The following is a 115,343-nucleotide window of genomic DNA, read 5'->3' as shown; positions in this document are numbered from 1 at the left end:
GCATGGGTCATCTTTTCTAACACCTTTCCACTATAGCATCCGAAATTTCTAATTACACTGTCTAAAACTTCCTTTTCTATCTTAGTCAATTCTATATTTGTCCAATCATACTCACTTTCTTCAATAGGATTGTATCCATAGTTTTTATACTTATGATATACACTTCTATACACAGGGCCATGTACCCAAGCTTCACAATTATTATGGAATAAATATTCACCTGTAAAAGCTTTGAAAAACCCCTGAGCATAATACAATAGTTTTTGTAGTGCCAAAGGTGTTATATCCGAACAGCTTACCAAAAGATATTTTATGACATGATCAATCTTATCCTCAGATTTAAAAGTAATAGAATCATTTTTTTCAATTTCTGCTAATGCCTCACTACAACGCCTATATGCAACATCTGTTACATTATCTTTATTTTCCTCTAGTGCTTTTTTCATATACTTTGGATCATTAAGGATTGTTTTTAAAATATCAGAATATTGTTTAGTAGGAATATCCCCGTCTAAATACCTAGTAAGAGTACCTTCACCCCATCCCAATAGCAAAGATAAAGGTCTTTTACCAATATTATACTTATCTAATATAAGTTCTATTTCTGAAACAGTAATCAACCCCTCTTTTTCCCTAAAAGCATTATCTAACATTTTAAGATTATAATCACGAACATCCGCTATAAATATTTCACTTCCACATTTGCTACAAATCGCTACCTTCCCAATATACTCAATTTCTTTACCTTTGATGTTTTTTGTCATTTTCTTTTCTCTGATACAGTATTCTACCATATCATGACACTTCTCACAAAATCCTAACATCTAGGTTACCTCCTTTTTATTAATAACCATTATTAGCAATATTTTTTATGTTACCAAACTATTTATTTAAACAAATATTCTATATCATCACCGCTCCTTGTTTGAGTCATATTAATTTTAATATATATATCAACATTTTCCAAAGTACCCCAATAATCTAATTTGTAGCACTTACAGAATATGTACAATATTTCGTGAGAAAATTCCTCATTATCATTATCAACCGCATAACAAAAATCGTCATATTGAATATTTAATAGTATTTCTTTTTCTTTTGGTATTACCCAAATCTTAATCTCTCCCTTCTCCTAGTATAATACAATTATATATTGATTATACCAAAAACACAATATGTTATTGTATCTATTGATACATTTTATTCATTATATGTACCAATTGTATGATTTTCTACTTTTCGATACTTTCTCTTATGGCCAAGTATTTTGTAATTTACAACACCAGCTAATACCCTTGACTTTTATATACCTTTACCTTTTATATATTACTATATCTATTAAGTGGCTTTCACCGTCAGGTTTTTACTCATGCTGCCCTACATTTTAAAGCCATCACCTAAAAAAGGTGATGGCTTTTTTATATTGTTTCTTTAGTTTTTCTTAAGTTCACACGAAAATGATTTAGTTAGTGCCAGGAGTGGATATTTACCAATAAGTTCGTAAGTTAGTGCCGGGGGTGGATATTTAGGGGGCGGACATTTACCGGGGGCGGATATTTAGAGCTAGATATTTATTGGACAATGTCCTACTTTTTTTATAGAATATGAACTGTTGGGATTAACCAGATTAAGCTATAAACCCAAAATATCGATCAATACTATTTGAAAAATATATAATATGAATATGATAAAGGAGGAGAAAACAATGCATACAGAAGAAAACAAAATGAGCGTTATGCCTATTAGAAAATTATTAATCAATATGTCAGTTCCCATAATGATATCCATGTTCGTACAAGCCTTATATAATGTAGTAGATAGTATATTTGTGGCCCAAATCAATGAAAATGCCTTGACTGCAGTCTCTCTAGCCTTTCCTGTACAAAACCTTATGATAGCTATCGCAGTAGGTACTGGTATGGGAATTAATTCCCTATTATCACGAAGTCTTGGAGAAAAGAAGTATGAAAAAGCCAATGACACAGCCAAAAATGGGATCTTTTTGGCTTTTCTTAGTTATATAGTATTTTTAATATTTGGCCTTTTGTTTACAAAAAACTATTTTAGATCTCAAACCGATAATCAACAGATATTAGAATATGGAATAGCTTACTTGAGAATTATATCTATAGGATCTATCGCTAAATTTACTCAAATTATATTTGAACGACTACTACAATCTACAGGTAAAACTTTTCATGCTATGATTACTCAAGGCACAGGGGCTATTATAAATATTATACTGGACCCTATCTTGATATTTGGATACTTTGGACTTCCTAAAATGGGGACAGCTGGCGCAGCATTGGCAACTATTATTGGACAAGCTACTGCAGCTTTGATGGCTATCTACTTTAATCTTACAATTAATAAGGAGATTAACATCAACATGAAAGGCTTTAAGCCAAATCTAAATATTATCAAAAAAATATATACTGTAGGTATCCCATCTATTGTAATGATGTCCATTACTTCCGTTGCTACCTATGGAATAAATAAAATTTTAAACAAGTTTTCCTCCACAGCTATTGCTGTTTTAGGAGCATATCTTAAGTTGCAGAGCTTTGTATTTATGCCTGTATTTGGCCTAAACAATGGTATGGTTCCTATTATCGCCTATAATTATGGAGCCAAAAATAAAGAGCGAATTATCAAGACTATTAAACTAAGCATAATATATGCTACCTGTATAATGATAATCGGTCTATTATTGATTCAAATACTACCAGATAAGATATTAGGGCTATTTAACGCATCAGAAGATATGCTAAATATTGGAATACCAGCCCTACGTATCATTAGCCTTAGCTATATATTTGCAGGTATTAGCATAGTTTCCAGCTCCGTATATCAAGCTTTTGGAAATGGACTGTTGAGTTTAATCATCTCTGCATCAAGGCAATTGCTAGTATTGTTGCCTGCAACCTATATATTGTCCTTGTTTGGTAATATAGATTTGGTATGGTGGGCATATCCTATAGCGGAAATAGCTTCAGTAATTTTAAGCATTATATTCCTTAAATATATTTATGATAAAAATGTAGCGCCAATGGATGGATAGGCTCCATGTTATGCCTAGCAAAGTTTAACGATATGATCCTTGTGAACAAGCCAGGAATAAAGACTCCAAGGGTTGGTTCCGCTATGTGTATACTATATAACCACATTCATGATGCTATCTTCTCCCCTATTAACATTTCCTATCTTTGTGGAGATGTTTTTTACTATATCCATATTTGTAATGATAATGGGACTAACAGTAGATCTGCCGCTTTTCCTGATAAAATCCAGGTCTACTTCCAAAAGCTTGTCACCAAGCTTTACCTCATCTCCAACCTTTACATAACTTTTAAATCCTTCACCTTTTAATTCTACCGTATCTAGGCCAATATGGATTAAGATCTCCAATCCATCCTCTGTCTCTATACCTAATGCATGCTTTGTAGGAAAAATCTGAACTATCCTTCCCTGAACTGGTGATACAACTATACCTTCCCTTGGCTCTATTGCTACACCATCTCCTACCATTTTTTCAGAAAATACCTCATCTTCAACTTGTGTGATTTCAATTATATCTCCCGTCATTGGAGCTAAAATTGAAATAGATTTGTCTCTGTTAAATAAATTGAACATCTTAATCCTCCCCATATAATTTCAAAATCGGGCGGTTTCAATTACCGCCCGATTTATTATCACTTTCTAAGCCTTTCTATTTCCTCAGCTACGAATTGTACCTGAGGTCCTACAATAACTTGAATAGTATTTGGTCCAGTAATTTTTACTCCAGGAATATTTGCTTCTTTGATTTTGTTTTGATTTACCTTGTTTTCGTCCCTTACTTCTACCCTCAAACGAGTAATACAATTCTCCACTGAAACTATATTGCTAGCGCCACCTAACCCTTCGTAAATTTTAGCTGCTATGAAAGCATATTTATTTGTTGAATCTAAAGATGCCGCTCCGCCACTATCTACTTCTATCTCTACATCTCCTCTACCAGGAGTAGATATATTCCATTTAACAATCAAGAATTTGAACAAGAAATAGTATATTAATCCAAATATTACCCCTTGTAAAAGCAACATATATGGTTTATTAGCTAGTGGGAGTCTAGAGCTTAGTACAAAATCTATAAGCCCTGCACTAAAACCAAAACCTGCTGTCCAATGGAAGAATGCAGAAATTGCTAATGAAATACCAGTCAATATTGCATGGACAAGATATAATGCAGGTGCTACAAACATAAATGAGAACTCAAGAGGTTCAGTAACCCCAGTTAAGAATGAGGCAAATCCTGCTGCCATCATCAATGATGCTATCTCTTTTTTCCTCTCTGGTTTAGCAGTCTTATATATTGCAAAAGCAGCACCAACTAAACCAAACATCATTATTGGGAAGAACCCAGCTTGATACATACCTGTTATTCCCTTAGTTCCAGTACTTGCCCAGAAGTTTCCAATATCGTTTATATCAGCTACGTCAAACCAAAATACTGAATTCAACGCATGGTGTAAACCTACTGGAATTAGAAGCCTATTGAAAAATCCATACAATCCTGCTCCTACAAAACCTAATTTACTAATTCCAGTACCAAAAGCTACTAGTCCAGTATACACAACAGGCCATATTAAATATAATATTGCAGATACTACTAGCATTGCAGCTGAAGTAACAATTGGTACCAGTCTTTTCCCACTAAAGAAAGCCAACGCATCTGGTAGTTTTACATGGCTAAAACGATTGTACATAGAAGCAGCAACTAATCCTGAAATAATTCCTATAAACTGATTTTGTATTTTCCCAAAGGCTGCATTTACTTCTGCAGGATCAATTCCCTTCATCATGGCAACTGTATCCGTTGAAAGTAGAGTTGTAATTACTAAATAACCTACCAATCCACTTAGAGCAGCTGAACCATCCCTCTCCTTCGCCATACCTAGCGCCACACCTACAGCAAATAGTATTGCCATATTGTCTATGATAGATCCGCCTGCTTTGATAAGAAATGCCGCTAAAGCACTTCCACCACCCCAGCCAGATGGGTCAATAGCATATCCAATTCCCAAAAGAACTGCTGCAGCTGGCAATACAGCTACCGGTAACATCAACGAACGCCCAAGTCTTTGAAAATACTTCTTCATTTTATAAATCCTCCTTATACTTTAACTTTGTATGAAATATCCAATTATAACTATCCTCTACCCTCCTTTCCATTTATATAAAAAAGGCATAAGCAATTTAATACTATTAATCCTGTATTAAAAGCTTATGCCTGATTTGACTCAGTAACACACCTTTATGTTTATTTAATTCTCTCTATATGCAATGCCAAGTATCCCAGTTCATCATCGGATACATGTACATCTTTCATTTTGTGAATATATTTCCCTAACTTTGTAGCTATCTCATAGGATTCACCAAACTGTTCCTTTATCGTATCTAATAACGGGTTCTTAATATGTTTCTGCTCCTCCATCCTACTTATGCTAGCCCGAAGGTGATTTATCAAACGACTATATGTCAATCCAGTATTGTCAATATTAACCGATAATTCCTCTTCAATTATATTTACCAAATCTGTCAAAAATTTTGTATCCTTTATGGTCTCTCCGACTTTTTTACTTTGTCTAGCTGAATGAATATGAAGAGCTATGAATCCTACCTCAGATTCGGAAATATCAACCCCTGTCTCATCTTTAATCATCTGTTCAGCTCTCTTACCAATCCTAAATTCATCAGCATATAAGGCCTTGATTTCATATATAAAGGGATTACTCATCTCTAAGCCCGACTTTATCCTATCTATTGCAAAGCTAATATGATCCGTTAATGCAATATGAATATGGCTATTCAGTGGACCAAATTCCTTTTCAGCCATTGCAATGATCTCTTCACTTACTCCTATGATCTTGCTATCTAATTGACTTATAAGTTGGTAGTATTCTTTCTTAGCACTCTCATCGAAGGCTAAAAATGATTTTTCAATCTCGTTCTCACTCAGTACTGTAACTTGGCCTTCCTTTTTACCAAACCCAATACCCTTTCCAACCAAAACTACTTCTTCTTTTTTTGTTTTATCAAAAGCAAGGATTACATTATTGTTTAAGGCCTTATTAACAATGTATTCTTTTCTTTCCCCCAATTTCCCCACCTCCCTTTAAAGTAAGGATAATAAAAAACAAAAAGGCACAAACCCATATGAAAAATCATTCATATAAAGGTTCATGCCTGATACCGATCAGTAACACACCTATCATATACATTATATATTAAAACAAGGCCAAAATCAATAAGAACCTTAAACTTATTTTATTCTCCTAAGTATTATTTATTCATGTTTATATACTTCTTCAATCCTATTTAGTTTATCAGAATTTTGTTTATAGTCATCAAATAAAGCATCTATTTCTTTAATATTGATTATATAGCATGCCATAAGTCAGTTATTAAATCTTGATATATTATCTCTCGGAATAATATTATAGCATTTTTTACAGAATCTATCAGATAGATCCACTAGTTTATTTGTTTTTTACCACATCAAAATCCATTTCTATTTTTATTAATAATACTAATACCTATAGCTATGAGTACGAAAGGAATTAATATCCTAGCTAATAGCCCAAAGGTGATGGCTACACCTGTAAAAACTAAGACAACCAATGTAAATACAAAAACTAAAATTGTAATCAAACATCCCAATATCATGGCGTTCTCCTTTATTTGTACCTCCGTCCTCAATAAGTTCGTAAGTTAGTGCCGGGGGTGGATATTTTAATTGCATATTTTAAATATACCAAAATATCTACTTCTTTTTATGTGCTTCTATTCTCGTCTTTGAATTCATGCTTATCCATTACTTGTCAAAGTGAAATTTTCCTCTATTTCTTTCAGAAAAGATGGTTTATCTAAAGTATTAAAATAATAAAGCCATATTCTTTCATCCTTAAAAAACATTTGTAATTTCGAAACTAGCTCTTCCTTTGTAGCTAGAACATAGGCCTTATGTCTGCACTCAATACTCAATAAATAAAGATACGTTAAATTTATAAAAAATCTTGCTCTAATCTCAATTGAACTCTCACACCAAATATAATTTATTTCCAAAATTTCAAATATGATTTTTTCTAATTCTTGCAAAAAATCTTCCTGCTGGTTTTTTCTTAACAAAAAATAATAGACGATCATATAAAAACAATTGGTATATATGGGCCCTTGAATATATTTATTTTGTTTTATAAAATCTTTTAAATATCTTTCCCATTTTTTAAACATCTCACTACATAAGAAAAGGCTATTCTCTTCTTCTGATTCGTTCATAAAATTTTCAATAAATAATCGATCATTTTCCCAATCACCTCTATATTCTGATATCCTATAGCTGCTAACATATTTCAAAATAGTTTCCCTGTTAGCCCTTCCTAGCACTCTTCCTAAAATAATATTAAAGTCTTCATAATTACCGAAATAATTTATACATTGGAAAAATAGCTCTTCATTTATAGTCCATAATTGATCTAAAATTGTCCTCATTGCATCTAATACATTATCTCCAAGTCTTTTATTCCGATTATTATCTAAAATCTGATAAATAATCCCTACTAATACCCATTCATTTTTAATATCTTCTCCTAGACCCATTATCAATTTTTCATCATCTTCTAGGGGTTCTATCATTGCAAGGATTTCTAAAGGATCAGTCCTTTCGGAGATTGTTTTTTTAAGAAGAATAGGATTAATAAAAGAAATAAATTTAATCAACCCTCTCATTACTTCTCTAAGACCATAGCCTCTGCCCCTTTTTATAGCCTCTATAAAATCATACACTTTTTTCATGTTTTTTTCTCTAATTCCATTTTCATATTCTTCAAAATATCTTTTTTCATTATAAGGAGCATCATTTGGCATACTTATTTTAATAGATAGTGCCGATAAGAATTCTTTTAGTTTTATCGATAATACTCTTCTTTCCTCTTTAGTAAAATCCTCTATTTCTATCAATTGACCAAAAGAAAGCTCGAAATAATTTAATATCAAAATTCCCTTTATTATTTCCTTGAGATCTCCTCTATTTATACCTTTTGAAATAAAATACTTAGCTGTTATCAGTGCTTTAGCTCCTTCTATGACATCTTGATTGTCTATTTCTTCTACATAAAATCCATACTCATATTTATTAATAAACCCTAACTTTTCATTTAAATATTTATAGGTTTTTTCTAAAGATTTTCCTCCATTTAGAATATCTTTTACCTCACTATTCTCCAGAATAGAATCCAAATATAATAGTGAATCATTTAACTCTAATCTATCAATAGAATTAATTACTTTTTCAGTATAATTTTTAAATAAAACTTCTCTCATTTTGACCTCCAAACTAAACACTCTGGATCTTGAAGTTCTTCCCATAGTTCCATAAAGGCATCTAAAATCATCTTTGCATTGCCGACTTCCTGTAAGATATGATGCTCTTTCCCAAAGGAATTAATGGAAGTTCCTAAAGACCATGCCCTAGGTCTCCTATCTCTCAAAGGAAAGATTATAAACCTATCATGAAATGGCCATCCATATTGATCATGTTGACATCTTAATTCCAAATCTATCCCTAAATGATTACTGCATAATTCAAAATTTTTTATTTGATTTTCTACCCAAGTCCTATATGTTTTTTTGTCCTTAGAAATTTCCTTTTTACCATTAAGATTTTTTTGTTTCTTATAGGAGTTAATAGCTCTCATAGGAACACCAGCTACTTCATAATAATAGATAGTATCCAAAATATCCCTATAACTTAAATAAGGATCCCATAAATAAATACCATCTTCACCATGACGTCCAATTAAAGTTCTTAAATCTTCTAAGGCCTTGTTTCTATCATTTGTTTTGTTTCCATATTGTACAAATATTAAATCTCTTTCTAATCTTTTCTTTTCATTTTCATAAATTCGATTAGAAATCCAATCCGAATGGTCCATTTTATGGGGTTTATCTCTACCTGTGCTATAAACTATTGGAATTTCAATATTCTTAACTAAGTTATCATCCTTGTCAAATGACTTTATAATTCGCGCTTCTTGGAACGCCGAAGATATATAACCTGAAATATGAATGTCCTTCATAAAACTAGCGGAAAAGCAACTTAATATTAACCCATTTTCTTTATTAAATATAATAGTATCATTCATATCATTTGAATTTCCTGTATACAATTCATTGGAATTATGGTTAATTTGGTCAAGTTGATAGAACCCCATAATATTATTATCAAAATGACTACTAGTTTGAATGGAGATCTTATCCAAATCATTAAAAAAAGGATGCCATGCTATTTGTGCTTCCATTCCTTCCCATGAGCTTAATGGTTTTGTATCTAAGGTAAGCATCATACTAGGAAATTGGAAGATTATATTACCAATTCTATCTCTAATATATAGTAAATCAATGGGGAGAAGTTCTGTAACACATTTACATATCTTTCCTAGTAGTTTGTCCGATTCTAATACATCCCTTAGCTCCTGTTTTTCTTGGTCAAAAAATTCTAATACATAGGATCCATTGTAAAAATTATTCTTTAATACAGAGTTAAGTGGCACAGTTTCAGTGCCATCCTTAGGTATAAATTGCTTTGGTAAAGGTTTTAAATTTCCTATAATTAAATCATTTTCATCATAAGCCCATTTATTTTCTCTCAGCAATACAATGAAATCCTTTTCTAATTCTTCTATAGTTCTTTGATATCTTATAATACCTAGTCTATATTGTTTATCTATATTAATAGGCTTATTAGTAATAAAAGACTTTTCATTAGAAATGGACTTTTCTCTTTCTTCAAAAACAACTATGGTATAAAAGTTCTTAGCTTTTTTAATAGTGTTATCATATAAAAATATAGTTGTTATCTCACAACTATTATAAAAACCTAGATTTCCTTTTTCTATAAGTAAATCAAAGTCCCTTTTTACTAATTGTTTTTCTTTATCCCGATTCTCCCTCAAAGCTATCCCACCTTTTCCCAATTAGTATTATTTATAATTATACCAATCTTCTAACTTAACTCAAATATAATATCTAACAAGCTACTTATATATGCTTTATGTACAATTTTTAGGCAAAACAATTAAGCAATTAGAGGTTCAACCTTATATCTTCGTTTTTTAATTCTCAGATAAATTTCTTTTCCCTCTATTTTTCATGATATCAGATGTTTACTACATAAAAAACTCCTCCTAAATTCTCTTATATATATTAAATAGAGAATTTAGGAGGAATTTTCTAATAAATATACTATATGGTCATTCAACAAAATTTATTTCAATACAGGCTACAATATAAAATCCTTTCCTATATTTTTCTATGAACAGCCCTGTCTCCACCTATTAATTTAGGTCTAGTTCGTATCATACTTAAATGTGCTTTACCTATTTCTTTGATATCACTTCTTACAACTACACCTACGCCTTTTAAATGCATGCCAATAAATACATCCCCTATATCGATACCTGCTTGTACACCAACCTTCTCTACTACAACAGGATCATCAAAGGATTCCATGGCTGCAGTAGCAAATCCACCACCAGCAGTTGTTACAGGTATTACATTTACTGTTTCCAAGTTGTGTTTTATAGCATATTCCTTTTCCACAACTAAGGCTCTGTTAATATGTTCACAGCCCTGAACTACAAGATATATCCCTTTTTCCTTTGTAATTGGCACTAATACATCTAATATAGCCTTTGCTACTTCAATATTAGTAGATAAACCTATTGTCTTGCCAACGATCTCACTTGTACTTCCGCCTAATACTACAGCTTCACCTGGCTTTAATTCCGCTGATTCCAATAATTCCAAAAACACCTTCTTAACATCCTTTTTTATTTGTTCTAAATCTATGTCCTTTTTATTCATAAAATTACTCCTTTCAACTTATCCAGATGCAAACAAACACCTATTCCAACTAAGTTTACTATAGTATATATACAATTATAATAATATTATAGCATTTTTTACAGAATCCAGCAGATAAATCTACTAATTTCTTTGTTTTTTACCACATCAAAATCTATTTCTATTTTTATTAATAATACTAATACCTATAGCTATAAGTACGAAAGGAATTAATGTCCTAGCTAATAGCCCAAAGGTGATGGCTACGCCTGTGAAAACTAAAATAACCAATGTAAATACAAAAGCTAAAATTGTAATCAAACATCCTAATATCATGGCATCCTCCTTTATTTGTGCCCTCTGTCCTCAATAAGTTCGTAAGTTAGTGCCGGGGATGGATACTTTGTCGGGGGGCGGATGTTTATATATATCACCTCTCTCATTAACCATATTCTACAAAAATATAGAAAACCCTTCAGCAAAAAGCTGAAAGGTTTTTTATCTATATTTGGTTTATTTCTGCATAGGGTAGTAGGTTCTTCATACTATGGAAATTATCCCATACGAATATCTTGATTCCTTCTGGAACTTTAAAGGTATGGCTAAATTCACCATTTTCATCAGTTGTAACTTCGTTCATTATCACCAATTGGTTCCCGTCTTCTATGACTACTGTTATTGTAATAAATTGAATTGTTTTATAAACAATTGTGGTACAATAGAAAGATTCTATATGCCTAAATTCCCAAAATAAAAAATACCTCCAAGTAGATAATCTAATTTTTAATTAATTAGACTGTCTACTTTGGAAGTATCATATCACCTTAGGATTGGCTCTCCTTTATTTATGTCCTCCGCTCTCAATAAGTTCACCCGAAAGTATATTATTGTTCTATTTTCATTCCCCTTTGCCCCACTAAGTCATGATAGTTAGTAAGTTAGTGCCGGGGGTGGAGATTTTTTATTATTACTTGTGAAGTGTATAGTTTAATAGGTTGATAAACAATAAAACGCTTTACATATTTGCCTGACAGACAAATATAACGAGTATTTTAATGTTTAGTCAAAAGTTCCATATTTCTCGTCATAGTTTCTTATATATCTTCCTTCATATCCTTCGTCTACATAAACATCAATTATTACTCTGTCATAGTCATAGTAGTTGTAATAATAGTCATAGTCATAGTAGTAAAAAATTTTATCTGAGATTCTATCTAAAATATCTAGTCTTTCTTCTTTCCTTAGATCTCTCCATTCACCTCTGTAACTATAAGGGATATCTATATCTAAGTAAATGTTATAGTTATTTGAATCAAGGTTAGATACATAAACATTCCTTATTCCTTCTTTATAAAACTCATCATATACTATATCATCTATATCTCCATCATAAGTACCTCTTCCACTATCATAATAAGTAATACTTAAACTGCTATTCTGTCTTTTATTAAAGGAAAGAACATCTTTTCTTAAATATTCATCATATATGGAACCATAAATATCTAGATTAGTGAATTCTGATGATATGATATCTACTATATCTTCTATCATATCCTTTTTATTATTATGTCTCATTCTAAGCCAAGCACTTTCTTGTCTACCATCTCTCAAATCCATTGTTATAGTAACATCTATTCTACTTTTGCTTTCCTTTAAGATTATGTCAAAATCAGCATCTTCATAGGTACCATATTTACTATTTATCTTTTTCTGTATAGCCTTTAGGTCTTTTTCTTCTACAACATTTTTCTTTAACTTTTCTATTTCCTTTTTTAGTTCGGCTATTTCTTTATCTTTCTTATCAAGTTCTTCTTCATATTCCTTAGATTTAGGGTCAATAATCTCTGCAGTATGGGTTCCATCATCATATTTAACTTCCAAACCCATTAGCTCGGCTATAGCCCTTACAGGAACATAGGAACGACTACCGTATTCTTTAACTACAAAAGCTGGTGAACCATATTTGCTTTCTATTTGGCTAGTTACATCCTTACCATCTACTTTAAACTTAATTCTACCATGGGTAGCAGTAAGCTTTTTATCATAAATATTATTTGCAGCTATAGCCACTGTACTTAAGGCTAATACTAGCAAGATTGTAGTTGCTAGCACCTTCTTATACCTACCATCTTTAAACATAATATCCCTCCCAAAATTTATTATCTTATATATTATTGTATCATCATATTAGGGGTATTTTCAATGGTTTTCCCACGTTTCCATTTTTAACTAATAAATTAGTAACTTAGTGCCGGGGATAAATATTTACTAATTACTTTGAAGAGGGTTTACTAAAGAGCTGGGAAGATGCCAAAAATTTAATTGAGTTAAATGAAGCTGAAGCAGCCGAGGACAATTTTGAAATACCATTTTAAAGGATTATACTAAATAGGCATAGTCCTTTTTCTTTGCAATAAAAAAAGAACCTCACAAGTATTTCTACCTGTGAGGTTCTTCTGTGCAAGTTTAGACAAAAGTCGGGTGGTACCCGGTACCTTTGCGAAGCTTGCTATATAACTAAATATTACCATTTTAGCATACTATTTACAATATAAAAAACAGCACAATTGTTCCAATTTCTAAATTAGCTGTAAAACCATAATTTTGTGCTTAAACAAAAAAGAAAAGACACCCCACAAGTATTTCTACCTGTGAGGTGTCTGGTTTTACTTAGTTCGCAAGTTTCGACAAAAGTCGGGTGGAACCCGGTACCTTTGCGAGGGGGGAAGCTTTATCCCCTCGAACTTGGGTGTTGCTTATTTAAAACTAATTTTATAAATGTCTTCTGCCACAGTTCCATCTTCATTTTCAAGATAAACTTTGATCTCCACTGTTGTCTCTTTTAATTGTCCTAATTTATTTAAACTTGCTCCATCTGGAAGTGCTATAGCTGCAGCCATCTCGAAAATAATAGCTTCTTTTAGTTGAGTTTGAGTAAGACTTGTAATGTCTTTACGATCATTTCCACCATTTACCTGGAAGCCTTTAAGTCCTTCTGTATTTACTAAACTTTCTAATGCCACAATTGCTCCAGTTCCCGAAACATCTTTCACACTTATTTCTTCCTTTACGATGGTTATAGTTGCTTCTTTTGTATCAGCATTATAAGCATACGTTACTATTTCTTCATCAACAGTAATATTTTCTAATGATTTTTCTGCTGCTTTTGCAAAATCTGATTTTAATTGTTCTTCTGCTTCTTTTGTATCTTCTACTGGATATGAGTACAATACAACATTATCTCCAGATTTACTCCAGTCTTGGTGAGTCAAATCTATCTTGTTGTTTTCAAATTTGTTGTTATCTAATAGGTTCTGATAATCAGTTTCTGTTGCTGTGATTGCTTGAACATAATTGCCTATTGATCCTGGCGTATAATTTTGAGCTATTACTATTCCTGAAGATGACCAGTTTGTTACTTCATTTTCATGTCCTATTATATTATTACCTGTTATTACATAGTTTGATAATGGATTATCTTTTTTTGAACTCATTATTTGAATTGCATTTGATAGTCCAGCTGCTTCTCCTAATCCATTAGTGATTGTATTGTTTGTTAAAGTCACATTCTCTGCAAATACATATATCCCTCCACGATTTTTTGAACTCTCTCCATCTAAATCGCCTTTGTTTTGGATTGTTAAGTTATCTATGGTTACATCATCTACTTTTACTATAAATGTTCCATAGACTTTAGCATTTACTCCACCTTTGATAGTAACTGCCCTACCCACATTATAAATAGTATAACCATCTTTTCTATCGTCACTACCTATTGTTCCTTCAATTATGATCTTTGTTACTTTATCATTTGTAAGTTCTAACTTTAAAGCTTCAACACTACTAACCTTTTTACTTACATCAACATCTGTATCCGAAGTTACTGTTCCAGGTTCTTTTCCTGATATCTCAACATCTCCATTTGCTTCCAAATCTGTAATAGTTCCCTCATTATTTATTTGAGCTCCAGCTCCGGTTGCATCTACTGTTATCTTTTCAACTGTTGCATCTGATTCTACTTTGATATTAGCATCCGACTGGACTAATGTGTCTTTAATGTTTGTTTTACCTTTAATTACTACGTGAACTTGATTGTTTGTAGCATTTATAGTTAATAACTCTGTTGCTGTTACATTATTCAAGTATATACTTGCTGTTCCACCTGAAAGTATAACTATATTTGTTGCTGTTACATTATTTAATGTTACTTCACCTGCTGCACCTGAAGTTTGAAATGGATCTATATATATAGTTCCATTTACTACTAGATTTTGTAGTGTTGCATCATTATTTACAGTTAAATCTCCATCTAAAGTTGTTATTCCTGCTCCCGGACCGTATGTTGCATTAGTTGTAATTGTATATGGTCCATCATATGTTCCTACTATATTTAAATCAGTTGGATCATCTACTTCTTCTTCACCATTCCGTGTCTATCTCCACCGAGATTTCGACCGGTCCTCACCGTACGTGCGACTTTCATCGCATACGGCGATTCCTCGATAATATATGTATGTTTGTGTCAAATAAATATTAGATTTGATATCCCCCAATATCAAGATTTAAAAATTCTAAAAAATGATTTCTTACATATATGGTACCATAAAATGGGCCCAAAGTCCAGGTCTTGCCATTAAGGTTTTTAATACACTATTATTTGACATTAATAGCCTTAATAACTTATAATATATTACTTTTATAATATTATCCTTGACTGTTCCTGAATCCTCTAAATAGCCTGGTTGTCTTAAGTTCTCAAATGTAATATTAAGGGATTCTGTAATTGTATATTCTTTAGATGGTAATTTTATTATATCTCCTTCATCAGCGTCTCCAATTGCATCTTGGATTGTGCCATTTTAAGTTTTAATTCTACAATTTTTATGATTTTTTTAATTAATAAATACAAAAAGCCAACATAAGTGGGGGCTTATGTTGGCCATATTATCATTATATAATTTTCACACACATATTACCGACTAGGTTCCTTCGCTCGCTCTTGTTTTATCCTCCCATACTGTTACCAGTACGGTGCAAACGGCAAGAGGTCTACACTACTATGAACCCGCTGAGCCCGTATATGCTTCACTGGCGCTGTTACACCTATTCATATACAGCATCAAACGTTCCATTTTACTTATCCCTTCTTTTGACTACCTTAGGTATCCACTAACGACTTACTTTGCTTAGGTTTAATAGCCTTAATTCTTCCTAAGCCTATGGGGTATTTCAACCCTATAGGTTCATACCAAGCCGAAAGCATAGCTATCAATTTAACAGTATGAACAATCTTTATAAGACGCATAATCATGGATTGGCAATTGTTTACCATAGTAGCCTTTTAAGGAACCCCGCATCCGACTTTCACGGATTACGTCCTTACCTGGCTTCATAGTATTGGCCTAACAGAACCAAGTACTATGCAGGGAGATCAGGCACAAACTCTTATAGGCTATTGAGTTTGGATAGGAGTTTCACCCATCTATTCAGTAAAATAGTTGGAGAACTTTCAAATCGCTTGTCGAATATTCTGATAACTTTAGTTTATATACAAGGGGAAATTTATTTCCCCTTGTATTATAGCTCTCCGTTCTTTTCACCACTACTGGCTTATAGAACAACGTTTCGCACTTTTATTATTCGGCAGTTACTTTTAACACATCAGATTCAACAGTTTTCCCATCTAGTTCAAGAACTACCTTAATATCTGCTGCGAAATTTTCGTCTATTTCAGCCTTAACAACTAGTTTACCATCTTTTATTTCTAGATAGTCTGCACCTTTTACTATTATATAGCTAACTTTAATATCTTCGTTAACTTCTGCATCTTCTTTAAGAAGTGATATTTCGTCACCTATCGCAACATCAACACTAAGTGCTGTGCCTTCATATTTTGCTAACTCTTCAGTTAAAGCAGTATTTCTAGCCTCTTCCAATTCAGCAATCTTAGCTTCTGCTCTTTCTAATTTGGTTACCAATTCCTTGCTTACACTAGCTCCTAATTCTTCTCCTAGTGCTGTAAGTTCTGTTCTTGCTTTCACTACTTTTTCTTTATCTGCTAATTTTAAATCTTTTTCAGCTGGTAATGCTTCGATTAATTTTTCAACCTTTACTACTTTCTCTTTATCTGCTTTTTCCTTGTCTGCTGCTGCCTCTTCTCTTTCATCTTCAACTTTACCTATATACTTTTCAACTTCTTCTATAGCTTCAACTAATTCATCATGAGTTTTTACATCACTATAGTCTAATTTAACTAATTTATCATAAGCTGCTTGTAATGCTTTTTCATTAGCAGTTTCATTATTGCTAATGTCTAATAATTCTTTTGCATCTTTTTCAGCTTTTTCTGCTCTTTCTACTAATACACTATAGTTTGCACCAAACTTATATGAAGTTTCTTTATTTAATCTACTTCCGTCTTTGTCTTTTAGTGTATCTAAAATTCTTAGTTCTTCATATCTATCTGGGTTGAATTCTGGTAATATTAAAGTAACATCTTTACCATTTCTTTCAGTTACTATGTCACCGCCTAGATCTTTAACGTCATATCTTGCACCATTTGTATGTTTGAAGATATAGTTTGTTGGGTCTTCTGCTAAAGTTCTATCTACAGCTTTGTTGAATTCGATAGTTATTTCAGTCCTAGCTTTCGTTTGTGCAGATACATATACATCTACAACTTTGAATGCAGTTGTTGCTGGCTTAATATCAAAGTCAACATAATCTCTGTACATTTTGTTTCTTAATGAGCTTGCATCTACAAAGCCTACTACTTCTAGGATGTAGTTATAGTCTTTGTCCTTGTTGTTTACTTTTAGACCTGATAATTCAACAACAATAACATCTTCTCTATCTTTTTCATATTCAACTGAGTCTATTTTGTGCTCTAAAATATTTCTATTTAATACTTCTCTTTCATATAAAGTAAAGTGATCTTTTGCTACAAATTTAGTTTTTGAATTTCCTTCAAAACTACCTTTAACATCTTTGTTAAAGTATAATTTTATCGTAGCTGTCCCCTTTGGATCTGTGTATACTTTTTTGTCTATTATTTCTGGTTCTACGTTGTCTAATACTTCTCTAACTTCCATTGTAGTTTTTTCCATTGCAACTTGTGAATGGTTTTCAACATCTACTATAGTTACAACAGTTCTTCTTGGAAGTTCATCTTTAAATGTATAAACAACTCTATTTGTATCTACTTTTTCAGCATCTTCTGCATATATACTGTGTCTTCCAGATTCGTAAGAAATGTTTCCTACATACACTCTGCTGTAGTAAGCATCGATTGAGTTGTTGTAGATATCTTTGTCAAATACTACTTCTACTTTGTTTCCTCTTCCTATAACATCTACTACCTTTGGAGCTTCTGCGTCTTTCTTAACTTCTATTTCAAATTCTTCTTCTACTGATTTATATCCAGCATAGTCTTCTAAACCTTTAACAGTTAAAGCTTTGGCATTTTCTGGGAATGATGCCTTGTGATATGGTGTTAAAATTATAGCTCTACCATATTGTTCAACTTCCATAGCAATGTTCTTGCCATCTACTAAGAAGTTTCTTTCTTTAACGTTAGCAACTGGTTCTGAAGTAATTACTTTAATACCATATTCGCCAAGTACTACTACTTCTTCAACTTTTGGTATAGTATTGTCATTAGCTTTGAATTTAAATTTGTTGTTTATAGCTTTGTCTATACCTCTAATTACTAATTCATATTCTCTACCTTTTACTAGAGCTTCTTTTAATAATAGAGTAACATTGTTTCCTTCTAATGTAGCTTTTTCTATTACATTTCCTGTTAATTTGTAGTTGTTAGCATCTGCTAGTTTTTCTTTGTCTGCTAATTTAGCATTTGATAATTCAACTACAACTTCTTTTAAGTTTTCAGTATATACTTCTTCTACTTTTAGTTCATCTGGTTCTGGCATTTTGATGCCTAATTTTTCTGCTAAAGTTTCGTCTGAGTCTTTCATAGTAACACCAAGAGCGTTATATGTCATAAGTGACATTTGGCCTCTTGTAACTGCTGTAGAGTTTTCTACTTTTACGCCTTCTAGAATACCTAATTTCTTAGCTTCTTCTAGAGCTTTTGCGTATCCTTCTACATCAGCTACTTTGTCATTGTATCCTAATGCTCTTAATAGTACTGTTGCATATTGTTGAGCAGTTACATCTTCGTTAAAACCAAATCTTTCTGCTGTATGTCCTTCGATTAGGTTGTTAGCTACTGCCCATGCAATTATTGGTCTGTAGTATGGATCTTTAAAGTCTGTGAATGTTAAATCTTCTGTTGGGAACTTTTCTGCTTCCTCTTCTGCCCCATGTAATCTTGCTACCAATACAACCATGTCTTGTCTACGAAGGTTGTCTTCAAGCTTTAAGTCGCCGTTTATACCTTCGAGAACTCCTACTTCCTTAAGGAATGCTCCTGCTGCTTCTTCTGCAGTTTCTTCTGCAGCAAAAACAAATGAGAAGCTTCCAAGGATCATTACTACTGCTAATAGTAGTGATATTCGTCTCTTCATTTTTCAAAGACCTCCTTTAAATTTTTTAAAAATTTTGTCTTCATAGTTGCAAATATGTATTATTTGCAGTCTATAAAGTATTATAGCATTAAGGTATTGCAAGGTCAATATCCTATCTGCTATTGTAATCTAATTGTAATATTACTAAGGGGAGTGGATACCCCTTGTATGCTATCATTATACACTATTTTTAGTTGGAATACTATTACAATTATGTTACAAGTATATTTCAATTCGCAATTGTCAGGGACTATTTTGTCAACAGTTCTATTGCCTTCTGTAGTTGTACATCCTTGTCCCCATCTTTGTTTTCTACTATTATATCTGGTTTGATTCCTTTTCCATTTATGTTTCTCTTATTTGGGGTTAGGTATTCGGCTATGGTTAGTTTCATGCCGTCCCCTTTTGGTAGAGATACTATTTGCTGTACTGTACCTTTCCCATAGGTGGGGACCCCTACCACAGTGCCAGCTTTCCTGTCCTGGACTGCTCCTGCGAATATTTCTGATGCTGAGGCGGAGTTTTCGTTTACTAGTACTACTAGTTTGTATTTAGCTTTCTTTAAGTTAGAATAGTAGGTTCTAATGTTGTCGCCTCTATATTTTATATGGACTACCGGTCCTTCTGGTATAAATAGTCCAGATATGTCTATTACTTCTCCTAGAAGTCCTCCAGGATTGTCCCTTAGGTCTAATATTATACTGGAAATTCTTTCTTTGTCAAGTTCCTTAAGGGTTGCTGCTACTTCATCATAACTACATTGGGAGAATTGGCTTAAGCTTATATAGCCTATATTCTTGTCCAATATTTTATGTTCTACCGTCTTTACTCTGATATTTTGCCTAGTCATAGTGAAGTTTTTAGGTTTTTCTTTGCCTCTTTGAACTTTTATATTTACTTTGGTATTTACTTCACCTTTGATTAAATCTACTACTTCCTTTGTAGTTAAATCCTTTATGTCTTGTCCATCTACTGCTAGGATTATGTCTCCTGATTTGATTCCAGCCTTGTAGGCTGGTCCACCTTTAATAGGTTCTGTGATGATGATTTGTCCATCTTCTTCCCTTATATATACTCCTATACCCACAAAGTCTCCCGTTATATCATCTAATAGGGCGTCAAATTCCTCCTTGGTATAGTAGTCGCTGTTTTCATCAAGGTAGTAGAATAGTCCTCTGATGCCACCTTCTATCAGCTGTTCTTCCCCTATATCATGGACATAGTTGGTTTTGACCAAGTCCATGATCTGAATGAAATAGCCTAGGTCTACTGGATCACCAGCTATAGCTTCCCCATAGACTGGTAAAGGTAGAAGGGTGGATATGGATATGATGGCTACTAATATTAATTGAAAGATTCTATTCTTTATATATCTCTTATCTCTCATGGTAATACCCCCTAAGTTTTTACTATTGATATAGTCTTATCTTTAATGTAGTAGGTTCTCCATATCTTGTCAACACATAGTAATGGTCAAAACTTTTAACATCAAAGCCTTCATTGATTATTTCCAATCCCTTAGGTGCATATAGTTTTATCTGTTGTAGCCCTTTTCCTTTAAGATGGATTAGTTTTAAGTCCTCTTCCTCTTCTATATCTACTGGACCGTTTATCCTTATGATATGGGGTTTGTCTTCTTCAGTAGATTTATATACTTTAACTTTTTTATTTAATCCTAGATATAGGTTTTTCCCATGTCTCATGTATATTTCTCCATCAGTAGATAGTTGATGGTTGATGAGATTTTCTCCTGGTTCAAACTTTATTCCTGCTATATTACTATCCGATTCTATAGTATAGCCTTGGCCATCCTCTACTATATTTATATTGCTATTCATGACGGATTTAAATATGTCAAACATTTGAGGTTCAGTCATGAAGTTGTAGTCCTTTTCGTTTCTGATTTTATCTAACACATTAGCTTTATATCTTAGATCTTTCACCCATCCTTCATCGTTCATGGCATATTCTATATGATAGAAATGGCTTATAGGTAGATCCAAAGTGGATATGTTTTTATAGGCCTTTTCCATTATAGGTACGTGAGGTGCTGGGGAAAATAGTATGAAGTCTTTCCCATCTAGTCCCTCTGATAATTTGAAGGGGATAGACCATATATAGTCTTTAGATAGACTAGGCTCTCCAGCATTTCCATGGGGCCTAAAGCCAGAGTTCCACTTGATCCCTTGTTTCATTTGACTACCAAAGGATTGGGTAGCGGATATATTGTTTACATTCCAGGTGTGTTGATTGGTTCCTGGATTTTCCCAAGGGATACCATAGTATTCAAAGGCTTGTTTGTGAAGTTCCAGTTCCCTTACTTCTTGGGTATGGGATTTGAATCTATGGAAATACACATGGGGATATATATCTATATGGTTTTTCTTCACATATTCTATGGATTCCCTTAGCTCCTTTTCATAGGGGAATAGAGGGGAATCTATAGGGGTAGGTAGTCCAAACTCCACCTGACCTACCAATAGATCTACCTTTCCATCCCTATTTATATCGGCAAATTCTGGTACGGAGTAGTAGCCTCCCCATAGTCTTTTGTTGCCGTGGGAATTGTAGGTTTCTCCTTCTAGGTAGCCCTTTAGGATTAGTTTAGGGTATTGAATATTATATACCCTTATATATCCAGTGGCATCTCCTAGAATTAGTTCTAGTTTTCCATCTTCGTCTATATCGTATAGGGTAGGAGCTAAGTTTTTGCCAAAGTTGGCATTGCCTTTAGAATCCTTTAGCAGTACCCCTTCCTTTGGAAAACTTAAGGTATTGTTCACCCATTTACCCTTGTGGAAGTATAGATTTCCCTTAGCATCTCCTACTACTAAGTCTGGAGTGCCGTCTCCATCTACATCCCCCAAGGTAGGGGCTAGATTTTTAAGGTTTTTGTTTGCTATAAGGACATTGGCCTTTTTAAAGGTCATGTTCCCTTGATTTGTATATAGATGTACCTCTCCCTTTCCATTGCCTACTATTATATCCATTCGTCCATTCTTGTTTATATCATATAGCACTGGTGCTGAATAGGAGCCTAGATGGATTGGGTTTCCTGCTGTATCCTTCAATCTGGTCTTTTCTTCATAGTTTATCCCTTCTCCTTCTTCCTTTCCTAGGAATAGGTATAGGTATCCATCCTGACTGCCAGAGACTATATCCAATAGGCCATCTCCATTTAGGTCTCCTACAGTAGAATAGGCTCTATAGGGTAGATTAATATCTGCTCCCAGGCTTTTGTAGTCGTCGTATTTCTTCAATGCTATATAGCCTTTGCCACTATTTAGATGTTTTCCTGATGAGTAGTGGGAGTTTTCCTCTTCTCCTTTGAACCTTGGATTTGTATCCTCTCCAATATTGGTGTGGAGCACTATGCTCTCCTGCCAATGTCCCCATTCATATGGGGAACGAGCTAAAGAGAAAGATGGTGTCTGATGGTATTCCTTCAGTAGATCCGTCCATCTTTCCATGGTGCCATTGCCCATGGCAGAGGTTACTTCAAAATGGTTTTGCCATGCCATGGCTGGTCTTCCATAGGGACCTAGCACCTTCTTTGCTGCATATCCATATAGTTCCTTGGATACAAAGGCTGGAAATTCGTTTCTAAATAAAAAATTACCTGTAGCAAAGGTAAAGCTAAAGTAGGATTGGGATTCATCCTTTCTTCTCATGTCAAATCCAGTGATGAAATCCTGATTTGGCAGCAGGCTATTGGCATAGAATACATAGCCTTTACCTACTTGGTTTAAGCTGTATAAGGCTAAATCTCCACTATAGGCTAGTGGAGTAGCAGTAGAAGGTATGAGTCCATGGCCTTTATCCAAATCCTTTAATGCATTGTCGTTAAAAAAAGCCACTATATCTTCATGAAATAACTTTAATGTGTTTTGTATCCCTTCTAGATTTTCTCTAACCTTCGGATACTTTAAATTTTTAGGAAAGACTTTTAATTTTTGAAAGCTTTCTGCCCCTAAAAAATCCAAAGGGAATTCGTCGTAAAAGGGATCTTCTAGAAATAGATATCCTCCTCCATTTACATACTTCATTATCCTATCTTTGGAATTGTTAAATATATCCTTACCGATGATGGATCTGTCTAGATAGACCATGTGGTATTCAGACAAGTCCACTTTATCTAAGTTGTTTAAGGATATGGGCTCCACCTGTAGATTAACTACCAAAGACTGTTTGTAATTTTGGTATATGTCTAGATAACTGGATGAAGAATTATCATAGATTATTAGAGTTTTCACCTTTTGCTCTTCCTCCAATCCCATTGCATATATGTTTGCGCTAACAAGTATAAGTGCTATGGTTAATATTAGTGTAAGCTTCCTCATGTCTTTCCTCCCCGTTTTTAATTATTTAGTATGTTTTCCCTGTAGTCTTGCTTCAGATCCTCCTGCATATAGTGGATTAATTCTACTATCAGCTTTGCCGATTCTCCATTGGTAATCTCCCTATTGGGATAGAAGTAGTCTGCCCCTTCTAGTATGTCCAGTTGTCTTGCTACATATATATTGTCCTTTGCCCAGGCAGGTATGCTTTTGTCGTCTTTAAACCCTGTGGTATAGTTTTTGTTTGTAGGGGCTAGGTTCTTGAACCCCAGGAGCCTTATGGCGATGGTATAGGCTTCGGCTTTCGTTAGTGGAGCATCTGGTTTGAATTTATTTTTGTCTATACCTACCATTATACCTCTTTTTCCTACGGTTTCAATATAGTCAAAATTCCTATGATTGGTTTTTACATCTTTAAACATTGGAGGAGTAGGCTCTTGTTTTCTTCTACCTCTTTTCCTTTTAGGTTCTTCTCTTTCTTCTATAGGTATATCCATGGATTTGACTATCATCTTTGCAAAATCCCCTCGGCTTACAAAAGTGTCCGGTCCTATGTATTCGTTGTTTAGTGGTAGTCCTTCCATACTGGCCAGTAGGAATAGCTCTTCTTCGTATCCATGCCCCCTTATATCCTTAGCTTGGGGGATGTTCAATCTGGTGATGATAGGCACCGTGTCTATAGAAAAGGAATCCTTCCCTACATTTCTTCCCTTTTGTATCTGGTCTCCATTCATCCTAGGCAGATCGTAATCATATTTTAATACATTTTCGTGTTGCTCCGTAATGGTAACTCCTTCCCTGAAGCTGATCTGTCTCGGAATGTTTTCCGAATAGGAATAATCCTTGGTCTTGTTGTAGGACGCTTCTACAGTGGCGGTGCCTTGCCACTTTCTGTCTGGATTAAGTCTATCTTCTCCATATATTACATATTCTATGGTTTGGGTTTCCGTAGCAGACCAGGGGCTATCGTAGCCTACTAGTTTACCTTGGGTTTCTACCGTTACGGTTTCTTCCCCTCTACCGACGGTGTATATCTTTCTAGCTGCCACATCTCCTGCATAGTAGCTGAGGAGGGGAGTATTGTGAGTGATGGTCCCTTGGTTCCAAGGGTAGTCATCTTTTCTAGCTTCATATCGCTTTCCATCTACGTCGATAGTCTCCCTATAGCTGTCCAAGGTTCTATTTATGCTTATTTGATTGCCCTTTGGCTCTAGATGGGCAGTCATCTTTATGGTTCTAGTCAATTTAGCATCTTCCTTAGGATTGTCCAATTTATAGGTATAGGTTTCCGTAATGGTATTGTCCTTTTCCTTGGACTTGATGGTTAAGGTTCCTTCCATTACTATAGGCTTTCCCGTTACGAATATTACTTCCTTGTAGGTGTTTTCGTTTTGGATTCCCCCTTCATAGCCGGGGATATTTATGGCTAAAGTGGATAGGGGGGTTAGTAGTATAGCGAACATCAACATATAAGATATGAGCTTTTTCATGATTTTCCTCCTTTAATTTAGGCGACCCGAAGGTCGCCTTTTAGTCCTCAATCAATATTACATAACCTTTATCCAAGGACGATTCTTTATTTTTTATTATATAAGCTTTAGCTCCTTTTCTCAAGGCATATATCTTGTCTTCAGGTATGGGAATATCATTTAGTAAGATTAAGCCTTGATTTATATCTACTTCTTCATCCTTTCCATTTTCCCAACGATTGTTTAGGGTGTTGTAGTTTTTCACCTTGGTAAAGTTGATGGTGCCTTTGTCATAGTCTATTTCCTCTATCTCCCCTATGGTGGAGTAGGTGGTGTTTACATTTTGCCTATACTCGTTTATGTGAGGAGTGATGTTTAATCCTAGTAGTTCCTTTCCAAAGGCCGATTCCCGTACTATAAAATAGGCGGTCTTGTTTTTGTAGAAATTGCTCTTCACCCTTTCCCTTAGTCTTGGATCCTTGATGTCATTTACATTTATATATCTAGAGGATATGAACTGATTAGCTGGGATAGTCTGTTTTAGTTGGCTATCATATATTAGGGTATCCTCCGATAGCTCAAATCTTTCCGATTCCTTTAGCTGGGTCCATTTGTTGTTGGTAAGCTTCATATGATCTAGCCTATAGTTTAGCTTGCCTATCTTTACTTCGTATTCGTATATATCCTCTATCTTACCTCTATATACTACCAATTTAGTATCGTCTATCCTATCATCTAGTATGGATGTGCCTTCTATAGATACGAAGCTAGCTACGGTATTGCCCATTATCCTATCGGCGTTGACGAATACATCTTTCTTCCTATCTATATTGAGTACATCTACTAAGCGATTATTTTGGATGACTATGGTTCCTGGATGGAAGTGGATTAGGTTTTTGTTTACCACCATCTTGCCAGTACCATATTCTATATCCTCTACAGTAGCTTGATAGTTTTGAGGGGAACCTTTTTTGATTTGCAATTTGGCTATGTTTTTGTTCCCATAGGCTTCATCATAGGCTATATAGGCTTCTTGATTTCTATAGTCTTTCAACTTCCTCAAAGGTATGATCTCTCCGCCATTGTATAGATTATCCTTTGATAGCTTTAGGCTTAGTATGTTTTCCCTAGAGGTCTCCCACCCTTTTCCTTCCTTATATATACGAGGGGATTTTATATAGATTATCTTTTTCTTTTCATCTACCGAGTGGATCTTCCCCCTTAGGATTCCAGCTATATGTTTTTCTTCATCTTGAACCCTAAGACTACTTACCTCAGCTGAGTATATATCGTCAAAGGTTAGTACTACCTTGTCTCCAGGTTTTACTTGGAATAGATTGGCCATGCCTCCATTTTTGATTATGGTGGTGGCTGGGGTTATCCTGTATTTTTCCCTGCCGGATTTACCCTTTATTTCTATTTGGTTTTGGGAGATAAATAGGACATCTCCTGATTTAAATCGATTTCCAGGCATTATGTAACCGTATCTTTCTGGATCCTCCTCTGGATAGGCTATTATCTTCTTAGCATTTTTTCCTTCTAGGGTTATTTCCACTTCTTGACCAAAGTATAGATCCATGAAGTCCACCCATACTCCTTCTATGGATAATATAGTAGAGGGAAGGACTTTGGCTGTATGCCTTTTGCCATTGTAATCTAATATGATTATTTGGTTTTGTTTGAAATTTAGCCCTTCTATGGTTCCCTTAATGGTCTGAACAGAAGCCTTTTTAGGGGCTCCTGCATATATTGTGGAATTAAAGGTCAGCAGAAGGACTAAGCATAGTATTAGGATTGATATGGTTTTTCTCATCTATTCAGCCTCCTTGGGACAGTGGGGACAGTTCTCCCCGTCCCACTTTTATCTATTGGACAGTAGTATATATTTGCCCTTCTTGTCTATATTGGTAGATGTACTACCGGTGGATACATATACACCTGTTGTTTCGTCAAATCTGTATAGCTTGGTGTTTTTAGTATTTGAATAGGTGATAGTATCCTGTTTGAACATTATCTTGCCTGGTCTTACTAGTTTTTTTATTTCTAGTATATCCTTGCCTTGTTGATAGTCAAATTTTATATCATAGGCCCTGGAGGCTATCCTCTTACCCCTAGGGATGTAGGATTCCTTGATCCGATCTATGTGGATGTTTATATGGGCATCCTTGTTGCCCTTATCCTTTTTACTTACCTCTAGGGTATATAGGTCCTTTGTATTTATCAATAAGGACATGGTTCCATCTTTGATAGTCAGGGTGTTTCTATTCCTAGCAAATTCTATAGGTATGGATATAGTGAATTTGTCGTATTTCTTGTACTTAGCTAGACTTAAGTCTACAGCACCCTTTCTCATGGTGTCGGAACCTAGGGTTTTGATTACCCTACCATCTACTATCTGTTCTTTACCTTTTTCCCTTAATTCTCTCTCCTCTTTTGTCAGTTTCTCTTCCTTTTCCCTAAGTTTTTCATCTTCCCGTAGGGTTAAGGTCTTTACCTTAACGGTGGCAAAGTCTATAGCTGCACCGTATTGGTTTAAGGCTCGTACCATGAAGATATATTCCCTATTAGGCTCTAAGCTCTTTACTAGGAATTCCCCTTCAGTAGTATCCCCTATGAAGGTATAATCCTCATCTTTGGAAAGCTTTCCGTATACTTCATAGCGGGTAGCCTTGTTCAATATATCTTCATGGGATTTAGACCATATTAGCTGTACTGTAGATTCATAGCCAGGTATCCCTTCTAGTACTAGGGGTTTAGTAGGTACTGGCTTTTTGTATTCAAATTTATCATAAGGGTCGGATATTCCCCCATCTGGGTTTATGATTATTAGATTGCTATTTTCTAAACCCGTACCTTCCTTGAACTTCATCTTGATGATGTTGTTCCCTTCTACAGTGACGGAAGCAGCTTCCATTCCCCCTACTACAGCTACTTCTCTATTCCTACCTTGACTATCTACTCCGATTATTCCTTGGCCTTTTATGTCCATGCCCTGTTGTATGTCTTTTTTGTCTATTATCTTCCCACCGACTATTACCTTAGCTCCTGCCAGGAACATTTCTCCCGTTAGGGTTACTTCCGTTTCCGTATCGTTGGTGAACATCTTGTTTGGGGATACGGTCTGTATTCTAGGTTTAGATATATAGGTAAAGTTTATATCTCCTTGGGACATGGAACCATCTGGATTTTCTACTCTCACTGGGGCTGAGCCTATGGTAGTGGATTTTGGGACTATTACTTCTAGGGTTTTGTAGTCTATGAATTTGATGTCCTTGTTTTCCACTTCCTTTTCCCCAAAGTATACCCTTAGCCTTTCTCCATCAAAGCCTTCCATGGTCTTCCTAAAGTCATTTCCCGTTATCTTGACCTTGGTACCTCCAGTGGCAGAACCTTTTTCTGGCTCTATAGCATATATTTCCGGCTCCGATTCTCCCTTGGTAAATTCTATGAATAGGGGAGGTATGGCTCTGTCAGAGGTAGCTGTACCTCCATCCCTATTGGTTACGGAAACCCTATGGAGCTTTCCTACTTCCGATTCCGGTACTGGTGGCATGGTAAAGGTCAATTTAGTTGGCAGCCCATAGTATATGTCCTTTTCGCCGATGGATAGTATATTGGATATATCTATCCTAGCCCCTTCCCTAAAGTCCGTACCGTGGACAGCTATGATGCTGCCGCCTTTGTGGTCTACCTTCAGCACTCGAGCCCACCCATTTATCTCCTCTAGATATTCCTCTTGAGGATCCCTTCCATTTCTAGTTATATTGGTAATGGCTGGTTTGCTATCAGGGGTTTTGTATTCAAAATCTCCTCTACCTTCCCCTCCATCAGGATTGATTACAAATACTGGTACCTTACCTACTGTATGGTAGGATGGCGTCTCAGCCCTTAGTTGGATGGAGCTTAGGTAATCCACTTTTTCTGAAAATCCCCTTTCTACTATGAACCTCTTGTCCCTTATTTCCACTTTAATAAGCTCTTTTCCTGGATAGGCATTGGATCCATCCTTTAGGAGACTTACGGGAATGTATTTAGTGGTATTGTCATAGCCTAGTATTTCCTTAGTATATAGGTTTTTACCTTCTTCTATGGTTAGTACTATCTTTTCATCTACCCCGTTGAATTCTGCTGTAAGACCCCCGGGTAATTTGACAGTAGCTCGGTTTTGGTCTATTCTACCGGAGTTTTCCTTATCTCTAGGTATATCCTTATTGCTTATATTGCCAAACTTCACCATGGCCATGTTCTTATCTATATATTGGGATTTGGCATCCTTTATTTCATCTTGATAAACTTGTATCTCCGTAGTAGCAAAGCCGCTACCGTAGATCTCTACCCGATCTCCCCCTTGTCTTTTCCCTTCATTAGGGACTAGGGAGTCTATTTTCACCTGGGTGGCTTCGTAGGTGAAGGCTATCTTGTTGGATATGCCTCCGTCGTTGTTTACTACGAATACATCGGTTTTTCCAGGTTTTCCTGAAGGTGTAATCACCTTTAGATATCCTCGGCTAAACTCTACGATCTTCGCCTGTTTGTCCCCAAAGTATATCTTAGGTAATATAGGGGAGTCGTAATAATGGCTAAATCTAGGATGGTCTATGGGAGTTTTCCCCTTTAGCTTATCTATTTTCTCCTGGGTATAGCTGTCAGGGATATTCAATAGATCGTCCCACTGTCCATTTTCATTTAGATCGTTAAAGCTTTCTTCTGGGTCCTTCATCTGATTTCTATTGGCATCGTCATAGGGTTCAAAAAATCTAAAATCGAAGCCAGTTATCTCTACTATATCCCCTCCAGCTGCCCTTCCATTGGTAGGAACTATCCCCTGTATCTTAGGATTGCTTGAGGGAACTACGTAGTAGAAGCCCTTTTCTTTACTGGCAGTACTGCCATCTGGGTTTAATACTACTACTGGTACTGGCCAACGGTCGGTACCCTTGTCCTCCCTTAGGTCCCCATCGTATTTAGGCACTATTACCCTTATCATAGTTCCATCTATATTTACCTCCGTCTGATTAGCAGGGACTTCTGCCCCATTTATATATACCTTTGGCTTGTTTCCTTCGCTGGTTTCAAAATCCTTCCCTTCTATATCTATAGCGTAGCCTCCTTCTACGGAGCCTTCATTGGGATGGATTTTTGTTACCTCTGGTTTTAAATCCGGTTGGGTTATATATTCAAACCCTTGTCTACCTATTCGAGAGTCTTTTTTGGTATCTGGGTTTATGACAGTCAAATCATAGAATCCAGGAGTGCCTAAAATAGGTACTTCAAAGTATATGGTACTTCTGTCGATTACCTTAACCCTATTGCCTACTATTTTATTTCCTTCTATTTTATATAGGCTGGCATGTTTTAGCTCTACAACTGGTGTTGAAGAATTGGGTTCATATATTACTATGGAGTCCTTAGCCACCTTCATAGGATGGATATCTCCTCCTTGTTTGTTAGCTACTATGGCATTTTGGGCTTTATTTAACTCTATGGTATAGGTATTGACCCCTCCATCGGATAGGATTATATCTCCATTTGGCCTTATATCTACTGTGTAGAATTTGCCCTCTTGGGTCTTTAATAGTAGGCCTGGATAGTAGTCTGCTACCTTTATGGTTTTACCATGGATTTCAAACAGCTCTTCTTCTGGTGTAAAATCCCTTACCTGTATCCTCTTGGTCACCGGATCCCTATTGTATTCATTTAGCTCCATATTCCCCAATAGCACCCTAGTACCTATTAGCCTGTAGGGGTTCTGAGCTGTGGCTATAGGATCTGGTTTTAGGAAGTTCTCACCCTTTATGGTGACTATGGTGCCAGTATTTCCCTTTTTAGGGTTAAAGTCTATTATCTTAGGATTGGTGAAAGTGGATACATAGAAGAAAGGCTTGGTATCCATACCTCCCTTAGGATTCATGACCTGAAGCTGGGTTTCTCCTTCCCTTCCTGCTGGTGCAGTAAAGCTTATCTGTTTCCCATCTTCCCTTCTCCTTATATTTCTAACCTCTTCTCCATCTAGGAATACCTTAACTCCCAATTGGAAATTGGCTCCTTCTATGGTTATTAGCTCTCCTCCCTCTACAGGAGCTGTATCTGGATGGACATTGGTTATTACTGGATTTTCATCTTCCCTAGTTACTACAAATTCTACAAAGTCCGTCTTTCTATCCAGTAGTCCATATTGGTTGGAGTTTCTAATAGGGTTTTGGACTACTACATCGGCTTTACCAGGATTGGTCACCCTACTGCCTTTAGGCAGCATGATGAGTATCTTACTACCTATTTCGTTGTTCTGGGTGCCATCTAATTCATTGCCCCTATTGTCCAATATCTTTATATTTAAATCTGGGGTCGTATTTTTATCTAAGCTTATATCCCCTATTTGGATTCGAGGATATCTTAATACTTCCCTCCCCTTGTCATCTATATATTTGTGAACCATGAAGTTTTGTCCATGGATGGCTATCATCCTGTCCTCTGGAATCTGGTATCTTCCATTAGAATCCACTACTTGAATCTTGTCAGGAACTATGGAGTTAATGGTTGGCTTCACCTTACTTAAAATATAGGTATAGCCTCTTTTTAGCTCTGCCCTTTCCCGAATGACTATGGTGCCACCATTTTCTTTAGTAAGGGTAGTGGTAGTTTCTACTACTACATCCTTTATGGGATTGGTATCTCCGTCGGTTACTTGGGCGGTGCGAAGGGTCATCTTGTCTAGATCCCTGTTAAAACTTACGTCAAATTTCCCATCTTCCTTAGTCAAAAATGTGGCTTCTCCACCTATGATTACCTTGATGGATCTTTTGGCTTCCGTTATTTCTATTTGATTGTCCCCTTCCCCATATTTGCCCTTACCATAGGCTAGGGTGAGGGTCTTAGGATTTCGAGTACTTGGATCCGTAATTATTTCTGGAGCCTTTTCCTCTTCTGGAGTAAACTCTGCTATGTTTAAGGAACCGAAGAATTGACCAGTGATAGTAGTGATAGAGCCTGTATCAGGTCCTCTATTAGGCTGTACATCTAATATTTTGGATTTAATGCTACCATCTACTATGGTGAATTTCTGGTCTAGTATCTTCTCCTGGGTTACATATTTCATAGGGTCCTTTCCATCTACAGTATTGGTCAATACTACATAGTACTCCCCTAAGGGTAGATTGGGCACCTCTACTGTAAGTACATTGTACTCTTCCCCATCCTTCACAACCTTGGTCTGGAAACGTCTATTCTTAGCCTTGTTCTCTATTCGGTAATTATCCGTACCATCTATGGCCTTTAGGAAAAACACATCGTATTCCTGTAGATCTCTAGCATCTCCTCTATAGGGGGCTTCGAAGAATAGGGTCTCTCCAGCCACGCCTCTAGTAGGTCTCATTTCCAAATCATCTACTTCTATCTGTTGGTACAGATTGAACTGGTCCTTATATGTATAGGTGATGCTTATATTTACATCTACCCCTTTGTTTTTTTCATTGAAATCGTACTTCTTGGAAGTTTCTTTTTTGAATATTATATTTTGTAATCCTAATGCACCTGTTATATTGTCTATACTAACTTCGGTGGGATGGTTGAATTTATCAGAGGGTAGCTCTATAGGATTTCCCATATACTCATAAAAAGCTCTTGCCTCTCCCTTACTAATCGTATCTAGATTGCTCCCCTTTAATGTCAACAATCCTTTATCGCTTTCCACCTTTCTAGATACTTGGGATAAGGTAGGCATCAATCCCTCGTCTAGTTGGATTTCTACTGAGCCTATCCTCAGTATATCCCCTACTTCATCTTCCTTTAGATCGTATTGAAGTATGGTGTCCTGATTTACCGTGGGTCTAGGTAAGGGCTTGTATCCTTGGCTGGTAATTATCCCTACAGATGCGTCCTTTAGATATTTACCCCTTATGAGGATTCGCCGCTCCTCCATATGCCTATCCCTATTGTATATTTTATAAAGGGTTACATAATCTACCCTAAATTCATCTTGTTCAAAAGCATAAGCCTTCATCATCCCTTCAGGGAAGAAAGGCAATATAATAGATAATATCAATATTAAAGATAAAGTCCTCTTTAGTCTATTCAAAGCAATCCCTCCGTCCTGGAACAATGGGGACGGTTCTCGGTATCCCACATTGTCCTAAATATTTATATAACCAATAATCCGTTTCCCTAATATTATCGACAAAATATCATACTTCTTGAACTTATTATACAAGAAAAAGGCTAGTTTGCCGATATATATAATGGAACTATTTTTGGAAAGGAGTTGGATCAGTTGAACAAAACATTTCTGGCTTTCCTCCTAATATCAGCTATGGTATTGCCTTTGTTTACTACTGTAGCCTATGGGGAGGATTATATAAAGGAGATAGATGCAGGCTTTAATGGTATACAAATACATATTGGGAACAATAGGATTTCAAATCACAAGGAACCTTTTATGTATGATGATAGCCTATGGGTTCCCCTCAAAGATCTAGCCCAAGGGCTAAATTTGAAATACAAGATGAATAAGGGGAAAAAGAGCATTGGGTTGGATTCCAATGGGAAACTTAAAATAGATGGTCCTAATGCCAAGGAGATCAAATCCTTTCAGGCAGGATATGAAATAGAAGCAAAGGAAAGGATAATTCGGGATCTAGAGGGGATATATGGTAGCCCTAAAGACAAAACACCAGAGATGAGAAATATAAAGGTGATCTTTGGGGGATGGAAGTTGTACTTAGATGGAAGGAGATTGGATGTAGATTCCCTTTATTATAATGATGATCTGTATGTGGATATATTGGATATAGCTCCATATCTGTACATAACCCCTAGTTACAAAGCTGATAAGGGAATATTGAATATAGATGCCAATGGGGTTTTGGTAAGGGATAGCTTTTATAAGAATATAGATCAGCTCCTATCCTTTAGGGAAGGGCGAAACTATCTGTTGAATATTCAGATGGAACAGCTGGAAAATCGAATGGCCCTAAGGGAAAGTCTAAGGGGACTTCCCTATGCTAAGCTAAAGGATATTAAGGATGTGGAAAAGTATTTAAACAAACATTTTGATAGGATTGGAAGTTTAGAAGTAGATATCCATGCCCATGAAGCCCTTGGCAAGTGGATATACTTGGATATTAGCTTCCCTCGTTCCAGAGCCTATAGATGGTATGGGCTACAGAGGAAGGAAGTGGAGGATTGGATATGGGATATGTATACAGCTCTTTTGAAGCTATATGATGAAGATGTGTTGCTTTATGGTGCCATTAGAAATCCATACTACCATAGATATTCCAACTCCAAGTATAAAAACTATACTACCTTCGATACTAGGGAAAAGGATCTATATTTTGATTTTTCTAGATCCCAATTGAAAAAGGATTACAAGTTCAATCCAATACATCTTACGGATACTCTAAATACTACGTTGAAAAAATATAATAAGGTAAACTTTAATTATGAGATATCCCAATCAGGAGATGATATAGACTTGAAAGCTTATCCTGATTCCAATTGGGTTAAGGATTGGTCCTTATATACTAAGATGGGATACTTGAAAAAATTAAATTGGGAAATTAGAAGGGTATACCCTGATTTGGCCGTCAATGGAATATTGATATTCCCTAAGGAAGATATAGAGCCTATTCGATTCCACTTTAATAACAATAGGATTCGCTCTCAAGATATGTTAAGGGAGACGGAAGTCCATTTAAACAATCTATATGGCAGCTTCTCCTATGGAAGATATAGCTATGGATTGGATTTCAATATATATGATAAAAGCATGGACGATTTAAGCTTAATAGTGGAAGGGGATTTCTCCATCCAAGAGGACAAATGGACCAATGCAGGGGAAGGGGCTGTAGATAGGCTAAATACCCGAGTCCAAAATGCCATATCCACCCTCATGTCCCTATGGGATATGAATATCTCTACAGAAGTGGTGGATAAAAATGGAGTCACCATTACGGAGTTGGACATCTATCAGAAGAATGTAGGTGTAGTATATGCCAATCCATCTTCAGGAGAGATTAAGGAAGGTACTCTTGTATACCTATATACAGATACTCCAGGGGCGGATATTTACTATACCCTAGATGGAAGCACTCCTACTAGACAAAGCTATAGATATACGGAACCTATAATAGTGTCTAGGGATTTGACCATAAACGCCTTTGGATACAAGGAAGGTATGGGAGCTGGGCCTATTACCACTTTAGAGTATACTGTAGTTTCTGATGATAGTTGATCCTGTGGGACAGTGGGGAGGGTTCTCCCTGTCCCACTGTGCCTACTGTCCCATTTATTATTCATCTATTTCTTTTGTTATAGCTATCTCTTCTATAGACTTCATATAAGCTAGATATTCTATGCATTTTTCTTCCAATAGTTTGAAATTACAGCTTATTCTCACAAAGAATGGTTCTTCTTGTATTGTAACTTTGTTGTATGTATCTTCTGCTTGTCGTATAATACGTTTTTTATTATTATCACAAAATATAAATTGGGTCACTAACAATTTTTGATACTTTGGAGCTTCGTTTTTAAAATCAAATCTTATTAGTTCCGAATCATTTACTGGAATCATATTATTAAAAGCAATTAATCCATGTCTTCCATCATTTATCTTTAATATGTGAGGGTTGTTCTTTAATGTTTTATGACCTTCCCTAGGATGTTCTAAAGGCGTAAAATACTGGAAATCATCTATCTTAAATACGATTCCTATGTATGGTCTTCTCTCGTTGTAGGTATCAGATTCATTTGTATTATATTACACTCTTTTGTCATAATTCCAAAGATATTTAATATAATCTAAATTTATCCTAAAAAATCTAATCTTATCCAGTTTTATCTTTTTCATTTCCTCACCCTAAAATGATTAGATGAGGTAGTAAAACTACCTCATCACCTTTTTCAAGTCCCAACTCAAGGCATAGGGTCTCCTCTTTAAATAGTCCCAACTCAAGGCATGGGGTCTCCTCTTTAAACAATCCCAACTCAAGGCATGGGGTCTCCTCTTTTTGATAGTTCCCTACCGTTAATATTATTATATTTAAATAGCTAAATTCTGTCAATTATAATTAAAATAAGTTAATACCGAAATCTATGTTTTTAAATCTGTTCTAAATTCCTTTTGTTCAAAAAATAGTTGATAAACTTTTTTGCTGCAGGTTTCATCTTCTCATCCCTCTTAACTATAAAACCTGCATCCCAAAAGGCAGTGGGAACATCTAAAGGTATACAACATATATTGTTATATTTTTCTACATTGGTCAGCTTTTCTACAAATATAAATACTCCCTTGTTTAACTCTACCAAATCATATACCACCCTCAAATCATGACTGGATTTAAAATATACATCTGGTGTAAATCCTGCTTTGTTGAAGTGTTCAATTGTAACCTGCTGCATACGAAATGTATCATCTAAAAGTATAAGTTTTTCTCCTCTTAAATCTTCAAATTTCACACTATTCTTATTGGCCAAAGGATTGTTCTTATTAACTATTAGTATCAAGTTTTCTTTAATCAAGTGGATGTATTTAAGCCTATTTTCTTCATTAGGTTTAACGGTTAGAGCTAAATCAATATTACCTTTTAGGACATTTTCTTCACAATCGATATCGGAAAATTCGCCTATATCTACTTCAATATCTAGGTATGCCCTCCCAAATTCGATAAGCTCCCTTACTCCCAAAACCCGAAGGGTGCCCGGAGCAAAACCCACTTTTAGTATATATTTTTCTTTCTCAACTTTGTTATGTATATCGAAAACAAAATCATCAAAATCTTTTATTATCTTTTGAGCTTCTGGGTACATATATTTGGCAAGCTTGGTAGGACTTGCTCCCCTTGATTTTCTGATGAACAAAAGTCCGCCTATTTCATCTTCCAATTTAATAATCATTCTACTTAGAGCCTGTTGCGTAATAAATAATTCCTTTGCAGCTTTTGTAAAATTCCTTTTTTCATACAATTTAACAAAGTATCTCAATGACTCTATATCCATAATATCACCTTAAATTCATTAGTTTAATTATATTAAACGTCAGTTTATAACTCCGGTCAAAAGTAGAAATATATAAAATAGATAGTTTATGTTAAACTATGTTGTCCTAACTAAATACTATCATATTATTTAATTTATTTCTGTTAATTAAAGGTCTGGGATTTTATATAATCGATAATGGATACTTAATATCTATCACCATAGAAAAAAAGCAATAAATGAATTAATCTAAAAATTATATTGTTCAAAATTAATGGAATTATATGCTTTAATAAAGGACTTGTGCTATTTAGTATTTGATAACACAAGCCCTTTATTTTAATATCAAATTTATTTAATAGTTGTCATACATATTTACTAGAATATCCACCACTTGTTCTTCTGTCAATTGTTTTGGTACAAAGTTATAGCATGGATCGTTAAATACCATAGGAGCCATCTGGATTAATTCTTCTTTCGATACTCCAAATTCCTTTAAGCTTTTTATATTCAATCCTTTGATAAATTTCCTTATAGCTTCAGCGACTATTTCGCCTATTTCTTCACTGGATTCGTCTCCATTAAATGTAATTCCCATGGATTCTCCAACTATTTTTACTTCTGAAGCATCTACTTCAGCAGCGTATTTCATCACTTCTGGAAGTGCTAGTGCACAGACAGCACCATGAGTAAGGTGGAATTTCGCCCCTATAGAATGAGCAATTGCATGTCCCAAGTGGACTAAGGCGTCATTAAAAGCAATTCCAGCAAAGTTGCTTGCTAATAAAAGATTGCCTCTTGCTTCAATATTGTCTCCATCTTCCATTGCAATTGGTAGATATTTAACTATTCTTTTTATTGCATCGGATGCTAATAATTCCGATTTAGGATTAGTAACCTTTGCTGTAATAGCCTCTGCTGCATGTGCAAATGCATCCATACCTGTATAAGCAGTTGTTTCTGGTGAGACAGTTACAGTTGTCTCTGGATCTAGTATACCTAGGGTAGCAACCCCAATGACAGAGTTTTTAACATCATTTTCAGTATCAGTAACAACACCTATACCTGTACTCTCGCTTCCCGTTCCAGCTGTTGTTACAACCATAATCACTGGAACTCCTGGTTTATAAAATGGGTTTCCAAAATATTTATTAATTGGAGGGGGGTTGTTGATTAGGATGTTTATCGCCTTTGCTGCATCCATAGGGCTTCCTCCACCTATTGCAACTATTCCATCTACTTTCTCTTTCCTAGCTATTTCTCCACCTTTGTTGATTATTGTATCTGGTGGATCAGGAACTACCTCATTAAATTCTACTACTTCCATATCTGCTTTCAGAAGGTTTTCCTTACATTTAGCATAAGTATCGCTCTTTACCATATTTTTACCTGATATCATCATTACTTTAGTACATCCTAATTTTTTTACTTCTTCACCCAGTAAGTTAATAGTTCCTTCTCCGTATATTATAGGGCATAATTGTGAATACCTTCCCACTTCCATACCTCCTTATATTATAATTTATATGCAGTTTCAAATCCGGTTTCCATAGCACTTCTAATTCTTCCAGCTTTATTGGCATCTCCTAAGATTTCTACTCTTTCGAAGTTGTCCTTGATTTCATCTATTAGCTCTTTATTTGGCTTTGTACCAAGGGATATTATTATATAATCGAAATCATAATTTTCTCTTTCATTAGTTTGGGAATTTTCAAAAATAGCTGTATTGCCATCTATTTCAATTAGTTTATGTTTAGGATACATTTCTACTTCTAAGGATTCCATATGCTTCATCACATCTATCAAGTTCTGAAAATAAACTCCTGGTCCTATTTCATCTTGCATTTCAAATATACTAACATGATTATTATCAGCTGCAAGGAGATGGGCAGTTTCTATTCCCGTCATTCCTGAACCTATTACTGCGACTTTTTTATCCTTTAACTTTGCCTTACCACTGAGAACATCGGCACAAGTAAGCACTTTTTCACCATCTATGCCAGGTATGGATTTAGGCACTATAGGAACAGCCCCTTGAGCTACAAATACAGCATAGGGATCTAGTTCTTTCAAAACTTCAATAGTTGCAGGTGTATTGTACCTTATTTCAACTCCTAGTTTTGCAATTTGATTTTTTAAATAATTTATAAGCCAATTTATTTTTTCTTTTTTTGGTGGCTTATTTGCAAGTTGAAGTTGTCCACCTAATTGGTTGGATTTTTCTAAAATTATAGGCTGATATCCTCTAATTGCCAATACTCTTGCAGCTTCAAGTCCAGCAGGTCCTGCACCTATAATTGCTACTACTCTATCTTGACCGTCCTTTTTAAAATCACTATATTCACATTCTTTGCCAGCTTGTATATTGATTGCACATTGAGTTGAGTTTCCAGTAATATCTGCTCCCATTAAAGAGTCCATACAGTGTAAGCATGATATACATCTTCTTATTTCATCAACTCTTCCCTCTTTTGCTTTATTAGACCATTCAGGATCTGCAAAATGTTGCCTTGCTGAACCTGCAAAGTCCATTTTTCCTTCTGCTATCATCTTATCTGCAAATTCTGGATCCCTTATAACCGATACGCCTATTACCGGTATGTCTACTACTTTCTTGATTTCTTCTTGTAGATTGATCTTCCATCCTTGTTCAAAAGAAGATGGCTCCCAGGATACATTCATCGTTTCATATATTCCACAGCTTATATCTAAAGCGTCTACTCCCAGTTCTTCTAGTCTTTTTGCGATGGTTTTTCCTTCTTCTAATCTTAATCCTTCGTTTTCTAGACCTATATATTCTAAATGTTCATCTACAGATAGCCTTACTATTAGAGGGAAGTCTTCTCCACATCGTTCTCTTATCCCTAAAATTATTTCTTCCAAAAATCTCATCCTGTTTTCTAAACTTCCTCCATACTTGTCCTTTCTCTTATTGGTATAAGGACTTAGAAATTGGTTTAACAAGTACCCATGAGCCGCATGAACCTCTACTCCATCTACTCCTGCTTTTTGAATCCTTACTGCAGCTTCTACAAAATTGTCTATCATATCCTCAATCTGTTCAATTGACATTTCTTCTGTTGGCTGATGTACTGCTTGACACTCAATATTACTTGGTGCTAACATAGGTAGGTTCCCATTGACGGCTGTTATTCCTTGTCTTCCTGGATGATATATTTGTATTACTATTTTGCTACCATATTTATGTACTTCATCTGCTAGGGCTTTTAAGCCTGGTATAAATTTATCGTCATAAACACCTATCTGCTTGGTATTTCCTTTCCCCCTTTCTCCATCTACTATAGTGCACTCAGTAAATATAAGACCTACTCCACCTTTAGCTCTTGCGCCATAAAAATGGATATCCTTTTCCGAAACTGTGCCATCAGTATTTGCCAATGCATTACCCATGGCAGTAAATGCGATCCTATTCTTTGTTTCCATTGTGCCTATTTTACCTTTTGTAAATAAATTATCAAACAATAGCCTACACCTCCTGTTTACTATCCTTTATCTTTGATTATATAGATTTGTTTCTCTATTGTGAAACAATTAAGTATTGTAACTATTACAACTTTTATTGATAATAAAATACGACAAGGAGATCGATCTCAATCTCCTTGTCGCTTTTAATTTTATCTATTATCTTTTTCAAACCCCAGCCTAAAGCATAGGGTCTTTCCTAGGCACAATAACCCTCAATAAGTTAGTAAGTTAGTGCCGGGGGTGGATATTTTCGATATTCACCGGGGGCAGATGTTTTTTTATTCTTCTCTGACTCTTACGATTCCATCTTCTAATATTTCAACTATCATATCATCTTTTACATAGTCTAAAAATTCTTCCCCTAGATTATCGATGGTTGGTAGATTGTTATCTGTCCAAATATCTGAAAGTATGGCTCCTGCAGCTGCTAGGGAATCGATGGGTTTTGAGAACAATAGGCAGGTAGGTGAAACCCCCATGGAACTAGCACAGAATAATACCATTCCTCCTGTGGTGGAACCTATGGTCTGAGGCATGCATAGGGCCTTACCAGCCATTTCCCTTTGATATAAGTCTTTGTTATTTTGGTCAGAGCAAGTGGCTTTGTTGTCATTAAACATCAAGGATTTTTGAAAACTGGCCAATGTGTTAAATCCTTCTTTTGATACTAATGCTGGTGCAGTGGCTGTTCCAGGTACCACGACTCTTCCCTTAAATTCTCTCATCTATATTCCCTCCCCTCTGGTAATAGCTTTAACTATCTCATCATCGGTATAATACCTAGATGTAGTATATGTTCGCAGTTTATTAGAATTTGTGATTACAGGCATTTTTCCGCAAAGAGGATTGTTCATATACATTAGGGGACAAATATAGGATGTAGATATTCCCATATCCTTTAATTCTTTAGCCTCAGGTAATTGAGAAAATTCCTTTAATACTGGTGGTGATGCAGTTAGTATGGTAGGTATTACAACCTTTTCTCTTTTTCCTGTGGAAAGATTTGCTTTAATATCCTTTGTCCATTGAATCATCTGTTCCAAGGATAGATGAGGACATCCTATGAAGCACATTTTAGGCTTAGTATCTGGATTTTTCCACATAACAGGATAGCTATTCTTTACCCTTTCAAGCTCTTCATCGTCGATTATATATACATTGGGATCTTCTATAATAAGGGATTCTCCCAGTTCTTTAGCTTCAGGGGTCAATCCTTCAACATGGAATAGTCCAACGGCTCCATTGCTAGCTGTAGCTGCTCCCATATCCTTTAGATAATCCTTTGCTTTTCTATTCAGCTCATTATCGAAATATTGACCTAAATTTTTGATATAAGGTACATGGTCCATTACCTTCATACCTATGGCACTTCCCAGCACCTGAGCTTCAGGCAGGCTATTGGTCTTAATTTCTACAATCCAGTTAGCCTTTCTTCCTTCATCGGTCAATAAGCCAAAGTATGGGACCTTACCTAATATACTACCAAACATCTCGATTATTCCAGAGTTTCTATTACATCTAGCTCCAAGGACGGAGTTTGCATATACTACGGCAGAGCTTTCTGCCCAGCTCAATATATCCCCTTTATTAGGAATATTGGCTACTTGGTCCATATAACAAGTACATGTAAAGCCATCTTTTGAGAGAAGGCCTATTTTTTCAAGCTGTTCTTCATAATCCTTTTGTTTGCCATACATGATTTTAAATACAATTTTTTGAATAATATTCCCAGGGACATTTTCAAAATCCAAAGGCCTTGGATCTACTGTAAACTTTTGTTTTGTCTCTATTTCTGCATCTATTATTTCATCCATAAGTTCATAAACAGGCTTCATCATCGATAGGCCAAAGCTAGTGACTAAATGGCCATATTCACTAGATACGGGAACTAATTTACTAGCACCAAATGTATCTCCATACATCACTAGGGTTTTCATGATTTTCCCAAGGACTTCCCCCTGCTTGCCTTCTAATATTTCTATTTCCTCTGGGGTCAGATGCATCTTATAATTATACATGTCATCACCTCCAGATTATATTGTGCGTGCTACAGCATTTGCTGCTCTTGTAGCTTCTAGTACTTTCTCGCCTCTGAAACTATCTCCAATATTGTATATTTCCCCTGCGATCCTTTCTTTTTGGGCATCATAGAATAGTTGATTTCTAGGCTTGTTTCCAATAGCCATTACAAATAGATCTGCTTCGATGATCTTTTCAACTTCCTCTTTCTTTAGTTTTGGTGCTAGAGGATTTTTAATATTTTCAGGGAGGATAGGATGCCATGTTAGATATGGATCTGGTACTGTTTCCGATACATTTTGAATAACCTTAACTGCATTATCTTCAAATTTAATCACTTTTGTACAGTTTAATAGTTCTACTCCGGCTTTTTCCATATAATATATTAGATGTCCTCTATTGGCTGTACACACATGGTTCATGAAATATTTTTCCATTTCTACAACGGTTACATCCAGCCCATGTTCGTATTTAAGCCAATAGGCGGTTTCACATCCTACTACTCCTCCGCCGATAACGATTGCTTTCTTTGCATTTTCAATCATATGGGGATTTTGTAGTAGCTCTGTTGCCTCAACTACATTGGCCTTTTCCATGTTTTCAAAGGGGGGAATGATTTCTTCACTACCAGTGGCAAAGATTATAGCATCAAATTTTTGTTCTTTTAGCCAAGGAATAGTAGCCTCAGTATTTGGAAGATATTTAAAGTTTTCAAGATTTGTAGCCTGTTCTACTTGTCTTTCTAAGTATTTTCTGTAATTATCTAGATCGTATTTTATCTTAGGTACACCACCTGGTATTATTTTTCCACCAATACTATTGGTTTTTTCCACTAATACTACATTATGACCTCTTTTAGCTGCAATTATTGCTGCTGTAACTCCTGCTGGACCAGCACCTATGACTCCTATTTTCTTGATTTCATTAGCTGGGACTGGGTCTAGGGACATAGAATATTCAAAACTAGTTCTAGGATTAACTGCACACTGAGGATGCCCTCCTTCTACAAACTCATTGATACAGCCTTCTTGACATCCAATACAAGGGGTGATATCTTCTATATCTCCTCTATATACCTTGTTTGGCCAATAGGGGTCAGCTAATAGAGGCCTTCCAAGCATTACCATATCGCATTTTCCATCTCTAAGAGCCTGTTCAGATAAATCAGGATATCCTAGTTTTCCAACTGCAACTATGGGAACTTCTTTTCCTGCATTGGAAAGGATTCCTCGTTCTTTAAAATAATCCTTAACAAGCTTTGATACCTCTAGGAAACATCCAGGGGGCATTCCTGCTGGTGGATGAGGTAACCACCAATTATCATAGCAACCTAGATCTACATCAAATATATCCACGCCTTCTTTAACTAAGTTTTCCATATAATCTAAGGTCATCTCTATTGTTCTTCCGTCTTTAAATTTTCTCAAGGATTTGTTGTCCATCTTGTCCCCATAGGTTTCGTTTAGAGCTAAGCTCAAATCTATCCTGTACATTATAGGATAATCTGGACCTACTCGATCTCGAATTTCTCTAACCATATCCAGTCCAAAGGCTTGCCAATCCGAATACCTACCTGTTTTTCTTCTGTTGAAGGCTGGGTTGGTCAACTGTTCTAAAAGATAACCTTCATGACCATGCAAATATACTCCATCTATATTTGCAGCTTTCGCATCGGCAGATGCCTGTCCTGCATTTTTAATAATCTTTTTAAGTTGTCTATCGCTTAATGGGGAACTAGGAATTTCAGGAATGTAAAAGTTAGGATTCCAGGAAGCTGATTTGGGAAGTTTTTTTAAGGTCAACAAGCATTGAGGATTTCCGACTCTGCCAAGACCTGGTGTCAACTGGATGAATATCTTAGCGCCATAATTGTGTACTCCAGCAGCTAAATCTCTCCATCCTGCAAAAACTGATCTGGATCGATCAATTCGTGGGAAATAGCTAAGTTCGCCTGGCTCTACAACAGTAGGATCTATCCCTTGACTGATGGGAATCAAACCAGTAGTTATTAGGCCAACTCCGCCTTTTGCCCGTTCAACAAAATAATCAATCATTTGATCGTTTGGCCTTCCAGTTTCATCACACATAGAAATATTACCCATAGGTGCCATTACGATACGATTCTTAACCTTGATCCGGTTAATATCGATGGGTTTAAAGATGAAATCATAAGGATATAAATCCTTGGTCATCTTTCCTGAATTCAGATAGTCATCATCATTAAACCAATTGCCATAGCCATCGATTAACTCTGTAATCATCTTATCAGTTTTCATGATAACCCTCCTTTTTCCCGAACATTGTTCGGTTTGTTAATATTGTATCATATTTTTCCTATTACTTCAATCTATTATAATAATTATATTAATAATATGCTATAATATTATTCTAAAGTAATTTTTAAGGAGGATTAGGATGACAATACCCAAGGAGTCGTACTCTACAAAAAATAAGATACTGGATGCAGCAAAAAAACTAGCCTTTGAAGAGGATTTCGATAGTTTAACAATACGTGATATTTGTAAAGAAGCACAAATTTCGGTAGGTGCTTTTTATTATCACTTTTCATCGAAGGAAGAGATGATCAATGAATCCTTTCTGCTATATGATCACGATTTGGAATTGAGGATAGATGAATATGATGAATCCGATCCTATTGGTTCACTGAAAAAAGTATTACTTGATCAGACTGAATATGTCTCAAGTTTTCCACATAAACTTGTAGTTGAATACTATAAAACCCTATTGACTTCTTCAACTAAGGGTGCTCTCAATCACGATAGAACCTATTATAAGACTGTTTCTCACTTCGTAGCTCTTGCCATTGATCGCGAGGAGTTTTCCCCTGATTATACGGAGGAATATCTGAGCAATTACTTCATAAAACACATCCGTGGAAACTTAATACATTGGTGCATGTACCCTAATCAAATGGATATAGTAGCACAAACTTCCTATGAGTTAGACCAATTGATATATCTATTTTCACCCAAATCAACCCCCTAGGGGGTTGAAAATGCGAAAGTTAGTAAGTTAGTGCCGGGGGTGAATATTTAAAGCAGTTGAACGGATTGGTATGAGGATAGGCTACAGCCGGGCTTGGTCATGGTCATTAGCCTAATAGGGAAACAGAAAGGGGGCCAGCCTGTGGATAGTAATTTAGTAATTCAGCTTGTAAATGAATATGGTGATCAATTGTACAGATATGCCTATCATATGACTAGGGATGAAGAAGATGCTCAGGATATTATTCAAGAGGTATTTTTGAAAGTGCTAAGATTAAAAAGATTAGATGGAATTGAAAACATATCAGCTTATTTATATAGTATCACCTATAATTGTACAGTGGATTTTATAAAGAGTAAAAATAGGAGAAGATTTATCAAGTTATTCTCCCATGGAACTTAAAAGTCTGCAGAAGAAGAATATTTAGATGAAAATGTTAATTCGATTATTAAAGAAGCTTTAAATCAGCTTAGTTATGAGGATAGAACTGTATTCTTACTGAGGACCTTAGAGGACATGGAGTATTCAACTATCTCATCTATAATGAATATTAAAGAGGCCACCTTGCGAAAAAAGTACGAAAGATCAAGGAAAAAAATAAGAAAATATCTTCAGGATAAGGAGGCTTTTAAGTCTGAAACTAGAGAAGAGTATATCGAAAGACTAAGGAAAAAAGCAGAAAAAGAAGACAGTAGATTTGCCTATGAACCTTGTAAGATGTTAGATGAGGTGAGTATTCTAACGCTACAATATTCTGATGAAAACAATAATATATTTGAACTATCCATCCAGAACCTAGATGATTTAGGATATAAGGAAACTTCTAGTGAGTTTGATCCAGATAATATCAAGGAATTAAAAGTTGGCTCAATAGATGTAATCCTAGAACAAAACCCTTATGCAAATGCTCGTTTTGTAATAGATAATAATAGATACTATCTATATTCTCTAAGCAGAGGCTCTGAGGAGGATGTAATCAAGTTAATAGAGGCATTAGATAATACCCTATAGTATAATTCAGTGGGACAGAAGAACCATCTCTGTCCCACTATTCATATGTGCCGAATACTCCGTTCTTCTCTAGATTTTTTCTAGCTCTTTTGGTTTTTACGTCTAAGGCGTAGGTTAGAGTTCCCTTTTCTTTCATCTGTTTTGGCAAGTTTGTCTTAGCTCTATCCTTGTCCATAGCTACTGCAAACAGAGGATGTCTTCCTATGAAATCCAGTATTTCTTCATCTGAATAGTCCCTATCCTCTATATTCAGTATGATATTTTTATATTTTCTTGATGCCAAAGGATGGTATTGGCTAAATTCATATACTTCTGGTATTATTCTATCCGTTAAGCCGTATTTGCCTACTATCTTTGTGAATATTTCCGTGTTGTTTTCCTTTGCTCTGGCTACTATATAAAAGCCTTTATTTTCTACTAGCCATTTAACCAGTTCTTCAAAGGGAAGATCTTCTCCTACTATTATATTCCCATCCTTGTCCAATTTTAGATCTATGGTCATAGTCCTATATCCATCTTTAAAGGATTTGTCTATATCCTCTAGACTACTGTCTGTCTCCTTGATGGTCTTGTCTACTAATATTTCCGTTGATACCAGTTTGTTTAGGTTTATTTCTCCATGACCTTCTACTAGCTCCTTCAACAGATCCGTCTTCAGTATGAAATCCGATTTGTTTATCTCCTCTATAGCCTTTTCATAGTATGGTCTATATTCCCTTACATCTACTTCCTCCCTAGTATCTAATCGGAAGGCTCTACTGTTTTCAAATATACCATCTCTAGACATATCCAGTAGTATTTCGTCATTTATTACAGAGCCCTTTAATGCATAGGTTTGGGGTGCTACCAAGCTTTCTTCTTCATTGTTTACTATATCCTTTCCAAACATAAGGCCCTTTTCGTTTTGATAGCCCATTATATTCAATATGGTAGGCATAAAGTCCAATTGACTACCTACTTTGGATATGGTTTCATTTACCTCTTCCCCTGGTATATGGATGATCAAGGGAATGTTCATCATCTCATCTAGATCGTAGGTATGCCCTAAATAGTCTGTCATTATCTGTTGAGGTTCTTTGTTCACACTGGTTATGGCAAAGTGATCTCCATATAGGGCGATTACCGTGTCTTCATATAGGCCTTCTTCTTTTAATGCTTCAAAGAATTGGCCCAATGCCTTATCAGCATAGTGGATAGATTGTAGATAGTCCCCTAATATAGTATCTTGGTGTTCTTCTCGTATATCTAAGCTTTTGTATTCATCTGGCATCTTAAAGGGATTGTGACTAGTCAAGCTGATGACGAAGGCATAAAAAGGATCTTCGTCTACACTGTCCAATTCTTTTAAGTAGTCCATAGACTGTTTATAGAATTCCTCGTCGGTTATTCCAAAGCCTATGGTTTCTACTAAATCAAAATCCTCTTGAGATACAAAACGTTCAAATCCTTGGTTTACATAGGCCTTCTCCCTATTCCAAAACTCCTTTTCATATCCGTGAAATGCCCAAGCCGTGTATCCATTGTCCCTAAGGATCCAAGGAAGTCCATAGAAGGTATTTCCTTCATATTGGGAATAGGTTGGTTCATCCATGGAAGGATATAGGGAGTTGTTAGATACAAATTCTGCATCGGAAGTGTTTCCTCTACCTATTAGCTGATAATATCTATCGAAATATATACTTCCCTGTTCTTCTATCAGTTTATTTAAATTTGGAGTTATCTCCTGGCCATCATAGTAGTGATTTATTACGAAGTTCTGCAATGCTTCTACTTGGATTACGATTAGGTTTTTTCCCTTTCCTAGACCAGTGTATTTTCCTTCTTTTAAATGGGTTCTATCCATTAACTCCTCTAGATCTTCCTGGGTAAATAGCCCTACTCCTTCAGCTATTTCCTCTTCACCGGATATGGATTTTTTAATATCCTTAGCATGATAGGTAAACAGCTCTTGATTGGTTACTGGTCCAAACAGTTCTACACTGCTTAAAAAGGACAGAACCCCTACCAATACTAAGGCAATGACTCCTGGTACTCCCCATCTAATATATCTATTGTATTGTTTGTTTTCTCTTTTAATCTTGGCTTTTTTCCATTTGGAATATACCATCAACAAAGGTATATCCATCAGAAATAATAAATTGGTAAAGGTAAATATGGATTTGACACTATCCCCTACTGCCGCTACCTGGTTCAGCTGTTTTAGCATTTTTATGGAAGGTAGAGCATTGAAATAGGTATAGTACATAGCATCTGCAAACATAACTGCTGATACGGTATTGTAAAAAGCAAAAGCCAATGTCTGTTTCTTCTTGTTTTTACTAAAGTATATCCAAGTAAAGCAAAATAGTATGATCAACGCACTTATAGAAAATATGATAAATCTATTGTATTTTACCTTGGTTACATACATAAATAATACTGTTTTTAGAATTAATAGTATGGTTAGTAACATTAACAATCCTCCAATTGTTTCAAGTTTGTGGGACGCCGAGAACCGTCCCCGCTGTCCCATTATTCTATATAGATATTTACATCTAGTCTTTTTAGCTCCTTAGACAAGGAGGTTCTGGCTAGTTTCTCGTCCATTATTACTCCGTATAGGGTATTTCTTTTTAAGAAATCTAGTATGTCCTCATTAGTATACTCTGTGTCTACTATATTTAGTATTATATTTTTAAAGGCCTTGTTGGATAGTTTAATATGGTGTTCAAAATCCTTCATCTCTGCTATAAATCTATCCTTTAGCTCTGGATATTGGTCTTTTACCTTAAGGAATATGGATTCATCTGATTCCTTGCTCCTAAGGAGTATATGGGTATCCTTATGGCCTTCTACCCAATGGACCAGCTCCTCTAAGGTATCCTGATCTTCCCTATACTGGCCTAGTACTTGTTGACATTCTTCAAAGGTGCCTTCTATTATAGGTCTTTTATATACCCCATCGTCTATTAGTACTTTTTCCTTGTCTGGATACCATTCTATATCCACTGCCAATAGCCTGTAACCTTCTTCGTATAACTCATCTAGTTTTTCCAAAGGTTCATGATCTAGATATCCTATCTGTTCATAATCTGGAATATCCGATGCCATTAGATCGCTAATATCTATTTCTCCTTCATTTTCTAGAAGTAGCTTTATCAAATCCTTTTTCAATACATAGTTGGATTTATTTATATCGGATATAATCCTTTCGTACTTTTCCCTAAAAGGAGCTACGTCTATATTTTTCTTAGTCTTTTTATCCTTTGCAGTACAGTTTTCAAATATGCCATCCCTAGACATACAGAATATTACATCATCGTCTATGAAGGAACCTTTTAATACATAGGTTTGAGGGGCTACATAATTTTCCCCTTTATAGTTTAGCAGATCCCTGCCAAACATTATTCCTTTATCGTTTTTATATCCCATGATATTCAATATAGTAGGCAAAAAGTCCAGTTGACTGCCAATATTGGATACGGTCTCCTTTATGTCCTCTCCTGGTACATGGATTATCAAGGGGATTTTAAACATCTCATCTATATCATAAGGATGGTCTAAAAAGTCCGTCATCAACTCTATACCTGAATCGTTAAGGCCTGTTATGGCAAAATGGTCTCCATATAAGGCTAGGACCGTGTCTTCGTATAGGCCCTCCTCCTTTAATGCTTCGAAGAACTGACCAAGGGCCTTATCTGCATAGTGGATGGATTGAAGATAGTCTCCTAATATGGTATCCTCGTGCTCTTCCCGTATATTTAAGCTCTTGTATTCATCAGGCATCTTAAAGGGAGTATGGCTTGTTAAGGTAATCATAAAGGCATGAAATGGATTGTTGTCTATGCTATCCAGCTCCTTTAGATAGTCCATACTCTGCTTGAAAAATTCTTCATCGGTAATACCAAAACCGACGGATTCCACTACATGGAAGTCTTCTTCCGATATAAATCTTTGGAAACCTTGATTAGGATAGGCTCTTTCCCTATTCCAAAATTCCTTCTTATATCCATGAAACACCCAGGAAGTGTATCCATTTTCCCTTAGTATCCATGGCAATCCATAAAAGGTGTTTCCATCATATTGTTTATAGGTAGGGTCTTCCATAGAAGGATATAGGGAGTTGTTGGATACAAATTCTGCATCTGCTGTATTCCCTCTACCTATTTGCTGATAGTAGTTGTCAAAATATATACTACTATTATCCTTTATCAACTTGTTTAAATTTGGAGTTAGCTCTTGTCCATCATAGAATCTATTTAAAGGGAAGTCCTGAAGGGCCTCCACCTGAAGAACTATCAGGTTTTTTCCCTTGCCTATTCCTGTGTGCTTTCCTTCTTTAAGGCTCGTCCTTTCCCTTAGTTCTTCCAAATCCTCTTGAGTAAATATACCTCTACCTTCTACCATATCTTCTTTTACTAGAGCATCTTTAATATCCTTAACATGGTAACTATATAGCTCTTGATTCGTAACCGGTAGTATCAGATCGTTGGAAATTAAATAGCTAAATATAATCACCAATACTAGGGCAATTCCCCCAGGAACTCCCCATCTCACAGGTTTATCATAAGTTTTGTTTTCCTCTGCTAGTTTAATCCTCTTCTTCTTGGAATATATTTTAAGAAAGGGTATGTCCAATAAAAATAACAAATTTCTAAAAGACAATAACGCAGCTACACTATCTCCTACAGCGGTTACTTCACTTAACTGTTTCAGCATGGTTACCGAAGGCAATGAGTTAAAATAGCTGTAATACATCACATCAGCAAACATAAATGCGGATATGGTATTATAAAAGGAAAAGGCTATAGTCTGCTTTTTCTTGTGATTGCTAAAATATATCAATGTAAAAAAGAATAGAGTTATTAAGGTACTGATTAGTAATATAATAGGTCTATTGTACCTAATATCAGTTATATGCATAAATAATAGGATTTTTAGAATTAATAATATTGAAAGTAGCATGTTGTTTTCCCCCGTTTTGGGACAGATAAAACCATTCCTGCTGCCCCATCTTTGTTTAAATTAACATCTTATATATTAATAATCTACACCAATATGGATTTCCGTGCAAGTTTTTGACCTCAAAACATAGGTTTCTTATATTGGAAAAAGTACAAAATAGTAGTATAATAGTAAGGCAAACGCCTAGGGGCCTATATCCCTAGATATTAAACTAAGAAAGGAGTTAAGGTATGAGATTTCGTACAAAAGATTTAGTGACAGCAGCGGTATTGTTGGCTTTAGGGATTATACTTCCCACTATAATACATATGAGTGGAATCAATGGGGCTATCTTTCTACCTATGCATATTCCAGTTTTAATTGCTGGATTGACTGTAGGCCCAGCCTTAGGATTTACAGTTGGTATTATTTCTCCTATTATTAATCATATGCTAACGGGTATGCCACCAGTTCCAATTTTTTGGATAATGATAGTGGAGTTAGGATTATATGGACTTATATCTGGATTCCTATATAGAAAAATAAAGATGACCCTATGCCCATCCTTGATAATAAGCATGATAATCGGTCGATTAGGAGGGGCTTTAATGGTACTTTTGTTGGGAAAGGGCTTTGGATTGCCTATGCCCCCTATGGATATATACATCAAAGGTATAACCTTAACAGCCTTACCCGGAATAATAATCCAACTTATATTTATTCCCATGATAGTTAGAGCCTATGAAAAAGATAGGGATACTATCTGGTAGAAAATAGATCCTTCATCTGGTTCCACCGAATCAAGTGAAGGATCTATTTTATTTTGGCGAACTCAATATTTGTATTCGGCTATTGCTTTTCTCAATTGGATTTGTTTTCTGAATAGCTGCCTAAATATCATATCCCTTTTGAAGTCGGGAATATTGGTATAGGCCAAATCAAAATACTTATAAGGCCCAAAATTATAGGCTTTCATTATGTTTCCTGAAACATCAATATCTTGGTCTTCAAATAATACCTTTACTTTTATCGTTTCTTCATAGGGTATGCCTTTGGCTATATCCCCATAAATAGCAAAAGACAATGCATCGCCACCAATTCTCATTATCTCTATGGGGACCTTTTTATTACTTACGGGATGATATAATATACCCTCTAAGTTCCAGATCAAATTGAAAGTATTTGATGAAGGTATTAGTTGTAGATTGGATATATAAAATGTATTGTCTTCGAAATCCTCAACCTTTGCTTCAAAATGTTGGAGACTATTTAAGCCCTTTACTACCATCTCTACATCTACAGCCTTGGATAGTTCTATACCTTCCACCTTGGATTCTTCCAAAGGTTTAAATATATAGATATTTTCCAGCTTTACCAATGTACCTTCAATAATTAGAATATCCTCTTTAGAACTGATTATTAAGGAGCTTAAACCAATGGGATTGTAAAGGGTTTCTTTCAGCTGTTTCGCAGCCTTAGTCAGCTTTTCTGCCATAATATCTACCAACTCTGGATGAAATTGAACGCCCTTATTCTTATAAAGTTCGCTGATTACTGCGTTTAAAGGCATTGCCTTTTTATAAGCTCTATTGGAAAGCATAGCATCTATTGCATCGGAAATTCCTATTATATAGCTATAAAAAGGGACTTCATCTCCCTTTAAACCATCGGGATAACCCTTACCATCATAGCACTCATGATGGTGTCTAACTATTTTAGGTATATCCCTTAATTTGGGGATATGGCCTAATAGATGTTTAGAGATGATATAGCTATCTATGGGATGGTTCTTTATTATTTTATATTCTTCTTCTGTCAGTTTACCAGGTTTGTTTAATATATTATAGTCTATCATGGTTTTACCTACATCGTGCAATAATCCAGCTAGGTATAGCTTATCCAATTCTTCATGGCTTAGTCCTAGCTCCATGCCAATTTCCTTACACCAATTGGCTACATTGTAGCTATGATTAGGAAGAAAATGGTCTTTATGTTTTAATATCTCCGTTAATACATTAATCATACCCATTGCATTAGATAGCTGTTCATACTCTACTAAAGATAAATTAAGTAGTTTAGATATACCGGATATCTGCTCATTTAAACCATCATCTTCCAATAGCAGTTCTGATGGAAAGCTTTTGTCTTCATAAGAAGCCAAGTATATACAGCCTATTAAAGTCATGGTATTGCCTCGAGGATTGAATATTGGAATAAATACTTCGGATTTGACTTCTTCTATTAGGAAACATCTATCCCCTGTGTGGCGATTTTGTACTATACTTTTATTATTCACTAATTCGTTTAGTTTGTTCTTAGAGTTTTTTTGAAAAAATATCATATTCGGTAATATTTCCTTAGAAAAATTTGCATCTCTTGTATATATGCTTTTAGTGATAGCTATATTTCTACATTCATTAAATATGACAGATGCGCATATATCGTAATCCAATACTTGGCTAATCCTTTTTTGCCTTTTTTCTAATTCCTTCTCTACCGTATTGGATTGACATTTGATCCACCTACTAGAGTTAAATTCTAGTTGAACTGACAAAAAATCTCCTCCCTATGAATATAGTTCTATAGTCCTTTCTTTATAGGACTATTTTACCATATTATTAGGTTTTCGACAATATATGCCATATTAGTTAGAATAACTTCCCCTTTAAGGTAACCTGGCACCTTAAAGGGGAAGTTATGGTTTATAAAAGGTCGATAAATTTGTTATTTTTAAGGATGCTTATATATTGGATGAGCCTATCGTATAAAGGCTCTGCTTCTTCCTGGTATCTGTCTTTTACTAATAGGGCTATTTCATATATGGTTTTCTTACCATCTATTTGTTTCCATATGAAACTACCCATAGGATCTAGATCTACCAGAAACTTGTCTGGTGTAAAAAACAATTTTCTCATGGCCTTATCCAATAGGGAATCCCTATATATAATGAGCTGGATAAGTCCATCATCTTTTTCCTTCCAATGGACATGATTAGATTTTTCTGGTATTCCATCTAGATAGTTTTGTTGATTCCCTTTAGGCATATCTGCTCCTTTAGTTTTCCTCTTTAGCAAAGAAGGAGTGTTTTACTAGAGTAAAAGCTAGTAAAGCGAAAAATATTATAGACCCGCCTTGGCCTAGTATATTATTTCCAAAGGCTACTTTATCTGCAACGGTCAATTCTCCACCTACCGGTATTATAGCCAATACAGCTAATAATATTCCTATTAGACCTTCTCCTGCTATAAGGCCAGAGGAGAAAAGTATACCACCGTCAACCTTTTGTTTAAGTGTATCTTCATCTAATTTTTTCTTATCCAGTATTCCCCTTAGGATACCACCTATCATAATAGGTACACTTAGATGGATAGGTAGATATAATCCTACGGCAAAGGGCAGTATTTGAATCCCTAGTAGTTCTACTACCAAGCCTATACCTGCTCCAGCAAATACCAAGGCCCAGGGGAGATTACCGCTCATTACCCCTTCGATTACTAGTTTCATCAAGGTAGCCTGTGGTGCTGGAAGTTCTTCAGAACCAAATCCCCAAGCTTTGTTTAATAATAGTAGTACAAAGCCTATTACTAGCCCAGACGCTACGGCTCCTATTAGTTCACCATATTGTTGTTTCCTAGGTGTGGCACCTACTAGGAAGCCAGTCTTCAAGTCCTGAGACATATCTCCTGCCATAGCTGCGATTATACAGATTACTGCACCTACAGATAGGGCTCCTATCATTCCCTCTTCTCCATCAAATCCTATGGCTTTAAATATGATGGATGTTACCAATAGAGTGGCTATGGTCATTCCCGATACTGGATTGTTACTGCTACCTACTAGACCTACTAGTCTTGCTGATACAGTAGCAAAGAAGAATCCAAATATGGCGATGATCAAGGCCCCTGGAATTCCTACGGGAATAAAGTTTGTAGCCCCGATAAATATTACTATGGCTATTACTCCTAGGAAGGCGCCTTTAATAGACATATCTTCATCAGTTCTAAGGGTAGAAGTGCTTCTAGTAGTACCCTTTAGGCCTCCTAATGCTTCTTTGAAGGTCCTTACTATTAGAGGTAAGGATTTTATTAGGGACAAAATCCCTCCAAAGGCTACGGCTCCTGCACCTATATATTTAATATAGTTAGACCAAATTCCCCAGTAGTCTAGCTGACTAATAGGTACAGCTGCTGGATAGATTATTTCCGGTATATATTGACCTAGGTGGGTTATAAGTGGTATGATTACCAACCAACCTAATACGGCACCAGATAACATATAGGAGGATATCTGGGGTCCTACGATAAAACCTACTCCTAGTAGGGCTGGTAGGGTATCCATACCTATGGCTGCACCTTTGTATTTAGGTATAGCCCATTCTATTTCGCTGGGAAATAGCTTTATGCCGTCGGTTATAAATTTGAACAAGGAACCTATCCCCAATCCTGTAAATACGGTTTTAGCTTTGGCTCCTCCGGTTTCCCCGGCTATTAATACCTCTGCACAAGCCGTACCTTCTGGATAAGGTAATATCCCATGTTCTTTAGCGATTAGTGCCTTTCTAAGGGGTAACATGAGCAATGCTCCTAGTATCCCGCCAGAAAGGGCGATGATTACTATTCGAAGAAGACTTGGAGCTGCCATACCTAATTCCTGAGACCAGATGAATAGGGCTGGCAATGTGAATATAGCCCCTGATGCTAGGGATTCACCAGCAGAACCTATGGTTTGAACCATATTATTCTCTAGGATAGAATCCCTTTTCATTATTCCACGGATGATTCCCATGGATATTACTGCTGCCGGTATAGAGGCCGATATAGTCATACCTACCCTTAGCCCAATATAGGCATTGGCAGCACCAAATATAATAGACATAATAATCCCTATGATAATAGCTGTAGCTGTAAATTCTGGCATTACTTTGTCGGCTGCAATATAGGGTTTGAACTCTATATTAGCATTTTTGCCATTGTCCATGATTTTCTTCCTTTCTATATAATTTATGTTGGTTTACATAATATTATATCAGATAGGCTCTATCTTCGTCATGGGACAATATTTGGTAAATATTCAGACAATGGTTTGTTTACACCAATCCCCTCTTCACCATTTCCATTACTGTAAAGGTAGCTACGTCTTCAGCAAAGGTTCCCGTTCCAAAGCCTGCATCATAGCCTAGTTCCTTGGCCAATTCATGGGAGATTCGTGGTCCACCGCAGGTTAGTACTACCTTATCCCTTATGCCTTCTGCTTCTAATAGCTCTACCAGTTCCGTTAGATTGGGGATGTGAACATCCTTTTGGGTTACTACTTGGGACACCAATATGGCGTCTGCATCTAGTTCTATGGCTTTTGCCACTAGTTCTTCGTTGGGCACCTGACTACCTAAGTTGTAGGCATCCATACCTTCGTATCTTTCCAGTCCAAAATGTCCTGCATATCCTTTCATATTCATTATGGCATCTATGCCAACGGTGTGGGCATCGGTACCAGTGCAGGCTCCTACTATGACTACATTTCTTTTTATATTATCCTTTATAAATTGTTCTACTTCCTCTTTGGTCATTATCTCTATATCCACCTTGGGTACTTCTATCTTGGTATAGTCCACGGTGTGAATACATTTGCCATATACTATGAAATAGGTATAACCTACGCCTAAATCCTTGGAATAGACTACCGATGGCTCTTCTAGCCCCATCTTTTTAGCCAGCAGTCTAGCTGCTTCATTAGCTTCATCTCCATAGGGTACTGGTAAAGTAAAGCTAGTCTGTACCATACCGTCGTTTAGGGTATCCCCATAGGGTTTTATCCTAGTTAAATCTACCTTTGCAACTTGAGTCATTATCTACCACCTCCAACCATTAGCGAAATGAATGGATTGAAGTAGGCGCTACCTTTTTTAGCTACTCCTTCCAATCCTTTGCCTCCAGTTCTGGATCTTTTTACTCCACCAAATTTGCCCTGTTCTATGGTGTGGAATAGGCCTATGTCTGCTATTTCGTTGAGTAATTCCTCTGCTTTTTCTAATACCTCTTGGGCTCTGTTTTGGATTATGCCATCTTCTTTGAAACTAATCTCATCTCCTAGATTTCTAGCATTGTTGAAGATATATTGGGCATTTTCTATGGATAGATATCTGTCGTGGAGATGAGGAGTATGAATGGCCTCTGTCAACATACCTAGTAGTTGAATGCTTTGGCCTGTCATTATGGCTACCATATTGAATAGGGCGTCTTGTATATGGCCCATAAATATATTGCCGGTCATATACTTGGTCGGTGGCATATATTTTAGTGGTGCATTGGGGAATATCTCCCGGGCCATTTGGGCTTGAGCCAATTCGTATAGGAACCCATTTTCCAAGGATGGATCCATCTCAAAGGCATGGCCTAGCCCCATCTGTTCTTCAGGAATTCCAGCCTTCAGTGCAAATTGTTCGTTGATAAATTGGGAGGCTAATACGGTATGGGCGGCTTCTACTGCATCGTCAGTAGTTAGGTAATTGTCTTCACCAGTATTTATGATTATGCCTGCATAGCCATTGATTACTCTGGAGAAGTATTGGTCTATTAGGGTTCTTTGCATATTGATATCCCTAAATAGTATTCCGTATAGGGCATCGTTTAACATCATATCCAACCTTTCCAAGGCTCCCATAGCAGCTATTTCTGGCATACAAAGGCCAGAGCAATAGTTACATAGCCTAATATAGCGGCCTACTTCTTCCCCTACCTCGTCTAAGGCCTTTCTCATAAGCCTGAAGTTCTCTTGGGTAGCGTAGGTACCTCCAAAGCCTTCTGTAGTAGCCCCATAGGGTACATAATCCAATAGGGATTGGCCAGTAGTTCTGATGACCGCTATAACATCCGCCCCTTGGCGCGCTGCTGCTTGGGCTTGGACTATATCCTCATATATATTCCCTGTAGCCACTATTACATATATATATGGTTGTTTCCCTTCTCCTAAGGTTTCTATTAGTTCCGATCTTGTATCTCTATTTTGTTTTATCTTGTCTACGGTTTCCTGGGCCCTTTCATATATAATATCTTGGATCTTCTCTTCACTGGCAGCAGGAATCCGGGTAATGTCCAGTTCTCCTCGGCCAATTTTTTCCGCTACCTTCTGAGGTGTATCTCCTGTTTGGGCTATTGCATTGCCTATCCAGTAGGCAGCTCCCTGCTCCAAGCCTCCACCTTCTTTTATATTGTCTATCAATACATTGGGTAAAGGTCTATCTATTTCATCTACCCCATCCACCCCCAATAGTCTTGTAACAGTTCTCTCAGTAGAAGTAGTAGTATGCTGATCTATGAAGTTTTGTACATCCTCAGCAATTTGTCTAGCTGCATTTCTAGAACTGTCTATTTGTATTTGATCAAGATTTAATTTGCTCAAATAGTTCAACCTCCTTTTTGTGGGACATCAGGGACGGTTCTCCCTGTCCCAAATATCACCCTAATAGTATGTTATTCTTCTAAATTTTTTTCTGCCCTATGGATTATTTGTTCATCTAACCCCATTATCCTAGCTATATTTATGGCTTCTTTGGGGACTTTTGTAGTTTTGTCTACTATTTTTAGGCGATAGTCCATGTGTTTGTTTATTATATCTATTTCATTTTCCTCATTTTGCAATTGAGCTTTCAAATGGTCTAGGTCCACATTGGATAGGCCTATTACCTGAAAGTGGATTACTTGATCCATATTTCCTATATGATCATAGTGGGTTGTCAATAGGGTTATGGAATTTTTATCTCTTAAGTATTCAACTATAGCCTTAGATATGGCATAGCCTTCTTCAGGATTGGTACCTCGTGCTAATTCATCTATGAGGATTAAGCCTCTTTCCTGGGATCTTTCTACGGCTTCTTGGATCAACTTTATTTCTCCACCAAAGGTGGACAAGCCTTTGTCTGTAGATTGCAGATCTCCAATGGAAGTTTTGATAAATTGGTTTAACCCTAAAGTCATCTCCTTAGCAGGTACCATTAGTCCATATTGGGCCATAGCCGTCAATAGGCCTATTAGTTTAAGGCTTACAGTTTTACCTCCCATATTTGCCCCTGTAATACAGCCAACCCCTTCCTTTAGTCCTATGGATATAGGGGTAAACTTCAATCCTTTGGCCTTTAGAAGCTCCTCTACCTTTGGATGACGACCTTCTACTATGTTTATACTATGGTCTTTGGTGATTTTAGGCTTTACTCCATCTATTTCTACAGCAAAGGAAGCCCTACCAAATACAAAATCCATTTTCCCAATGCTGGCCATATTTTTAAATAGACTTTTGGAGTTTTTGCCTATTTGTTTAGATAGATTTTCTTTTATTTTTTCTTCTTCCTTCTCTTCCTTATCCTTCAATATTAGATAACGCCTTTCCAGTAGGTTCATATCATCCGTTGGCTTTATTGAATACGTGATATTGATATAGGTTTCGGAAATATAGGTTAGGTAGGGGTAGTCTTCTATCGTTTCTATTAACTCCTTCTCATCCTTAGGAAGGATCACCCTTCCGTCAGGCCTTAGCCTTATATTTAGCTTTCTTTCTATCTCTTCCTTAAGCTGTCTTTTCTCCCTTTTTATTTCTTTTTCTACTTCCCTTTTCTCTTGTCGAATTGCCCTTAATTCCTCTGAGTAGGAATCGTATATGTAAAAAGTAGAAAGCCCAGTATCCTCTGGGTCCAAATGTCTTTCTAAATCCTCTATAGGCTGAATCTCCATATCATCCCATAGAGGAAGTTGATGCCTTTTCAACAGGTGATCTAAATCCTTGATCAAATATAAAAAATTCTTGATCTCAAATAGTTCTACTTCTGAAAGAATACCTCCTTTTCGGGCTTTTTGTACTGAACTTTTTAAATCCTTTATATGGGCAAATATATGACCTATCTGTCTCATAAATTGCCTATCCTTACAATAAGGAATATAGCTTTCTACCTTTTTTAACTCCTCTATTAATTTATCTTCTTCTCCTGGAAGAAAAGGTCTTATCTTCTCCTTATATGCCTTGCCATAGGGAGTTTTGGTGTCTATTCTATTTAATATATATTGAAAATCCAATGCTCTTTTCGTCATAGGATCCATAAATTCCACATTAATCACCCCCTAGTACTACATCTACTACGGGAATATCCTTTATATAATGTCGCATTTTTTCTAGTAATATATTGGGTTCAAAATAGTATCCCTGAGGTGCATAGGGATTTACAGTTATGGCAACTAAATTAATAGGATTTAGCACCTTTACATTTATCCCATATCTCATAAATCTAAGCCAATCCTTTGGCTCAATAAATATTTTAGTTCCATCGGTTACTACTATATCTATATTCTTGTACATTTTGGTAGAGCTGATAATATCCTCTACCGTATTCTTTACAAGGGATCCGGGGATCACCAAATATCTAGAATCTTCCTTTAGATGATCCCCAATTATATGGCCACAATTTAATGCTGTTTTTATATTAATAGGGGTAGTATTAAAATTCTTGTCAATTACAGCTATTTGTCCTCTATCAATGGCCTCTTCTATGGGCTCCCTTGTTATATAATCTCCTATGGGAGGAAGATTAAACAGATTTACTATATGAAGGGTCTCTTCTATGACCCTATTTATATCTCGACTTAATACAGCACCAGTAGACAGAATGGTGGCATCGCTAATAGAAGGAGCAGCTGATGTCCTTCTGTCCAAAGCCCCATCTATGATGACTAGGTCTACGCCAATATTCAACATAAGTTGGGACACTTCTTTTACTTCCTTTACAGTCTGAGGACCGGCTATTTGAATATAGCCACTATCCTTCACCCGACCGATGAGTATTTCTCCTAAAGGGGTTCGATGATCTGTTACATGGATTATTTCTATATTTGCATCTCCGAAGGGTAGCATTTCCGTAGTAGTGGCTATGACGGTACCTACTCCGGCAAATATCTTTGGTTTTTCCGTGTCCGTAACCACATCTACTGCTTCTCCATCCCTTCCAGTAGAGATGATGCCTAGTTGAACATCCTCCTCTATAGATTCATGGATCAGATGATTTAAAGCTACGGTCTTGCCACTATTCTTGGCCATGCCTACTATGGATATTGTTTTGTATTTGTTGTGTATATGGTCTAATAACATATATTCCCTCCAATTTTGGGACAGTAGGGACGGTTCTCCGTGTCCCACTTTATCGATAAATCCTTGGCAACCAAAGGTTGCCCCTACAATTATACATTGTGAGCTATATAAGCTTTTCTCTCTTTTCTCTCCAGACTATTTGGTTCCATAGCTTTTACCTCAGGGCCTTGGAGTAATTCTGCTATGCCTGTTGTATGCCTTTCCCTTTCTCCCTTACATACAGGACAATTACAAGGTTCTTCTAGTATTTGTGGTTCTGTATAGGTGGTGATTACTCCTTCATAGTTTCTTAGAACTATCTTAGTAGGGGATTGACTTATTACATATTGAGGCATGACTGGTGTCTTACCGCCACCTCCTGGTGCATCTACTACAAAGGTCGGTACGGCAAAACCTGAAGTATGGCCTCTTAGGGCTTCTATTATCTCTACTCCTTTGGACACTTTGGTTCTAAAATGTTCTATTCCCATGGATAGATCGCATTGATATATATAATAGGGTCTGATCCTCATCATCACCAATTTCTGAACTAGATCCTTCATTATGTGAGGACAGTCGTTTACTCCCCTTAGCAATACCGATTGGTTTCCTAGTGGGATCCCCCCATCGGCCATCTTTCTCGCTGCTTCTTTGGAGGTTTCTGTAATCTCCTTTGGATGATTGAAATGGGTATTTAACCATATTGGATGGTATTTCTTTAGCATATTTACTAGATCGTCAGTAATCCGCATAGGCATAACTACAGGTGTACGGCTGCCTATTCTTATGATTTCTACATGGGGTATAGCCCTTAGTTCTCTAATTATATATTCTAATCGCTCATCAGATACTAGCAGAGCATCTCCACCAGACAATAGTACATCCCTTACTTCGGGTGTGTTCCTAATATATTCTATCCCTTGGTCTATCCGACTCTTAGGAGCCCCTGAATCCTTCTGTCCTGCAAATCTCCTTCTGGTACAATGTCTACAATACATGGAACATTGGTCTGTGATTAAAAATAGCACTCTATCTGGATATCTATGGGTGATGCCAGGTACTGGTGAATCCACATCTTCTGCTAGTGGATCCTCCATATCCGCTACGCTTTCATGGGTTTCCATTATAGTAGGCACTGCCTGTTTTCTAATGGGACAGTTTGGATCATCTGGGTCCATCAGCGATGCATAATAAGGTGTGATGCCCATTCTAAATTTCTCAAGTACCGCTCCTATTTCCTTCTCTTCCTGTTCCGTTATATTTATAACCTTCTTCAAGGTTTCTACATCGGTAATCCTATTTCTAACCTGCCACTTCCAGTCATTCCATTGGGTGTCCGTAACATCCTTCCACAGTTCTGTATCCTTATAGGATCTCATTTTACATATCCCCCTTTTTAATATAGGCAGTAGGGACGGTTCTCGCTGTCCCACAAATTACCTAAGCATACAATTTCTCAAATATATTCCTCAATGCTTCACTTTCCCTCATCAATTCCAAGGATATAGCTGCATGATCCTTGGTATATCCGTTCCCTACTATCATAGTTATGTCTTTACCTACCCCTTCTGCTCCTAGGGCAGCCTTGGTAAAGTTGGTGGCCATGCTGAAGAAGTATACTATCCCCTGATCCTTGGTAAGTAATATGCTGGTCATCTCCGTATTTGGTATATTTACCGTATTTATGACTATATCTGCCATTTCTCCATCGGTAATTTCACTAACCTTGTTCATCAGATCTACTGCATTGGTAGCATCTGCCTTTATATAGTAATCTGCTAGATTGGCATTTTTAGTCCTAGCTATGGTTTCATCTCTAGAGCCTACACATATGACCTTACCTGTAACTCCTGCTCTTTTTTTGGCTTCGTATAGACATAGCATGCCGGATTTTCCCGTTCCTCCGATGACTACTACCGTATCTCCTGGTTTGACCAATTTAGCTGTCTGAGCTGGCGCCCCTGCTACATCTAATACGGATAGGGCTAAGTTCTCTGGTAAATCTTCAGGTAATACCGCATATATGCCGGATTCAAATAATATTGCCTTGCCTTTTATATCCACTTGATCCACTTCAGGTCTTATCTCTAAGAATTCATCTATTCTAAGAGGTGTTAAGGATAAGGACACTAGGGTAGCTATTTTGTCTCCTACTTTTAAATCGGTTTTCCCTTCTAAGGTTGGTCCAATCTCTTCCACAGTTCCTATTAACATACCTCCCGAGCCAGTTACTGGGTTTTGGTGCTTCCCTCTTTCCTCTACTATGCTCTTCATTATCTTCTTTATCTCTTCCGGGTCTCCTTTAGCTTGTTCCTTGATTTGGGTAAAACTTGCTGAGTCTACATTTAGGGTTTGTACATCGATTAGTATTTCATTATCATAAATCTCCATATCGTTGTCGATCTTCAATGCTGGTTGAGGTAAAACTCCCTCTGGTTCCAATACTCTATGAGTTCCATATGGACATCCTTTTTTCATCTGCAATTCCCCCTTAAATAATTTATTACCATATATTAGTTAATGCAACTATTATGCCAACGTTTTCATAAATAAAAAGAGCTAAATAACACTATTATAGTTAAAATAATAACAAGGTTCAGAATATACCGCCAACTTTTCGGCGAATAACTATATAAAATGGTGCCTGGCACCATTTTATATAGTTATTGTATTTATTTTAGATTGTATTTGGATATTTTGTATTGGAGGGTTTGTCGAGGAATGTTTAATATTTCCGCTGCTCGGCTAATATTGTGTTCGGATTCTTCTAGGGCTTGGACTATTAGATTTTTTTCCGTTTCTTCTAGGGTATCCTTTAGGGAGAAGGGTTTTAAGCCTTTGTTGCTACTCTTATAGGGTCTAAACTTGGCTGGCAGGTGTTTTGCTTCTATGATTTCTATATCCTGTATGCTCATTATTCCTTCTATTAGATTTTCCAATTCCCTTACATTGCCTTCCCAAGGATATTTGTTGAATATATTCATTACTTCCTTGGAGACTCCTTTTACGGATTTGTTGAGTTTTTTGTTTAGTTCTTTTATGAAATATTGGGTAAGTATGGGTATGTCATCTTTTCTTTCCCTTAAGGGAGGGATGCTAAATCCTATTACATTTAATCTATAGTATAGATCCTCTCTCAGTAGCTTATGTTTTACTGCTTCTTCTGGTGGTATATTGGTGGCGGTGATTATCCTCACATCTACATTGATGGTTCTAGTATCCCCTACTGGCCTTATGGAGCCATCCTGAATAGCTCTTAATAGTTTGGATTGCAGCTCTAAAGGCATGGAGTTTATTTCGTCTAAGAATAGAGTGCCTCCATGGGCTAGCTGAAATAGTCCTTGCCTGTCTTCTGCTCCTGTAAAGCCTCCCTTTACGGTGCCAAATAGTATGCCTTCTAATAGATTGGCTGGTAGAGCTGCACAGTTTTGGGTAATGAAGGGTTTATGTTTTCTATGACTTGAATTATGTATGGAGTGAACGAATAGCTCTTTTCCTGTGCCTGTTTCTCCGTATATGAGAACTGGTGCATCGGTTTCTGCTGCCTTTAAGGCTACTTTTTTCAGTCGCAGCATCTCTTCATTTTCCCCTATTATATCTAGGAAGGTGTATTTTGCTGTTTCTCCTCCTCTGGATTTGCTTGGGGTATTGTTGTATAACTGACTTTGCAGATCAACTATTTTCTCCGACATCTTTCTTACTTGGGTAATATCCTTAGATATCTCTAAGGCTCCCAATATCTTGTCCTTACTCTTTATTGGTATAGATGAGTTTATAGTGGTTATCTTCTCTCCTTTGTAGTTTATGAAGGTTTGTTCCTTATTAAATATTGGTTCCCCCGTATTCATTACCGTTAACAAGGTAGAGGTTTCATAGGTTAGAGAAGGGTATACTTCCAAAAGATGTCTTCCAATGGCCTTGTCTCTATCTATTCCGTCGATTTTTTGAGCAAATATATTGTAGTATACTATTCTCCCCCTATGGTCGATAATATGTATGCCCTCTTCTATATAATCCAATATTTCCAATATATTTTCTCTAAAAAATAGATCTTCCATAGTTTTAAGCCCCCTTTTGTGCTTAATTTTGGGCACCTGGTGCCTAATTATAGGCACTAATTAGTGCCTATAAGTTCTCTATATTGACTTTTTGAACAGAGGCTATCTCCTTTCTTAGGATATTGCCCCCTATTCGTTTAAACTTCTCTGGATCGTCGCTTACGAAATAATTGCATTTGCCTCCGTCTAGCTTATTGGATAATAGATTTTGTTCTTTTAACATTATCTTAGTCACTTTGGCAGTTTCATAGGCAGGGTTTATGAGGGTTACCTTATCTCCTAATACCTTGTTTATAGTGTATCTAAGGGCTGGATAATGAGTACAGCCAAGTACTAGGGAGTCTATATTGTGTTCTTTTAATTCTAATAGATATTTTTGTGCCGTTATATAGGCTACATCAGAGTTTTCCCATCCTTCTTCTACTATAGGTACAAATAAGGGACAGGATATGCCTATTATCTCTGCTGAAGGTAATATCCGCCTTATTTTTCTTTGATAGGATCCGCTGTTTATGGTTCCTTCCGTACCTATGACTCCTATAGTGGAGTTTTTAGTAGAGGCTACGGCTGCTTTTGAACCTGGATCTATTACCCCTATCAGGGGTATATCAAATACCTTTTGAGCCTCCTCCATAGCTAAGGCAGAAGCTGTATTACAAGCAACTACTATTGCTTTTATTTCCTTTGTCAATAGAAATCTTACCGATTGGAAAAAATATTTTATTACGGTTTCCTTAGATCTTGTTCCATAGGGAATCCGGGCTGTATCTCCAAAATATATTATATCCTCTCCTGGTAGTTGTTCTACTACTTCTTTTAATACTGTTAATCCTCCGATTCCTGAATCGAATACTCCTATAGGTCTACTGTCCATAAAAATTCCCCCTTCTATTATATTCTAATAATAATAGGGGGAATTTACAACTGTTTTTTAAAATGTCAATGTTCCATTTTCATCTTTTATTATCTGTAGTATCTGTTCTTCACTACCATCTAGGGCATTGATATATACTATATAGTCTGCCCCTCTGTATTTACCTTTGAACTCGTAACATAATACTTCATTTTTTCCTTTTGGTATTAAGGTTAATCGTGTAGAATCTATGTCAAAATCTATCTTTACCTTCTCCCTAGCTTCTGTGTCGGAAACATTTGGTTGTTGAATATTTCTAGTATGATGGTTTAGATAATAACTAGAAGCATCAAAACCTACTATTTCTCCATTGTCTAAGGCTACTTTTACTTTGACCAAGTCTGGATATATGGTTACATCCTTTTCCTTATATACGAAATTGAATAGTACGGTTCCATCGTATTTTAAGTAATAATTTGGTTCCATACTGTCAAAGCCCTTTTCCTTAAGGTATTTTAAGGCTTTATCTTGAGCCTCTTTTATAGTTAATTTCCCTTTAGGTACAGGCCTAGAATTGGCCATCCATATTACCTTGCCGCCTTTTTTAGATACACCTATATATGTGGCCAATTCCTTAGAAGTGTTTTTAGGCCTTATATTGAAGGTGTAGGAAGGTATCCTAACTTCTTGAGCATCCTTTCCCTCTTCGAAGGAAGTTATATCCTGAACTCTAGCAGCGCCGAAGAAGTCCCTGGCTATTTTTTCTGCTTCTTTTCTCGATACATTACTTCCATCTAACCCCAAAGGCTTTCTATTTATCATCTGATCAGAAAAGGGGCCATCGTATATCAATTCCGGTGTTTTTGCCATGTTTTTTTCTACAGATACTAGACTAGTTTGAAAAATCTTTTCATTACCTTCCCTGACTTTTTTACTTTGTCGTCTATTTAGACTACCCATCAAAAAGTTTTTGTCAGCTAGTTCTGACTGGAGTTTTGCCAATTCGTTGTTAAATGTAGCTGAGTTCCCTTGAAGATTGGCCAAAGCCTCCCTTTGTTTATTGGTCAAAGGTTCTCCTTTTAGATGGGTTTGAATCAGATGATAGCTATAGTCTGCTACCTGATTTAAGAATTTTTCCGTCTTGGCCGTTTCCGCATGGGTTATGGGCATTTGGCCTAATTTATCTTGAGCAAAATAGGCTTCGTTCATTATTTGGGATAGTAGTAGTACATTCTGGTCCCTGGATTCCGATAGCATGGCTTTAGACAGATTTACTTGAACATTTTCTACATGTTTTTTTACATCAAAAAACAATCTTTGATAATGATTTTCTAAAGCTACTCCTAGTTCATTTTTGGTGGTATATTCATTGTAACCCCAAACTAGAGCTACTACCAAAGCTAATCCTAATATAGTTGGGGCTATCCACCATCTTCTTTTATCCATTTTATCACCTCCTATAGTCCAAACCAGTGCTTGCCTATTTTTAGAGTTACTTTTCTAGACCAAATCCATCTACTAGTGGCAGTGGCTGGATTCCAATAATATAGACAACCATAGGTTGGGTCCCAACCGTTTAGTGCATCTCTGGCAGCTTTTATAGAGTCCTTGCCAGGGGTTAAGTTTATCTGACCATCGGCTACTGCAGTGAAAGCCAGAGGCTGGTATATTACCCCAGCTACTGTATTTGGAAACTTTGGACTTCTAGTTCTATTTAATACTACTGCTCCTACAGCTACTTTTCCTATATAAGGCTCCCCTCTGGCTTCTCCGTGGATGGCCCTGGCTAGTAGATATTCATCACCTCTTCTGTTTATACCTTGGGCAGAGGCAGGTGCTGTAGTACCCCTTAGGGTTATGCCTAAAGCTGCTGCTGTCCTAGGCCCTACCACCCCATCAACGGATAATCCATTTTTTGCTTGAAATCTTCGAACAGCTCTATAGGTCTCGGCTCCATATACGCCATCTACCTTTCCTATTAGATATTTCCATTTGACTAATTGCCATTGAACATTTTTCACATCTTGACCTTGAGTGCCCCAATATAGAATCTGAGGTGCATACATATTATATCTACTGGTGCTCTCTATGGAATTTATATTTGGTTCGTAAAACATGAGTATGGATAGGAATACTAACACAAATATCATGGTCATTATGGTAAACTTTTTCAAACAGTTTCCTCCTCTCATATTTGTTGGTTTCTATATTTTTTGTAAAAAAAGAATTTTTATACGGATAATTGAAAAAAGCTCAAAAATATAAAACTACTACTAGTTTTTGCTAGTAGTAGTTTTTTTACCAAATCGGTTTGCAAAGTGGATTTTGGTCTTTTCTAGTATTTCAGCTATTTTAGATTTAAGTATTATTGGAGGTTCCTTGTTGGATAGGAGAAGGTCTACTTCTTCTTCTGTTAAAACTTCTTTTAGATCCTTTTCTACATTGCTGGCATTGCTATGGGTAATATCTACAAAACACAAAGGAGGAAACATAACACACCACCAGTTTTTCCCCTTACCTTCTCCTATGGTTACCATTAGGGTTTCATATTCCCCTGAAGGAAAGGTAATGTTTCCATATTTTCTTGTAGGAAAATTTCTACTACCTAGGGATACTTCTACAGGAAAATCCTTTCCTTCCTTTGCAATTAGGTTTTCTGTTATGGATTTAATATTATCTATATTATCTAGTATTATACTTCGGGTTTCTTCTATGGACTTACTATTTTCAAATTTGTCTTTCATCTCTTCAAGGATTTCATCCCTTATCTTCAACTTTAAAGCTTGATCTTCCTCCTTATCGCTATTAGCCTTTATATGAAAGCGGATTATTTCATCTTTAAAGGTTTCTACTTGAGCCTTAGTACTGTAGGGATAAACTATGTATACAATAGAAATAATTAATAATAGCAGACAAAGTATTAGCTTTTTATACTTCATTAAAATTCCTCCTATATACTTTTTTTCTGGTATTATAAATTATTTCCTATTATTGTTTTTTTATACTATTGATTTTTAAAATATGGAAGCATATCAGTCCCCACTGTCCCATTATTTAGTCAAGCCTGTTCTTCTTATTTTCACATCTACATCTATGTCAAATTTAATCTCGGGAAATATTTCTCCCCACTTGTCTTCTACTTCCTTCCATGCCTTAGGATTAAATTTACTTAGATGTTCTCCAATTCCGATTACATCAGCATTGTATTGGTTTTGGATTAAATTTATAGTTTCCTCTATTTCCTTTTTGATTTGTTTTTCCAAAGCACCTTCCATATCTAGTAAAACTTCATTATTAAATACGTTTATGTGATTATCCATCTTGTATCCTTGTAGATATCCTTCTAAGCCAACAAACAGATTGGCCCTTATTTCATCGTCTATATCTACTTTCTTATGGGATTTAACATCCGTAACGGCGTAGGACAGTATGCTGTCCTTATAGGGTATATCTATTAATTCTATTTCCACCTTATCCTTTATCAAGCTTATAGCTCTATTTTCCTTTTCTCCAATCCAACCTATGAACTGATAGTCTTTGATTATGGCAGCACCGGATATGGATAGCTCCTCTCCCTTCTTATTTGCCCTTGGCATGATGGAAACTCCATTACAGTCCATTTCTGTAATCAATGTCGTCAAAGTTTGAGGTGTAAATCTACTAGCAGACCGATTATCCCTTAGTATGTTATATATGGTGCCATCGCTTATCTGTCCTTGAGGAGGTTTTGATTCCAATATATCCTTGGCATTATCCTCTGCTACTAATAGTAATAGTTTCTTGTTTATCTTTGTGTCTCGATTTAATTCGTCAATTATCTCCCTCGTCATGTTTCCGTCCTTGATTACATCCTTTGCCAAAATCAGCACCTTTAGGTGTTTATAATAGAAAGGGTATTCTACATTGGTACTAAATTCTTTACCTGCTTGGAATATACTGCTACAAGGGGTGGATACTGTATATTTCTTCTTATCCTCTGTGGCGTTTTTTCCTATAGCATTTATATTAGGATATACGTAAGTTACTAGATATTTGTTCATGCCCTTTTCGTCGTATAAATCTACTCCTATACTGGATACGAATAGCCTTTGGTTGATCTCTACCATATCCCAACAACCAGATAGAAATATGGTCAATAGTATTAATAAGATAATACTCCTTTTCTTCATTTTCCCTCCCTCCTACTATGGATATAGGTTGCTATAAATATGGTGGCAGGTATAATAATTATTGCAATTATGGAAAAATAGTTGACAATTTTCCCCAAAGTTTCATCTGTCTGTACCAAATTTCTCGGTAACATCCCAACTATATATATAATTGGTAATAAGGGTAGTATGAATACTTCATGGGTTTTTGTATGGAAGATATCGGAAAGTATAGTTCCTGCCGAATGAAGAAAAGGCCCCATGGTACCATATATCACCATAACCCATACAGCCATTACTATTCCATCTAAATTCTCCAAAAAATACCCTGGCAAATCTACCTCTTTAATAATAGCTATAGTTGGCCAAATTTCTCTTATTAATTGATGAATACCGTATTGGGATAAGGACATGAAAAATACTATCAAATATATTGCAATTACTATGAACATACCATTTAAACTATATTTTAATGTACTTTTTTTGTCTTCTGCATAAGGTAACACTAATAGTATGAATTCATATCCTGAATAGGAAAATAAGGCTGTCAAAACTCCTCTAGGGATATGTTTATAGTTTACTTGGAATATAGGGTATATATTGGTGACATCCATATTGGGCAGATTTATTATTATCAAAAATATTACAAATATTATTATAATAGGGTATATTATGACGGCCATCCTGGCTATAGCCTCTATGGGAGATCGGGCTATATAGGATATGGCTAATAACATGGTTATGATTATAACCTCCGTTGGAGTGGTATCTAATAGATAGGCCTTTATTATATCTGCAAAAACTCTACTAGTATACCCCAGTAGAATTATTATATAAAATACACCTATTATGAGAAATACTTGAAACACTATTGGGTTTAGCACTTCCCTCCCCAATTGGAAGAAGGTCTTTCCAGGTTTCATTATAAATAGCCTATCTATCATAATTATGAAGGGAATAGTTGTTATTCCACCTATTAGGATACCTATCCATCCATCATTGTCTAACACCATGGCCATATCACTAGGTAAGGATAATATGCCTATGCCTACGACTATAGATACCATTAGAGCCTTTATCTGTTGATTGGATATTTTATTTCTCTGCACTTTATCACCTTCTTCTCATCCTTCTCTTGTTTTTGGGGAATGTAAATTGAGGTCGTCTTTCTAGTTTTTGAATAGGGGCTTTTATCAATGTATCCTTTAAGTCTCCTTCTTGTATGCCCAATCCTGAATAAGGGGAGGTAAAGGGTATTCCAAAGCTATTCAATCTAATCATATGGGTAGATAGCACTACCACGCCTAGCATGATCCCATATAGTCCTAGAAAGGCTGCTAAAATCATGAATATGAATCTACAAACTCTCAATCCAGATGCAAGTTCATAACTGGGTAATGCAAAGGCAGCTATGGTAGTTATTGCTACTATGATAATCATCAAAGGACTGACGACGCCTGCCTCTACTGCTGCCTGACCTATGATAAGCCCTCCTACTATACCTATGGTGGTGCCAATGGGCCCAGATATTCTAGTTCCTGCCTCCCGTAGCAGTTCAATAGTAATCTCCATTAAAAAAGCCTCCACTACTGCTGGAAAGGGCACATTGATCCTACTTGCTGCTACATAATAGGTTAGCTTAGTAGGGATAAGTCCAGGGTGGAAGGATGTAATGGCTATATATAATGCTGGCGACAAGATGGCTAGGAATCCAGCTAATATTCGCAATAACCTAAGAACAGAAGAAATGGTCCATCTACTGTAATAATCCTCTGCTGATTGCAACAGTGTTCCTAAGGTAGCTGGAACTATTAGGGCAAAAGGAGTATTGTCAACTAGTAGAGCAACCCTTCCTTCATATAGAGAGGCGGCTACCGTATCTGGTCTCTCCGTGTTTTCTATTTGGGGAAAAGGAGATAGATAGTCATCTTCTATTAGCTGTTCTAACATGGCACTATCTAATATAGCATCTATATCTACGGTATCTAGCCTTTTGAACACTTCCTTTAACAGTTCTTCATTTACAATATCCTCAATATACAAAACGGCTACATCTGTCTTGGATCTTCTGCCTATCTGAAGGGTTTTTATCTTCATCTTAGGATCCCTAACTCGCCTTCGCACTAAGGTGGTGTTTATCTTTAGGGTCTCTGCAAATCCATCTCTAGGTCCCCTGACGACGGTTTCCGTTTCCGGCTCTCCTACCCCTCTAGTAGGCCAGCCTCTAGATGATAGTACTAAAGCCTTTGATATTCCATCTACCAGCAATATAGTTTCACCTGATAATATGCTATCTACTAATCTATCTACTTCCGTTTCTTCATCTACTTCCACTATGGCAATGGCTTCCTTGGCTATGGTGTCCATTATATTTGACTTAAACTTAGCCATATCCAAATCTCCACCTTCACTGGTAGTCAATAGGAGTTGGATAGCGTATTCACTTATTATCTGTTTGTCTATGAGTCCATCGGAGAAAATAAAACAGGCTTGGGTTTTTTGAGTGCTACCAATCTGTATAAATCTATAGCCTATATCGCCACAATCCTTAAATATATTCTTAAAGTTTTGTATATTTTGGTCTAAACTCTTGTTTATGATTTCTGACATATTCCCTCTCCTAAATTAGCTTAAATATTATAAACATTATTATTCCAAAAACTACATAGGAGTATGAGATGAATTTGACTATGGTTAATTCCCTTTTAAATCCTTGGTTATTGGATCTAGGTCCATCTATGAACAATGTAGCTAATCCAATGAATATGATGAACAATAAGGTGAAATTGTCAAATATACTCCTAAAAGCTCTAATAAATCCATACAAAGAAACCACTCCCCGCCAATTTATTAATATAATTAGCAGAAAGTGGTTTTTTTATTCATAATTTAATATTATCCAGATATTATTAGCCTTATATGGTCTTGGCAACGAATACCTTTTCTATATTCTTCTCCAGTTTCTCTTTACACTTATATAGTCTAGCTTCATCGTCAAACAATCCAAATACCGTAGGACCGCTACCACTCATTATACTACCTAAGGCTCCATGGTCTATCATGGTGTTTTTGATTTCCTCTAGGATTGGGTGTTCAGGTATTACCACCTGTTCCATTACATTAGCCATATTTTTAGCTAATCCTGGCAGATCATCCTCTTGTATATATTGAATCAGCTGTCCTATATCTATCCTATCTTGTATACCTTTTAGATTGATGTTTTCATATACATAGGCGGTAGATACGGGAACATCTATGGTTGCTAAAAGAACCATCTTGTTGGAAAAGCTGTTTAATTTGGTCAATTTCTCCCCTATGCCTTGAGCATGGGCTGTTCCACCTAATATACAAAAGGGAACATCTGCCCCAATGTTAACGCCAATTTCCATCAATTCACTTTGGGAAAGCTTTAAATCCCATAGGGTATTTAGTCCTTTAAGTACTGCTGCTGCATTAGAACTACCTCCAGCTAATCCTGATGCTACTGGGATATTTTTATTTATGATAATATGAATTCCTCTATCCATTCCCGTCTTCTCCAGTATCTGCTCCCAAGCCTTATATACTAAATTGGTACTATCTAATGGAACTTCCTTCTGATTGGATTCGATTTTTATTCCCTTTTGCCTATCCCTTAAGATTATAGTATCCTTTAAATCGATCTGTTGCATTAGGGTATTTAGTTCATGATATCCATCGTCCCTTTTGTGTAAAACATCTAAGGATAAGTTTATCTTTCCATAAGAGTCAAGTGTGATTTCAGCCATTATAATTCTCCTTTTTTTAGTCTTGCGGATATATTATATCATAAAATGATAAAAGGCATTAAAAATTTATATCCACTTTCTTCTCTATGATAATCTTTTCCCCAGGCATCAAGGTGTTTGGTGAAATAACATTGTTGGCCAATACTATCTCTTCTACAGTGGTATTATAGCGCTTGGCTATATCCCAAAGGCTATCATCTTTCTGAACCATATATATTATTATGCTAGGTCTGTTTTTCTTGTCAATTAACTCATCGGTTTCTTCGATTTGACTAACTATGGTGATTTTTCTCTCCCTGTTTATAAATATATGATTTTTTATAGAAGCTTTTATAGAAAGGACATCTTCCCTTAAGCCATAGTCCAATTCTTCTAAATTAGTCTTTATATTTATCACTACACCTTTCTGTAGCTCCTCGGTGGTAATATAGGATTTAAAAGGTATTTCCTCTTTTAAGGTTCCTATGGAGTCTGTGTCTTCCTCTAGATAATATATATTAAGGGTTAGTATACCTTCTGCCATTATCTTATCCTCTACATATTGGTGGTCTATGATACTAGTTTCCCCTTCTATAGCATATATCTCTTGGAAGCCTTTCCCCGATAAATCCTTTGAAATCTCTTCCCTAACTACTATATCCTTGATGTTTTCTATTATTGCTATCTCTTCTGTCTGTAGATTCAATTGATTGCTAGTAGAATAGGCATCTACTATTACCTCTTTTTCCCTATTATCATATAGTTTGGCGGAAAACTTTAGCTTTGCTTCTAAATCTATGATCCTCAAATCCCCTTCCAGGCTTTCCTTTAGCTGATATTCTCCATCTGCCACATCCATGTCTATCTCACACTTGGAGTCTGGTTGTATATCTTCAATATCTATGAAGTGGGTAAAAGGGATTTCTCGTTTCACAGAGTTTAGCTTATTTCCTCCAAAATATATTATGGAAGACTCTACCACTCCCGATAGGATTATTCTGTCGGCGGATATGCTATATTCCTTTTCATAAGGATGTAGATCGATTTTAAGTATTTCCTCTATGGATGGCTGATCCTCACCTACTTCGAAAGCATCCTTTATTAGAGCATGGGATTCTTCTCTTCCTAATATATCGTTATATTGAATTTTTTCTTTTAGTACCTGAAGGTTTACCCCTTCCTTTATATCCTTTATTATTTCTGCAGTATTAATAGCATATACCCTTCCTAATATATTTACGAGGGCTCTTAGAGATACCTTTCTTTCATCTTCCTGTTCATATTCAATATATTCTAGATTTGAACTTACCTCTCCTACCATCTCCTCTGTTATTCCATCAATCTCTATTTCCTCTCTAAAATCGCTATTGGCTTCTAAAGTATATATGTTTAATTGCTCTTCGTTGGATTTATACACTAGTTTAAACTTTACTAGGCCATTTACCAATATTTTATCTCTTATTATCTTGGTACTTAATATTTCAACCTTTCCATCAGCCCATAGAATGGTATCTATATCAGGTTTAGTTTGATTAAGGTATATTTCCGTCTCTATCAGAGTCTCTATCTGTTCATATCCTTTTTGTTCTTCTACTTTCAGGATATCCTTGACTACTTCCATTCACCATACCTCCTCAATTATCTACTTTATATATCCTATGAAAAAGTATATGTATTAATGTCCCAAAAAATGAATAAAATTTAAAGGGTCTAGACCCTTTAAATTTTATATTCTTAAGCCCTATCTATTATCTGTTGGATATAGGTTGGTAGATAAAATGCTCCTTTGTGTAGGTTTTCGTTGTAGTACTTGGTGTTTATATTGAAATCCTGCCACTTAGAAATTGTTTGATCCTCTATTGGGTGGTACTTTTTAGATGCAAACCCAAATAACCAATGGCCTGAAGGATAGGTGGGGATATGAGCCTGATAGGCATAAGCTTTAGGAAATATCCTCTTAAGCTTCCCTATAGCCCTTTCAAATTCCCTTCTGTCCTCTTTAAAATATACGGATTCACATTGATTTACTAGGATCCCATCTTCCTTTAGGGATTCGTAGGCATCTTCATAGAATTCCTCGGTAAACAAACCTTCTCCAGGGCCTATAGGATCGGTAGAATCTACGATGATTAGATCGTACAGGTTTTCTTTATCCTTCACAAACTCCACTCCATCTTCATAGTAAAATTCAATTCTATGATCATCAAATCCGCAATGTACAAAGGGTAGAAAATCCTTAGAGATATCTACTACCATCTTATCTATTTCGACAAAATCTATCCTCTCTATGGTTGGATATTTGATCAGCTCCCGAAGAGTACCTCCATCGCCTCCACCTATTACCAGTACTCTTTTGGCTTCTGGATTAACGGCCATGGGGACATGGACTATCATCTCATGGTATATATATTCATCCTTTTCTGTTAACATGGTAAACCCATCTATCACTAAAACCCTTCCGTATTCATGGGTATCCAATACATCGATTTTTTGAAAAGGACTTTTTATGGAAAGGAGATGCTCCTTAACCCTCATGGAAGATTTGCTATTTTGATTGTGAACTTCTGTAAACCATAACTCCATTGTACCCCTCCTTATCCTTTGGCTTCAGGTTTATATACTATATTGTCGTATATACCATGGGAATAGGTATGAATTTTTTCCACATCTCCTCTATCTATTTCAAAGGTTTCCGTTTTTTCTGCCTTTAGCTTTTCCTTTAGATAGTCAAAAGCAATCCACGGATCTACATATTCGCCACAGGTAAATAGATCTATAGCCGCATAGCCATATTCTGGCCAGGTATGAATGGTTAAATGGGATTCTTGAATGACTACTACTCCGCTTACTCCCCAGGGATTGAAAGTGTGAAACACGGATTGAACTACCGTAGCTTTTGCTCGTTCTGCAGCTTCAATCATGTATTCTTCAATTAGATGGCTGCTATTTAATAATTCATTATCACAGTTATAAAACTCAACCAATATATGTCTTCCAAGTCTTTTATTTTCCATATAACAACCTCCTTTTGAAATTTTGTTCATATATATTTAGTATAAAGTTTAGTAATATTAAACTTTATGGTAAAAAAATAATATTTACTATTAATAAACCTTGGGTTTACAATAGATAAACTTTCTTCATATAATCATAGTACTAACAAATTGTAATAATGTCAATATTTTAAAGAAATTCTTTTTAATAATAAAATAGACTTTTTTGGCTGATTTTGTAATATCGTTCTATAGACCTATTTATTTTTGACCCTTTTTTACATAATATTATATATGAAGACTTCTAAGTGGTCTTTCTTCCCCGTAAGAGCAAACTTAATTTGCTCTTTTCCTTGTTTTTTTATAAACCGACAAAATGTCGGTTTTTTCTTTTTATCAATAAAAAAAGTGAGACTACCGTCTCACCTCTTTTATCTAACTTATCTTAATCTTTCTCTTTTCTTCATCGCAAATGGTTATTTCAACTGTCTCTGTTAATATATCTGAGTAGGTATACGAAACCCTTCTTACTGAATCATATTGATTGGAAATTTTAACGACAAATAAACTTGGATAAGCTTCTTCTAATATACCTTCTCTTACCGTGGTCTTCTTCCTACCTTTGTTAGCCTTTAGAATTACTTTCTTCCCGACACAATCTTCTACGTCTTTGCGAATCTTGGATAGATTATTCTTTTCCAACAAAGCAACCACCTTCCATTAATTTCTCCCCAAAATATTGGGGGCAGAAGGAGTGTAAAGGGACACTCATAGGTTTATTGTATCACAAATGTCCATCCTTGTCAAATAGATTATTATACTATGAAAATCCTCCCTTGTCAATGCTTTTAGTATAAAATACTATTCTTCATAATATTCCAATATTCCTGATAGTATACCTTCCACCAATTTGCCTAAATAATCTTCATCCGTAAATTTCACTTCCTCATGGATATTGGATAGATAACCTATTTCTATCAATAGGGAACTTACATTTACACCCCTAAACACGTAAAAATTCCCCTCCTTGATACCCCTAGTGGGAATCTCTAATCTATCCATATTTTTTAATATAGATAGGCCTAACCTATGGCTGGCTTTATCATCTCTAAAATGAAACACCTCACAACCCTTTAGTGTAGAGTTGGGGTAATAGTCCATGTGAATGCTAATATAAAAATCGGGATAGATTTTATTGGCTTTCTTTATCCTATCCGTTGCTATTACATTTTCATCTCTATTTCTTGTAAGGTGGACTATAGCACCCTTTTCCTCCAGTTTTGTCTTCAGGTCTATGGAAAGCTTAAGGACTATATCCTTTTCCAATAGATTTAGATGGTCCCCTTTATGTCCGTAATCATCTCCCCCATGACCTGGGTCTACTATTAGTATCTTTCCAAAAAGAGGTTTTTTTATACAGGGTAGTCCAAAATCCTGTATATCTACACCAGTGTAGTAATATTTCAATATTTCCATAAAAGTATAGCCCTCCTGGGCCATCTTATTTGCTCCGTATTGGCAAAGACCTAGCCCATGCCCCCTACCCCTAGATACAAACTTGATCCCTGTTGGGAATAAGCTAAATCTAGTAGAGTACAAATCTAGAAGTTCCATAAGCTCTTTGCCTTGAAATACTTTATCTCCAATCTTTATAGACAATACTCTCCCATATTGGTCTTTTTCAATTTCCTCTACGAATTTTAGTATTTGGGTATTTACGCTAATATCCTCCTCAGGGAACTGTACCTCTAATGCTCTTTGTATTTCCTCTAGACTGAAACTCTTTTCTCCCTCCCAATAGGGAGAATCCTTACAATACTGGCATAATACTCGGCGCAAGTATATCACCTGATTTTCTATTACATTTTCTGCATTTTCCGTACTTCCACCACATACTAAATGGTATTTTGCATCAATTAACTTGTCCCTAAAAGTGATTGCCAATCCTCTAGTCTCCTCTACTGCTTTGTTTATTTTTTTGATATTTGTATGGTAATTCTCTTTATTAATATCCAAACTAATATCTCCTTCTCCTCCCAGTGCCCTAGAGGCCCTTAGTAGATTGGTCCTCAATATTACGGCTTGAGCCTTTAGGGCTTCCATGTGAAAATCTATATTTATTTCCAACGGCAATAGTATACCAACTAGTTCTTCTAGGGGCATTTCTATGATTTGATTTTTAACTCTATCAAAATATTTTATATGAAAATTATTTTCCATGGTTTTACCCCCTATTTATAGCTATTAATACATAATATGAAAAAATGATTGTTAAGTGATAGTTGTGGTATAATTATGATGTATAGACTAAGGAGGCGTTTTTATGAAAGGAACCATAGTATCTGCTTGGGTCAAAACCAGCAAGAATTTATTTGGAGAGGATTTGGTAAATGAAGCTTTAATCCAATATGGAATGGAACCCAATAGGGTGTTTACCCCTACAGAAGATATTGAAGATAGTAAAGCTATAGGATTTGTAAAATACATAGCCAACAGTATTGGCAAAGACACTGGAGAGGTTTGGCGACAAATAGGTATAGGAAATATTCAGACCTTTTCGAAGGATTATCCAGCCTTTTTTAGATATAAAAATCTATATTCCTTTCTAAGGGCCATGTATGATATTCATGTAGTGGTAACCAAGAGAATACCTGGAGCTAAACCTCCAATTCTAAATATAGAGCCAATAGATAAGAATACAGCCATCATGACCTATTCTTCCCCTCGGGGGATGTTTGGATATTTCTGCGGTATGCTTGAGGGGGCTAGCAAATATTTTCAAGAGGATATCCAAATCAAAACCTTGGAAAAAAGGGATGGATTCGTCAAGGTATCAATTGGATTTCAAGAGGAAATATATAGTAAGAAGGATTATCCCTTTAATAAGCTATTATCCTTGGGATTTATCAAAAGCTTTGAGGCTAAAGTTGCCATGGGATCCTTATTGTTGGGAGGACTACCTCTAGTCTTATTATCTAATCATATGGACAGTAGTATATTGATACCTATTACCTTAGCTATTTCCTTCTTGGTACCCTTTATAGTAGGCAAGGGCCTTTTGAGACCGCTAAATAGTATATTCAAGTCTATGGAGGAAATAGAAAGAAAAGATCTCTCTTTTGAGGAAAATATATACACCCATGACTTCCTAGAGGATATGAATCAAAGATTAAATGCAATTAAAAAGAGTATAAAGACGGACTTTGTAGGATATAAGGGAACTACCGATGAACTAAATGTATTTGCAGATAGATTTAACGACATATCTAGAAATATGGGCAGTACCTCTACGGAAATAACCAATGTAGTAGAGCAAGTATCTCATGGAGCTATCAGTCAAGCTGAGGAAACGGAAAATGCAGCTTACAGCTTAAACCACAGTATCCAACTTTTAAACGATATTTCCCATAGGGAAAATAAAGGCAAGGAGGCTTTAGAAGCAACCGTTGAGAATATAAATAAGGGCTTCGATAATCTAAAGTATACTTCCAACAATCTAAACCGTCTATTAGAAGAGTTCTCCCAGGTAAAGGAGAAGGGATTAGTCCTTCAAAACAGGGCCAAGAACGTTACGGAGATAGTGGATACGGTGGAGCAAATTGCAGAGCAGACCAATCTTTTAGCTTTGAATGCCAGTATTGAAGCCTCTAGAGCTGGTGAGTATGGAAGGGGCTTTACCGTAGTAGCTACGGAAATAAGAAAATTAGCAGAAGGATCTAAAGAAGCAGTACAAAATATAAACAGTATATTGGACTCCTTTATTAAGGAAATCGATGAATTGGTAGAAGATATAGAGGGACAATATGGGGTATTAGAAAAAGAAAATAACAGTCTAACCCATCTATCTAAGGAAACTAGCAATACGGTCAAGGCTATACAGGATGTGGCCGATTTAATTATCCAATTGATCAATGAGTTGGATAGGGAAACGGAATCCATGAACCAAATATCCAGTAGTATCCAATCCTTAGCTGCTATCGCTGAGGAAAATTCTGCCTCTAGTGAAGAAGTCAGCGCCAATGTGATGACCTATACCGAAGAGATAAAGAAGATGTCGGAAAACATATGGGAATTCAAAAAAGTATCGGAAGAGTTTAGTCAAGATCTAGAAAGATATATAATATAATTTTAGGCACCCAGGATTAAGGGTGCCTTATTATATCAATATACTGGCCTTTCCAATAGGGTTAATTCCCCCTTATGACCATCTAATCTTGCCCTTGCTCCAAAAGGTAAGGTTATCACAGGTTCACAATGGCCAGCTTTTAAATTGAACAGAGTAGGTTTGTTCATAGGCTTAATTATATCTTCCAGTACCTGTTCTAGGGTTAGAGAATCATCATATTCGGAGCTTTTGGCTACACAATTGTTGAAATCCCCAAGAATTATACCTTCTGCTTCCTTAAGCTTTCCTGCTAACCTTAACTGAGTGAGCATTCTATCGATTTGATAGGGTTCCTCCCCTACCTCCTCTATAAATAATATTTTTCCCTTTAAATCTATTTCATAAGGGGTTCCTAAGGTGTCAGCAATTAGGGAAAGATTTCCCCCTATGATGCTGCCTTCTGCTATACCTGGATTCATAGTCTTTAGCTCCTCTCCTGGAGGATTTTTTATATTTCTTAAGTATTCTCCTTCCATTATGAAATTGAACAAGCTTTTCTTGGAAAACTGGTTAAAATCTCCAAGCATATCCGATGCTACCATAGGTCCATGGAAGGTTATTAGCCGGGAAAATCTTGTTATAGCAATGTGGAGAGCTGTTATATCGCTGTAGCCTATAAATACCTTTGGGTGTTTTTTTATTAGATCATAATCCAATAATTCCAGTATCCTAGGGGTTCCATATCCTCCCCTTAGGCATATGATTCCATCTACTTCCTCATCTCTAAACATATGATTAATATCTTCAGCTCTTAGACTATCCGTACCTGCCAAATAGCCATATTTTTCATAGCAGCTTTTTCCCATCTTCACCTTGAAACCTAGGTCTTTTAGCTTTTTATGAGCTTTTTCAACATTTTCCTCCAGGGTGGGACTAGCTGGAGCAACAACCCCTATAGTATCTCCAAATTTTAATGCTTTTGGTTTTATCATATAATCCTCCTTAAATTAAGCACCAAAGAACAACCTGGTTACATAAACTGCCGTTAACAATCCAGCCAAGTCTGCCAACAATCCTACAGGCAGGGCATGTCTTGTTTTCTTTATGGATACAGCGCCAAAATATACTGCCAATACATAGAATGTAGTCTCCGTTGAACCCATCATGACTGCAGCTATTCGTCCAAATAACGATTCTGGACCGTAAGTGGTGATTATATCCGACATTACTCCTTGAGCCCCACCGCCAGATAAGGGTCTCATAAAGGCCATAGGTAGTACTTCTCCTGGGACACCGATAGCATTGGTCACAGGACTTAAGGCCTTTGTAAGTAAATCCATAGCTCCAGATGCTCTAAAGGCACCTACAGCCACTAACATAGCTACTAAAAAAGGAATAATCCTAACTGCTGTGTGAAATCCTTCTTTTGCTCCTTCAGTAAAGGATTCATATACTTTTACCTTTTTTACAAGTCCAAAGCTGACTATTCCTACAAAGGTAAAGGGTATTGCATATTTTGAAATAATCTCCATTACTTTTACAAACATATATATTCCTCCTCTACTCTATTTATTTTCCGATTCTTCGTAGTCCATCTGATATTTAGGCATTTTACTAAATATTTTAGTGGCAATGATAGCCACAATAGTCGATACGGTAGTGGCTATTATAGTAGGTCCAATTATTTCCGTAGGATTCTTTGCTCCTGCTGCTGCAAGAATTGCTATAGTCGATGCTGGTATTAGAGTTACTGATGAGGTATTTATTGCCAAAAACATTACCATAGCATCTGTTGCTGTATCCTTTTTGTCATTTAATGTCTGTAGTTCCTGCATAGCTTTTAATCCTAAAGGCGTGGCAGCATTTCCTAGTCCTAGTATATTAGCTGCCATATTCATGACCATAGCTCCCATGGCGGGATGGTCTGCTGGTACCTCTGGGAATAATCTTGTGGTAATAGGCTTCAAGGCCTTAGCTAATTTTTCTACAAGACCTGAATCCTCGGCTATCTTCATAATACCTAACCACAAAGACATAACCCCTATCAACCCCAAAGCCAATTCTACGCCAGTCTTTGCATTTTCAATGACTGCATTAGTTACTTCTTCTACATTTCCTGTTAATGCTCCTACGACAAAACCTATAATCAATAGGCCTGCCCAAATAAAATTAATCATGACAATTTCCCCCTTTGTTTAAAATTGCAAGTTTTAGGTTTATAAAATTCATTTTATAACTAATTCAGAATAATATCAATAAAAAAATGCCAGAGGTTTCTGACATTTTTTATCATATATCTATTTAAATATTCAATAACCAAGATGCTACTGAAAAATACACCATTAAACTTAAAGCATCTACTATAGTAGTAATAAGAGGTCCTGCCATTATGGCTGGGTCTATATTCATCTTTTTAGCTATCATAGGTAGTACTCCACCTACAACCTTAGCAATTACAACGGTTATAAACAAGGTAATGGATACTGTAAGGGATATCATTGCTCCTACATCATCAAATAGATAGATTCTAAAGAAGTTTACTACTGCCAAAGCAGCTCCTACTATTATACTAATTCTAAGCTCCTTTAGCATAACCTTTCCAGCATCCTTCAGGTCTATTTCTCCCAAGGCTAGACCACGGATTATCAATGTGGAGGATTGACTGCCGGAGTTACCACCGGTGTCCATTAGCATTGGGATAAAAGCTGTTAGCACTACCACCGACTGAAGAATATCTTCAAATTTTCGGATGATACCCCCTGTAAAAGTGGCAGATATCATCAATACCAATAGCCATATTATCCTGTGCTTTGCTAGGGAAAATACACTAGCATCTAGATATTTTTCCTCTGATGGAGACATAGCTGCCATCTTTTGAAAGTCCTCTGTAGTCTCCTGATCGATTACATCCATAATATCGTCTACGGTTATTATTCCTGTCAATCGATCTTCTTTGTCTACTACTGGCAAGGCTAAAAAGCCGTATTTTTTAAATATTCCTGCTACCGTTTCCTGGTCGTCGTGAGTATGAACATAGATTACGTCCCTATCCATTATCTCTTCGATAGATAGATTCTCTTCACTTATGACCAATTTCCTCAGGGAAACTATGCCTTCTAATTTCCTATTTCTGTCCGTTACATAACATGTATACACGGTTTCCTTGTCTAGTCCCGTTTTTTTAATGTGTTCCAAGGCATCTTTTACAGTCATGGTCTTTTTTAAATCCACGTATTCTATAGTCATTATACTGCCTGCAGAATCAGGTGGATACTTTAAAAATTGATTGATTAAGTTTCTTTCCTCTTCTTTGGCATTTAACAGTATCTTCTTAACTATGTTTGCAGGCACTTCTTCTATTATATCGATCATATCGTCAAAAAATAATTCATCTATTATATCCTTTAATTCCTTATCCGTTACCAGACTTATGAATTCCCTTTGTTGCTCTACGGAAAAATGAGCAAACACATCTACTGCTAAATCCTTAGGTAACATTCGGAATATCAATAAAGATGTATGAATATCTAAGGGTTCTAACAATTCAGCTACGTCTACTTGATTCATATCTTCCAATTCTTTTTTTAATGTTACGTATTTCTTTTCTCTAATTAAATATTCAAGTCTTCTTTCATCCATATTAACCCCCCTTAGAAGAACCATAGCCTGTGGTAATGACTAGGGTTCTTCTTATTTAGTTTTAATAAATAATCATCGTCGCTACACCTGGGTAAAGGTCCAGAATCCACTAATCATCACCCCCTTATGTTCTCCCGCAGGGAAATCTAAATTCCTATAACAATAGATTATTAGATTAGCAACTAATTTTCAAGACAAAAATTGCTTTTTTGAAATATTTTTTGTCGTAATCGTCGTTGCATATTATTGTAACATATATTATAGAAATTATTAAACTCCATTAAAAAAAGATAGGCCATGCCTATCTTTTTAGCAGGTGGATCCACCTCTATCTGGAATAACACTAAATCCACGTCTTAACCAGCTATCACTATAATCTACGGTAAAAGCACCAAAAGCATCTGCTAGGTCTTCCTCTATTAAAAATGTGAAGTCTCCTATCTCTGCTTTCGTATCTCCATCTTTAAGCTCATCCAGAGCTAAACCAAAGGATGGGCCGCCTCAACCATAAGCTGCGATATAAATTCTCAAAGGTTTCTTTTCTTCTCTTGTATCCATTACCTTCTTTAGTTCTTCTTGAGCTTTTTCGGTTACATTTATATTCATATTTATTCCTCCTGTATTTATATTTTGTTATATAATATATACCCCCCATGGGTACATTAAAACATTTTATACTATTTATCTGTATTAGTCAAGAAAAATAAAAGCCCCCTAACTTGCGTTAGAGGGTTCCCCTACATAGCCCTTCCTGGTATTATTACATCAATTATTCCTATGACTAATGCACCTATTATGGCTCCCCATACTGATATATTAAACCCTGGCACTATAAATTTGGTAGCATATAATATTATTGCGGCTACGATAAAACCAGTAATACCTCTGCCAAAAGGCGTTGCATTGACCCCAGTAAATTTTTGTACCAGATAGTCTAGCAAGGCTATCACTACTGCCGCTAATATAAGACTCCATAAATTATTTATAGAGAATCCAGGAGTTAAGAAAGCTGCAATTCCAACTACTATTGCAGTAACTAATATCCTTATGAGGATTTCTCCTATATCCCAGTCCTTTGATTTATCCTGATTTGTCCTATTTCTGTTTCTATCTTCATTATTATCCATTAACTCACCTCCTGATATAAGAATGTCCATAAATTATTTTTTTATACAAATTTACGATAAATATTTTTAAGTTTTTAACATATGATATTTTTATAGTGCAAAGGGTATATAAAGTATGATAATATAATATAAAGATTAAAAGTGAGGTGGAAATATAATGGAAATTACTAAAGATATGCTAGTAGGGGAAGTTATACGCAATAAGCCAGAATCAGTAGAAGTATTGCTAAACTTTGGTTTAGGATGTATTGGTTGTCCAGCAAGCCAAATGGAGAGCCTAGAAGAAGCTGCCATGGTTCATGGGTTGGATATAGATGAATTAATAAAAGCATTAAATGCATAAAAAACAAGGGACCTCTTTCTCTAACACTAGTGTTAGAGAAAGAGGTCCCTTACTTACCTAATTATTTTATCTGTCAAGTAATTGATCGATTTTTGCTTTATCAAAACCTACTATCTCTTCTCCGTCGATTAATAGCACTGGAACTCCCATATGTCCCATGTTCATTAGTTCCTTTCTTGCATCCTTATCAGTTTGAATATTCTTTTCCGTATAGTTTACACCTTTCTCATCTAAATATCCCTTTGCTGCTACACAGTATGGACATGTATTACTAGTGAATATTACTACATCAGCCATTTTATATTCCTCCTTAATCATTTTCAATTATTGTTTACATTATATATTATACCCCCATAGGGTATTGGTGTCAAGTATTTCATCCTAATGTTATATTACCCTGGTATTTGTTAGATTAATCAAAATACTAATTTTATTTTGTTATCAAATTTGACATAATAAGGTTAAAGTACTATAATAGTACATTAATTATAGAAATCAGATGTATTAGAAAGCGGTGACAAAGTTGCAAAATTACATGGAAATTTTAGTCGATGAAGTTTTTAACGAAGTAAAGGGAAAATACGATATATGTGAGAACCATAATTGCGAAAACGATATTAAAGCCATTGCGCTGAATAGCCTTCCTCCTGTATATTTTTTATCTTCCATAAGCGAAGGGGAGAAGAAGGCATTTTTATTGGATAGGCAAAGAAAGATTACTGTATTGGCTAAAATTACGGAAGCTGTGGATATAGTCTGTGACAAGTGTGAAAACAGGGAAAAAATGAGGGATAGCTTATAACCCTCATTTTTTTAATCATGTCTTACATGGTCCATACCTTGTTTGAACAACTGCAATACATGGTCGTCGTCCAAGGAATATATGACCATCTTCCCTTCTTTTTTGAACTTTACAAGTCTTAAGTTTCTCAGAAGTCTTAGGTGATGGGATATGGCCGATTGGGTCATGTCCAACAGATTTGCAATATCGCATACACATAAAGGCTGTTTTGATAAAACATATATTATTCTAAGTCTTGTAGGATCTGCTAAAGCCTTAAAAGTTTGGGCTAAGCGGTTTATGGTCTCTTCGTCGTATATGCTCTCTTTGATTTCTTTAAGAGTAATATCATCTGTTGCACTCACTTCACAAACTTCTTTTTCTTCAATATTGTTATTCAATTTAGTTTAAACTAACCTCCCTTTTTTTATTTTAGGTATCAATAGGCAGGTACCATAGGATTTAGTGGATATATTATCTTGCCCGTCATAGGGTCGATATACAATATCCAATATCCCAATCCATTAGCTGATTCATACCAAGTATTAAAACCTGTAATCCCCTTAAAGGGATATTCTGATGTAGCAAATTTACCTGGAACTCCATAGATATAGTATTTGGTTTCCCTATCTTCTTTGTACATGCCAAATAGATAGTGGCCGTATTTTCTAATTAAATCAAAGCAGGTAGTCGAATTGTTTAAGAAAGGATATTTATAATCAGTGCTCATTAAATAATTAAAATAGGGTAGAAAGCCTTTGTAAGAATCGGTACCATCATCATCTATCCGCCACCAACTATAGCCATGAAGATTTAATTTTAGAGGCTGTACATATGGGAAGAACCTGAGTATACTCAATATATAGTTGGTCATCTGATTTTTGTGGTTTAATCTACGTATATATTCTAAGGATTGATAGTTTTCCATTTTATGATGGGCACTATCCTCCTGTTCATATTTGGATTCATCTATGTCTATGGATTTTTCTTCTTCTACTTCGAAGGGTTCTATAGGTTCTTCTAGATCTTCTTCTATTTCCTCTATTTCTATCTCTTCCGTTTCTTCTATTTCCTCTAGAACCTCTTCAGCCTCATCTATGATTATGGATTCTAGCTCTTCTTCTATAACGGGTATTTCTTCCGTTAGTTCTTCTATTGTAAGTTCTTCCGATGCCTTTACCTCTAGGGCTACTGTTTCTATTTCTTCTATACTACTATTTTCTATACTATCATTCCTATTGCTGTCTAAACTTTCTTCCTCTAGAATAAGGGTTTTTACATATCTATCTATGGTTCCTCTATCCTTATCAATATAACCACCTAATAATATATATATACCCTTTCTTATAAGAATAGCATCTATTTCATCTATTGAAAAGCCCTTTAATTCCAAATCCCTTAAGTTTAGACTAAAGTCCGTCCTAGATCTACCCCTTTCATCGGTAATTATCCTACCTAAGTCGTATTCACCTACTTCTCCTCCTTGATCCTTCAATAGATATACCCGATAATCCTCTTCTTTTTGGCAGTTTTCTGTATTTATACTTAAAACTCCCCTTGTTCCTCTCACTTCAATTTTAACATGACCCTTTGGATCTAGTCCTACAATATTCGTGTAATCGTTTTTTAGTATGATATATTTTCTAATGTATGTAAAGTTTCCAGACATAAAAACCCCCCTTTATAATCTTTATACTAATATATGTTTAAAGGGGGTAATGTTTCACTAATCTTTATGAAATCTTCAATTTTTAAGTTCTCCGCCCTAAGGTTTGGAGCAATATTCAACTTTTCTAATACTTCTCTAATAATATCCTTCTCAAGACCTAATTCCCCTGAGGATAAGGCGTTTAAAATGGTCTTTCGTCTCTTTCCAAAGGCAGATCTAACCACCTTGAAAAACACTTCCCTGTCTACCTCTGGTAGGTCCTCCTTCAACTTTAGCTTGATTACTGCTGAGTCCACCCTTGGTTGAGGCATAAATACGGTTTTAGGTACCCTTATACCTATCTCTGGATAGGTGTAGAAATTTACAAATACGGAAAGAGAACCATACTGTTTGTTACCAGGCATGGAAACCATTCTATCGGCTACTTCTTTTTGAACCATTACTATGATGGAATGAATATTTAAATTCTCTTCCAATAGTTTAGCTATTATAGGTGTAGTTACATAATAGGGTAGATTGGCAACTACCTTAATGGGCCCTCCTTCCATCTTTTCGTCTATAATTCTTTGAATATCCGTATTCAATATATCCCCGTGGATTATTTCCACATTGCCATATGCCCCTAGGGTTTCATCTAGTATGGGAAGGAGACCTTTGTCTATTTCTACTGCCACTACTTTTTTAGCCTTTAGGGCTAATTCCTCCGTTAAAGTTCCAATGCCTGGACCTATTTCCAATACATAATCTTCCTCTGTAATCTCTCCTACTTGGGATATTTTCCTAACTATATTGCCATCGATTAAAAAGTTTTGACCTAAACTCTTGGAAAATTCAAATCCATATCTATTTAAAATTTTCTTTACATATTTGGGGGAATACAATCTTTTATCTATCATATCCATCTATCTCCTCTATGGCTTTTATGAATTCCTCTTTAGTTATTCCAAAGTTATTTAATCTATTTAAAAGCTGTTTGGAATTGCAGTAGCCTATACCCAGTACATCGCCTAGTTTTTCTCTTTTCTTTCTAGAGTTTAAACCACCTATCAATCCTAAGTCTATCAAATCTTCCTTGGTAAATTCCTGTCTTTTCTCTGTAATTATAGGCCTTGCCTTTTCAATAGCCTCTATAATATCTTCTCGAGTGGCGTTTTCCACTCCAATATCCCCTTTTTTTAGGGCCTTCCCTCTGGGAAGAAAAGCGTGTTTACAGTTTTTTAACTCTTTGCTTAGACCTTTCCTTATCTTTTCCCCAGCGAAGTCTGGATCGGTTAGTATGATTACGCCTCTATTTTCAGCCACCACCTTCAATTTATCTATAAATCCTTTATCATATCCAAAGCCTCCTGTGGCAATAACTTCCGCTTCTACTGCACTCTTTACCGCCTGTATATCGTCCTTTCCTTCTACTACTATTATCTCCTTTATCAATAGACCACCACCTTTTTTTGGGACAGTGGGGACGGTTCTCCCTGTCCCACTCCTGTCCCATTAACCTATTCTAAATAATTTTTTCGTATTTTCTGATGTTTTTGTAGCTACTTCCTCAAAGGATATTCCCCTTAATTCTGCTATAGTGCCAGCTACCTGTCTTACATATACCGGTTCATTTCTCTTGCCCCTATAGGGTTCTGGAGTTAAATAGGGGGAGTCGGTTTCTATCAACAATCTATCCATGGGCACCGTCTTAGCTACTTCTTTTACTATTCTAGCATTTTTAAAGGTTACTGGCCCAGCTATAGATATATAAAAGCCTAACTTTATATATTCTAAAGCCATCTCCACACTACCAGAATAACAGTGAAGTACTCCTTTTAAACTACCATCCTGGGCAGATTTCAGTATGTCAAAAGTATCCCCTGCTGCATCCCTTGAATGGATAATGACTGGTAGATCTACTTCTTTGGCTAAGTCCAGCTGTTCTATAAACCTATGTTTTTGGATATCCCTAGGAGAGTTGTCATAATAATAGTCTAGACCAATCTCCCCTATGGCTACTACCTTTTCCCTATTGGTAAAGGACTTTAAAACCTCTAGGGTAGATTCATCCATTTCCTTTGCCGAGTGGGGGTGAATCCCCACTGCAGCATATATATTATCATATTGTTCTGATAGGGATACTGATTTTATACTGGATTGTAAATCAGCACCAGGATTTATGACTAAATCCACTCCTACATCCTTTAGGGATTTGATGAGTTCATCCCTGTCCTTGTCAAATCTCGTATCATCTAAATGTGCATGACTATCGATTAGCATCCTTTCACTCCTTATGATATTGTAGCTCCTGATTCTATATCTTCCAATGTGGATACTAAAGTAAGTTTTCCGTCCTTTTCTGCTGCTAATACCATACCGTGGGATTCTTCTCCTCTTAATTTAATTGGTTTTAAGTTTGCAACTATAACTACCTTTTTACCAACTAATTCCTCTGGGGTATAGTATTGTTTTATGCCCGATACTACTTGCCTTGTCTCATCTCCTACTTTCAATTGTAGTATGAGAAGCTTATCTGCATTTGGATGATCTTTTACTTCAACAATTTCCGCTACTTTAAATTCAACCTTTGCAAAGTCATCTATAGTTATATATTGTTCTTCTTTCTTTTTATCCTCCAATTTTTTGCTCCTTTCATCTACTAACTTTTGATTTGCTTCGTCAAGTCTTACCAATTCCTTATCTATATCCAATCTTGGGAATAATACTTGGCCTCTATTAACTTTAGTACCTGATTCTATTTTACCCCAAATTCCTCCATCTTCCCAGTTAATATTTTCGTCTAGGCCAATTTGCTTTAATATTTCCTTAGAGGTCCTTTCCATAAAAGGATTGATAAGGGTGGCTATGATCCTAATACTTTCAGTTAAATTATACAATACGGTGTCAAGTCTTTCCTTTTCCTCTTCCTTGGCTAGTATCCAAGGAGTGGTCTCATCTATATATTTGTTAGTCCTTCTAACTACTTTCCAAATCTCCTCTAAAGCTTGGCTGTAGTTTAGTTTATCCATATTTTGTTCTACCTTTGCCTTAGCATTGGTAGCTACTTCTATTAAAGATTTATCTACTTCCTCCTCCTTGGCTGGTGCAGGAAGAATTCCTTCATTATATTTTTCCACCATGGTAACAGTTCTACTTACTAGATTACCTAAATCATTAGCCAAATCGGAATTGATTCTCTGTAAAAATTTCTCTCTGGAGAAGGAACCATCTTGACCAAAGGAGAATTCCCTCAATAGGAAGTATCTAAAGGCATCTATTCCATATAGTTCTATTAGTGGTTCAGGATAGATTACATTTCCCTTGGATTTTGACATCTTGTCATCTTCAAACAGTATCCAACCATGGCCAAATACCTTATCTGGCAATTCCATATCTAATGCCATAAGCACTGCAGGCCATATTACCGTATGGAATCTAACTATTTCCTTTCCTACTAGATGGACATTGGCTGGCCAATATTTCTTGAACTTTTGGTCTTCTTCTGTGCCGTATCCTAAGGCTGTAATATAGCACAGAAGGGCGTCTATCCACACATATACTACATGTTTGGAGTCGAAGGGTACTTTTATTCCCCAATCAAAACTAGTTCTAGATACGCAAAGATCCTCTAACCCTTCTTTTAAGAAGTTGTTTAGCATCTCATTTTTTCTAGATTCTGGTTGTAAAAATTCTGGTCTATCTTCGTAAAGCTGGATTATCCTATCTCTATACTTGGATAGTCTAAAGAAATAAGCTTCTTCCTTAGTTAAGTGAACTTCTCTACCACAATCAGGGCACTTCCCATCTATTAGTTGGGATTCAGACCAAAAGGATTCACAAGGCGTGCAATACAATCCTTCATAGGTGGATTTGTAGATATCCCCTTGTTCGTATAGTTTTTCAAATACCTTTTGTACTATTTTTTCGTGTTGTTTATCGGTAGTCCTAATAAATGCATCATAATCTACTTCTAACATGGCCCAAAGTTTCTTTATGTCTGCTACTATTCCATCTACATATTCCTTTGGTTCCATATGGTTTTCTTTTGCTTTTTCCTGAATTTTTTGTCCATGTTCGTCAGAGCCAGTGACTAGATATACATCATAGCCTTGAGCTTTTTTAAATTTTTTCAACGTATCAGCTGCTACTGTAGTGTAAGTGTGACCTATATGAAGATTGTCGCTTGGATAATATATAGGCGTGGTGATATAAAATTTTTCCATGGTTTTCCCTCCTATTTTATTTAAATAAAAAAACCTTCATCTCCTTATATAGAGACGAAGGCATACTCTCGTGTTACCACTCTAATTCGTTTAAACTTCACAGTCTAAACCTCTAAAGGTTACCTACATAACCTTGCATATGATAACGGATGCAACCGCTACAGCCTACTATATTCAGCTGTAAAGTTTAGGGGCCATATTCGAATTAGCCTTCAACACTGGCTTTCACCTAACCCAGCTCTCTAAAGTCTAGGACTAACCCTACTCTTCCCTTCATTACCTTTATTTTATAATGGCTTATTTATTTAAATAATATACAGTAGTTTATTATATTTGTCAAGTAGTTAAGGAGTTCTGAAGAAATTGGCACTATTTCAATATATCTAAAGCTTTGGATATGATATTTTCCTCTGTTAGACCATATTTTTCATATAATTCATCAGGTTTTCCTGATTCTCCAAAGGTATCTTCCACTGCAACAGCCTTCACCTTACATGGTTGTTTTTCCACTATTATTTCTGATATAGCACTATATAGACCGCCATATTTAAAGTGGTCTTCTGCTACGACTATACCTTTGGTCTCCCGGGCTGCTTTTAAGACTATCTCCACATCTAAAGGCTTTATAGTTGGCATATCTATCACCCTTGCCCTTATTCCTTTTGCTTCTAGTTTTTGTGCTGCCCTATAGGATATATCTACCATGGAACCATGGGCGATGATGGCTATGTCTTGGCCATCCTTCAACATATATCCTTTACCTATTTCAAACTCCATATCCTCAGAAAAATGAATAGGGCATTCCTTCCTTCCTATTCTCACGTATACTGGGCCTTGATAGGATATGGCCTTTTCTACAGCCTTGCTTGTAGAAATTTCGTCAGAGGGTGCCAATACCACCATATTAGGCAATCCCCTCATAAGCCCTATATCATCTAAACTTTGGTGTATGGCCCCATCTAATCCTACAGCTAATCCTGGGTGAGTAGACATTATCTTTACATTTAGATTGGAGTAAGCTACCGATTGTCTTATCTGATCATAAACCCTCCCTGGTGCAAAGCATGCAAAAGTACTAGCTATAGGGATGAAGCCTACTCTGGCTAATCCTGCTGCTACTCCTATCATATTTTGCTCTGCTATTCCTACGTTCAAATATCTATTAGGAAATTTTTCTGCAAAGTAGCAAGTTTTGGTTCCACCTGCTAGATCTCCATCTAAAACAAATATCTTATCATTTGTATCTCCTAGTTTTGCTAGAGTCTCCCCAAAGGCATCTCTCGGTGCTTTGATATTAGCCATTTAACTTCGCCTCCTCACTTCTTATTTCCTCAAGAGCTTTATCATATTCTTCTTCATCCATCTTTTTAGAATGCCATTCAATCCTATCCTCCATGAAGGATACGCCCTTGCCTTTTACCGTATTTGCTACTATCACATTAGCATGATCTGGCTTTATGCTATTAAAGGCCTCTTCTATCTCTTCAAAATCGTGACCATCTATTTCAATTACATTGTAATTGAAGGCCTCTAATTTTTCCTTTAGCTTCCATTGGCCTACTATATTGGCGGAATAATCTGCTAACTGTATTTTATTATTGTCTATGATGGGAATTACATTGTCCAACTGAAGGGAACCATTTAACATAAGAGCTTCCCATATCTGCCCTTCTTGGATTTCCCCATCTCCTAACATGATATAAACCTTATTTTTAATGCCTTTCTTTTTATAGCCAAGACCTATGCCAATTCCAAAGGATAAGCCTTGACCTAAGGAGCCCGTACTACACTCTACTCCCGGAACTGAGTCTATGTGGGTATGGCCTTGTAGTCTAGTGTTTATCTTTCTATAGGTTGCCAATTCCTCCACAGGGAAAAAGCCCCTTCTGGCCAATATACTATAGTAGCTTAAGGACGCATGACCTTTACTCATTATGAATATATCCCTATCTTTTTTGTATGGGTTAGATGGATCAATATCCATAAGTTCAAAGTATAAGTAAGTCATTATTTCCACTGCAGAAAAAGCTCCACCTAAATGGCCAGATTTAGCTTCCATTTGCATATCTAAACAGTCTTTTCTAATATCAATGGCTACTTGTTTTAATTCTTTCAGTCTGTTTTTATCCATTGTGCCCTCCTTATTCTAGATAAAATAAAAGGTAGAGAGATCTACCTTTTATTTTATAAACTTTATTTAATAAACAATTTTGCAATATTTCCTAATATGATACCTACTACCCCAAAGTCTGCATCACTGAAGGTAGTATTGGCAAAACCTAGATCTCCTAATACTGGCATTAGCAACACTGGCAAGAATGTTATAAGAAGTCCATGGGCAAATGCTCCCCAGAAAGCTCCTTTTTTACCACCAGTTGCATTACCAAATACTCCTGCTGTTGCACCACAGAAGAAGTGAGGAACAACTCCAGGTAAAATTATTGTGGTCTTCAACCCGACTAATATTAGCATTCCTACTATACCACCTAGGAAACTAGCTAAGAATCCAATTAATACTGCATTAGGTGCATAAGGAAACACTACTGGACAGTCTAAGGCTGGTTTTGCATCTGGAACTAATTTTTCTGATATACCTCTAAAGGCCGGTACTATTTCTGCTAGTATCAACCTTACACCTTGAAGTATTACATATACTCCTGCTGCAAAAGTAATGGCTTGTAGTATGGCGAATAGAATAAAGTTTTGGCCTCCACTTAAGGTGTTTACAAATTCTGATCCTGAAGCAATAGCAACTATGATATAGAATACTCCCATTACTAAGGATATAGCTACAGAACTATCTCTCAAGAATCCAAGACCTTGAGGAAATTCCATTTCCTCTGTAGACTGGGAATCCTTGCCTACCATCTTACCTACCCAAGCTGAGAGGACGTATCCAGTAGTACCGAAGTGTCCAAATCCTACATCGTCGGTACCGGTAATCTTTCGCATAGTTGGTTGGGCAATAGCTGGGAAAAATGCCATAACAAAACCCAATATTATTGATCCTACTATTACTAGAGGTGCCCCTTGTAAACCTGCAACTACAAGAATTACAGCTATCATGGCAGCCATATATAATGTATGATGTCCTGTTAAGAATATATATTTAAGTTTAGTGTATCTAGCTATTAGTATATTTGCCAACATACCAAAGGCCATTATTAAAGCTGTACTAGTGCCATAAGTTTCTAAAGCCATAGCAACTACCGCTTCATTATGAGGCACTACCCCTTGTACATTGAAAGCCTCTTGGAACATTGTGCCAAAGTGGCTTAAAGCTCCTACAGCAATATCTGCTCCACCACTTAGTACTAAAAATCCTAAGATAGTCTTAATTGTACCCTTTAGTACATCGGATGCAGATTTTTTCTGTAATAATAATCCAATAAGTGCTATTAGCCCAACTAGAATTGCAGGTACACTTAATATGTCTAGAATTAAATCTAACATTAAAATAACCCCCTTTTATTTTTGTTGAACTAAATCATATTCTTTTTCTTTAACATAGCTGTTAATTTATCCCTCAGTTCATTCATGTCTATCATATTATTTAATGAAATAGTATCTCCAAGAGGTTTTAGATTGTCAGCTATATCCCTGGTGCCTACAAATATATCTGCACCAGATGCAGAAGCAGACGATAAATCGGAGTGGCTCACTTCTATATCTTCTACCCCCAATTCCTTAAGCACTTTTTTAATATTCATCTCTATCATAAAACTACTACCAAGGCCAGTACTACAACATACTAGGATCTTCTTCATCTCTTCACCCCCTTCCAGGTTTTTCAAAACTATTGCTTTGAATATTTGTGAATTATATCTAATACATCATCCTTGGTTGTTGAAGATATAATTTTATTAATATCTTTATTATTCATAAATAATTCCATCAGTTGAGATAGGGCCTTTAAATGACTTTCATTGTCTACCGCCCCAAAAGTAATTATCAACTTTACTGGGTCATTGGTTTCATTGCCAAAATTTATTCCTTCTTTTAAAGTTATCAGGCTCATACACAACTCGTTGACCCCATCTTCAGGTCGAGCATGAGCTAGGACAATTCCAGGCCCTACTACCATATATGGACCATTTTCCTCAAAGCTTTTGAATATGGCTTCCGTATAGCTTTCTTCAATAAAACCTTTATCAATTAAGTTTTGGGTTCCTTTCCTTATAGCTTCCTTCCAATCTTTGCACTCAACATTTAATTCGATTACATCCCTCTTAAGCAAATCTTTTAGCATGTGAGTCCTCCTTTCATTAAGTATAGATTTCCTGTGCTCCTTTATTTCGTATAAAAGTTCATATTCTAATCTTTGTCTATCTTCTATGTGAGCATATTTACCTATAATATTCATTAGCTTGATAACTAAACTATCATCATTTTTATTGGATTCAACATATCTTAGATTAAAGTGTTTCTCTATTTCATCAAAATCCTTTTTTAACATTAACGAACTAACTTTCACGTATTCTGAGGGCTCTAGATCTGGTATATCTATAGTGCTAATTATATAATCATAATCACCCTTGTATTTTTTCAAGGTCCTTAGGGATAGTGTGTCTACTACATCTAAGTCATATCTTTCACTTATCTGGGTAGCTATCATCTTTGCAGTGCCTATACCTGTGCTACAAACTACTATTATTCTTGGCTTTATATATTTTCGATTAGAAGAATTTTTCAATGCTGCTCCAAAGTGTAAAGCCACATAGGATACTTCATGATCTCCTATTTCCTTTCCTATATATCTTTCCAAATGTCTTAATACTAATTTTGTGTCCTCAAACAATTCCTTGTAGTTTTTTATTATGTTCTCATATAGGGGATTGTATAGCTTTAAATCAAATTTAATCCTATATATAGTAGGCCTTAGGTGGACTACTAAATCCTCTATTATCTTCTCCTTATTTGTAAATACAACATTATACATATGCTCCATTTCCGAAGTCATAGTTTTGACTATATTATATAGATCGTCTTTGGCTATATCCCTAGACTTTAGAGCTTTAGCTCCTAGTAGATGAAGAGCTATATATTCTACTTCCTCTTTAGGCACAACTATGTTGAACTTTTTTTCAATCCTCTCCACCATTTCCTTGGATATTTCATATTCCCTTGTATTCTGAATATATTCACAATTCATATTGGGAATGTATATTTTTTTCCCTAGTTGTATTCTTTTTATCATTATTGATATATGAGTTATTAAATTAGTATAAGCTTCATCGCTAAATTTCCTATTCAATCTATTTTCTGCATAATTTATTAATCCATTAAGAAAATCTAAATCTATATCTGAAAAAAGGGTTTCAAACTGAAAATTATTAACCTTATTGACAGCAATTTTGTTGTTCATATAATTAATCATTTCCTCCGTGGTTATGGTCTTAGAGGCAATGTCCATTATGGCCTTTCTCTTTTTCATTTCACTACCTATAATATATAGACCAACCCTTGGCTTTCTTACAAGCTCCAAACCCCTTTCTTCTAACCACTCTTCAACTACATCCAACTCATTTAATACGGTATTTCTTGCTATACATAGTATTTTTTCAAAATCAGCTATTTGTATTGGCTCATTAGATTGCAATAATTGCAATATGATTATCTTCTGCCTTTCTTCTTTGGAATAACTATATCTAAAAGGTGTATCAGTGTTTACAAATCTATCTATAAATCTATTTAATTCCTCATTGCTATTTAGTCGTACACCCTTTCCATGCTTCCTATCTAAATATTCAAATCCATTCTTCACAAGAAATCCTTCTATTTTATCGATATCATATCTAATGGTTCTATCTGTTACTCCAAATATTTCAGATAAGGTTCTTATATTAACAAAGTCTCCCTTTTCTCTTAAATATTGTAGTATGGCTATGGATCTCTCATCAAGCTGCATAGATCCTCCTCCTCATTAAATGGAAATAATAAATTGTTTCAATTTTCTAACTTAGATATATTCTCTTTCTACATGAGCTTCCTGTTCCCTCAATTTACTATATCCTTATATATTATTATACCACTTATTATTCACAAAACCTTTTCCTCAATGTTTTTCTATTTCTAATTTGTTTGGAAATATTGAACTATTTGTGATATAGGTTATTCAGTACATTTATCTACATTATTATACATGACAATAATAATATAAAAGTATTGCACCAGTGTATGCTAATGTACATATACTAGTAACAGCTAAATTAATTTAAGGAGTTGATTATTAATGTATTCTGGAAATAATGATTACAATTATCCTGCTGTTCCACCATTGTACCCGATGGATCCTTGCAGACCCATGCCTCACCATATGCCCCAGCCAATGCCTATGCCCCATCATATGCCTATGTGTCCAATGATGGATCCTAGGTTTAGGGACTGTGTTAGGGTTTGTATGATGCAGTGTGGAAATTATTCAGACCCAATAGGATATCCAATGGATATAAGCTACGAACCTATCCATAATATAGATATGAACCAACTTACCCCCTACTTTCCCGAAGAATTTGAGTAATTAAAAATGCCTTCTAAATGGAGGCATTTTTAATTATTACAAAAACTTAATATATTTTTGATGGAATAAGATACCAAAATATATTTGGTAACATATTCCATTCCCCAAATGTTGAACATTGCATAACTTAACAACTTTTTTAATTTTAAATGAATATATTAAAAAGTATAGGATATAATAGATTTTAATCATATTTTATCCTAATTTTTTACATTTTCATTCCAGAAAATTACATAAAAAGTTGACAGCCAAATATTTTTTAAATAGAATACTATACAGTCAAAAATGTAGGAGGGAAAATCATGGAAGAATTTTCAGTCAAAAAGGCTAACCACTTTAAAATTTTGACTGTCCTCGCTGTTGCAGCAAGTTTATCTTTAGGAGCATATATGTATAGTGCAAAGGATATTACTCTTTCTATTGACGACGAAAAGGAAGAGATAACTACCTATGCCAATACAGTGGAAGATTTTCTTGAGATGGAAGGAATCACACTGGATAAGGCTGCATATATAAATGTTCCTTTAGACGCTAATTTGGAAAACAATATGCATATTATTATAAAGACTCCAAAGACTTATCTATTGACTATGGGCGATAAGCAGCATGAGATAGTGTCCGTTCACAAGAAAGTCAAGGATATTTTAAAGGATCTAGGCATTGAACTAGATGAATTGGACTATACCAAACCTGGTCTTGATGATGAGGCAGCTTTGGGTGGGGAAATTCAAATATTTAGAGTAAAAGAAGAAATAGAAGAAATTGAGAAGGTAATTCCCCATGAAAGTATTACAAAAAAATCCAATGAAATGGATATAGGAGTTACAAAAGTCGTCCAGGAAGGTAAAGATGGTTTGAAAAAAATCAAGATTAAGAAAGTATTTGAAAATGGTGAGCTCATCTCAGAAGAAATAGTAGATGAGGAGATAGTAAAAGAATCTATTCCTAAGATCACCAAAAAAGGTACTAGAAATGTAATAACGTCTTCGCGAGGAAAGACAAGATATAGAAAGGTAATTACTATGGTAGCTACTGCCTATGATAACTCTTATGAAAGTACTGGTAAGAGACCAGGAGATAAGTATCATGGGATTACAGCTTCTGGAACCAAAGCTAGAGTAGGGGCTGTAGCAGTAGACCCAAGAATAATACCTTTAGGCACAAAATTATACGTGGAAAGCCTTGATAATACCAAAGATTATGGTTTCTGTGTTGCAGAGGACACTGGTGGAGCTATTAAAGGAAATAAGATTGACTTGTTCTTTAATACTGCCAGGGAAGTCAGAAACTTTGGTAGAAGAAAAGTGAAAGTTTATATATTAGATTAAAAAAAACAAATTTAGGGTGACCCTTGGTTGCCCTAAATTTGTCCATTGTATAATAACCCACATATTAGTATGGTGATAAATATAGATATAATGTAGGATACTAAAGCAGCCTTTAAGGTATGTCTATAATCTTCTACTCCTATGGAACCAAAATAGAGGGTTATAGTATAAAATATGGTTTCTGACGAACCCATCATAACAGCAGCTACTGTTCCAGGGAAGGAGTCAGGTCCGTAATGGGATATAATATCCCTTACTACCCCTAAGGCGCCACTACCAGATATAGGTCTAATCAAAGCTAAGGGTAGTATCTCTTTAGGTATGCCTAGTAGATTGGTTACGGGGCTCAATAGATTGATAAACATATCTAATGCCGTAGAGCCTCTAAATATGCCTACAGCTACAAATATGGCTATTAGATAGGGCAATATATTAATGGAAGTTTTTAAACCTTCCTTAGCCCCTTCTATGAAGGCAGAGTACATATCTATTCCTTTTACATATCCATGGATGAGAATTAGGATAACCATAAGAGGGACAATTCCTATGGAGATAATATCTAGCATCTAATTACTCCTTTCAAATATTTTACCTACTACTATAGCCACTAAAGTTGATAGGCCAGTAGCCAATATGGTAGGCGCTATTATTGATGTAGGATTAATAGAACCATGATCTTGGCGAAGCTTTATGACCGTCAGAGGCACCAACTGTAAAGATGACATATTAATTATCAAAAACATAGCCATAGCATTGGTGGCCTTTTTCTTATGAGGATTTAAGATATCCAACTCCTTCATGGCCTTAAGACCAAAGGCAGTAGCACCATTTCCCACACCAAACATATTGGCAATAAAATTCATAAGTATCCAATTTTCCGCTGGATGTCCTTTAGGTATGTCAGGAAACAGTATTCTAATCATGGGCCTAAATACCTTAGATATACTTTTAATCAATCCAGATCTTTGGGCAATGTTCATCATACCTAACCAAAAGGACATAATGCCGATAAGACTAATGGCAAAAGTAACCCCCTCTTGAGCTTCCTTCAATATTATATTATTTATATCTCCAAGGTTTCCCATCAAAGCCCCATAGATAATCCCAATACAAATCATAAAAAACCATATGGTATTGACCATAAAAAAACTCCTTTCATAGGAACTATATGAAAGAAGTTTTAATAATATTTATTTTATTTCCGTGGTTTAATTTTCAGAATATTCCATAACTTTCTTTTTTGGTGCCTGGCACCCAAAAAGAAAGTTATTCCTTATATATGTTGAAAAAAGGCGTTTTTTCCTTTTTGAGTAGGCCTTTATCTACTAGGGCTTCTAACTTTTCTTCAAAGGTGTTGATGGTGTAGGTTGTTCCTGTGTCGGATTCTATCTCTTTAATGACGTTTATGAAGTCGTCACCATTTATGGGGAGTTTATCTTTTATTATATTAATGAACTTGTCGTCTTGTTCTTTGACCCTATTTTTCAACTCGTCAAAGGGATTTTCCGTATGGGGGCTGGTAGTGTCAGCAGCCCTGATCCTAGCAAAGATAGTCCTTCCCATAAGGGCTTCTGATATGAATACATCCCCTGTTCTCAGATAGGGAAGCCTTCTTGCTTCTTCTTCTGTTATATCCGTTTCCTCCTTTATAGTCTGAATATCTGATGCCCTTACGGTTCTAAATATGAACTTAGTGTTTAATTGGGCGGTTATGGTTTCGTCTAATAGTGTAGGTCTTTGGGTTGCTAATATTAAAAATGTACCATATTTTCTACCTTCCTGGGATATTTCCTTTAGTATGGATTTTGATGGAGAGTCATATCCCTTCGGCGCAAAATTGTGGGCTTCATCTGTTACTACTACAAAGGGTGGAAAATATTCAGCGGTGGTCTTTTTGTATAGGGCGTCTTTATAGTCTCTTCGCTTATGGTATAAATTATTCAACAGATAAGTACTAAATACTTGAAGGATTCTAGTATTTCCTTGGATTACTATGAGTTTTCCCATATTAAGTCCTTCTTCAATTTCTCGGATGTCTTTACTAAATATTCCTTCGTTGTCCAATCGATTAAGTCTCCACATTATACCCCTTACGGAATTATAGGGGCAGGTTTTGTCGTAAGTTAAGAATAATTCCTTTCTCTTTTGCCAACCTTCTCTTTCTAAATTGGATCCAGCTTCTCTTATCCTCAATTCAATTCTATCTAATGAGCCTTCTTCCTGGGCTTCTAATAGCATCTTTAATCTATTAAAAAAACTAGTATAGGAGTCATTTCTCTTAAATAATATATCCACTACATTGTTCATGGCATCGGTCAATGGGCTGGAGGCATCTAATAGATTTTTCAGATCCTGAGCCGATAGATCTTCAAAACGAACTCCTACATGGAATCCTACCTGGAGACACTTAAACTTATCCATATAGTCTGTCCCATGATCTTTAGGCATATAGTCTCCTTTTTGACTAAAGTCCATTTCAAAATGAGGATCTAATACTATTGTGGGGATATTTAGCTTCATCAATTCCTCCAAAACTACCCTAAGTCCAAAGGATTTTCCCGAACCAGAACCTCCAAATACCCCTATATGAGGATATTGATGCATGGACCTAATACTAAATATATAGGGTAAATCCCCTTGCTTTCTTAGTTCTCCTTCTTCAAAGGTGTATAGTAGATCCTTTAGCTCCTCGTCCATATCCTTTGCCATCTGATCCGTATTTTTTATAATTCCCAGTATCAATCCTTCATCTACAGAGGATTTTATCATCAAATCCTTAACTTCATCAAAGGTAGGTACCCTTACGTCAGAACCGGTTTCTACTGGGTATAAGGCTTCGTTTAATAGACGAATCTTCCCTATATATATGGTATCCTCTTCAATATTGTAGCCTAAGGCCTTCAAGGATTGTAGAACAGAACTATCGGCTAATTCCCCATGCATGCTCAGGGGAATGTATTTATTATAGGTTTTGGCTTCGACTATTTCCCCCATTAAGTCTCCTTGATAAGGATCAGATATTATCAAAAATTCATTTATTCTAAAATTTCGCTCCTTAGAGCCTACATATACTTCTTGTTGAGTAGTAATTCCTACAATTTTCAATTAAATCCCTCCTAAAGTGTCCTTTTATCCCTTTCCGATACAAAAAACATCTCCAGTATTTGTCGATCTAAATAGGATTCTAATAGCCCCCTTATCATCTTGTCAGGGATCTTTACCTCGCTGTCTACTATATCTATCCATAGGGGGACTCCTCTGCTGTCTTCTGGTGTAAGGGTTAGTACTAGTCTAGCCATCTCCACTAAATGCTCCTTTTGGCTGTCCAGTATATCCATACCTATGACGGTAGGAGCTTTAGAGCTTCGCATGAATATAGATGAAAACCCTTCTCGAGCTTTTTTTGTAACTTCTCCATGAATAGTGATCATTTCGCCATATTCCAGCATACCATATAATAGTTCCCTATCATAAAAACATTCTTTAACTTCCAAATCCGGATCCTCTTTGAGTAATTCCCCTATGATGGAGGTTTTAATATCTTCTATTACTCCTACTAATATTATATCCTTTTCTTCACATTCCTTTCTTAGTTCCATCCAGTAACTAAAGGATTCTATATGGTATCTAATGAGGGAACCATCCATTATGACTGCATAGGGTTTTAGCTGTCGTATGCCTTCTAGTGCAGCTTCTATTTCTATGGTGGAAAGTTTTCTGTCCCTTATGGATTCCTCTCCCTCTGGGGAATCTTCCAATAAAGATACTTCTTCTTCTGTGTATAAAGGGGTGTAGAAATCTGCCTTATATATGGGTTTGTCCTTATGTATTGTAGACTTTGCCAAACCTTGATATATTTCTACAAAGTGGGGATAGGCTCCCCCCATTCTATTTCTAGACCCATCTACCCCTAGTATGCCTCCTCTTTGGGAACAATGCTTTAACTCTTCCTCACTTAGTTTTTCGACTTTGGTTATAGGTCCTACATTTTCCTCGATAAAGTTCCTAAAAAAACTTTCATCCAAGGACAGTACATCTCCATATTTATCCGACAACACTTGATTCAAGTATATTATCTTATCTTTTAATCCCTTATCTATATTATACAATTATTTCACCTCCAGAAAATATTCCATATTTATATAAAATTCGTATATTATTTCACATTAAGGTTGACTTTATTTGGTAGTTATGGTATTCTTTAAATTGTAAAAAAAAGTCGATTTATTACTTTACTTTATGGGAGGAATGATCTATGAAATCAACAGGAATTGTAAGAAAGGTAGACGAACTAGGTAGAGTAGTTATACCGATAGAACTAAGAAGAAATTTAGATATCGAGGTAAAAGATGCTCTAGAAATATTTGTAGATGGAGAACATATAATACTTAAAAAATATGCTCCAGCATGTATATTCTGTGGACAAGCTAAAGATGTAACCAGTTTCAAAGGTAAAAACATCTGTCCAGCTTGTTTAGAAGAACTAAAGAAATAGTTTTAAATGCCCGCCATTAGGACGGGTATTTTTATATATCAATACTTTCCTTATAAACTAGGTTCTTAGGTATATCTCTTACATCTGCCACCTTTTTTACTGCATCCCTTTTGGTCAGACCTTCTTCCATATACATTATTAGGTGTTCCCTTATGCTTATATTTTGATAAGGATCCTCTTTTGATATTTCTGCCCCCTTTATAACTAATACAAACTCCCCTCTAGGTTTTTCTTCTTGAAATTTCCTCAAGGCATCTGATATGCTACCTCTAAATACTTCCTCATATATCTTTGTCAATTCCCTTCCAATGGCTAATTGTCTATCACCTAGGATAGCTTCCATATCCTTTAAAAGGGCTAATAGTCTATGAGGTGCTTCATATAGGATTATGGTCCTTTCTTCAGTTTTTAATCTTTCTAATTCTTCTCTTCTATCCTTTTTCTTAGAGGGAAGAAACCCTTCAAATACAAACTTTTTCGTAGGCAGGCCTGATAGGACCAGTGCGGTTATAGAAGCGGTAGCTCCTGGCAGGACTACTGGCTCTATTTGATTTTCTATGGCCAAGCGAATCATATCCTCCCCTGGATCAGAAATACCTGGCATTCCTGCGTCGGTGACTAGGGCAATATTCACACCTTCCTTTAGTTTTTCTATTAATATTTTTCCTTTCTCTACCTTATTATGTTCATGATAGGATATTAGAGGTTTTTTTATTTCGTAGTGATTTAATAGCTTAATAGTACGCCTAGTATCTTCTGCTGCAATTAAATCTACTTCCTTTAGTGCCCTTAGGGTTCTAAGGGTTATATCCTCTAAATTGCCAATTGGAGTCGGGCAAATATAAAGAATTCCTTCACTCATTTTTATTCTCCTTTTTCATTCCGTAAATTAAGTATATTTCCTCTGTATATACCCCTTGATCATCATATACTACAAGGGGCTTTTCTACTTTTAAATCTATATTGCCACCTTTTACACATTCCAATAATACTAGATTAGGCGCCTCCTGTGCTTTTGGATGGATAAACTGAAGGGTCTTAGGCTCTATGCCATATTCTCTAGCAGTCCAGAAGATATCTGATAATCGATTAGGTCTGTGGACTAGATATAGTTTACCTTTATCTTTTAGCAAGTATTGGGATATTTTTATTATATCCTCTAAGGTACAGCTTATCTCGTGACGAGATAAGGCAAAGTTTTTTTCAGGATTTAATATACCGCTGCCACTTTTAATATAGGGTGGGTTAGAGGTGATGGCATCAAAAGTTGACTTTTTATAACTATAAGGTATATCCCGTAAATCCATGTTTATTATATCTATTTTATCCCCTAATTCATTCATATAAACACTTCTACTTGCCATTTCTGCCATATCCTTCTGGATCTCTACTCCTATAATCCTTTCTGGTTTATATAAGGCTTGTAGCCTTAAAGGGATTATTCCAGTGCCGGTGCCTAAATCCATTACATAGCTTCCACTTTTTATTTTAGCAAAGCTAGATAGGAGTATAGCATCTATGCCGTAGGAAAATCTATTTTTATCCTGGATTATTTTTAATTCGGTTCCAGGTATATTGTCTATTCTTTCATATTCCTTTAGTTCCATATATATCTCCTTAATATTATTTATAAAAAAGACCCTAATTAGGGTCTTTTATGGATACTTAATTTTAATTACTCTGGTTGAGGTGCATCAACAGGACATACATCCGCACAGGAACCACAGTCAATGCATTTGTCTGGGTCTATAACATACCTGTCATCTCCTGCAGATATAGCCTCAACAGGGCATTCAGCTTCACAAGCGCCACATGCAATACATGCATCGGTTATTTTATATGCCAAAAGTTTCACCCCCTAGGTAGCTTGTCCTTCATACTCTATTATTTTATCAAATATTGATAAAGAATAAAAGGGTAATTTGACAAAAATTATTTATTCTGGATCTTCTATGTCTTCTTCTGCTAATTCTAAGGCTTCTGTCCCACTTCTATACTCTGGATCTATTTCATCTGTTATTTCTATATTGTCTATTTTATAAGTGAATATATCCTCCGTATCATCCTCAAGCCTTACCTTTACCTTGGCCATTTCCAATAGGGTATGGGTTTCTACTATGGTGCCACGACCCTCTGGAGTGATGGCAATAGTTCCTACAGCTGGTATCTTATCTAGTAGTTTCTCATATACTTCGTTTTCATATTTCAAGCAGCACATGAGTCTACCACAAAGGCCAGATATCTTCGAAGGATTTAATGATAGACTTTGATCTTTGGCCATTTTTATGGAAACAGGATCAAAGTCTCCTAGAAAGGTGGAACAGCAAGCCACTCTGCCACAAGGTCCTAGGCCACCTATCATCTTGGCTTCATCCCTGACGCCTATTTGTCTCAGTTCTATTCTAGTTTTAAATATAGCTGCCAAATCCTTGACTAGTTCCCTAAAGTCCACTCTGCCATCGGCAGTAAAATAAAATATGACTTTGTTGTTGTCAAAGGTATATTCTACATCTATTAGTTTCATCTCTAAACCGTGTTCCTCAATCTTTTGTTCACATATACCAAAAGCATCTATTGCTTTTTCTTTATTCATCTGGTGAATTCTATGGTCCTCTTCTCCTGCAATCCTAAGAACCTTCTTTAAAGGTGGAACTATCTCCTCCTCTGATACCTCTTTAGGTCCTACGATCACATGGCCAAATTCTATTCCCCTGGCTGTTTCTACTATGGCACAATCGCCTTCTTCTATATCCATCCCATCGGGATCAAAATAATATATTTTCCCTGCCTTTTTAAACCTTACGCCTACTACTGTTATCATAAAATTATACCTCCTGCATATTTAAAAGCATGGTCTCTATTGCTAATTGATAATTTACATTTCTTTTAATGTTTTCCCTTGTTTCCATGGTCTTCTCTATTATACCATTAATCCTATCTTCACTTAAGAAGGATTGATTGGATAAAAGGGTAGTTTTATCCTGGTTTATTAGAAGCTCTGAAGGGCCTAGCTTCTTATATATGATTAAATCCCTAAACCAGTATAGTATAATATCCAACATTTCTTCATAGGCATCCTTATGCTTGTTGAAAAAATCTATGGAAGTAAATATATTGAACTTATCTCCCCTCACTATCTGGTCGATAATATCTAAGGTTTCATCCCGTTGCTTAAAGAAATCTTGGGATTTGGAATAGGCTATTGATTTCCCTAGGGAGCCCTTGGTAAAATGAGCTATGAAATTGGCTTCTTCTTCTGTTTTATCATACTCTGACACCAACAGCTTTTCAATCTCATCCTTTGGGATGGGATAAAAGGTGATTACTTGACAGCGAGATAATATAGTAGGAATAATATTATTGCTATTGGAAGTAATCAATATGATATTAATATAGTTGGGAGGCTCTTCTAGAGTCTTTAGTAGGGCGTTTTGAGTTTCCACCCTCATACTGTGACTATCGTCTATTACGATTATCTTCCTCTGACTCTCTAAGGGAGCTATATTTATTTTGTTCAATACATCATCAATTTTTTCTTTTTTTATTATATCCTTTTCTGGCTCTACCAGCGTAAAATCCGGATGATTAAAATTGTCAAATTTTAGGCATGAGTTGCATTTATTACAAGGTTCAAGGCCTTTTGATTTGCAGAGAAGAGTCTTGGCAAAGGATAAAGCTACCTTTTTTTTACCTATAGACTCTTCTCCTTCAAATAGATAACTATGGGATATTTGGCCTTTTTCTATGGCACTTTTTAAATTGTCTATTATGTCTCTATGACCTATAATATCGGTAAAATCCATTAAGCTTCCTCCACAATCATATCTTCTTAAAGTCTTTCATATCAAGTATAAATAAAGTAGCTCCACCTACAGTTACTTCATCTTTTCCCTTCATGACTTTTGTATCTTTGCATTCCTTCTCTACAATTTCTATGACCCGATCTACTTCTTCATCTTCTACCCCTATCAAAAGGGTGGTATTGCCTGATCTTAAAAATCCTCCTGTTGAAGATAGTTTAGTAGTTCTATATTTATTGTTCATAAGGGCTTTTATTACCTTTGTTGAAAACTCATCTTGAACTATAGCAATAATAAGCTTCATAATCAATTCCCCCTAATTATATTTTAACAAACCTTTCTACATCTAATATGAATAAAGTGGCTCCTCCTACTTTTACCTCTAGCGGATAAGGTATATAGGTATCTCCTGGCATAGATACTGTAAGCAAAGAAGTAGTTATTTCCCTAGTCTTACAATTATCTTCGATTATTCCTATTACCCCATCTACTTTCTCATCCTCAACTCCCAACAAAAGGGTGGTATTGCCTGATCTTAAAAATCCTCCTGTTGAGGCTAACTTAGTAACCCTAAATTCCTTTTCAGTTAAATCATCCATTAGGCTTGGAACATCCTGATCTTGTACTATGGCAATGATAAGCTTCATAATTATTCCTCCCTCTCTTTAAGGATATTTTCTATATGGTAAATACTTTGCTTAAATACTTCTTCTACGGATTTAGTTGCATCTACTACCTGAACATTTTCCGGGTACATATCCAATAATTTCATATACCCTTCATATACTTCCTTGTGAAACCGGTATCCTTCCCTTTCTAATCTATCCCCTCCCTTTTTATTCGTTTTTCTGTTTAGAGTAACTACTGGGTCTACGTGAAAAAATAGGGTTAAATCTGGTCTTATGCCTTTGATGGCAAAATCGTTAATCATCTTTACTTCTTCTATGCCAAGGTTTCTGCCTATGCCTTGATAGGCTAGGGACGAAAGTATAAATCTTTCACAAAGGACTATTTTCCCAGCTTTCAAAGCTGGAAGGATCTTTTCATGGACATGTTGCCCTCTAGATGCAGCATATAGTAAAGCTTCCGTTTCTGCTGACATACATTTATGTTTATTGTCTAGTATAATATGTCGAATTTCCTCTCCTATTTCCGTACCTCCTGGTTCCCTAGTGGATATAATATCTATATTCTTTTCATGGAAGTAATCCCTTATCAGCTTCATGATAGTGCTCTTTCCAGAGCCATCTGGACCCTCTAATGTTATAAATATTCCTTTCAATCCTAAGTCATTCCTTTCCTAGTCTATTACTAATATCTTTTCTTTATTATAGCCTATAAGCCCTACTATTTCTATACCAATATCCATTAAAAGTAAGATATATTTACACAGTTCCTCTGTAATCTCCTCTCCTGGACAGATAAGGGGAATTCCTGGCGGATAGGGGATTATATAGGATGCAGATACTTTTCCAACGCTCTCTCTGATATCTAGGGCCTTTTTATTGCTGTAGAAGGCCTTATATATAGGTAGAGCTATCCTGGGTAAGGGCATATTTATATCTATAGGTTGAATCTGCTCAATAGGTTTATCTTTTGCTATCCTTTTTACTGCTTCTAGTAGTCCTTCAAAATCCTCCCTAGTACTCATAAGGGTGGTTAGAGCTAAAGCATAATAGTAATCGGACATCTCTAGATATATATGGTGTTTTTCCATGAGTAGACGACTAAGAGAAGTCCCAGTCATTCTATCTAATTTAAATAGTATCTTCATAGGATCTTTATGGTAAATGGTGGTGTCTCCCTCATCTCCTGTAAATACATGGACCCCTTTCATATCTATTAGCCTTTCAGTAGTATCTTGGACTAATGATATACACTCTTCTAGTTTGTATCTTCCCTCTCCTTCCATATATGCTCTGGCTATTTCTAAAGATAGCATCAATATATAGGAAGGGCTAGTAGATTGGTAAAGGGCAGACATGAGCATTAATTTATCTATATCTACCCGGTCTGTACCTATGTGAATCATGGAACTTTGGGTAAAGCTAGCCAAAGTTTTATGGGTGCTTTGTACTGCTATATCAGCTCCTGCCTCTAAGGCAGATATTGGCAGTCTATCTGAAAATACAAAATGACCACCATGGGCTTCATCTACTAATAGTATCTTACCATATCTATGGACTACTTCCGCTATTCTACTAATATCAGAACAAATGCCATAGTAATTTGGATAGGTAATTACAACTACTTGAATATCTCTATGGTTTTTTAGTTTAGATTCTATGTCCTCTGGGTCTATTCCTGTGAATACCTGATGTCTTTCATTGTAATTGGGATATATATATTCTATATTCAATCTATTTAGCAAGGCAGCATTGTATACGGATTTGTGGGAATTTCTTTGAATCAATATCTTATCCCCTGGATTGGTTACAGTAGATAACCCAATATATATACCTCCTGTAGTTCCATTGATAGAATACAGGGTGTACTTGGCCCCAAAGGCCTGGGCAGCTAATTGTTGACTCTCTTTTATAACTCCATCAGGGTCTTGTAGATTGTCCATACCCCATATTTCCGTGGTATCTATATAAGGAATATAATCTTCCCAGTTTATCAAAGTATCTCTCCCCTTATGTCCAGGGGTATGAAAGGATATGCTGTTTTGTCTCTTAAGTTTTTTTAATGCATCTAAAATGGGAGTGTTCATATCCATTCTCCTCTCTATATTGAAATTACTTCCTAATATTATTATACCAAAAGCTTAAACCCTGTAGTTATTCTACAGGGTTTAAGCTTAATCTTTCACTCATATAATTTTTTAAAATCCTCTTTATCATCTCTTTGTAATAATCGTATCTTTCATTGGACACACGGGTTTCACACATATCTTCCATACATGCTTCACATATATTTATCCCTAGCAGCTTTATGTTTTGATCTTTTCCATTGCAAAAAATACAGTCCACATAATCAGCCCCTCATATAGGTTTTGCTAGGATTATTGCCCTAATAATATATATTATTCATAGGAGTTTATTTTGTGCTTGGGCACTTACATGTTAATATACCACATTGATTGATTCGCCACATTTGGAGCATTTCCTACCTCTTATGCCTATTATCTCTCCTCCATTATGTCTATGGATAAGGCTATTGTGGCAATTAGGACAGTAGGTGTTGTTGTCGATGCCCCATACATTTCCAACATATACATAGTCTAAATACTCATCAGCAATCTCCTTGGACCTTAATAAGACTTCATAACTGGTCTCAGGCAATTTCATCTTGTAGGAGGGAAAATATTTAGATAGATGTAGGGGAATCCCTTTATCTATATTTGCAATCCATTGGCTTAAATCTCGTATCTCCTCTTCTGAGCTGTTTTCTCCTTCTATGATTAGATTGGTTATTTCTACATGAGTAAATTTAGTAGCTAATTGTATAGTATTTAATACCGGTTCTAAAGTGCCTTTGCAAATATTTTTATAGAAATCATCTCTCATGGATTTTAAATCTATATTCATAGCATCAATATAGGGAAGTAATTCCTTTAGTGGTTCTTCATTTATATATCCATTGGTTACTAGTACATTTTTCAATCCATGTCTTTTTGCTAATCTTAACATATGGTGTAGATATTCGTAGGATATGGTGGGTTCATTGTAGGTGTAGGCTATACCTATGGAATCTTTTGATTTGCCTAGCAATAGTATATCCTTATCTTCTATTTCCATAGTCAAGGATTCCTCGTGGGCTATATCCCAATTTTGACAAAAATCACATTTTAAATTACAACCAAAACTGCCTATGGAAAGTATGTCTCTTCCGGGATAAAAATGATACAAGGGTTTTTTCTCTATGGGATCATAGGCGTAGGAAGTGTGCTTTCCATAGTTTAGACTCATAAGCTTACCTTCTACATTTTTCCTCACATTACATATTCCCGTATTTCCTTCACTAATAGTACAGCTGTGAGGACATAGATGGCATTTTATCTTATTATCCTTTGTCTTTTCATAATACATGCATTCCATAAATACTTCCTCCTTAAAAATGCCTTTCTACCTCAAATCGCTCTAGTTTATAGTCTTCATGTTCTCCGATGCCAGCTTTTCTAAGGGCTATACTTACCTGTTCCCTAGGAGTATCTACCCCTTCTATATTAGGTAGCAACAAACCCTTTCTAAAGCCTTTGGAGACGATAACACCATATCTTTCTACATCTAGCTCCTCTATAGATGAAATAGGTTCTGGCGGATACAACACGTCTACCGAATAGACTAAATGGGATAGTTCCTCTTCCCCTACTGGTTCAAACCTAGGATCCTTAAGTCCTGCACTTATTGCATTGTGAATTATTTCTTCAGCTAATGAGCTCCTTGTAGGCTCTATGGTTCCGATACAACCTCTGAGTATCCCATCCTTTTTTAGGGTAACGAAGGCTCCATGTCTATGGTTTAATAATTTACGGCTCAAGTCCTTAGGAACGTCCATTATATTTCCTTCTTTAATATAGTGTTCTAAGCTATTTCGTGCCAGCTTTACATACTCATCTTCCCCTTTTCTAATATCCTTAATCCTTTTCTCTTCCAGAACAGTCAATTTCTCAAATATATTTTCCTCTTCAGCCTTTCCTTCAACCCCAAACATGGCATTACAGTAGCCAACACCAAAGGGTCCTTCATAGGAAAGGATTTCTGGTGTAATTTTTAATCCGTCTAAAAAACCTGCCAATATCATAAGGGAACGGAGTCCACATTCTCCTGCCCTTTCGCTCAATTCCAAATCAAAGGCTGCTACGGATTTAAAATCTCCTTCCTCCAACAGATTGACTATTTTTTTGTCGAATTGTTCTCCATAAGGAGAATAACTATAAGGGCCATCATCGGACAGCTTATGGGATAGATCTCCACTAGCTATTAACACTACATCTTCTTCCGATTCCAAAGATTTTTCCTTGATTATATTGCCAAATCTATATAGTTCTCTAGGTGGAAGTAAACCGTAGGTTATGTGGATAAGTTCAAAATCCCTATACTCTTTATCCACAAAATAAAGGGGAACTAGTGCACCATGGTCCAAATCCCCATCTATATTATAGCTTTTAGCAAAATCTTGATCTACCTTTGCAATCATTATATCCTGTCTATAGGATTCAGCTATGATCTCATCTACCAGTTTTTTGTTGTTTATAAAATGAAACTTCAATCCCCTATTGCCAAAATTTCTAAAATCCCCTTTTAGATTTTCCTCTACGGATATAGAAATGGCGTCAGCAAACAAGGGTCCGTGGGGAGATATGATTATTATAGTAGTAGGTCTTTTATCCCTTATATCTTTGGCTATAGTTTTACAGCCTTCCAGAGTTTCTCTAGCTCTTTGCTCCTCTCCTCTGCCTATTTCTTCAACTATAATAGGTGGATGAGGCATTAAATAACCGGATAATATTTTACCCATGTTTTTCACTCCTTGTTTTCATCGCTTTCTTTAAGTGTTCTAGAAGCCTTTCATTAGGACTGAATAAGAAGGTCTTCCTCTCTCCGTTGTTTTTAAATTTACCAATGTAAATTAAATCGGGATTTTTATCGAATATGAATTTATATGAAGGCTCCTTTAAATTATGTTCTTTCTTGTTTGTAGTTATTCTGATCAAATCGGAATAGTTTATTCTTAACATTTCAAATCTTTTACTGCCTATAATTCTGTGAAATACCAGATGTTCTTCCTCTAGGTTGTAGGAATATTTGGAAAAGTATTTTATGAGAATATAGCTACACATCAATACTACTA

General features: G+C 35.9%; 98 protein-coding genes, 1 pseudogene and 1 other annotated feature (1 of these 100 running past the window's edge). Of the genes and pseudogenes, 12 read left to right on the top strand and 87 right to left on the bottom strand.

Annotation, left to right across the window (positions count from 1 at the left end; translation table 11 throughout):
* Window positions 1–824 carry the 5' portion of a type II toxin-antitoxin system antitoxin SocA domain-containing protein gene (locus tag C3E88_RS00495; protein ID WP_236908086.1) on the bottom strand. Its footprint begins 178 nt before the window's first position, so only the first 824 of its 1,002 coding nucleotides appear in the window; its start codon is at window positions 822–824; the stop codon falls past the left edge of the window.
* Between the two features lie 881 nt (window positions 825–1,705).
* Between C3E88_RS00495 and C3E88_RS00490 the strand changes: the two genes are divergently transcribed.
* On the top strand, window positions 1,706–3,061 hold the full coding sequence (locus C3E88_RS00490) for an MATE family efflux transporter (protein ID WP_236908085.1): 1,356 nt from the start codon (window positions 1,706–1,708) through the stop codon (window positions 3,059–3,061).
* A 92-nt stretch (window positions 3,062–3,153) separates the two neighbouring features.
* Here the strand turns inward: C3E88_RS00490 and C3E88_RS00485 are convergent, their stop codons facing one another.
* The 18 genes from C3E88_RS00485 to C3E88_RS00400 all read right to left on the bottom strand — a co-directional run bounded on the left by C3E88_RS00485 (window position 3,154) and on the right by C3E88_RS00400 (window position 33,292).
* Entirely contained in the window at window positions 3,154–3,633 is a 480-nt protein-coding gene (locus tag C3E88_RS00485) for a PTS sugar transporter subunit IIA (RefSeq protein ID WP_336513042.1), read from the bottom strand.
* 59 nt (window positions 3,634–3,692) lie between these two features.
* The gene (nagE, locus tag C3E88_RS00480; RefSeq protein WP_236908083.1) at window positions 3,693–5,141 is read right to left on the bottom strand and encodes an N-acetylglucosamine-specific PTS transporter subunit IIBC; all 1,449 of its coding nucleotides are present in this window, start codon (window positions 5,139–5,141) and stop codon (window positions 3,693–3,695) included.
* Between the two features lie 161 nt (window positions 5,142–5,302).
* Complete coding sequence (locus tag C3E88_RS00475) at window positions 5,303–6,142, bottom strand: PRD domain-containing protein (protein ID WP_236908082.1); 840 nt, start codon at window positions 6,140–6,142, stop codon at window positions 5,303–5,305.
* Window positions 6,143–6,540: 398 nt separating this feature from the next.
* On the bottom strand, window positions 6,541–6,708 hold the full coding sequence (locus C3E88_RS00470; protein WP_236908081.1) for a hypothetical protein: 168 nt from the start codon (window positions 6,706–6,708) through the stop codon (window positions 6,541–6,543).
* A 141-nt stretch (window positions 6,709–6,849) separates the two neighbouring features.
* On the bottom strand, window positions 6,850–8,364 hold the full coding sequence (locus C3E88_RS00465; RefSeq protein ID WP_236908080.1) for a hypothetical protein: 1,515 nt from the start codon (window positions 8,362–8,364) through the stop codon (window positions 6,850–6,852).
* The gene (locus C3E88_RS00460) at window positions 8,361–9,995 is read right to left on the bottom strand and encodes a VPA1262 family N-terminal domain-containing protein (protein WP_236908079.1); all 1,635 of its coding nucleotides are present in this window, start codon (window positions 9,993–9,995) and stop codon (window positions 8,361–8,363) included. Before C3E88_RS00460 ends, C3E88_RS00465 begins: the two co-directional genes overlap by 4 nt.
* Window positions 9,996–10,341: 346 nt before the next feature.
* Window positions 10,342–10,905 (bottom strand): TIGR01440 family protein, encoded by a 564-nt coding sequence (locus C3E88_RS00455; RefSeq protein WP_236908078.1) that lies wholly within the window; start codon window positions 10,903–10,905, stop codon window positions 10,342–10,344.
* A gap of 147 nt (window positions 10,906–11,052) precedes the next feature.
* On the bottom strand, window positions 11,053–11,220 hold the full coding sequence (locus tag C3E88_RS00450) for a hypothetical protein (protein WP_236908077.1): 168 nt from the start codon (window positions 11,218–11,220) through the stop codon (window positions 11,053–11,055).
* 166 nt (window positions 11,221–11,386) lie between these two features.
* Window positions 11,387–11,524 carry a hypothetical protein gene (locus C3E88_RS00445; RefSeq protein WP_236908076.1) on the bottom strand — a complete coding sequence of 46 codons (138 nt, stop codon included), beginning with the start codon at window positions 11,522–11,524 and terminating at the stop codon, window positions 11,387–11,389.
* Window positions 11,525–11,943: 419 nt separating this feature from the next.
* On the bottom strand, window positions 11,944–13,023 hold the full coding sequence (locus C3E88_RS00440; RefSeq protein ID WP_236908075.1) for a stalk domain-containing protein: 1,080 nt from the start codon (window positions 13,021–13,023) through the stop codon (window positions 11,944–11,946).
* Between the two features lie 617 nt (window positions 13,024–13,640).
* On the bottom strand, window positions 13,641–15,026 hold the full coding sequence (locus tag C3E88_RS00435; RefSeq protein WP_236908074.1) for a hypothetical protein: 1,386 nt from the start codon (window positions 15,024–15,026) through the stop codon (window positions 13,641–13,643).
* 1,016 nt (window positions 15,027–16,042) lie between these two features.
* Window positions 16,043–16,216, bottom strand: a complete 174-nt coding sequence (locus C3E88_RS00430; RefSeq protein ID WP_236908073.1) for a hypothetical protein — start codon at window positions 16,214–16,216, stop codon at window positions 16,043–16,045.
* Between the two features lie 304 nt (window positions 16,217–16,520).
* On the bottom strand, window positions 16,521–19,412 hold the full coding sequence (locus C3E88_RS00425; RefSeq protein WP_236908072.1) for a PspA/IM30 family protein: 2,892 nt from the start codon (window positions 19,410–19,412) through the stop codon (window positions 16,521–16,523).
* A 250-nt stretch (window positions 19,413–19,662) separates the two neighbouring features.
* Window positions 19,663–20,799, bottom strand: a complete 1,137-nt coding sequence (locus C3E88_RS00420) for a S41 family peptidase (RefSeq protein ID WP_236908071.1) — start codon at window positions 20,797–20,799, stop codon at window positions 19,663–19,665.
* A gap of 22 nt (window positions 20,800–20,821) precedes the next feature.
* Entirely contained in the window at window positions 20,822–23,752 is a 2,931-nt protein-coding gene (locus C3E88_RS00415; RefSeq protein ID WP_236908070.1) for an FG-GAP-like repeat-containing protein, read from the bottom strand.
* 17 nt (window positions 23,753–23,769) lie between these two features.
* Window positions 23,770–25,239 carry an S-layer homology domain-containing protein gene (locus C3E88_RS00410; protein WP_236908069.1) on the bottom strand — a complete coding sequence of 490 codons (1,470 nt, stop codon included), beginning with the start codon at window positions 25,237–25,239 and terminating at the stop codon, window positions 23,770–23,772.
* 40 nt (window positions 25,240–25,279) lie between these two features.
* A complete protein-coding gene (locus C3E88_RS00405) occupies window positions 25,280–27,031 on the bottom strand; it encodes a hypothetical protein (protein WP_236908068.1) in 1,752 nt (583 codons plus the stop codon).
* Window positions 27,032–27,079: 48 nt separating this feature from the next.
* A complete protein-coding gene (locus C3E88_RS00400) occupies window positions 27,080–33,292 on the bottom strand; it encodes an IPT/TIG domain-containing protein (RefSeq protein ID WP_236908067.1) in 6,213 nt (2,070 codons plus the stop codon).
* Between the two features lie 192 nt (window positions 33,293–33,484).
* Here C3E88_RS00400 and C3E88_RS00395 point away from each other — a divergent pair, with 192 nt between their 5' ends.
* Window positions 33,485–35,446, top strand: a complete 1,962-nt coding sequence (locus C3E88_RS00395; protein WP_236908066.1) for a chitobiase/beta-hexosaminidase C-terminal domain-containing protein — start codon at window positions 33,485–33,487, stop codon at window positions 35,444–35,446.
* 57 nt (window positions 35,447–35,503) lie between these two features.
* On the opposite strand, the pseudogene C3E88_RS00390 reads toward C3E88_RS00395, so the two are convergent.
* From C3E88_RS00390 to C3E88_RS00360, 7 genes and pseudogenes are all read right to left on the bottom strand, one after another.
* Window positions 35,504–35,944: pseudogene (locus C3E88_RS00390) on the bottom strand (type III toxin-antitoxin system ToxN/AbiQ family toxin); the annotation flags it as partial.
* A gap of 368 nt (window positions 35,945–36,312) precedes the next feature.
* Window positions 36,313–37,209, bottom strand: a complete 897-nt coding sequence (locus tag C3E88_RS00385) for a LysR family transcriptional regulator (RefSeq protein ID WP_236908065.1) — start codon at window positions 37,207–37,209, stop codon at window positions 36,313–36,315.
* Window positions 37,210–37,543: 334 nt separating this feature from the next.
* On the bottom strand, window positions 37,544–38,686 hold the full coding sequence (locus C3E88_RS00380) for an iron-containing alcohol dehydrogenase (protein ID WP_236908064.1): 1,143 nt from the start codon (window positions 38,684–38,686) through the stop codon (window positions 37,544–37,546).
* Between the two features lie 17 nt (window positions 38,687–38,703).
* Window positions 38,704–40,671, bottom strand: coding sequence for an oxidoreductase (locus C3E88_RS00375; protein WP_236908063.1), 1,968 nt, complete (start codon window positions 40,669–40,671; stop codon window positions 38,704–38,706).
* 281 nt (window positions 40,672–40,952) lie between these two features.
* Window positions 40,953–41,399, bottom strand: coding sequence for an aconitase X swivel domain-containing protein (locus tag C3E88_RS00370; protein ID WP_236908062.1), 447 nt, complete (start codon window positions 41,397–41,399; stop codon window positions 40,953–40,955).
* Window positions 41,400–42,692, bottom strand: coding sequence for an aconitase X (locus C3E88_RS00365; protein WP_236908061.1), 1,293 nt, complete (start codon window positions 42,690–42,692; stop codon window positions 41,400–41,402).
* A gap of 15 nt (window positions 42,693–42,707) precedes the next feature.
* Window positions 42,708–44,969: an NAD(P)/FAD-dependent oxidoreductase gene (locus C3E88_RS00360; protein WP_236908060.1), complete on the bottom strand. Its 2,262-nt coding sequence runs from the start codon at window positions 44,967–44,969 to the stop codon at window positions 42,708–42,710.
* A gap of 139 nt (window positions 44,970–45,108) precedes the next feature.
* Between C3E88_RS00360 and C3E88_RS00355 the strand changes: the two genes are divergently transcribed.
* The 3 genes from C3E88_RS00355 to C3E88_RS12380 all read left to right on the top strand — a co-directional run bounded on the left by C3E88_RS00355 (window position 45,109) and on the right by C3E88_RS12380 (window position 46,710).
* On the top strand, window positions 45,109–45,699 hold the full coding sequence (locus tag C3E88_RS00355) for a TetR/AcrR family transcriptional regulator (RefSeq protein WP_236908059.1): 591 nt from the start codon (window positions 45,109–45,111) through the stop codon (window positions 45,697–45,699).
* A gap of 141 nt (window positions 45,700–45,840) precedes the next feature.
* The gene (locus C3E88_RS00350; protein WP_236908058.1) at window positions 45,841–46,101 is read left to right on the top strand and encodes an RNA polymerase sigma factor; all 261 of its coding nucleotides are present in this window, start codon (window positions 45,841–45,843) and stop codon (window positions 46,099–46,101) included.
* Between the two features lie 42 nt (window positions 46,102–46,143).
* Window positions 46,144–46,710: a sigma factor-like helix-turn-helix DNA-binding protein gene (locus C3E88_RS12380; protein WP_336513043.1), complete on the top strand. Its 567-nt coding sequence runs from the start codon at window positions 46,144–46,146 to the stop codon at window positions 46,708–46,710.
* Between the two features lie 37 nt (window positions 46,711–46,747).
* Here C3E88_RS12380 and C3E88_RS00340 read toward each other — a convergent pair whose 3' ends face one another.
* Together C3E88_RS00340 and C3E88_RS00335 are read right to left on the bottom strand one after the other, a co-directional pair.
* Window positions 46,748–49,162, bottom strand: coding sequence for a sulfatase-like hydrolase/transferase (locus C3E88_RS00340; protein ID WP_236908057.1), 2,415 nt, complete (start codon window positions 49,160–49,162; stop codon window positions 46,748–46,750).
* 59 nt (window positions 49,163–49,221) lie between these two features.
* Window positions 49,222–51,654 (bottom strand): sulfatase-like hydrolase/transferase, encoded by a 2,433-nt coding sequence (locus tag C3E88_RS00335; RefSeq protein ID WP_236908056.1) that lies wholly within the window; start codon window positions 51,652–51,654, stop codon window positions 49,222–49,224.
* 230 nt (window positions 51,655–51,884) lie between these two features.
* On the opposite strand from C3E88_RS00335, the gene C3E88_RS00330 reads away from it, so the two are divergent.
* Window positions 51,885–52,403: an ECF transporter S component gene (locus C3E88_RS00330; RefSeq protein ID WP_236908055.1), complete on the top strand. Its 519-nt coding sequence runs from the start codon at window positions 51,885–51,887 to the stop codon at window positions 52,401–52,403.
* 62 nt (window positions 52,404–52,465) lie between these two features.
* Here the strand turns inward: C3E88_RS00330 and C3E88_RS00325 are convergent, their stop codons facing one another.
* The 24 genes from C3E88_RS00325 to C3E88_RS00210 all read right to left on the bottom strand — a co-directional run bounded on the left by C3E88_RS00325 (window position 52,466) and on the right by C3E88_RS00210 (window position 79,758).
* A complete protein-coding gene (locus C3E88_RS00325; protein WP_236908054.1) occupies window positions 52,466–54,187 on the bottom strand; it encodes an HD-GYP domain-containing protein in 1,722 nt (573 codons plus the stop codon).
* Window positions 54,188–54,335: 148 nt separating this feature from the next.
* Entirely contained in the window at window positions 54,336–54,707 is a 372-nt protein-coding gene (locus C3E88_RS00320; RefSeq protein ID WP_236908053.1) for a PqqD family protein, read from the bottom strand.
* Entirely contained in the window at window positions 54,688–56,610 is a 1,923-nt protein-coding gene (locus tag C3E88_RS00315; protein ID WP_236908052.1) for an OPT family oligopeptide transporter, read from the bottom strand. The genes C3E88_RS00320 and C3E88_RS00315 overlap by 20 nt, the downstream gene beginning before the upstream one ends.
* Window positions 56,611–56,719: 109 nt before the next feature.
* A complete protein-coding gene (locus tag C3E88_RS00310) occupies window positions 56,720–57,478 on the bottom strand; it encodes an OAM dimerization domain-containing protein (protein WP_236908051.1) in 759 nt (252 codons plus the stop codon).
* Window positions 57,478–59,031, bottom strand: coding sequence for a lysine 5,6-aminomutase subunit alpha (locus C3E88_RS00305; RefSeq protein ID WP_236908050.1), 1,554 nt, complete (start codon window positions 59,029–59,031; stop codon window positions 57,478–57,480). Before C3E88_RS00305 ends, C3E88_RS00310 begins: the two co-directional genes overlap by 1 nt.
* A 71-nt stretch (window positions 59,032–59,102) precedes the next feature.
* Complete coding sequence (locus C3E88_RS00300; protein ID WP_236908094.1) at window positions 59,103–60,719, bottom strand: MutS-related protein; 1,617 nt, start codon at window positions 60,717–60,719, stop codon at window positions 59,103–59,105.
* A gap of 10 nt (window positions 60,720–60,729) precedes the next feature.
* Complete coding sequence (locus C3E88_RS00295) at window positions 60,730–61,761, bottom strand: hypothetical protein (protein ID WP_236908049.1); 1,032 nt, start codon at window positions 61,759–61,761, stop codon at window positions 60,730–60,732.
* An 89-nt stretch (window positions 61,762–61,850) separates the two neighbouring features.
* Entirely contained in the window at window positions 61,851–63,119 is a 1,269-nt protein-coding gene (gene ablA / locus C3E88_RS00290; RefSeq protein WP_236908048.1) for a lysine 2,3-aminomutase, read from the bottom strand.
* A gap of 61 nt (window positions 63,120–63,180) precedes the next feature.
* Window positions 63,181–64,218, bottom strand: a complete 1,038-nt coding sequence (locus C3E88_RS00285; protein ID WP_236908047.1) for an L-erythro-3,5-diaminohexanoate dehydrogenase — start codon at window positions 64,216–64,218, stop codon at window positions 63,181–63,183.
* A gap of 194 nt (window positions 64,219–64,412) precedes the next feature.
* Window positions 64,413–65,798 carry a sigma-54 interaction domain-containing protein gene (locus tag C3E88_RS00280; RefSeq protein WP_236908046.1) on the bottom strand — a complete coding sequence of 462 codons (1,386 nt, stop codon included), beginning with the start codon at window positions 65,796–65,798 and terminating at the stop codon, window positions 64,413–64,415.
* A gap of 67 nt (window positions 65,799–65,865) precedes the next feature.
* Complete coding sequence (murI, locus tag C3E88_RS00275) at window positions 65,866–66,672, bottom strand: glutamate racemase (protein ID WP_236908045.1); 807 nt, start codon at window positions 66,670–66,672, stop codon at window positions 65,866–65,868.
* A gap of 57 nt (window positions 66,673–66,729) precedes the next feature.
* Complete coding sequence (gene ypeB / locus C3E88_RS00270; RefSeq protein ID WP_236908044.1) at window positions 66,730–68,097, bottom strand: germination protein YpeB; 1,368 nt, start codon at window positions 68,095–68,097, stop codon at window positions 66,730–66,732.
* Window positions 68,098–68,108: 11 nt separating this feature from the next.
* Window positions 68,109–68,843 (bottom strand): spore cortex-lytic enzyme, encoded by a 735-nt coding sequence (gene sleB, locus C3E88_RS00265; RefSeq protein ID WP_236908043.1) that lies wholly within the window; start codon window positions 68,841–68,843, stop codon window positions 68,109–68,111.
* A gap of 81 nt (window positions 68,844–68,924) precedes the next feature.
* Window positions 68,925–69,590, bottom strand: a complete 666-nt coding sequence (gene spoIIR / locus C3E88_RS00260) for a stage II sporulation protein R (RefSeq protein ID WP_236908042.1) — start codon at window positions 69,588–69,590, stop codon at window positions 68,925–68,927.
* Window positions 69,591–69,701: 111 nt separating this feature from the next.
* Window positions 69,702–70,820: a Ger(x)C family spore germination protein gene (locus C3E88_RS00255; protein ID WP_236908041.1), complete on the bottom strand. Its 1,119-nt coding sequence runs from the start codon at window positions 70,818–70,820 to the stop codon at window positions 69,702–69,704.
* On the bottom strand, window positions 70,817–71,908 hold the full coding sequence (locus C3E88_RS00250; protein ID WP_236908040.1) for a GerAB/ArcD/ProY family transporter: 1,092 nt from the start codon (window positions 71,906–71,908) through the stop codon (window positions 70,817–70,819). Before C3E88_RS00250 ends, C3E88_RS00255 begins: the two co-directional genes overlap by 4 nt.
* Window positions 71,909–71,912: 4 nt before the next feature.
* Complete coding sequence (locus tag C3E88_RS00245; RefSeq protein ID WP_236908039.1) at window positions 71,913–73,409, bottom strand: spore germination protein; 1,497 nt, start codon at window positions 73,407–73,409, stop codon at window positions 71,913–71,915.
* Window positions 73,410–73,419: 10 nt separating this feature from the next.
* The gene (locus C3E88_RS00240) at window positions 73,420–73,626 is read right to left on the bottom strand and encodes a CLC_0170 family protein (RefSeq protein ID WP_236908038.1); all 207 of its coding nucleotides are present in this window, start codon (window positions 73,624–73,626) and stop codon (window positions 73,420–73,422) included.
* Window positions 73,627–73,714: 88 nt separating this feature from the next.
* Window positions 73,715–74,566: a 4-(cytidine 5'-diphospho)-2-C-methyl-D-erythritol kinase gene (gene ispE / locus C3E88_RS00235; protein ID WP_236908037.1), complete on the bottom strand. Its 852-nt coding sequence runs from the start codon at window positions 74,564–74,566 to the stop codon at window positions 73,715–73,717.
* Between the two features lie 58 nt (window positions 74,567–74,624).
* Entirely contained in the window at window positions 74,625–76,166 is a 1,542-nt protein-coding gene (locus tag C3E88_RS00230) for a DUF3794 and LysM peptidoglycan-binding domain-containing protein (protein ID WP_236908036.1), read from the bottom strand.
* A gap of 113 nt (window positions 76,167–76,279) precedes the next feature.
* On the bottom strand, window positions 76,280–77,128 hold the full coding sequence (gene speE / locus C3E88_RS00225; protein ID WP_236908035.1) for a polyamine aminopropyltransferase: 849 nt from the start codon (window positions 77,126–77,128) through the stop codon (window positions 76,280–76,282).
* Between the two features lie 11 nt (window positions 77,129–77,139).
* Window positions 77,140–77,559, bottom strand: coding sequence for an adenosylmethionine decarboxylase (speD, locus tag C3E88_RS00220; protein WP_236908034.1), 420 nt, complete (start codon window positions 77,557–77,559; stop codon window positions 77,140–77,142).
* A 414-nt stretch (window positions 77,560–77,973) separates the two neighbouring features.
* Complete coding sequence (locus tag C3E88_RS00215; protein ID WP_236908033.1) at window positions 77,974–78,243, bottom strand: Veg family protein; 270 nt, start codon at window positions 78,241–78,243, stop codon at window positions 77,974–77,976.
* Between the two features lie 156 nt (window positions 78,244–78,399).
* Window positions 78,400–79,758 carry an N-acetylmuramoyl-L-alanine amidase gene (locus tag C3E88_RS00210; protein ID WP_236908032.1) on the bottom strand — a complete coding sequence of 453 codons (1,359 nt, stop codon included), beginning with the start codon at window positions 79,756–79,758 and terminating at the stop codon, window positions 78,400–78,402.
* A gap of 103 nt (window positions 79,759–79,861) precedes the next feature.
* Between C3E88_RS00210 and C3E88_RS00205 the strand changes: the two genes are divergently transcribed.
* A complete protein-coding gene (locus C3E88_RS00205) occupies window positions 79,862–81,664 on the top strand; it encodes a heme NO-binding domain-containing protein (protein ID WP_236908031.1) in 1,803 nt (600 codons plus the stop codon).
* A gap of 35 nt (window positions 81,665–81,699) precedes the next feature.
* Here C3E88_RS00205 and C3E88_RS00200 read toward each other — a convergent pair whose 3' ends face one another.
* The 6 genes from C3E88_RS00200 to C3E88_RS00180 all read right to left on the bottom strand — a co-directional run bounded on the left by C3E88_RS00200 (window position 81,700) and on the right by C3E88_RS00180 (window position 86,409).
* The gene (locus C3E88_RS00200; protein ID WP_236908030.1) at window positions 81,700–82,635 is read right to left on the bottom strand and encodes a S66 peptidase family protein; all 936 of its coding nucleotides are present in this window, start codon (window positions 82,633–82,635) and stop codon (window positions 81,700–81,702) included.
* Window positions 82,636–82,650: 15 nt separating this feature from the next.
* Window positions 82,651–83,190, bottom strand: a complete 540-nt coding sequence (locus tag C3E88_RS00195; protein WP_236908029.1) for a spore maturation protein — start codon at window positions 83,188–83,190, stop codon at window positions 82,651–82,653.
* Window positions 83,191–83,208: 18 nt separating this feature from the next.
* Complete coding sequence (locus C3E88_RS00190; RefSeq protein WP_236908028.1) at window positions 83,209–83,820, bottom strand: nucleoside recognition domain-containing protein; 612 nt, start codon at window positions 83,818–83,820, stop codon at window positions 83,209–83,211.
* A gap of 124 nt (window positions 83,821–83,944) precedes the next feature.
* Window positions 83,945–85,282, bottom strand: coding sequence for a magnesium transporter (mgtE, locus tag C3E88_RS00185; protein ID WP_236908027.1), 1,338 nt, complete (start codon window positions 85,280–85,282; stop codon window positions 83,945–83,947).
* Window positions 85,283–85,591: 309 nt separating this feature from the next.
* A complete protein-coding gene (locus C3E88_RS12465) occupies window positions 85,592–85,888 on the bottom strand; it encodes an iron-sulfur cluster biosynthesis family protein (RefSeq protein ID WP_442870621.1) in 297 nt (98 codons plus the stop codon).
* 131 nt (window positions 85,889–86,019) lie between these two features.
* Window positions 86,020–86,409 (bottom strand): phage holin family protein, encoded by a 390-nt coding sequence (locus C3E88_RS00180; protein ID WP_236908026.1) that lies wholly within the window; start codon window positions 86,407–86,409, stop codon window positions 86,020–86,022.
* A 157-nt stretch (window positions 86,410–86,566) separates the two neighbouring features.
* Between C3E88_RS00180 and C3E88_RS00175 the strand changes: the two genes are divergently transcribed.
* Window positions 86,567–86,752 (top strand): DUF1858 domain-containing protein, encoded by a 186-nt coding sequence (locus C3E88_RS00175; protein WP_236908025.1) that lies wholly within the window; start codon window positions 86,567–86,569, stop codon window positions 86,750–86,752.
* 66 nt (window positions 86,753–86,818) lie between these two features.
* On the opposite strand, the gene C3E88_RS00170 is transcribed toward C3E88_RS00175, so the two are convergent.
* On the bottom strand, window positions 86,819–87,049 hold the full coding sequence (locus C3E88_RS00170; RefSeq protein WP_236908024.1) for a glutaredoxin family protein: 231 nt from the start codon (window positions 87,047–87,049) through the stop codon (window positions 86,819–86,821).
* 238 nt (window positions 87,050–87,287) lie between these two features.
* Between C3E88_RS00170 and C3E88_RS00165 the strand changes: the two genes are divergently transcribed.
* Window positions 87,288–87,554, top strand: a complete 267-nt coding sequence (locus C3E88_RS00165) for a late competence development ComFB family protein (RefSeq protein WP_236908023.1) — start codon at window positions 87,288–87,290, stop codon at window positions 87,552–87,554.
* A gap of 11 nt (window positions 87,555–87,565) precedes the next feature.
* Here the strand turns inward: C3E88_RS00165 and C3E88_RS00160 are convergent, their stop codons facing one another.
* The 11 genes from C3E88_RS00160 to C3E88_RS00110 form a co-directional block, all read right to left on the bottom strand.
* Entirely contained in the window at window positions 87,566–87,880 is a 315-nt protein-coding gene (locus C3E88_RS00160; RefSeq protein ID WP_236908093.1) for an ArsR/SmtB family transcription factor, read from the bottom strand.
* Between the two features lie 92 nt (window positions 87,881–87,972).
* Window positions 87,973–89,202, bottom strand: coding sequence for a hypothetical protein (locus C3E88_RS00155; RefSeq protein WP_236908022.1), 1,230 nt, complete (start codon window positions 89,200–89,202; stop codon window positions 87,973–87,975).
* Between the two features lie 26 nt (window positions 89,203–89,228).
* The gene (rsmA, locus tag C3E88_RS00150; RefSeq protein WP_336513041.1) at window positions 89,229–90,098 is read right to left on the bottom strand and encodes a 16S rRNA (adenine(1518)-N(6)/adenine(1519)-N(6))-dimethyltransferase RsmA; all 870 of its coding nucleotides are present in this window, start codon (window positions 90,096–90,098) and stop codon (window positions 89,229–89,231) included.
* Entirely contained in the window at window positions 90,088–90,633 is a 546-nt protein-coding gene (gene rnmV / locus C3E88_RS00145) for a ribonuclease M5 (RefSeq protein WP_236908020.1), read from the bottom strand. Before rnmV ends, rsmA begins: the two co-directional genes overlap by 11 nt.
* A 60-nt stretch (window positions 90,634–90,693) precedes the next feature.
* Window positions 90,694–91,461, bottom strand: a complete 768-nt coding sequence (locus tag C3E88_RS00140; RefSeq protein WP_236908019.1) for a TatD family hydrolase — start codon at window positions 91,459–91,461, stop codon at window positions 90,694–90,696.
* Between the two features lie 11 nt (window positions 91,462–91,472).
* Window positions 91,473–93,404, bottom strand: coding sequence for a methionine--tRNA ligase (gene metG, locus C3E88_RS00135; protein ID WP_236908018.1), 1,932 nt, complete (start codon window positions 93,402–93,404; stop codon window positions 91,473–91,475).
* A gap of 47 nt (window positions 93,405–93,451) precedes the next feature.
* Window positions 93,452–93,690 (bottom strand) — a binding site (T-box leader).
* An 83-nt stretch (window positions 93,691–93,773) separates the two neighbouring features.
* A complete protein-coding gene (locus tag C3E88_RS00130; RefSeq protein ID WP_236908017.1) occupies window positions 93,774–94,706 on the bottom strand; it encodes a transketolase family protein in 933 nt (310 codons plus the stop codon).
* A complete protein-coding gene (locus tag C3E88_RS00125) occupies window positions 94,699–95,535 on the bottom strand; it encodes a transketolase (RefSeq protein WP_236908016.1) in 837 nt (278 codons plus the stop codon). Before C3E88_RS00125 ends, C3E88_RS00130 begins: the two co-directional genes overlap by 8 nt.
* A gap of 62 nt (window positions 95,536–95,597) precedes the next feature.
* Window positions 95,598–96,857 carry a PTS ascorbate transporter subunit IIC gene (locus C3E88_RS00120; RefSeq protein WP_236908015.1) on the bottom strand — a complete coding sequence of 420 codons (1,260 nt, stop codon included), beginning with the start codon at window positions 96,855–96,857 and terminating at the stop codon, window positions 95,598–95,600.
* Window positions 96,858–96,886: 29 nt separating this feature from the next.
* Window positions 96,887–97,171 carry a PTS sugar transporter subunit IIB gene (locus C3E88_RS00115; protein ID WP_236908014.1) on the bottom strand — a complete coding sequence of 95 codons (285 nt, stop codon included), beginning with the start codon at window positions 97,169–97,171 and terminating at the stop codon, window positions 96,887–96,889.
* A gap of 29 nt (window positions 97,172–97,200) precedes the next feature.
* Entirely contained in the window at window positions 97,201–99,312 is a 2,112-nt protein-coding gene (locus tag C3E88_RS00110; protein WP_236908013.1) for a BglG family transcription antiterminator, read from the bottom strand.
* Window positions 99,313–99,636: 324 nt separating this feature from the next.
* On the opposite strand from C3E88_RS00110, the gene C3E88_RS00105 reads away from it, so the two are divergent.
* Window positions 99,637–99,924 (top strand): hypothetical protein, encoded by a 288-nt coding sequence (locus C3E88_RS00105; protein ID WP_236908012.1) that lies wholly within the window; start codon window positions 99,637–99,639, stop codon window positions 99,922–99,924.
* Between the two features lie 302 nt (window positions 99,925–100,226).
* On the top strand, window positions 100,227–101,252 hold the full coding sequence (locus C3E88_RS12210; protein WP_272878335.1) for a 3D domain-containing protein: 1,026 nt from the start codon (window positions 100,227–100,229) through the stop codon (window positions 101,250–101,252).
* A 32-nt stretch (window positions 101,253–101,284) separates the two neighbouring features.
* On the opposite strand, the gene C3E88_RS00090 is transcribed toward C3E88_RS12210, so the two are convergent.
* The 4 genes from C3E88_RS00090 to C3E88_RS00075 all read right to left on the bottom strand — a co-directional run bounded on the left by C3E88_RS00090 (window position 101,285) and on the right by C3E88_RS00075 (window position 105,361).
* Entirely contained in the window at window positions 101,285–101,818 is a 534-nt protein-coding gene (locus tag C3E88_RS00090) for a spore maturation protein (RefSeq protein ID WP_236908011.1), read from the bottom strand.
* Complete coding sequence (locus C3E88_RS00085) at window positions 101,819–102,394, bottom strand: nucleoside recognition domain-containing protein (RefSeq protein ID WP_236908010.1); 576 nt, start codon at window positions 102,392–102,394, stop codon at window positions 101,819–101,821.
* Window positions 102,395–102,518: 124 nt separating this feature from the next.
* Window positions 102,519–104,357: an ATP-binding protein gene (locus C3E88_RS00080; RefSeq protein WP_236908009.1), complete on the bottom strand. Its 1,839-nt coding sequence runs from the start codon at window positions 104,355–104,357 to the stop codon at window positions 102,519–102,521.
* Between the two features lie 11 nt (window positions 104,358–104,368).
* The gene (locus tag C3E88_RS00075; RefSeq protein ID WP_236908008.1) at window positions 104,369–105,361 is read right to left on the bottom strand and encodes a DNA double-strand break repair nuclease NurA; all 993 of its coding nucleotides are present in this window, start codon (window positions 105,359–105,361) and stop codon (window positions 104,369–104,371) included.
* A gap of 146 nt (window positions 105,362–105,507) precedes the next feature.
* Here C3E88_RS00075 and C3E88_RS00070 point away from each other — a divergent pair, with 146 nt between their 5' ends.
* On the top strand, window positions 105,508–105,747 hold the full coding sequence (locus tag C3E88_RS00070) for an AbrB/MazE/SpoVT family DNA-binding domain-containing protein (RefSeq protein WP_236908007.1): 240 nt from the start codon (window positions 105,508–105,510) through the stop codon (window positions 105,745–105,747).
* Window positions 105,748–105,778: 31 nt separating this feature from the next.
* On the opposite strand, the gene rsmI is transcribed toward C3E88_RS00070, so the two are convergent.
* The 13 genes from rsmI to C3E88_RS00005 form a co-directional block, all read right to left on the bottom strand.
* Window positions 105,779–106,609 carry a 16S rRNA (cytidine(1402)-2'-O)-methyltransferase gene (rsmI, locus tag C3E88_RS00065; protein WP_236908006.1) on the bottom strand — a complete coding sequence of 277 codons (831 nt, stop codon included), beginning with the start codon at window positions 106,607–106,609 and terminating at the stop codon, window positions 105,779–105,781.
* A complete protein-coding gene (locus C3E88_RS00060; RefSeq protein ID WP_236908005.1) occupies window positions 106,602–107,354 on the bottom strand; it encodes a tRNA1(Val) (adenine(37)-N6)-methyltransferase in 753 nt (250 codons plus the stop codon). The genes rsmI and C3E88_RS00060 overlap by 8 nt, the downstream gene beginning before the upstream one ends.
* Window positions 107,355–107,422: 68 nt before the next feature.
* The gene (locus C3E88_RS00055; RefSeq protein ID WP_236908004.1) at window positions 107,423–107,593 is read right to left on the bottom strand and encodes a 4Fe-4S binding protein; all 171 of its coding nucleotides are present in this window, start codon (window positions 107,591–107,593) and stop codon (window positions 107,423–107,425) included.
* A 90-nt stretch (window positions 107,594–107,683) separates the two neighbouring features.
* A complete protein-coding gene (locus C3E88_RS00050) occupies window positions 107,684–108,568 on the bottom strand; it encodes a PSP1 domain-containing protein (protein WP_236908003.1) in 885 nt (294 codons plus the stop codon).
* Window positions 108,569–108,572: 4 nt separating this feature from the next.
* A complete protein-coding gene (gene holB, locus C3E88_RS00045; protein ID WP_236908002.1) occupies window positions 108,573–109,550 on the bottom strand; it encodes a DNA polymerase III subunit delta' in 978 nt (325 codons plus the stop codon).
* A 16-nt stretch (window positions 109,551–109,566) separates the two neighbouring features.
* The gene (locus C3E88_RS00040; protein ID WP_236908001.1) at window positions 109,567–109,851 is read right to left on the bottom strand and encodes a cyclic-di-AMP receptor; all 285 of its coding nucleotides are present in this window, start codon (window positions 109,849–109,851) and stop codon (window positions 109,567–109,569) included.
* Window positions 109,852–109,867: 16 nt separating this feature from the next.
* On the bottom strand, window positions 109,868–110,194 hold the full coding sequence (locus tag C3E88_RS00035; RefSeq protein ID WP_236908000.1) for a cyclic-di-AMP receptor: 327 nt from the start codon (window positions 110,192–110,194) through the stop codon (window positions 109,868–109,870).
* A 2-nt stretch (window positions 110,195–110,196) separates the two neighbouring features.
* Window positions 110,197–110,829: a dTMP kinase gene (tmk, locus tag C3E88_RS00030; protein ID WP_272878334.1), complete on the bottom strand. Its 633-nt coding sequence runs from the start codon at window positions 110,827–110,829 to the stop codon at window positions 110,197–110,199.
* Window positions 110,830–110,847: 18 nt separating this feature from the next.
* Window positions 110,848–112,260 (bottom strand): aminotransferase class I/II-fold pyridoxal phosphate-dependent enzyme, encoded by a 1,413-nt coding sequence (locus C3E88_RS00025; protein ID WP_236907999.1) that lies wholly within the window; start codon window positions 112,258–112,260, stop codon window positions 110,848–110,850.
* A gap of 67 nt (window positions 112,261–112,327) precedes the next feature.
* The gene (locus C3E88_RS00020) at window positions 112,328–112,519 is read right to left on the bottom strand and encodes a sigma factor G inhibitor Gin (RefSeq protein ID WP_236907998.1); all 192 of its coding nucleotides are present in this window, start codon (window positions 112,517–112,519) and stop codon (window positions 112,328–112,330) included.
* A gap of 93 nt (window positions 112,520–112,612) precedes the next feature.
* Entirely contained in the window at window positions 112,613–113,587 is a 975-nt protein-coding gene (amrS, locus tag C3E88_RS00015) for an AmmeMemoRadiSam system radical SAM enzyme (RefSeq protein WP_236907997.1), read from the bottom strand.
* Window positions 113,588–113,600: 13 nt separating this feature from the next.
* Window positions 113,601–115,010, bottom strand: coding sequence for an AmmeMemoRadiSam system protein A (amrA, locus tag C3E88_RS00010; RefSeq protein WP_236907996.1), 1,410 nt, complete (start codon window positions 115,008–115,010; stop codon window positions 113,601–113,603).
* Window positions 115,003–115,343, bottom strand: a 341-nt coding sequence (locus C3E88_RS00005; RefSeq protein ID WP_236907995.1) for a hypothetical protein, incomplete at its 5' end; no start/stop codon positions are given. The genes amrA and C3E88_RS00005, both read right to left, overlap by 8 nt.

Source organism: Clostridium sp. Cult3, from assembly GCF_021655115.1.
In the GTDB taxonomy this organism is placed as follows: Bacteria; Bacillota; Clostridia; order Tissierellales; family Tepidimicrobiaceae; genus PPXY01.
Note: the sequence above shows the minus strand (reverse complement) of the source record. Positions and strands in the feature narration are given on the sequence as shown.

Coding starts and splice junctions, on each gene's coding strand:
- C3E88_RS00490 (WP_236908085.1), top strand. CDS start 1,706: ATGCATACAGAAGAAAACAAAATGAGCGTTATGCCTATTAGAAAATTA.
- C3E88_RS00485 (WP_336513042.1), bottom strand. CDS start 3,633: ATGTTCAATTTATTTAACAGAGACAAATCTATTTCAATTTTAGCTCCA.
- nagE (WP_236908083.1), bottom strand. CDS start 5,141: ATGAAGAAGTATTTTCAAAGACTTGGGCGTTCGTTGATGTTACCGGTA.
- C3E88_RS00470 (WP_236908081.1), bottom strand. CDS start 6,708: ATGATATTGGGATGTTTGATTACAATTTTAGTTTTTGTATTTACATTG.
- C3E88_RS00465 (WP_236908080.1), bottom strand. CDS start 8,364: ATGAGAGAAGTTTTATTTAAAAATTATACTGAAAAAGTAATTAATTCT.
- C3E88_RS00455 (WP_236908078.1), bottom strand. CDS start 10,905: ATGAATAAAAAGGACATAGATTTAGAACAAATAAAAAAGGATGTTAAG.
- C3E88_RS00450 (WP_236908077.1), bottom strand. CDS start 11,220: ATGATATTAGGATGTTTGATTACAATTTTAGCTTTTGTATTTACATTG.
- C3E88_RS00445 (WP_236908076.1), bottom strand. CDS start 11,524: ATGAACGAAGTTACAACTGATGAAAATGGTGAATTTAGCCATACCTTT.
- C3E88_RS00440 (WP_236908075.1), bottom strand. CDS start 13,023: ATGTTTAAAGATGGTAGGTATAAGAAGGTGCTAGCAACTACAATCTTG.
- C3E88_RS00430 (WP_236908073.1), bottom strand. CDS start 16,216: ATGGTAAACAATTGCCAATCCATGATTATGCGTCTTATAAAGATTGTT.
- C3E88_RS00425 (WP_236908072.1), bottom strand. CDS start 19,412: ATGAAGAGACGAATATCACTACTATTAGCAGTAGTAATGATCCTTGGA.
- C3E88_RS00420 (WP_236908071.1), bottom strand. CDS start 20,799: ATGAGAGATAAGAGATATATAAAGAATAGAATCTTTCAATTAATATTA.
- C3E88_RS00415 (WP_236908070.1), bottom strand. CDS start 23,752: ATGAGGAAGCTTACACTAATATTAACCATAGCACTTATACTTGTTAGC.
- C3E88_RS00410 (WP_236908069.1), bottom strand. CDS start 25,239: ATGAAAAAGCTCATATCTTATATGTTGATGTTCGCTATACTACTAACC.
- C3E88_RS00405 (WP_236908068.1), bottom strand. CDS start 27,031: ATGAGAAAAACCATATCAATCCTAATACTATGCTTAGTCCTTCTGCTG.
- C3E88_RS00385 (WP_236908065.1), bottom strand. CDS start 37,209: ATGGATATAGAGTCATTGAGATACTTTGTTAAATTGTATGAAAAAAGG.
- C3E88_RS00370 (WP_236908062.1), bottom strand. CDS start 41,399: ATGAGAGAATTTAAGGGAAGAGTCGTGGTACCTGGAACAGCCACTGCA.
- C3E88_RS00365 (WP_236908061.1), bottom strand. CDS start 42,692: ATGTATAATTATAAGATGCATCTGACCCCAGAGGAAATAGAAATATTA.
- C3E88_RS00360 (WP_236908060.1), bottom strand. CDS start 44,969: ATGAAAACTGATAAGATGATTACAGAGTTAATCGATGGCTATGGCAAT.
- C3E88_RS00355 (WP_236908059.1), top strand. CDS start 45,109: ATGACAATACCCAAGGAGTCGTACTCTACAAAAAATAAGATACTGGAT.
- C3E88_RS00340 (WP_236908057.1), bottom strand. CDS start 49,162: ATGTTACTAACCATACTATTAATTCTAAAAACAGTATTATTTATGTAT.
- C3E88_RS00335 (WP_236908056.1), bottom strand. CDS start 51,654: ATGCTACTTTCAATATTATTAATTCTAAAAATCCTATTATTTATGCAT.
- C3E88_RS00330 (WP_236908055.1), top strand. CDS start 51,885: ATGAGATTTCGTACAAAAGATTTAGTGACAGCAGCGGTATTGTTGGCT.
- C3E88_RS00315 (WP_236908052.1), bottom strand. CDS start 56,610: ATGGACAATGGCAAAAATGCTAATATAGAGTTCAAACCCTATATTGCA.
- C3E88_RS00310 (WP_236908051.1), bottom strand. CDS start 57,478: ATGACTCAAGTTGCAAAGGTAGATTTAACTAGGATAAAACCCTATGGG.
- C3E88_RS00300 (WP_236908094.1), bottom strand. CDS start 60,719: ATGGATCCTATGACGAAAAGAGCATTGGATTTTCAATATATATTAAAT.
- C3E88_RS00295 (WP_236908049.1), bottom strand. CDS start 61,761: ATGTTATTAGACCATATACACAACAAATACAAAACAATATCCATAGTA.
- ablA (WP_236908048.1), bottom strand. CDS start 63,119: ATGAGATCCTATAAGGATACAGAACTGTGGAAGGATGTTACGGACACC.
- C3E88_RS00285 (WP_236908047.1), bottom strand. CDS start 64,218: ATGAAAAAAGGATGTCCATATGGAACTCATAGAGTATTGGAACCAGAG.
- C3E88_RS00280 (WP_236908046.1), bottom strand. CDS start 65,798: ATGGAAGATCTATTTTTTAGAGAAAATATATTGGAAATATTGGATTAT.
- murI (WP_236908045.1), bottom strand. CDS start 66,672: ATGGACAGTAGACCTATAGGAGTATTCGATTCAGGAATCGGAGGATTA.
- ypeB (WP_236908044.1), bottom strand. CDS start 68,097: ATGGATAAAAGAAGATGGTGGATAGCCCCAACTATATTAGGATTAGCT.
- sleB (WP_236908043.1), bottom strand. CDS start 68,843: ATGAGAGGAGGAAACTGTTTGAAAAAGTTTACCATAATGACCATGATA.
- spoIIR (WP_236908042.1), bottom strand. CDS start 69,590: ATGAAGTATAAAAAGCTAATACTTTGTCTGCTATTATTAATTATTTCT.
- C3E88_RS00255 (WP_236908041.1), bottom strand. CDS start 70,820: ATGAAGAAAAGGAGTATTATCTTATTAATACTATTGACCATATTTCTA.
- C3E88_RS00245 (WP_236908039.1), bottom strand. CDS start 73,409: ATGTCAGAAATCATAAACAAGAGTTTAGACCAAAATATACAAAACTTT.
- ispE (WP_236908037.1), bottom strand. CDS start 74,566: ATGGCTGAAATCACACTTGACTCTTATGGAAAGATAAACTTATCCTTA.
- C3E88_RS00230 (WP_236908036.1), bottom strand. CDS start 76,166: ATGGAAGTAGTCAAGGATATCCTGAAAGTAGAAGAACAAAAAGGATAT.
- speE (WP_236908035.1), bottom strand. CDS start 77,128: ATGGAGTTATGGTTTACAGAAGTTCACAATCAAAATAGCAAATCTTCC.
- speD (WP_236908034.1), bottom strand. CDS start 77,559: ATGGAAAATAAAAGACTTGGAAGACATATATTGGTTGAGTTTTATAAC.
- C3E88_RS00210 (WP_236908032.1), bottom strand. CDS start 79,758: ATGGAAAATAATTTTCATATAAAATATTTTGATAGAGTTAAAAATCAA.
- C3E88_RS00205 (WP_236908031.1), top strand. CDS start 79,862: ATGAAAGGAACCATAGTATCTGCTTGGGTCAAAACCAGCAAGAATTTA.
- C3E88_RS00200 (WP_236908030.1), bottom strand. CDS start 82,635: ATGATAAAACCAAAAGCATTAAAATTTGGAGATACTATAGGGGTTGTT.
- C3E88_RS00195 (WP_236908029.1), bottom strand. CDS start 83,190: ATGTTTGTAAAAGTAATGGAGATTATTTCAAAATATGCAATACCCTTT.
- C3E88_RS00190 (WP_236908028.1), bottom strand. CDS start 83,820: ATGATTAATTTTATTTGGGCAGGCCTATTGATTATAGGTTTTGTCGTA.
- mgtE (WP_236908027.1), bottom strand. CDS start 85,282: ATGGATGAAAGAAGACTTGAATATTTAATTAGAGAAAAGAAATACGTA.
- C3E88_RS00180 (WP_236908026.1), bottom strand. CDS start 86,409: ATGGATAATAATGAAGATAGAAACAGAAATAGGACAAATCAGGATAAA.
- C3E88_RS00175 (WP_236908025.1), top strand. CDS start 86,567: ATGGAAATTACTAAAGATATGCTAGTAGGGGAAGTTATACGCAATAAG.
- C3E88_RS00170 (WP_236908024.1), bottom strand. CDS start 87,049: ATGGCTGATGTAGTAATATTCACTAGTAATACATGTCCATACTGTGTA.
- C3E88_RS00165 (WP_236908023.1), top strand. CDS start 87,288: ATGGAAATTTTAGTCGATGAAGTTTTTAACGAAGTAAAGGGAAAATAC.
- C3E88_RS00155 (WP_236908022.1), bottom strand. CDS start 89,202: ATGTCTGGAAACTTTACATACATTAGAAAATATATCATACTAAAAAAC.
- rsmA (WP_336513041.1), bottom strand. CDS start 90,098: ATGATAGATAAAAGATTGTATTCCCCCAAATATGTAAAGAAAATTTTA.
- C3E88_RS00140 (WP_236908019.1), bottom strand. CDS start 91,461: ATGCTAATCGATAGTCATGCACATTTAGATGATACGAGATTTGACAAG.
- metG (WP_236908018.1), bottom strand. CDS start 93,404: ATGGAAAAATTTTATATCACCACGCCTATATATTATCCAAGCGACAAT.
- C3E88_RS00130 (WP_236908017.1), bottom strand. CDS start 94,706: ATGGCTAATATCAAAGCACCGAGAGATGCCTTTGGGGAGACTCTAGCA.
- C3E88_RS00125 (WP_236908016.1), bottom strand. CDS start 95,535: ATGGATAAAAACAGACTGAAAGAATTAAAACAAGTAGCCATTGATATT.
- C3E88_RS00120 (WP_236908015.1), bottom strand. CDS start 96,857: ATGTTAGATTTAATTCTAGACATATTAAGTGTACCTGCAATTCTAGTT.
- C3E88_RS00115 (WP_236908014.1), bottom strand. CDS start 97,171: ATGAAGAAGATCCTAGTATGTTGTAGTACTGGCCTTGGTAGTAGTTTT.
- C3E88_RS00110 (WP_236908013.1), bottom strand. CDS start 99,312: ATGCAGCTTGATGAGAGATCCATAGCCATACTACAATATTTAAGAGAA.
- C3E88_RS00105 (WP_236908012.1), top strand. CDS start 99,637: ATGTATTCTGGAAATAATGATTACAATTATCCTGCTGTTCCACCATTG.
- C3E88_RS12210 (WP_272878335.1), top strand. CDS start 100,227: ATGGAAGAATTTTCAGTCAAAAAGGCTAACCACTTTAAAATTTTGACT.
- C3E88_RS00090 (WP_236908011.1), bottom strand. CDS start 101,818: ATGCTAGATATTATCTCCATAGGAATTGTCCCTCTTATGGTTATCCTA.
- C3E88_RS00085 (WP_236908010.1), bottom strand. CDS start 102,394: ATGGTCAATACCATATGGTTTTTTATGATTTGTATTGGGATTATCTAT.
- C3E88_RS00070 (WP_236908007.1), top strand. CDS start 105,508: ATGAAATCAACAGGAATTGTAAGAAAGGTAGACGAACTAGGTAGAGTA.
- rsmI (WP_236908006.1), bottom strand. CDS start 106,609: ATGAGTGAAGGAATTCTTTATATTTGCCCGACTCCAATTGGCAATTTA.
- C3E88_RS00060 (WP_236908005.1), bottom strand. CDS start 107,354: ATGGAACTAAAGGAATATGAAAGAATAGACAATATACCTGGAACCGAA.
- C3E88_RS00050 (WP_236908003.1), bottom strand. CDS start 108,568: ATGATAACAGTAGTAGGCGTAAGGTTTAAAAAGGCAGGGAAAATATAT.
- holB (WP_236908002.1), bottom strand. CDS start 109,550: ATGGATTTTACCGATATTATAGGTCATAGAGACATAATAGACAATTTA.
- C3E88_RS00040 (WP_236908001.1), bottom strand. CDS start 109,851: ATGAAGCTTATTATTGCTATAGTTCAAGATGAGTTTTCAACAAAGGTA.
- C3E88_RS00035 (WP_236908000.1), bottom strand. CDS start 110,194: ATGAAGCTTATCATTGCCATAGTACAAGATCAGGATGTTCCAAGCCTA.
- C3E88_RS00025 (WP_236907999.1), bottom strand. CDS start 112,260: ATGAACACTCCCATTTTAGATGCATTAAAAAAACTTAAGAGACAAAAC.
- amrS (WP_236907997.1), bottom strand. CDS start 113,587: ATGGAATGCATGTATTATGAAAAGACAAAGGATAATAAGATAAAATGC.
- amrA (WP_236907996.1), bottom strand. CDS start 115,010: ATGGGTAAAATATTATCCGGTTATTTAATGCCTCATCCACCTATTATA.